116 protein-coding genes, 2 tRNA genes and 6 pseudogenes (1 of these 124 cut by a window edge) are annotated in these 110,527 nt (G+C 59.0%); 44 read left to right on the top strand and 80 right to left on the bottom strand.

Annotated features, from left to right (window positions below):
- Nucleotides 1-415 carry the 3' portion of an SOS response-associated peptidase gene (locus tag K9B32_RS20900; protein WP_224565598.1) on the top strand. It extends 308 nt beyond the left edge of the window, so only the last 415 of its 723 coding nucleotides appear in the window; the start codon falls outside the window, past its left edge; its stop codon occupies nt 413-415.
- A 155-nt stretch (nt 416-570) separates the two neighbouring features.
- Nucleotides 571-888, top strand: a complete 318-nt coding sequence (locus K9B32_RS20895) for a hypothetical protein (protein WP_224565596.1) — start codon at nt 571-573, stop codon at nt 886-888.
- A gap of 106 nt (nt 889-994) precedes the next feature.
- On the opposite strand, the gene K9B32_RS20890 is transcribed toward K9B32_RS20895, so the two are convergent.
- The 6 genes from K9B32_RS20890 to K9B32_RS20865 all read right to left on the bottom strand — a co-directional run bounded on the left by K9B32_RS20890 (nt 995) and on the right by K9B32_RS20865 (nt 3,705).
- Nucleotides 995-1,156: a hypothetical protein gene (locus K9B32_RS20890; RefSeq protein WP_318013357.1), complete on the bottom strand. Its 162-nt coding sequence runs from the start codon at nt 1,154-1,156 to the stop codon at nt 995-997.
- A gap of 152 nt (nt 1,157-1,308) precedes the next feature.
- A complete protein-coding gene (locus K9B32_RS20885; RefSeq protein WP_224565594.1) occupies nt 1,309-1,479 on the bottom strand; it encodes a Gp49 family protein in 171 nt (56 codons plus the stop codon).
- Nucleotides 1,451-1,627 carry a hypothetical protein gene (locus K9B32_RS20880; RefSeq protein ID WP_224565592.1) on the bottom strand — a complete coding sequence of 59 codons (177 nt, stop codon included), beginning with the start codon at nt 1,625-1,627 and terminating at the stop codon, nt 1,451-1,453. Before K9B32_RS20880 ends, K9B32_RS20885 begins: the two co-directional genes overlap by 29 nt.
- 602 nt (nt 1,628-2,229) lie before the next feature.
- A complete protein-coding gene (locus K9B32_RS20875) occupies nt 2,230-2,592 on the bottom strand; it encodes a hypothetical protein (protein WP_224565591.1) in 363 nt (120 codons plus the stop codon).
- 677 nt (nt 2,593-3,269) lie between these two features.
- Nucleotides 3,270-3,509, bottom strand: a complete 240-nt coding sequence (locus K9B32_RS20870; protein WP_224565589.1) for a hypothetical protein — start codon at nt 3,507-3,509, stop codon at nt 3,270-3,272.
- Nucleotides 3,478-3,705 (bottom strand): hypothetical protein, encoded by a 228-nt coding sequence (locus tag K9B32_RS20865; protein WP_224565587.1) that lies wholly within the window; start codon nt 3,703-3,705, stop codon nt 3,478-3,480. Before K9B32_RS20865 ends, K9B32_RS20870 begins: the two co-directional genes overlap by 32 nt.
- 363 nt (nt 3,706-4,068) lie before the next feature.
- Here K9B32_RS20865 and K9B32_RS20860 point away from each other — a divergent pair, with 363 nt between their 5' ends.
- A complete protein-coding gene (locus K9B32_RS20860; RefSeq protein ID WP_318013356.1) occupies nt 4,069-4,287 on the top strand; it encodes a DUF982 domain-containing protein in 219 nt (72 codons plus the stop codon).
- Nucleotides 4,288-4,444: 157 nt separating this feature from the next.
- On the opposite strand, the gene K9B32_RS20855 is transcribed toward K9B32_RS20860, so the two are convergent.
- The 3 genes and pseudogenes from K9B32_RS20855 to tnpB form a co-directional block, all read right to left on the bottom strand.
- On the bottom strand, nt 4,445-4,609 hold the full coding sequence (locus K9B32_RS20855; protein WP_224565585.1) for a hypothetical protein: 165 nt from the start codon (nt 4,607-4,609) through the stop codon (nt 4,445-4,447).
- 95 nt (nt 4,610-4,704) lie between these two features.
- Nucleotides 4,705-5,114 (bottom strand): annotated as a pseudogene (locus tag K9B32_RS20850) (transposase domain-containing protein); the annotation flags it as partial.
- 52 nt (nt 5,115-5,166) lie between these two features.
- Nucleotides 5,167-5,361 carry an IS66 family insertion sequence element accessory protein TnpB gene (tnpB, locus tag K9B32_RS29145; RefSeq protein WP_411969730.1) on the bottom strand — a complete coding sequence of 65 codons (195 nt, stop codon included), beginning with the start codon at nt 5,359-5,361 and terminating at the stop codon, nt 5,167-5,169.
- Between tnpB and K9B32_RS28990 the strand changes: the two are divergent.
- Nucleotides 5,347-5,664, top strand: a pseudogene (locus tag K9B32_RS28990) (tyrosine-type recombinase/integrase); the annotation flags it as partial. The gene tnpB and the pseudogene K9B32_RS28990 overlap by 15 nt on opposite strands.
- Nucleotides 5,665-5,741: 77 nt before the next feature.
- Nucleotides 5,742-5,831: transfer RNA gene (locus tag K9B32_RS20835), tRNA-Ser, on the top strand.
- A gap of 587 nt (nt 5,832-6,418) precedes the next feature.
- On the opposite strand, the gene K9B32_RS20830 is transcribed toward K9B32_RS20835, so the two are convergent.
- The gene (locus K9B32_RS20830) at nt 6,419-6,610 is read right to left on the bottom strand and encodes a hypothetical protein (RefSeq protein WP_224565579.1); all 192 of its coding nucleotides are present in this window, start codon (nt 6,608-6,610) and stop codon (nt 6,419-6,421) included.
- Between the two features lie 613 nt (nt 6,611-7,223).
- Nucleotides 7,224-7,526: an HNH endonuclease gene (locus K9B32_RS20825; protein ID WP_224565577.1), complete on the bottom strand. Its 303-nt coding sequence runs from the start codon at nt 7,524-7,526 to the stop codon at nt 7,224-7,226.
- A 282-nt stretch (nt 7,527-7,808) separates the two neighbouring features.
- Here K9B32_RS20825 and K9B32_RS20820 point away from each other — a divergent pair, with 282 nt between their 5' ends.
- The 4 genes and pseudogenes from K9B32_RS20820 (at nt 7,809) to K9B32_RS20805 (ending at nt 10,251) form a co-directional block, all read left to right on the top strand.
- On the top strand, nt 7,809-8,318 hold the full coding sequence (locus K9B32_RS20820) for a hypothetical protein (protein ID WP_224565575.1): 510 nt from the start codon (nt 7,809-7,811) through the stop codon (nt 8,316-8,318).
- A 636-nt stretch (nt 8,319-8,954) separates the two neighbouring features.
- Nucleotides 8,955-9,299, top strand: coding sequence for a hypothetical protein (locus K9B32_RS20815; protein WP_224565573.1), 345 nt, complete (start codon nt 8,955-8,957; stop codon nt 9,297-9,299).
- Between the two features lie 89 nt (nt 9,300-9,388).
- Nucleotides 9,389-9,618 (top strand): annotated as a pseudogene (locus K9B32_RS20810) (SOS response-associated peptidase family protein); the annotation flags it as partial.
- A gap of 444 nt (nt 9,619-10,062) precedes the next feature.
- On the top strand, nt 10,063-10,251 hold the full coding sequence (locus K9B32_RS20805) for a hypothetical protein (protein ID WP_224565571.1): 189 nt from the start codon (nt 10,063-10,065) through the stop codon (nt 10,249-10,251).
- Nucleotides 10,252-10,424: 173 nt separating this feature from the next.
- Here K9B32_RS20805 and K9B32_RS20800 read toward each other — a convergent pair whose 3' ends face one another.
- Complete coding sequence (locus K9B32_RS20800) at nt 10,425-10,610, bottom strand: hypothetical protein (protein WP_007793431.1); 186 nt, start codon at nt 10,608-10,610, stop codon at nt 10,425-10,427.
- A 1,131-nt stretch (nt 10,611-11,741) separates the two neighbouring features.
- On the opposite strand from K9B32_RS20800, the gene K9B32_RS20790 reads away from it, so the two are divergent.
- Nucleotides 11,742-11,933, top strand: a complete 192-nt coding sequence (locus K9B32_RS20790) for a hypothetical protein (protein WP_224565567.1) — start codon at nt 11,742-11,744, stop codon at nt 11,931-11,933.
- 33 nt (nt 11,934-11,966) lie between these two features.
- Here K9B32_RS20790 and K9B32_RS20785 read toward each other — a convergent pair whose 3' ends face one another.
- The 3 genes from K9B32_RS20785 to K9B32_RS20775 all read right to left on the bottom strand — a co-directional run bounded on the left by K9B32_RS20785 (nt 11,967) and on the right by K9B32_RS20775 (nt 15,143).
- A complete protein-coding gene (locus K9B32_RS20785) occupies nt 11,967-12,149 on the bottom strand; it encodes a hypothetical protein (protein WP_224565565.1) in 183 nt (60 codons plus the stop codon).
- Nucleotides 12,150-13,111: 962 nt separating this feature from the next.
- Nucleotides 13,112-14,443, bottom strand: a complete 1,332-nt coding sequence (locus tag K9B32_RS20780; RefSeq protein WP_224565563.1) for an LLM class flavin-dependent oxidoreductase — start codon at nt 14,441-14,443, stop codon at nt 13,112-13,114.
- Nucleotides 14,444-14,483: 40 nt separating this feature from the next.
- Nucleotides 14,484-15,143, bottom strand: coding sequence for a peroxiredoxin (locus tag K9B32_RS20775; protein ID WP_007793375.1), 660 nt, complete (start codon nt 15,141-15,143; stop codon nt 14,484-14,486).
- 12 nt (nt 15,144-15,155) lie between these two features.
- Here K9B32_RS20775 and K9B32_RS20770 point away from each other — a divergent pair, with 12 nt between their 5' ends.
- Nucleotides 15,156-15,377 (top strand): hypothetical protein, encoded by a 222-nt coding sequence (locus tag K9B32_RS20770; RefSeq protein WP_224565561.1) that lies wholly within the window; start codon nt 15,156-15,158, stop codon nt 15,375-15,377.
- Nucleotides 15,378-15,463: 86 nt separating this feature from the next.
- Here K9B32_RS20770 and K9B32_RS20765 read toward each other — a convergent pair whose 3' ends face one another.
- Genes K9B32_RS20765 through msuE form a run of 5 tightly spaced genes read right to left on the bottom strand, consistent with a single transcriptional unit; the run spans nt 15,464 to nt 17,178 of the window.
- Nucleotides 15,464-16,063 carry an RBBP9/YdeN family alpha/beta hydrolase gene (locus K9B32_RS20765; protein ID WP_224565559.1) on the bottom strand — a complete coding sequence of 200 codons (600 nt, stop codon included), beginning with the start codon at nt 16,061-16,063 and terminating at the stop codon, nt 15,464-15,466.
- A gap of 40 nt (nt 16,064-16,103) precedes the next feature.
- The gene (locus tag K9B32_RS28985) at nt 16,104-16,235 is read right to left on the bottom strand and encodes a hypothetical protein (protein WP_263491027.1); all 132 of its coding nucleotides are present in this window, start codon (nt 16,233-16,235) and stop codon (nt 16,104-16,106) included.
- 8 nt (nt 16,236-16,243) lie between these two features.
- Nucleotides 16,244-16,405, bottom strand: a complete 162-nt coding sequence (locus K9B32_RS20760) for a hypothetical protein (RefSeq protein ID WP_224565557.1) — start codon at nt 16,403-16,405, stop codon at nt 16,244-16,246.
- Nucleotides 16,406-16,427: 22 nt separating this feature from the next.
- On the bottom strand, nt 16,428-16,574 hold the full coding sequence (locus K9B32_RS20755; RefSeq protein ID WP_224565555.1) for a hypothetical protein: 147 nt from the start codon (nt 16,572-16,574) through the stop codon (nt 16,428-16,430).
- A gap of 40 nt (nt 16,575-16,614) precedes the next feature.
- Nucleotides 16,615-17,178, bottom strand: coding sequence for an FMN reductase (gene msuE, locus K9B32_RS20750; RefSeq protein WP_224565553.1), 564 nt, complete (start codon nt 17,176-17,178; stop codon nt 16,615-16,617).
- Between the two features lie 534 nt (nt 17,179-17,712).
- On the opposite strand from msuE, the gene K9B32_RS20745 reads away from it, so the two are divergent.
- The 5 genes and pseudogenes from K9B32_RS20745 to K9B32_RS20725 all read left to right on the top strand — a co-directional run.
- A complete protein-coding gene (locus K9B32_RS20745) occupies nt 17,713-17,868 on the top strand; it encodes an entericidin (protein ID WP_224565551.1) in 156 nt (51 codons plus the stop codon).
- 206 nt (nt 17,869-18,074) lie between these two features.
- On the top strand, nt 18,075-18,302 hold the full coding sequence (locus K9B32_RS20740; protein ID WP_007793359.1) for a hypothetical protein: 228 nt from the start codon (nt 18,075-18,077) through the stop codon (nt 18,300-18,302).
- Between the two features lie 289 nt (nt 18,303-18,591).
- Complete coding sequence (locus K9B32_RS20735; RefSeq protein WP_224565549.1) at nt 18,592-18,876, top strand: hypothetical protein; 285 nt, start codon at nt 18,592-18,594, stop codon at nt 18,874-18,876.
- Nucleotides 18,877-19,071: 195 nt separating this feature from the next.
- The gene (locus K9B32_RS20730) at nt 19,072-19,821 is read left to right on the top strand and encodes a cytochrome c biogenesis CcdA family protein (protein WP_224565547.1); all 750 of its coding nucleotides are present in this window, start codon (nt 19,072-19,074) and stop codon (nt 19,819-19,821) included.
- 5 nt (nt 19,822-19,826) lie between these two features.
- Nucleotides 19,827-20,299, top strand: a pseudogene (locus K9B32_RS20725) (AEC family transporter); the annotation flags it as partial.
- Here the strand turns inward: K9B32_RS20725 and K9B32_RS20720 are convergent.
- Genes K9B32_RS20720 through cysG form a run of 5 tightly spaced genes read right to left on the bottom strand, consistent with a single transcriptional unit; the run spans nt 20,279 to nt 25,485 of the window.
- Nucleotides 20,279-21,490, bottom strand: coding sequence for a UbiH/UbiF family hydroxylase (locus K9B32_RS20720; protein WP_224565545.1), 1,212 nt, complete (start codon nt 21,488-21,490; stop codon nt 20,279-20,281). The pseudogene K9B32_RS20725 and the gene K9B32_RS20720 overlap by 21 nt on opposite strands.
- A 38-nt stretch (nt 21,491-21,528) precedes the next feature.
- Nucleotides 21,529-22,041 carry a DUF934 domain-containing protein gene (locus K9B32_RS20715; protein WP_224565543.1) on the bottom strand — a complete coding sequence of 171 codons (513 nt, stop codon included), beginning with the start codon at nt 22,039-22,041 and terminating at the stop codon, nt 21,529-21,531.
- 10 nt (nt 22,042-22,051) lie between these two features.
- Nucleotides 22,052-23,722 carry a nitrite/sulfite reductase gene (locus K9B32_RS20710; protein WP_224565541.1) on the bottom strand — a complete coding sequence of 557 codons (1,671 nt, stop codon included), beginning with the start codon at nt 23,720-23,722 and terminating at the stop codon, nt 22,052-22,054.
- Between the two features lie 9 nt (nt 23,723-23,731).
- Nucleotides 23,732-24,046: a DUF2849 domain-containing protein gene (locus K9B32_RS20705; RefSeq protein WP_007793337.1), complete on the bottom strand. Its 315-nt coding sequence runs from the start codon at nt 24,044-24,046 to the stop codon at nt 23,732-23,734.
- 2 nt (nt 24,047-24,048) lie between these two features.
- On the bottom strand, nt 24,049-25,485 hold the full coding sequence (gene cysG / locus K9B32_RS20700; protein WP_224565643.1) for a siroheme synthase CysG: 1,437 nt from the start codon (nt 25,483-25,485) through the stop codon (nt 24,049-24,051).
- Nucleotides 25,486-25,746: 261 nt separating this feature from the next.
- Here cysG and K9B32_RS20695 point away from each other — a divergent pair, with 261 nt between their 5' ends.
- On the top strand, nt 25,747-26,334 hold the full coding sequence (locus tag K9B32_RS20695) for a nucleoside deaminase (RefSeq protein WP_224565539.1): 588 nt from the start codon (nt 25,747-25,749) through the stop codon (nt 26,332-26,334).
- 6 nt (nt 26,335-26,340) lie between these two features.
- Nucleotides 26,341-27,174 carry a nucleoside triphosphate pyrophosphohydrolase gene (mazG, locus tag K9B32_RS20690; RefSeq protein WP_224565537.1) on the top strand — a complete coding sequence of 278 codons (834 nt, stop codon included), beginning with the start codon at nt 26,341-26,343 and terminating at the stop codon, nt 27,172-27,174.
- A 76-nt stretch (nt 27,175-27,250) separates the two neighbouring features.
- Here mazG and hflX read toward each other — a convergent pair whose 3' ends face one another.
- The 8 genes from hflX to dusB form a co-directional block, all read right to left on the bottom strand.
- Nucleotides 27,251-28,585, bottom strand: a complete 1,335-nt coding sequence (hflX, locus tag K9B32_RS20685; protein ID WP_224565535.1) for a GTPase HflX — start codon at nt 28,583-28,585, stop codon at nt 27,251-27,253.
- A 77-nt stretch (nt 28,586-28,662) separates the two neighbouring features.
- Nucleotides 28,663-28,905 carry an RNA chaperone Hfq gene (gene hfq, locus K9B32_RS20680; RefSeq protein WP_003539403.1) on the bottom strand — a complete coding sequence of 81 codons (243 nt, stop codon included), beginning with the start codon at nt 28,903-28,905 and terminating at the stop codon, nt 28,663-28,665.
- A 110-nt stretch (nt 28,906-29,015) separates the two neighbouring features.
- Entirely contained in the window at nt 29,016-29,879 is an 864-nt protein-coding gene (locus K9B32_RS20675) for a D-amino-acid transaminase (protein ID WP_224565533.1), read from the bottom strand.
- Between the two features lie 59 nt (nt 29,880-29,938).
- A complete protein-coding gene (locus tag K9B32_RS20670) occupies nt 29,939-31,303 on the bottom strand; it encodes a sigma-54-dependent transcriptional regulator (RefSeq protein WP_224565531.1) in 1,365 nt (454 codons plus the stop codon).
- Complete coding sequence (locus K9B32_RS20665; protein WP_224565529.1) at nt 31,293-33,563, bottom strand: sensor histidine kinase NtrY-like; 2,271 nt, start codon at nt 33,561-33,563, stop codon at nt 31,293-31,295. Before K9B32_RS20665 ends, K9B32_RS20670 begins: the two co-directional genes overlap by 11 nt.
- A 191-nt stretch (nt 33,564-33,754) precedes the next feature.
- Nucleotides 33,755-35,206, bottom strand: a complete 1,452-nt coding sequence (gene ntrC, locus K9B32_RS20660) for a nitrogen regulation protein NR(I) (protein ID WP_007793323.1) — start codon at nt 35,204-35,206, stop codon at nt 33,755-33,757.
- A complete protein-coding gene (locus tag K9B32_RS20655) occupies nt 35,203-36,357 on the bottom strand; it encodes a two-component system sensor histidine kinase NtrB (protein ID WP_007793321.1) in 1,155 nt (384 codons plus the stop codon). Before K9B32_RS20655 ends, ntrC begins: the two co-directional genes overlap by 4 nt.
- Nucleotides 36,354-37,280, bottom strand: a complete 927-nt coding sequence (gene dusB / locus K9B32_RS20650; RefSeq protein ID WP_411969731.1) for a tRNA dihydrouridine synthase DusB — start codon at nt 37,278-37,280, stop codon at nt 36,354-36,356. Before dusB ends, K9B32_RS20655 begins: the two co-directional genes overlap by 4 nt.
- Before the next feature lie 235 nt (nt 37,281-37,515).
- On the opposite strand from dusB, the gene K9B32_RS20645 reads away from it, so the two are divergent.
- Both K9B32_RS20645 and K9B32_RS20640 read left to right on the top strand, forming a co-directional pair.
- A complete protein-coding gene (locus K9B32_RS20645; RefSeq protein WP_224565525.1) occupies nt 37,516-38,727 on the top strand; it encodes a bifunctional 2-C-methyl-D-erythritol 4-phosphate cytidylyltransferase/2-C-methyl-D-erythritol 2,4-cyclodiphosphate synthase in 1,212 nt (403 codons plus the stop codon).
- 1 nt (nt 38,728) lies between these two features.
- Nucleotides 38,729-39,229 (top strand): CinA family protein, encoded by a 501-nt coding sequence (locus K9B32_RS20640; RefSeq protein ID WP_224565523.1) that lies wholly within the window; start codon nt 38,729-38,731, stop codon nt 39,227-39,229.
- Here K9B32_RS20640 and K9B32_RS20635 read toward each other — a convergent pair.
- The 13 genes from K9B32_RS20635 to eno all read right to left on the bottom strand — a co-directional run bounded on the left by K9B32_RS20635 (nt 39,220) and on the right by eno (nt 50,404).
- Complete coding sequence (locus K9B32_RS20635) at nt 39,220-39,663, bottom strand: type II toxin-antitoxin system RatA family toxin (RefSeq protein ID WP_224565521.1); 444 nt, start codon at nt 39,661-39,663, stop codon at nt 39,220-39,222. The two genes, K9B32_RS20640 and K9B32_RS20635, sit on opposite strands and share 10 nt — an antisense overlap.
- A 9-nt stretch (nt 39,664-39,672) precedes the next feature.
- A complete protein-coding gene (locus K9B32_RS20630) occupies nt 39,673-40,245 on the bottom strand; it encodes an AAA family ATPase (RefSeq protein ID WP_224565519.1) in 573 nt (190 codons plus the stop codon).
- Nucleotides 40,246-40,324: 79 nt separating this feature from the next.
- Nucleotides 40,325-41,296 (bottom strand): lipoyl synthase, encoded by a 972-nt coding sequence (gene lipA, locus K9B32_RS20625; RefSeq protein WP_224565517.1) that lies wholly within the window; start codon nt 41,294-41,296, stop codon nt 40,325-40,327.
- Between the two features lie 42 nt (nt 41,297-41,338).
- A complete protein-coding gene (locus K9B32_RS20620; protein WP_037117818.1) occupies nt 41,339-41,587 on the bottom strand; it encodes a GlsB/YeaQ/YmgE family stress response membrane protein in 249 nt (82 codons plus the stop codon).
- A 72-nt stretch (nt 41,588-41,659) separates the two neighbouring features.
- Complete coding sequence (locus K9B32_RS20615) at nt 41,660-41,914, bottom strand: GlsB/YeaQ/YmgE family stress response membrane protein (RefSeq protein WP_007790427.1); 255 nt, start codon at nt 41,912-41,914, stop codon at nt 41,660-41,662.
- A 75-nt stretch (nt 41,915-41,989) separates the two neighbouring features.
- Nucleotides 41,990-43,453 carry a dihydrolipoyl dehydrogenase gene (gene lpdA, locus K9B32_RS20610; RefSeq protein ID WP_224565515.1) on the bottom strand — a complete coding sequence of 488 codons (1,464 nt, stop codon included), beginning with the start codon at nt 43,451-43,453 and terminating at the stop codon, nt 41,990-41,992.
- Nucleotides 43,454-43,468: 15 nt separating this feature from the next.
- Nucleotides 43,469-44,050, bottom strand: coding sequence for a GNAT family N-acetyltransferase (locus K9B32_RS20605; RefSeq protein ID WP_224565513.1), 582 nt, complete (start codon nt 44,048-44,050; stop codon nt 43,469-43,471).
- 2 nt (nt 44,051-44,052) lie between these two features.
- Entirely contained in the window at nt 44,053-44,694 is a 642-nt protein-coding gene (locus tag K9B32_RS20600; protein ID WP_224565511.1) for an SGNH/GDSL hydrolase family protein, read from the bottom strand.
- A gap of 19 nt (nt 44,695-44,713) precedes the next feature.
- Nucleotides 44,714-46,057, bottom strand: a complete 1,344-nt coding sequence (locus K9B32_RS20595; RefSeq protein ID WP_224565509.1) for a pyruvate dehydrogenase complex dihydrolipoamide acetyltransferase — start codon at nt 46,055-46,057, stop codon at nt 44,714-44,716.
- A gap of 18 nt (nt 46,058-46,075) precedes the next feature.
- Nucleotides 46,076-47,458 carry a pyruvate dehydrogenase complex E1 component subunit beta gene (locus tag K9B32_RS20590; protein ID WP_224565507.1) on the bottom strand — a complete coding sequence of 461 codons (1,383 nt, stop codon included), beginning with the start codon at nt 47,456-47,458 and terminating at the stop codon, nt 46,076-46,078.
- 17 nt (nt 47,459-47,475) lie between these two features.
- Entirely contained in the window at nt 47,476-48,522 is a 1,047-nt protein-coding gene (pdhA, locus tag K9B32_RS20585; protein ID WP_018858807.1) for a pyruvate dehydrogenase (acetyl-transferring) E1 component subunit alpha, read from the bottom strand.
- A gap of 146 nt (nt 48,523-48,668) precedes the next feature.
- A complete protein-coding gene (locus K9B32_RS20580; protein ID WP_224565505.1) occupies nt 48,669-48,989 on the bottom strand; it encodes an FtsB family cell division protein in 321 nt (106 codons plus the stop codon).
- Between the two features lie 140 nt (nt 48,990-49,129).
- The gene (gene eno, locus K9B32_RS20575; protein ID WP_224565503.1) at nt 49,130-50,404 is read right to left on the bottom strand and encodes a phosphopyruvate hydratase; all 1,275 of its coding nucleotides are present in this window, start codon (nt 50,402-50,404) and stop codon (nt 49,130-49,132) included.
- Between the two features lie 422 nt (nt 50,405-50,826).
- On the opposite strand from eno, the gene K9B32_RS20570 reads away from it, so the two are divergent.
- Nucleotides 50,827-52,671: a methyl-accepting chemotaxis protein gene (locus K9B32_RS20570; protein WP_224565501.1), complete on the top strand. Its 1,845-nt coding sequence runs from the start codon at nt 50,827-50,829 to the stop codon at nt 52,669-52,671.
- Between the two features lie 22 nt (nt 52,672-52,693).
- On the opposite strand, the gene kdsA is transcribed toward K9B32_RS20570, so the two are convergent.
- Both kdsA and K9B32_RS20560 read right to left on the bottom strand, forming a co-directional pair.
- Entirely contained in the window at nt 52,694-53,539 is an 846-nt protein-coding gene (kdsA, locus tag K9B32_RS20565; protein WP_224565499.1) for a 3-deoxy-8-phosphooctulonate synthase, read from the bottom strand.
- Nucleotides 53,536-54,420: a VOC family protein gene (locus K9B32_RS20560; RefSeq protein WP_224565497.1), complete on the bottom strand. Its 885-nt coding sequence runs from the start codon at nt 54,418-54,420 to the stop codon at nt 53,536-53,538. Before K9B32_RS20560 ends, kdsA begins: the two co-directional genes overlap by 4 nt.
- Before the next feature lie 199 nt (nt 54,421-54,619).
- Here K9B32_RS20560 and lexA point away from each other — a divergent pair, with 199 nt between their 5' ends.
- Nucleotides 54,620-55,336 (top strand): transcriptional repressor LexA, encoded by a 717-nt coding sequence (gene lexA, locus K9B32_RS20555; RefSeq protein WP_007790400.1) that lies wholly within the window; start codon nt 54,620-54,622, stop codon nt 55,334-55,336.
- 90 nt (nt 55,337-55,426) lie between these two features.
- On the opposite strand, the gene K9B32_RS20550 is transcribed toward lexA, so the two are convergent.
- The gene (locus K9B32_RS20550; protein WP_224565495.1) at nt 55,427-55,690 is read right to left on the bottom strand and encodes a hypothetical protein; all 264 of its coding nucleotides are present in this window, start codon (nt 55,688-55,690) and stop codon (nt 55,427-55,429) included.
- A gap of 499 nt (nt 55,691-56,189) precedes the next feature.
- Here K9B32_RS20550 and gltA point away from each other — a divergent pair, with 499 nt between their 5' ends.
- Nucleotides 56,190-57,479 carry a citrate synthase gene (gltA, locus tag K9B32_RS20545; protein ID WP_007790396.1) on the top strand — a complete coding sequence of 430 codons (1,290 nt, stop codon included), beginning with the start codon at nt 56,190-56,192 and terminating at the stop codon, nt 57,477-57,479.
- A gap of 29 nt (nt 57,480-57,508) precedes the next feature.
- Here gltA and lpxB read toward each other — a convergent pair whose 3' ends face one another.
- The 15 genes from lpxB to K9B32_RS20470 all read right to left on the bottom strand — a co-directional run bounded on the left by lpxB (nt 57,509) and on the right by K9B32_RS20470 (nt 72,538).
- Entirely contained in the window at nt 57,509-58,690 is a 1,182-nt protein-coding gene (gene lpxB, locus K9B32_RS20540; protein WP_224565493.1) for a lipid-A-disaccharide synthase, read from the bottom strand.
- Nucleotides 58,687-59,568, bottom strand: a complete 882-nt coding sequence (locus K9B32_RS20535; protein ID WP_224565491.1) for an LpxI family protein — start codon at nt 59,566-59,568, stop codon at nt 58,687-58,689. The genes lpxB and K9B32_RS20535 overlap by 4 nt, the downstream gene beginning before the upstream one ends.
- 3 nt (nt 59,569-59,571) lie before the next feature.
- Entirely contained in the window at nt 59,572-60,390 is an 819-nt protein-coding gene (gene lpxA / locus K9B32_RS20530; RefSeq protein WP_224565489.1) for an acyl-ACP--UDP-N-acetylglucosamine O-acyltransferase, read from the bottom strand.
- Nucleotides 60,387-60,854, bottom strand: a complete 468-nt coding sequence (fabZ, locus tag K9B32_RS20525; protein ID WP_224565487.1) for a 3-hydroxyacyl-ACP dehydratase FabZ — start codon at nt 60,852-60,854, stop codon at nt 60,387-60,389. Before fabZ ends, lpxA begins: the two co-directional genes overlap by 4 nt.
- Nucleotides 60,847-61,908: a UDP-3-O-(3-hydroxymyristoyl)glucosamine N-acyltransferase gene (gene lpxD / locus K9B32_RS20520; RefSeq protein ID WP_224565484.1), complete on the bottom strand. Its 1,062-nt coding sequence runs from the start codon at nt 61,906-61,908 to the stop codon at nt 60,847-60,849. The genes fabZ and lpxD overlap by 8 nt, the downstream gene beginning before the upstream one ends.
- 50 nt (nt 61,909-61,958) lie before the next feature.
- On the bottom strand, nt 61,959-64,298 hold the full coding sequence (gene bamA, locus K9B32_RS20515; protein ID WP_224565641.1) for an outer membrane protein assembly factor BamA: 2,340 nt from the start codon (nt 64,296-64,298) through the stop codon (nt 61,959-61,961).
- A gap of 195 nt (nt 64,299-64,493) precedes the next feature.
- Nucleotides 64,494-65,627, bottom strand: coding sequence for an RIP metalloprotease RseP (rseP, locus tag K9B32_RS20510; protein WP_224565482.1), 1,134 nt, complete (start codon nt 65,625-65,627; stop codon nt 64,494-64,496).
- Nucleotides 65,628-65,655: 28 nt separating this feature from the next.
- Nucleotides 65,656-66,489 carry a phosphatidate cytidylyltransferase gene (locus K9B32_RS20505; RefSeq protein ID WP_224565480.1) on the bottom strand — a complete coding sequence of 278 codons (834 nt, stop codon included), beginning with the start codon at nt 66,487-66,489 and terminating at the stop codon, nt 65,656-65,658.
- A complete protein-coding gene (locus K9B32_RS20500; protein ID WP_224565478.1) occupies nt 66,489-67,235 on the bottom strand; it encodes an isoprenyl transferase in 747 nt (248 codons plus the stop codon). Before K9B32_RS20500 ends, K9B32_RS20505 begins: the two co-directional genes overlap by 1 nt.
- A 43-nt stretch (nt 67,236-67,278) precedes the next feature.
- Nucleotides 67,279-67,839 carry a ribosome recycling factor gene (gene frr, locus K9B32_RS20495; RefSeq protein WP_007790369.1) on the bottom strand — a complete coding sequence of 187 codons (561 nt, stop codon included), beginning with the start codon at nt 67,837-67,839 and terminating at the stop codon, nt 67,279-67,281.
- 51 nt (nt 67,840-67,890) lie between these two features.
- Nucleotides 67,891-68,613 (bottom strand): UMP kinase, encoded by a 723-nt coding sequence (gene pyrH, locus K9B32_RS20490; protein ID WP_007790366.1) that lies wholly within the window; start codon nt 68,611-68,613, stop codon nt 67,891-67,893.
- A 93-nt stretch (nt 68,614-68,706) separates the two neighbouring features.
- Complete coding sequence (tsf, locus tag K9B32_RS20485) at nt 68,707-69,633, bottom strand: translation elongation factor Ts (protein WP_112659409.1); 927 nt, start codon at nt 69,631-69,633, stop codon at nt 68,707-68,709.
- Between the two features lie 243 nt (nt 69,634-69,876).
- Complete coding sequence (rpsB, locus tag K9B32_RS20480; RefSeq protein WP_007790363.1) at nt 69,877-70,644, bottom strand: 30S ribosomal protein S2; 768 nt, start codon at nt 70,642-70,644, stop codon at nt 69,877-69,879.
- 227 nt (nt 70,645-70,871) lie between these two features.
- Nucleotides 70,872-71,588, bottom strand: coding sequence for a pentapeptide repeat-containing protein (locus tag K9B32_RS20475; RefSeq protein ID WP_224565476.1), 717 nt, complete (start codon nt 71,586-71,588; stop codon nt 70,872-70,874).
- 113 nt (nt 71,589-71,701) lie between these two features.
- Nucleotides 71,702-72,538 (bottom strand): cell envelope integrity EipB family protein, encoded by an 837-nt coding sequence (locus tag K9B32_RS20470; RefSeq protein WP_224565474.1) that lies wholly within the window; start codon nt 72,536-72,538, stop codon nt 71,702-71,704.
- Between the two features lie 137 nt (nt 72,539-72,675).
- On the opposite strand from K9B32_RS20470, the gene K9B32_RS20465 reads away from it, so the two are divergent.
- The 4 genes from K9B32_RS20465 to K9B32_RS20450 all read left to right on the top strand — a co-directional run bounded on the left by K9B32_RS20465 (nt 72,676) and on the right by K9B32_RS20450 (nt 75,610).
- A complete protein-coding gene (locus K9B32_RS20465) occupies nt 72,676-73,146 on the top strand; it encodes a RidA family protein (RefSeq protein WP_224565472.1) in 471 nt (156 codons plus the stop codon).
- Nucleotides 73,143-73,862 carry a glycerophosphodiester phosphodiesterase gene (locus K9B32_RS20460; protein WP_224565470.1) on the top strand — a complete coding sequence of 240 codons (720 nt, stop codon included), beginning with the start codon at nt 73,143-73,145 and terminating at the stop codon, nt 73,860-73,862. The genes K9B32_RS20465 and K9B32_RS20460 overlap by 4 nt, the downstream gene beginning before the upstream one ends.
- Before the next feature lie 78 nt (nt 73,863-73,940).
- Nucleotides 73,941-75,131, top strand: a complete 1,191-nt coding sequence (locus tag K9B32_RS20455) for a GNAT family N-acetyltransferase (RefSeq protein WP_224565468.1) — start codon at nt 73,941-73,943, stop codon at nt 75,129-75,131.
- A 53-nt stretch (nt 75,132-75,184) separates the two neighbouring features.
- The gene (locus K9B32_RS20450) at nt 75,185-75,610 is read left to right on the top strand and encodes an HIT family protein (RefSeq protein ID WP_224565466.1); all 426 of its coding nucleotides are present in this window, start codon (nt 75,185-75,187) and stop codon (nt 75,608-75,610) included.
- Between the two features lie 98 nt (nt 75,611-75,708).
- Here K9B32_RS20450 and clpA read toward each other — a convergent pair whose 3' ends face one another.
- The 7 genes from clpA to K9B32_RS20415 all read right to left on the bottom strand — a co-directional run bounded on the left by clpA (nt 75,709) and on the right by K9B32_RS20415 (nt 82,164).
- A complete protein-coding gene (gene clpA, locus K9B32_RS20445; RefSeq protein WP_224565464.1) occupies nt 75,709-78,204 on the bottom strand; it encodes an ATP-dependent Clp protease ATP-binding subunit ClpA in 2,496 nt (831 codons plus the stop codon).
- A 10-nt stretch (nt 78,205-78,214) separates the two neighbouring features.
- Nucleotides 78,215-78,568, bottom strand: a complete 354-nt coding sequence (gene clpS / locus K9B32_RS20440) for an ATP-dependent Clp protease adapter ClpS (protein WP_007790346.1) — start codon at nt 78,566-78,568, stop codon at nt 78,215-78,217.
- Between the two features lie 261 nt (nt 78,569-78,829).
- Nucleotides 78,830-79,201: a phasin family protein gene (locus K9B32_RS20435; protein ID WP_224565462.1), complete on the bottom strand. Its 372-nt coding sequence runs from the start codon at nt 79,199-79,201 to the stop codon at nt 78,830-78,832.
- A 230-nt stretch (nt 79,202-79,431) separates the two neighbouring features.
- A complete protein-coding gene (locus K9B32_RS20430) occupies nt 79,432-79,851 on the bottom strand; it encodes a DUF3597 domain-containing protein (protein ID WP_224565460.1) in 420 nt (139 codons plus the stop codon).
- Between the two features lie 247 nt (nt 79,852-80,098).
- Complete coding sequence (locus tag K9B32_RS20425; protein WP_007532353.1) at nt 80,099-80,302, bottom strand: DUF3126 family protein; 204 nt, start codon at nt 80,300-80,302, stop codon at nt 80,099-80,101.
- Nucleotides 80,303-80,428: 126 nt separating this feature from the next.
- Complete coding sequence (cysE, locus tag K9B32_RS20420; protein ID WP_037069840.1) at nt 80,429-81,262, bottom strand: serine O-acetyltransferase; 834 nt, start codon at nt 81,260-81,262, stop codon at nt 80,429-80,431.
- Between the two features lie 116 nt (nt 81,263-81,378).
- Nucleotides 81,379-82,164, bottom strand: coding sequence for an alpha/beta fold hydrolase (locus tag K9B32_RS20415; protein WP_224565458.1), 786 nt, complete (start codon nt 82,162-82,164; stop codon nt 81,379-81,381).
- 155 nt (nt 82,165-82,319) lie between these two features.
- Here K9B32_RS20415 and K9B32_RS20410 point away from each other — a divergent pair, with 155 nt between their 5' ends.
- Nucleotides 82,320-82,565 (top strand): zinc-finger domain-containing protein, encoded by a 246-nt coding sequence (locus tag K9B32_RS20410; RefSeq protein ID WP_224565456.1) that lies wholly within the window; start codon nt 82,320-82,322, stop codon nt 82,563-82,565.
- A 27-nt stretch (nt 82,566-82,592) separates the two neighbouring features.
- A complete protein-coding gene (locus tag K9B32_RS20405; protein ID WP_224565454.1) occupies nt 82,593-83,744 on the top strand; it encodes an FAD-dependent monooxygenase in 1,152 nt (383 codons plus the stop codon).
- Here K9B32_RS20405 and K9B32_RS20400 read toward each other — a convergent pair whose 3' ends face one another.
- Nucleotides 83,745-84,935: a cystathionine beta-lyase gene (locus K9B32_RS20400; RefSeq protein WP_224565452.1), complete on the bottom strand. Its 1,191-nt coding sequence runs from the start codon at nt 84,933-84,935 to the stop codon at nt 83,745-83,747.
- Between the two features lie 369 nt (nt 84,936-85,304).
- On the opposite strand from K9B32_RS20400, the gene K9B32_RS20395 reads away from it, so the two are divergent.
- The 4 genes from K9B32_RS20395 to K9B32_RS20380 all read left to right on the top strand — a co-directional run bounded on the left by K9B32_RS20395 (nt 85,305) and on the right by K9B32_RS20380 (nt 89,574).
- Nucleotides 85,305-86,330, top strand: a complete 1,026-nt coding sequence (locus K9B32_RS20395) for an amino acid ABC transporter substrate-binding protein (protein ID WP_224565450.1) — start codon at nt 85,305-85,307, stop codon at nt 86,328-86,330.
- A 91-nt stretch (nt 86,331-86,421) separates the two neighbouring features.
- Entirely contained in the window at nt 86,422-87,624 is a 1,203-nt protein-coding gene (locus tag K9B32_RS20390) for an amino acid ABC transporter permease (RefSeq protein ID WP_224565448.1), read from the top strand.
- Nucleotide 87,625: 1 nt separating this feature from the next.
- A complete protein-coding gene (locus K9B32_RS20385) occupies nt 87,626-88,780 on the top strand; it encodes an amino acid ABC transporter permease (protein WP_224565446.1) in 1,155 nt (384 codons plus the stop codon).
- Between the two features lie 20 nt (nt 88,781-88,800).
- The gene (locus K9B32_RS20380) at nt 88,801-89,574 is read left to right on the top strand and encodes an amino acid ABC transporter ATP-binding protein (RefSeq protein ID WP_018859941.1); all 774 of its coding nucleotides are present in this window, start codon (nt 88,801-88,803) and stop codon (nt 89,572-89,574) included.
- A 156-nt stretch (nt 89,575-89,730) separates the two neighbouring features.
- Here the strand turns inward: K9B32_RS20380 and K9B32_RS20375 are convergent, their stop codons facing one another.
- Entirely contained in the window at nt 89,731-90,165 is a 435-nt protein-coding gene (locus K9B32_RS20375) for a hypothetical protein (RefSeq protein WP_224565444.1), read from the bottom strand.
- A 349-nt stretch (nt 90,166-90,514) separates the two neighbouring features.
- Between K9B32_RS20375 and K9B32_RS28980 the strand changes: the two genes are divergently transcribed.
- The 4 genes from K9B32_RS28980 to K9B32_RS20360 all read left to right on the top strand — a co-directional run bounded on the left by K9B32_RS28980 (nt 90,515) and on the right by K9B32_RS20360 (nt 93,408).
- On the top strand, nt 90,515-90,859 hold the full coding sequence (locus K9B32_RS28980; protein WP_263491039.1) for a hypothetical protein: 345 nt from the start codon (nt 90,515-90,517) through the stop codon (nt 90,857-90,859).
- Nucleotides 90,774-91,415, top strand: coding sequence for a class I SAM-dependent methyltransferase (locus K9B32_RS28975; RefSeq protein WP_263491031.1), 642 nt, complete (start codon nt 90,774-90,776; stop codon nt 91,413-91,415). Before K9B32_RS28980 ends, K9B32_RS28975 begins: the two co-directional genes overlap by 86 nt.
- Before the next feature lie 239 nt (nt 91,416-91,654).
- Nucleotides 91,655-91,729: transfer RNA gene (locus K9B32_RS20365), tRNA-Glu, on the top strand.
- Between the two features lie 434 nt (nt 91,730-92,163).
- Nucleotides 92,164-93,408, top strand: a complete 1,245-nt coding sequence (locus tag K9B32_RS20360; RefSeq protein WP_224565442.1) for a glycosyltransferase family 2 protein — start codon at nt 92,164-92,166, stop codon at nt 93,406-93,408.
- 95 nt (nt 93,409-93,503) lie between these two features.
- On the opposite strand, the gene recJ is transcribed toward K9B32_RS20360, so the two are convergent.
- The 4 genes from recJ to K9B32_RS20340 form a co-directional block, all read right to left on the bottom strand.
- Entirely contained in the window at nt 93,504-95,306 is a 1,803-nt protein-coding gene (gene recJ / locus K9B32_RS20355) for a single-stranded-DNA-specific exonuclease RecJ (RefSeq protein WP_224565639.1), read from the bottom strand.
- 180 nt (nt 95,307-95,486) lie between these two features.
- Nucleotides 95,487-96,809 carry a homoserine dehydrogenase gene (locus K9B32_RS20350; RefSeq protein WP_224565440.1) on the bottom strand — a complete coding sequence of 441 codons (1,323 nt, stop codon included), beginning with the start codon at nt 96,807-96,809 and terminating at the stop codon, nt 95,487-95,489.
- A gap of 64 nt (nt 96,810-96,873) precedes the next feature.
- Nucleotides 96,874-98,091, bottom strand: a complete 1,218-nt coding sequence (locus K9B32_RS20345; protein ID WP_224565438.1) for an LL-diaminopimelate aminotransferase — start codon at nt 98,089-98,091, stop codon at nt 96,874-96,876.
- A 224-nt stretch (nt 98,092-98,315) separates the two neighbouring features.
- Nucleotides 98,316-98,732 carry a hypothetical protein gene (locus tag K9B32_RS20340; RefSeq protein WP_224565436.1) on the bottom strand — a complete coding sequence of 139 codons (417 nt, stop codon included), beginning with the start codon at nt 98,730-98,732 and terminating at the stop codon, nt 98,316-98,318.
- A gap of 154 nt (nt 98,733-98,886) precedes the next feature.
- On the opposite strand from K9B32_RS20340, the gene phaC reads away from it, so the two are divergent.
- On the top strand, nt 98,887-100,725 hold the full coding sequence (gene phaC, locus K9B32_RS20335) for a class I poly(R)-hydroxyalkanoic acid synthase (protein ID WP_224565434.1): 1,839 nt from the start codon (nt 98,887-98,889) through the stop codon (nt 100,723-100,725).
- A gap of 25 nt (nt 100,726-100,750) precedes the next feature.
- Here phaC and K9B32_RS20330 read toward each other — a convergent pair whose 3' ends face one another.
- Nucleotides 100,751-101,773, bottom strand: coding sequence for a methyltransferase (locus K9B32_RS20330; protein ID WP_224565432.1), 1,023 nt, complete (start codon nt 101,771-101,773; stop codon nt 100,751-100,753).
- Nucleotides 101,774-102,082: 309 nt separating this feature from the next.
- On the opposite strand from K9B32_RS20330, the gene K9B32_RS20325 reads away from it, so the two are divergent.
- A complete protein-coding gene (locus K9B32_RS20325) occupies nt 102,083-103,414 on the top strand; it encodes a DUF2778 domain-containing protein (protein WP_224565430.1) in 1,332 nt (443 codons plus the stop codon).
- A 553-nt stretch (nt 103,415-103,967) separates the two neighbouring features.
- Nucleotides 103,968-104,804 carry a type I methionyl aminopeptidase gene (gene map, locus K9B32_RS20320; protein WP_224565428.1) on the top strand — a complete coding sequence of 279 codons (837 nt, stop codon included), beginning with the start codon at nt 103,968-103,970 and terminating at the stop codon, nt 104,802-104,804.
- A gap of 54 nt (nt 104,805-104,858) precedes the next feature.
- On the opposite strand, the pseudogene K9B32_RS20315 reads toward map, so the two are convergent.
- Nucleotides 104,859-105,068: pseudogene (locus tag K9B32_RS20315) on the bottom strand (ArdC-like ssDNA-binding domain-containing protein); the annotation flags it as partial.
- A 547-nt stretch (nt 105,069-105,615) separates the two neighbouring features.
- Here K9B32_RS20315 and K9B32_RS20310 point away from each other — a divergent pair.
- The 4 genes and pseudogenes from K9B32_RS20310 to K9B32_RS20295 all read left to right on the top strand — a co-directional run.
- A pseudogene (locus K9B32_RS20310) lies at nt 105,616-105,783 on the top strand (JAB domain-containing protein); the annotation flags it as partial.
- A 79-nt stretch (nt 105,784-105,862) separates the two neighbouring features.
- The gene (locus K9B32_RS20305) at nt 105,863-106,450 is read left to right on the top strand and encodes a dual specificity protein phosphatase family protein (protein ID WP_411969729.1); all 588 of its coding nucleotides are present in this window, start codon (nt 105,863-105,865) and stop codon (nt 106,448-106,450) included.
- 102 nt (nt 106,451-106,552) lie between these two features.
- Nucleotides 106,553-107,959: a Si-specific NAD(P)(+) transhydrogenase gene (sthA, locus tag K9B32_RS20300; RefSeq protein ID WP_224565424.1), complete on the top strand. Its 1,407-nt coding sequence runs from the start codon at nt 106,553-106,555 to the stop codon at nt 107,957-107,959.
- Nucleotides 107,960-108,140: 181 nt separating this feature from the next.
- Entirely contained in the window at nt 108,141-109,931 is a 1,791-nt protein-coding gene (locus K9B32_RS20295) for a B12-binding domain-containing radical SAM protein (protein WP_224565422.1), read from the top strand.
- Between the two features lie 34 nt (nt 109,932-109,965).
- Here K9B32_RS20295 and K9B32_RS20290 read toward each other — a convergent pair whose 3' ends face one another.
- Nucleotides 109,966-110,313, bottom strand: a complete 348-nt coding sequence (locus K9B32_RS20290; RefSeq protein ID WP_263491026.1) for a nuclear transport factor 2 family protein — start codon at nt 110,311-110,313, stop codon at nt 109,966-109,968.
- Nucleotides 110,314-110,527: the final 214 nt, after the last annotated feature.

Raw genomic sequence — 110,527 nt, 5'->3', positions numbered from 1 at the left:
CCGCTGCTTAGTGCCGATCAATGGCTACTTCGAATGGAAGGACATTTATGGGACTGGCAAGAACAAGCAGCCGTATGCGATTGCCATGGCTGATGACAGCCCGTTCGCGCTCGCGGGCATCTGGGATACGTGGCGAGATCCTGCCACCGGCGCCGACATTCGCAATTTCGCGGTGGTGACGTGTCCGCCGAACGAGATGATTGCAGACATCCACGACCGCATGCCGGTTGTCCTGCATCGCGACGACTACGAGCGCTGGCTATCGCTAGAGCCCGACCCGGGCGACCTGATGAAACCCTATCCGGCCGAACAAATGAAGATGTGGCCAATTGACCGAAAGGTCGGATCGCCGAAAAACGACACGCCCGACATTATCGAGAGGATCGATCCTGATCCCGAACCGACGATGATGTGAAAACGGCCTTCCACCTCACACTCCAAAAGCTCGAAGGCGCCTTTTGTATCAGTCCTCCTATACCTCCGTATGATTCCGCCAGAACGGCTGTGAGTTACCATTCACTCACAGTCCGCGCCTTTGGTTGGTGCAGATCGTTTTCGAAGGAGAATGCCATGTCCACGTTCAGCAAAGCCGCAGCGACGGGATTGATCGCGGCAGCCCTCGCGGTCGCGTCGATCGTCGCCACCACTCCTGCCATGGCCCACGGCCACGGCGGAGGTCATGGAGGAGGTGATCACGGCGGCGCCGTTGGTAGTGACAACTTCAGAAACGACCACGGGAATTTCGCCGAGCACAACGATGGTTTTGCTGAAAGTGCAAATCATACCTTTGGCGGATTTCACCGTTTCCGCGACAATGGGTGGGATGATTGCTATCCGGGTTGGAGGCAAGAGCGCCACGTCGATACCTTCCAGAGGGCATGCGACTGATCGGCCGCTATGAAGCGATATCTCGCACGCACAAATGCTTGGTAGCGCTTCTTTATGCTCATGATTGGATCAGTATCGGACCTCTTATTGAAGCTCCGAATCCTGCTCAATCTCGACGACAATGCCGCGCCGAAGCGCCTCGTTCCTCGCTTCCTTCAGCCTGGTTGATGAGGAAGACGAGAAGATCGGCTGCCGGCCCCTCGGGCTCCGCCATGTCTCGGGCGACGTTCAGTGCGAAGATCAATTGAGGGATCTTGGTTTCTGGCATGGCTTCGTATTCATTGGATCCCAGCGGGAATATAGGGCTCTGGACGATCGACGAGCGCGCCGCCGAGTGTCACGATGTCACCGCAACAGATACCGGAAGCGTTACCGTATCGACAGCGAGGCTTATAAGCTTGCCGAACATACCGCTCCCCCTCAATCGTGACCGATGCAGCGTCCGGAGAGATAGTTCCGGAGTGTGTAGCCTTCGAAAGCCCAGATCTTGTTGCGAGCATTATCGCGGGCGATCTTGCGGCCGATCTCCTCGTCGAAGTTCTCGGGGGATGCCGCGGCGCTTTCACCAGTGACGATGAAGCCGTTGGTCAACGTCAGCGCGCACCGTCAGCGTCATGCCTGGGAAGACGTAGAAGTCCTCCTTGTCGATCTGACGGTCGATCTGCTGAGGCCGAAGGCGAGAAGCGTTCAGGCCCTTGCTCTGGATCTCGGTTTCGATTGCTGCTTCGTTGACTGGCATTACCGTCTACCTCTGGTGGCTTGCCGAAAATGAAAAACCCGCCGACCTTGAAGGTGGCGGGCTGTTGATGCCGGTCGAGTCCTATCTACCTTGATCCTTCGCGGCTCACTCGCTCGGGAGGTTCTAACGCTGCCCCTCGGCCGGACTCTGCGTCATTGCGGGGCGTTGTGGCAGGCTCTCGCGGGCACTGATTGGTGCCAGGCTACCCTCCCGGCTTGGCCGCTGTCCACGGCCCGAAGCCGTGGTCTCTATCGGCGGGTAGCAGCGCGGGCGATATTGCATCGGATTTTAGAAGCTGCATGAGCCGTCGCCTCTGGCCTTGAAGCCATCTGCGCAGGCGAGGTTCAAAGGTTCGTTCAGCGAGCGGGCCCCCGGCCCACCGGGGGTACATGACGAACTGATTGCGGCGAGCAAGAGAAAAGCGAAGGCTGTGATTGGCTTGTGCAAGCGGATCATGGGAACTCTCCAAATTGAGCATCCTACAAAGCCTGACCGCCGAAACCTTCCGATACCAAATAAATCGGTCTTAGTTCCGGGTTCGGGACCTGCTGAAAACAGCTAAGCGGCGGTAAGCATCCCATGTCCCCAACAGGTCGAGTTGTTCAAGCGACGCGCAGGAAGGTTAAGGGACAGCCCATGACATGATGAACCTGTATTCGCCTGTTGGAAAGAGGAGAGGCGAGATTCCATGCTTTTGAAGGTTGCGACGGGCTCTCTGGCGCTAATTCGAGCCGCAAAGGCAGCGTCTGCTTGTCGTTGCCGAAGATATGCGAGACTATCCGCGCACCTGAGGCCTGGGCAATCTCCGATGATCGGACAATCCCATGCTTCTGAAATATCTCCTGGCCCAACGAGCCGGGATGCAGATGCCCTCGACCGAGGCGCTGTCGTCGATAGAAGCTGTTTTTCTTCGCCTCCGCCCATTCCTCGGTGTTGCGAGGATCATCGCGCCAGTGCAGCCGCATGATCTAATGCGGCTGCATGATCGAGTGACGCTTGCGGGCGAAGAGAGTGCCAATCCCGTTGACCGAAGAAACCCAGATGACGCAGTCGGTGTTACCGCACAGCGCCAACGATCACCGCGGCCCATATTCTCACCGCCCTCGCCCGATATGACCGATCCAGTCAGCGGGTTGATGCGCATGTAGTCGTCGTGCTGCGACCCACGCATCTCGGGCTCTACGGCGTTCCTCACTCGGGGCATGGTGCCAGGCTACCCTCCCGGCTTGACCGCTGGTCCACGGCCGAAGCCATGGTCTCTGTCGGCGGGCAGCAACGGCTTACCCTGGTTCTATGCCGCGTTAGACTGGTTTCGAGGGCGTCTCTTCGCTCTCGGCGGCTCTTCGATCCGCAAGCAACGAATCCAAAGCCTTATGTTCTGGGCCAAACGGGCGTTGATACAAAAATGAAGTCACGGGAGTCGTCGTTTCATGACCGCCCGACGATGGGTTGCCACGGTGAACAACTACCTCTCTGTTTGTTTCTTCGTCGATACCCAGAAACCACCGATCACCATTTGTGCTGGAGGCAAATTCTCTTAGATTTTCCAATTTAGTGCTCCTTCTAAAGGTAAAAGTAAGAGCTTGGAGCTGGAATTACGATGAAATACTTCGCCGGGCTTCACTCTGTCTAGGTTGGGCGTTCAATCCGGTTCTGGCCGAATTACTTCCGTCACTTCCAAGATCCGGTAGGCCGATGGAATGCGTGGCGCTTTCGCCTCCTGATAGCTATACGCTTCCATCATGTCGCGGACGACGTCCGACATCGCTCCAGATGCCAACCGCGGCCCTAGGTCGCCCGGTGAGGCGCGCAGAGTATGCCCCGCCTCGATAATCTGGGCTCGCTCCTGCTCATACGTCCATTCCGTAAACGCTCTCGTCATGCCGCGTCTTCCCCTCGATATGGCCAGAGGCCGAGTTGCTGCCGGAGTGCCACGAGGATCTCATCCTCATAGGTAATCCGTATTTCATGGACCGGGCGCCGCGACGAATGGCGCCGAAGTCGATCGCGTTGAAGTCCGAGACGAGTGACGGGCGGCGGACGAGATCCGGATTGGCGATGAGAAGACGCATCGGCATACAGCTCGCCGGCGTTGCCCGAATTGCCAGTGATCAGCATCAAGACCAGGCGAAGATGCTCCTCGCCGTGCCTGCGCCCGATTTCGCGGACGGTGGGCTTGCAGAAGCACTCCCGGGCGCGGCGGCTGGTCGGGCTGTGGTGCTCCCGAAGAGTGACGCCGCACTCGCGATCTTGAAGATGTTGACGCTTCTATTCAACGAGGCCTCTCAGCGTCGGCGGCTGGTTCCGTTCGTCTGCTTCTTCCATTACGAGCTTCGGATACCCATGTTTGCAGAGCCCCCTGCCTCATTGCCGGTCATGGAACAATGTGACGCCGCAGCGCATTTGGCTTTATTGACATCCCACACGATTGGAGCGTAGCTGTGTTGGTACACCGATGGAAAAAGCCCCTCGTGCTTGGAGATAGCCGCATCCGCATCGTTGTCGGCTCCCCCGAGGAGGCTCTGACCTGGCTCATCCATGAGCCAAACCAGAGCACAGCCAAATGGCAACGAGCATGGCAAGCTTGCCGAGCGGTCATTGAGGGTCGGATGAGGGCCGAAGACGCCAAGTCCGCCGTTCAGCTCGCGGCTGCGCGCTAAGTCGCCAATACTGATGCCGTTCGGGGATCTGTTCAACGCTCACCCCGCCATGACGCTTGTATTCAGCGGTGAGGTAGTCGACGACTGCCTTGGGCTCCTCTAAGCCGGCCGCTTCCATTGCTTGCTGACACCCCTTCAGCGAAAGCTCGTCGGCGCGCTAGTTTCCGACCGTTCCGTTGCGGCCCTTCACCCATGCGATTGTCAGACCGGTGCTAGCGTTGAGCTTGGCGTCGATCTCCTTCCACAGGTCGAGGTTTTGATCTCCCCGGTCTCCGGCTTCGTGGCGTTCGGGCCATTCCGGCTCCAACCGTTGCGCTTCCACTTGTGACGCCAGTCGTTGCAGCCGTTGACGACATACACACCATCGCACCAGATCGTGACCGGCTTGTCTTTCATGAAGGCGTGGAGCACTCACTGGATGGCTTTGAGCATGCGATGCATTTGGCCGCGGCAGCTTCTGATTGTCGGGAAGATCATACTCGACGCGCTCGCGTGGCAGGTTTTCAGGCAGGCGTCTGCGGCCGCGCTTCTTGTCCTTCGCCCCGTCGACGGATGCCAACCCGTGTCCGGAAGGTCGACGACGTCGTTCTCTTCGCTGTCGGCGTCATCCTCATCCGCAACCTGCTCGGCTTCGTTGAAGATACGATCAACCTGCTTTTCGCTGCGCGGCGCAAACCGATGTAGCCGTGCAAGCGCCAGCTCTTCCTCGAGCTTGACGACGCGCTGCGAAAGCGCTTCCTTCCGGCTTTCAGCGCGGCGATTTCGGCAGCATTTGCCGCCAACGGCGCCATCAGCTCTGCAACGCTCGGTTCGCCGGTTCGCGTCATCGTAGTTTTGAATCTGAACCGCCACCCCGCGTCAACCGCTCAATTCGCCGCCTCAGCCCGCGACCTGATATTGTCGAACCGGATGACGGACCATCGCGTCGATGTCGATGCCATCGAGGATCCAGTGCAACTGCTCGGTCGTAAGAACAACGACCGGCACCTCACGGCGCGGCCATCGGAACTTGTCCTCGGTCAACCGCTTCAGAACCAGCGCAAAGCCCGACCGGTCGAAGAACAAGAGCTTCATACGGTGGTGACGACAGCGGCACAGGATGGACCTGCTTGGCCCGTCTCCCTCACCCATGAGTGGACGAGGCTACTGGCAAAGTCCGACCTGCCCCGTATTCGCTTCCAGGAGCAACGGCACTCCCACGCGACGCAACTACTGGCGGCTGGCGTACATCCGAAGATCGCCAGCGAGCGCCTCGGACACTCGACGATCGGCATAACCCTTGATCTTTATTCGCACGTGATGCGGGGGATGCATGCAAACGCCGCAGAGCAAGTTGACGCGGCCATCAAAGCTGCTAAAAAGCCAGCCGTCGAGTGATTGGGTAGCAAATCGGTAGCAAACGCCGATTCTTTGAAATCAACAGAATGTGGATTTTGCAACCTTTTCAATCGGATGGAAGAGTGTCCGAGTGGTTTAAGGAACCGGTCTTGAAAACCGGCGTGCGGGAGACCGTACCGTGGGTTCGAATCCCACCTCTTCCGCCAAAACTCATTGATTTCATTGCATTTTATTGAGTTTTCCGGCGAAAATAGCAGATTATCATAACGCATTTTTAGGCTCATTTCAGCCGACGGGAACTTTCCGTCACGCCGTCTGTTTTTACTATGCAGCGCTTCCAACTCGCTGTGGGACTATGCATCGCCCAAGTGCAAGTCCGCAATCGGCCCGGCGCTAGCCCCCAGCTCGCCGGGCTTTGCTTTCTTCGCGGAACCTTTGAACGGCACAAAAGTTCACTTAACAGCGGCACCTCTCCTGTAGTGTCGTACGGCTTGCAGCTTTCATGCTGCCAGGCCGTGGTGCCGGAGCCCGGCCAGACCAACGCCGGGCTCTTTTTCTCCAAAGACGAAAAAAGTCCGCCTCCAGGGGAGACGGACCAATTTCAAATGACTATTCGATGTTGCCTGTCGCCACCCATTACTTCTGCGACGGGGCTAGACTGCATCATGAAAGTTAAGGAGTCGCTAATGCACGCGGGGTCCTGCGGGTGTTAGCTGCAGCCACCGGATATGGATCAGGTCAAGAGAAGCCCGCCCGGCATTAGCGCCGACTGGAAGGGTAAGGCCGATCGCTACTAGGCTTCGTCCCAAATGTCCGGATCTTTATTCATCTGCTGAACGATGAGCCCAGAATGGAAGCGGATGAACTGTTCTTGTTGCACCCACCATTGAAATCCGTCTTGCAGTGCAGCGATGAAGTGCGACAGTTCGGACGTGCTGTGCGCTTTAATATCGTAGCGCCGCACCGGAAATTCAGTGTCCATCAAGATATTCTCTTCCCAATCAAGCCTCGAGGAGATTTCATAGCCATCACTATGGGTAGCCCTGTTGGACAATTCCTTCAGTGATTGATATCGCGCAGCCAGTTCCTCCGCGCCGCCGCTGCCCTCCCATTGGTTTACGGCCGAACGGAGTTCTGGATTGTTTTTTATCTGTTCCGAATGGTGTCGAAAATACCATAGAAACAGTTCAAATATCCCATTGTCACGACGTAAATTGCCGCCGATCCCATCTGCTCCAAAGAACCTGCCGAAAGAGGTCCACTGATTGCTTTTAGAGGAGCGTCAATCTTCCGATGTAGCTCTTCTAGTAGCCCCGCAGGTGTGGACTTTTTCATTTTTGTTCGATTCGCCATTCGCTGTCTTTCAGTCCCGTCTCTTTTTCTCAATGACTCGCAATTGCGATAACCCAGTAGTGCCCTGACTGCTAGATAGTCCAGCCTATTGGCAGCCAGCACACGACAACCAAAAAGGCAGACGACTGTCGAAATCGAGCCGGCCGGCGCGCTGCTTGTGTAGGCGCAGGTGGTGACCGCGCCGGTCATAGGTGACTGTGAATAAAAGAGGTACACCTTCATGGCGGCCGGCGCGCATTCTGCGCCTAGAACTTCTTTCGTGGGGTGATGAGATCCCATAGCTCACCGAGCCGATACGACTTGAACAGCAACCAGTCCTTGGCTGCTCCGCGCATCCCGTTGCATTCACGACATGCAGCGGCGAGGTTGTCGGGATGGTTCCATCCCCTCCTCCGCCCAAGCTTCAAGTGCTCCAGCGTCGCCGCAAGCGGCTTGTTCTTGTCGGCGGGGTGGATAGCAAGGATCATTGGTCGATCACAATAGCAGCAGCGACCATTCTGCTTCTGAAAGAGCTCGTGAACGTACGGACGCCTTACCTTCGTCTTCACAACTGATCTCCACGGGGATCAATGAGTGTATTTGAGTGTAGGAGGCATGCCGCAGTTTGCCGTCGTGGGTCCAAGCTCGAAAGTTGAAATGCCTCGGCAGAAGAGAAATATTACCATGACCAGTTGATCCTGCCGCGATCGGTCGACCGGCTTTTCACAGCAAGTGAGGCGATCACAAGCGCCAGCCGCCTGCTGGTCTGCGTCTCCTCTCAATCGACCTTGACAAGCGCGTCCAAGAGAGACGCTATTGGGCTCGCAACGTCGTAGAAAGACGAGGATAGGATGAGGTTCAGCAGACCGGCAGTCGCAGGCGTGGTTGGCGTGGCGGCGTTTGTGTTTGGCGCGTGCCTTGCGGCATCGCTTGCGCTCGCACAGGAAGTCGAGCCGCCCGCTCCATGGGTTAAGCTTACTGGTTCGCATGCCGGAGCGGTCGGAACATGCTCTATCGATGAGCCGACCGACAACGAGGCTTGTTACATGGTCCGTTGCGACGCCAAGAACGGTCTCATTTTCGAGATTGGCGATGCCGCTGTTGGCGAGATGGGCCTGCGATCGGCGCGCTTCGAGATTGGGAGGTATAAAGAGACGATCCGCCTCGACGGCAACAGTCCCGATCGGCGAATGATTGTTCTCTCAAAGCATCCGAAGCTGCTTGCCGCCCTTACGTCTGGCGCTGATTTCGCCACTATGTACGCCGTCGAGGCCGATGTGAAATACAGCACCGGCTATGAACTTACGGGGGCGCGAGACCAGATATCTCGCATGGCAAGGGGCTGCCCAACCAAGCCGTGACGACGGGCAAGGGTTCTGACCGACCATGACGCCCGATTGCCCAAAGCTGCGTTTTGCGGTCGCGCATCCGATGATGCCGCAGGACTGTAATTGGCGTTGCGATCGCTTCGAGAAACACGACGCTCTTCGCCCGGACCCTGGACGTAGAAACCGCATCTGTGATCGGCTGGTCCGGGTCTGCGGCGGTCGTTGCTGCCCAAGCGTCCCGTCTTCGGCGTGATCACTGACTGTCGATTTATGTTGTCGCACTGTCCAAAGATGCAGCTCTCAACGGCTTAGCAAGAGAGCTTGGTTGCGAGCGCGGGCCGGACGCGCAGTTCAACGACAAATGTCAATTGCACTACTACTAGACCGCCGAGCAAAGGCCTGGAATAACTCAGCCGGCGTCGAAGCCAGAGAGTATGCGAACTCTGGGTGAGCTTGCGCAATATGAGGCACTGTTCGCTTTGTGTGTCCGGAATGCAAACGGTGGAAGTCAATCGATCGGTGGGAGATACAGCGAAAGCTTGGGAAGGGATTGACGCTGGGGCAACTCGCTGGCGTCATGCGCTGCAAATGCGGACATAAAGGTGCACGATTGAAGTTGGAGCATCTGTCGCGAGACTGAATTGGTGATAGCAGACGAGGGACTCTGAGATGATGAAATTGAGTTTGATAAGGATCTTCATTCTAGCCTTGCCGGCGCTGCCCCTATCAGAAGCAGCTCGAGCGGACACGCTTCCGCTTTCGAAGATTAATCGCAAAATCGAGAGCCACATTCAGACCAGCAACACGAAGAAGAACGTTCAATGTCTCGCCTTCATACTGAAGGACTTTCAGGAGCGAAAAATCCCCAAGTCGAGAATTCTCGTTACCTTCGACGATCCGAACATTGACGGCATTGGTATCGGACTGGACGAGACGGACGAGAACTACACTTGCGAAGCCGGCGAACTGCGATCCTGGGAAGAAAATGAGTATCAGGTTGCGAAGAGATTTTAGCAGCCGGATGTCTGCCTATCTTCGGCGGGGTCGCATGCCTTGACTATAACGGCGACAGCCACAAGCTTTGATTGGCGAGGAGGCTAATCATGTGCGGGCGCATCTACATCAAAGCAACGCTCGAGGAGATGCTGCAGAACTTCGTGTTTGCCGGCCGGGTGAGGTCGGGAGCCTAAGCAACCAGTTCCCGCGGTACAACGGCGCCCCATCCCTCTACTATCCCATCATCATCCGGGACATGGTGCGGGAACCCGACATCATGGGGCCAGTCTTCGTATCTGCCCGTTGGGGTCTACAGCCATGCTGGATGAAGCCCGGAGTTGTTTGTGAACATCGGACCTAAGTCCGAGATTGATCGGGCGCCTTCAGGACCTTTGTCCGACTGTTCAAGCTGGCCTTGTCCTGCATAATTTGTGCTGTCCCAAACCCCATCGGACACTGGAAGGCTCCGAGCGAACCAACTCGCATCAAACCCTTCGGAGCCTTCCGGAACCCGGGTTGCGCCGTTCGCCCCGAGGTCCTTTCGCTTGGACCTAAGTCTATTCAATCGTGCGACCTTCGGGTGATGCCAGATCACAGGGCGCCCCGTATGCTTCAGGCATCCTCATTCCCAAGGATACGATGCAGCCCGTATATGGCGGACGGACCTACCCTCCGCAGTATCCGGGAACTGCCCGTTGTGGCTCGCACTTTTGCGAGTAGTTATCCGTGATCTGGCCTGCTGTCTTGCTGTCATCCCGCAAGTCATAAAGGAGAGACAGTTATGAACGACGCCAAACCCGCTTTCCTCGCTTTCCGGTACTCTGATGGTACTTGGACGGTTATGATTGTCGGCGAGGAAGGAATCTCCGAGGTTCAAGAAATGACGGCCGCCAAGCTGATCGAGATAATCGAGACTCTGGAGAGCGTGAACGAAGCGCAAGAGACGGACTGGTGGGATATATTCCACTAAAATGGCGTGAGGCATCCGCGATCGCTGTCAATGGGAATCATGAACGGTTTGAGCCGCCGCCGCGCGACCCAAACAGGAAGACTGCGCGTTGACGCCGCCGCTAAAACAAAAATAGCCCTGCCACCGGTTAGGGCAACGGGGACCCCGAGGCGAGAGACCAGCCTTGGGTAACTCTACCTTGCCCTAGTTCGACGCGTAACGTTGTTGGCGAGTTCGCCGGTTGTGGCGAACTGACCGAACAGTGCAGTGAGCTTGGCTTCTTCATTGCGATCCAGACGGTGCAGTGAGCAGAAGTCCGCGATGCACCAAACCTTCGTTGCGGCGATAGGTTCGGCTGCGGTCGAATCGATGTGTTGCATTATGAGTCCTCCCAACGAGGACGCTACCGCAAATTAGCTCAAAGTAAAATAAAACAATCGCCACTAAATTGCAGTTCCCATTGCGATGGCGCTGCCTCCTCGGGAGACGTCGCGATCGTGCGGCAAGTTGAGGTCCGGACAGATAAACCGGTAACCTCCTCCCTGCCGCGTTTGCTATTTGAGCCGATTGGCTGCTTTATCGCAAGAATCCCGATCCGAGCCGTGCGTATTGATTATGCGCCTTGCGTCCGCGATTGCGATCCCATGCTTTTTTGCAAACGGAGCGACCTCGTAGGGGTCCCGGGTTGGTAGCCCGCCATGGTCGGCCTTGCCGCGCCTCGGCTTATTGTATGCCATCTTTGGCCTCCTTCGTTACATGGGAACAATTCATGGCATATTCGGTTGAAGACCGGCGGAGCAAAGAGGCCGCCGAATATCGGCGCCTTTATCGGACCGCCAGATGGCGCCGGATACGTCATCACCAGTTATCGATCCAGCCACTCTGTGAATGGTGCCTCGAACAAGAGGTCGTTACGGCCGCCACTGAAGTGCACCATTCCGATGGCGGGCACAAGGGCGATGTAGATAAGTTCTGGAATGGGCCTCTCCTTTCGACCTGCAAACCATGTCACTCATCAAGAGGGCAGCGTGAAGATCTTGGGCAAGATGTCCTGCTTTTCGATGCGCCCGGAACCACCGCTCCCCGCCTCTGGATCCCTTGCGGGAGAAACTGCGGCAGCAAGAGCAGACACACATCGGATGATCCACCAGTCCCGTATGAGCGTTGAATGACTTTGCTGATTATCTCAAAGTAAAATAGGCTTCCCGACTTTCTCCCACTCCTTTGTCGTTGTGATCCGGTTTCCGTCGTGGCTCACCTCATGCGCGAGGCGACTGTCTTACGTGGCGCCTTCCCCGGTGACGAAGCCTGACCGGGAACGAACGCTTGGCGAAGTCCCGCCGTATGAGGCATTGTTCGCCTATGCCCCATTGCAAGCGGCGCAAACCCATCGACCGTTGGGAGATACAAAGGAAGTTTCGAAGAGGATTGACGCTAGGCCAGGTCGCAGGTTTCATGCGATGCAAATGCGGCCATAAGGGCGCGCGATTGATGGTTAGGAATCTGTCGCGATGAGCATCGAAAACCACTCGAAGGCGCCTGGCGCCAACATTCACGTAAACCACTATTGCTGTGTGGAGGGATGCGGGAAATGGGGAGGCTTCGGCCACGCCTCTTCCAAGGGCGTCGAAACGCGATGGTGGTGTGCCGAGCATTATCCGTATTGGGATGACATCAAGAAGGCGGATGGACGAGATCAGTGACGCGCCAGATCTACTTACCTGCGCTACCGCCAGTCAGTAACTGCACGAGCGACCGTCGCTAGGTCTGAAGCCATCCGCGCAGGCTCGATTCATTGAATCTCCAGGCTGATAGCCTGATGCCGAGCCCATTGAGTTCGGTGGAGTCGAGCAGGCCGATGTGAGCGCAGAAAGGCTAATCATCGCTCCGGCTGCTATTAAAACACGAAATCTGCTCATCTTTGCTTCACCTCCCCAGGGCGGATACGCTGCAGGCAGCAATGTATCGCACCATTAGGTAGATGCGAGGGGCGTTACGCAAGGAAGTGGAAATAAATGACCGCCGACGAACGCTCGCTCGACTTATGCCGCGCAATGCGGGGCCAGGAGTGGTCGCGATGAGCGTCCTCCTATGATTGACTGTCGTACGCATATCGGGAATATCTTCCCTCAAGCTTCGCGGCTAGCAGCGATTGGTCGGTCCGCAGCGAAACTTAGAGGAGTCGCTCGATGGTGGCCAATTACTTAGCGAATTCCTGAACTCCTGTATGCTGTCGAGATTCTCTTTGCTCGTGGTTGTCGCAGCTTGGCTGCCTTTCACGAGCTTTTCGTAGAACGCCGGTTGGGAAAAAACGCCCCAGTTGGACGTGATTGGCAAGGCACTTCCGGTTGACCCGTCGCCTCGTTTACTAGCCATTGTCTCAAGCTGAGAAATTCGCTCGTTCGCGACTTTCAATGCCTCGTTGACTGTCGTTAAAGCCGCGTTGGCTTGAGCATTGTCTTGCGCAAGCTTCTCTAGTTTGGCGGTCAAGTCGAGCGTCTCTCCCCCGCTGGTATATCTGAGCACTCCGGATGACCATTCGAAGTTCGCCACGGATGGCTATGCCAGCAAGATTGCACCAGCTGCCAGTACGATTGCATGCCCATTGGTTACGGTTCGGCCGACGGCTATGAATATGACCGTGATGATCATGACTGCGGCGCCAATCAACGGGACCGCGTTTTGAGTAACCCACTGCATGATTGCCCCCAATTTGCTTAGGGAAGCATCATCTTGAAATTGGATAATGTAAATGTTGTGCACGCCACTTGCACGGGCGATGTCTGGTAGGTTGCAGGCTAATTCCAGTAAGTCAGCGCCGTCTCCCCGGGCACCAGTAAACGCCAAGCCGTCCGAGATCTCTTCCGCGATATATCGCGGCTCAGGGACTTGCAAAGAACCTGTTGGTCGGCCGGGAAAGGCCGAGGTGCTCACGCAGCGTCGTGCCCTCGTAGTCCTGCCTGAAAATCCCTCGCCGCTGCAGTTCGGGTACGAGCCGATCGACGACATCGTCGAGACCTTGAGGAAGATATGGGAAGACGACATTGAAACCGTCGCTGCCGCGCTCCTCCAGCCACTGCGCCATCTCATCGGCAATCGTCTCCGGCGTGCCGACAAAGGCAAGACCGGAGTAGCCACCATAGCGCTGCGCGAGCTGCCGAACAGTCAACTGCTCTTTCTGGGCAAGCCTCAGCACCTGCGCGCGACCAGTCTTGCTGGCATTCGTCTCCGCTATATCAGGCAGCGGCCCATCCGGATCGAAGCCCGAAGCATCGTGACCAAGAGCGATCGAGAGCGAGGCGATGGCGCTGTCATAGTGCACGAGGCTATCGAGATGCGCCCGCTTCGTGTGCGCCTCCTCAATGCTGTCGCCGATGACGATGAAGGCGGCCGGCAGAATCTTGAGGCTATCGGGATCCCGACCAATCGCGGACATGCGCCCCTTGATATCGGCATAGAGCGCCTGCGCGGCGCGGAGATCGCGTGGCGAGCAGAACACCACTTCTGCCGTCTCGGCGGCGAGCTGGCGTCCCGGTTCGGACTGCCCCGCCTGCACGATCACCGGCCAGCCCTGCGGCGGGCGGGCGATGTTGAGCGGGCCGCGCACGCTAAGCTCCTCGCCCTTGTGATTGAGGACATGCATCCTCGTGGGATCGAAGAACTGGCCACTTTCCACATCGCGCGTAAATGCGTCGTCGGCGAAACTGTCCCAGAGGCCGGTGACGACGTCGTAAAATTCCCGGGCACGATGGTAGCGCTCGCCGTGCTCGACATGTTCCACGAGACCAAAATTCAGCGCGGCATCGGGATTGGCGGTCGTCACGATGTTCCAGCCCGCCCGCCCGGCGCTGATATGGTCGAGCGAAGCGAAGCGGCGGGCAACGTGATAGGGCTCGTCGAAGGTCGTCGAGGCCGTCGCAACGAGGCCGATCCGGTCAGTGACTGCAGCAAGAGCCGATAGCAGCGTGAACGGCTCGAAGGACGTTACCGTCTGGCTTCGCTTTAGGGCCTCCACCGGCATGTTGAGCACGGCGAGGTGATCCGCCATGAAGAAGGCGTCGAACTTCGCCGCCTCCAGCTTTCGCGCAAACTCCTTCAAGTGCTTGAAGTTAAAGTTCGCGTCGGGATAGGCGCCGGGGTAGCGCCAGGCTCCCGTATGCAGGCTGACAGGGCGCATGAATGCCCCAAGGTGCAATTGTCGCTCCTGTGCCATCAAGCGCTCCCGTCCGATACCCTACCCCTTGCCCGAGCGTTTACGCCTGCGGCTGCTTGGTCTTGCGCAGATACGGAAGCACTGTGTCAAACGAACCGAAGCGGGTTGCTGCGTCCTCGTTCGAGACGGCAGCTGTGATGATGACGTCCTCACCCTGCTGCCAGTTCGCCGGCGTCGCAACCTGATGCTTTGCCGTCAATTGGATGGAATCGATCGCGCGAAGGATCTCGTTGAAGTTTCTCCCTGTCGTCATCGGGTAGGTGAGGACCAACTTGATCTTCTTGTCCGGGCCGATGATGAAGACGGAACGGACGGTCGCATTGTCCGCCGGCGTGCGTCCCTCCGACGTTTCCCCGGCTCCAGCGGGCAGCATGTCGTAAAGCTTGGCGACCTTCAGGTCCTTGTCGCCGATCAACGGGTATTCAACATCGAAACCGGTCGCCGTCTTGATGTCGTTTTTCCACTTGCCGTGACTTTCCACCGGATCCACGGAGATGCCGATGATCTTGGCGCCGCGCTTGCGGAATTCGGGCTCCAGTCCTGCCATCGCGCCAAGCTCGGTCGTGCAAACCGGCGTGAAGTTCTTCGGATGCGAGAAGAGCACCGCCCAGCCATCACCGATCCAGTCATGGAATTGGATGGCACCCTGCGTGGTGTCGGCGGTGAAATCAGGTGCAATATCGTTGATGCGGAGGCTCATGAGCGTGGATCCTTGCTGGTGAAATGGCGTTGGTTTTCAATGACGGGTGAATTGTCTAGCCGTTTTCAGCCGCTGTTCAAGCACCTGCGTCAAAACGGTCGCCTGATGAAGGATAGCGGCAAAGCTTGCCTTGTCAGCCGCGGCAATATCCACGCTCATTCTGTCGATGATTTGACAGAGCTTCTCAATGTTCGGGGCGTCAGATTGGTCGTCCAGATCATGCGCAAATTCTAGGAGAACCCACACAAGTCGACGAAGTGTTCGCCGGCGAGTTTCACCCGATATCGTCGATGATCGGCTTGGCGACGCCATGAGATCCTCTACCACGCGGACGAAGCCTCTCTGCCGAGAGGCGGCTTTTTCTGCGGTATTTTATCGAGATGGCGAGTTCTGGCTTTCAGCGTTTCGAAAACACGGTAGCCGCCTGGCCAACGGCCGTAGCCGCTGGCGACATTGACGTGTCCGGCCAAACCGGCGTTGCGCAACTCGCTGCCCCAGAGGCGAGCAAAGAGTGTCAGGCGATCGAGCGACATGTAATGATCGTTCAGGCTGCCGACGACGATGCTGGGAAACGGCAGCTCAGCCGTCGGCATCGTGCCGAAAGCAATCTGGCCGGGATGAAGCTTCTCGGTCGCCGGCAGATCGCATGGTGCCACCAGCAGCGCTCCCCTCACCCGTGCCGCCGCAGGCCTTGTGGCGAGGCTCGCCGCCAGCAGACATCCTAAGCTATGGGCCACGATGTAGGCCTCGCCGGCCTCTTCGAGCACGGCCTCGAGCGTTGCCCGCCAGAGACTCAAGTGCGGATGATCCCAGTTGTCCTGATGGACGAGGCGACTTTCGGGATGATCCCGCAGCCAGGCGGTTTGCCAATGCGCATCTTCTGATCCGAAGAGCCCGGGAAGAATAAGTACTGGCGTCATCATCAATCCTTATCGCGTCGCGTGACCGAGCTATCTGTTCCTAGAGAACGCCGAGAGTGATCGCGAAGAGGAACCCGAAGGCGAGCACTGTAGCCGCAGAAGCGGCCATATCCGCCAAAACACCTACAAGCCGGTTTCGCGGAGCGATGCGGCGATCATCGAAAACAGCCATGACGATCCTCAGTACCAGGGCCCCGGAGATGGGTTCCAATAGTAGATCTCATAGTCACGGGCCGTCGGCTCGCCGTCACTGTGCAGCTCGATCCGCGGTGCGCCCGCCGCCAGTTGGGAAGGCCCGAGGCCGACGGCCCACCGGATCCATAAAAGAAGAGACTGCAGCATCGGTTTCTCCTTGCTTACCTTATCAGATCAACTGGTTGCGCCTCGCATTCGAAAGTAAGTCCGCGGCGCTGGCGACCGGGCCGAACAGCATCAGCAGACGGTTTTGCTCGCGCACCGTCAGCCGATAACGGCGAGCAAAATCGAAGACGCTCCAAAGCTCGCTTCCCATTGACGTCTTCTCCGCACTGTCCACGTCGCCCCTCCAGAGCTCACTCGGCGGCCTGAAGCGTGGCCTTTGGCGACGGGAGGAAAGAGAACGCGGCCAGCTCATCGACGACAGAGCCAATGCGGCCAGACAGCGACTCCGAGGCGACCTTGTAGTCTACGAAATCGCGGTCCGAGGCATAGACGGCGGTCGGCAGCGTGTGGGCCATGAAGAAACCGAACAGCGGCCGTAGCTGATGCTCGACAATCAGGGCATGGCGATCCCCGCCACCGGTCGCGGAGATGATGATCGGCTTGGAGCGCAGTTCGCTCGGCTCGATAAGATCGATCAGATGCTTGAACAGGCCGGGATAAGATCCCTTGTAGGTCGGCGAGCCCACGACCAGGACATCCGCCTTGACGATATCATCGAGAACCTGGTTGGCCTGTTCATCCAGCTCGCTGCGCCACAGGGCAGTGCCCAATGATGGGCCGACGTCCTTGAGATCGTAGATCTTCGAGGAAAAGCCATAGTTTGCAGCGGCAAGCCCGGCAATATGCTCAACCAGGGCATAGGTCTTGGACGGACGGTTGAAGCTACCGGCAATGCCCACCAATCGCAGCGACATAAATCTCTCCTTCGTTGTTGCATCAAATATTGTCTATAAAAATAGTGAACAAAAGAAATGACGTTCCGTTGTGAGGAGGAAGCGTGAAATTCGATGCCCCTCAAGCAAGCCATCGCGGCCGCTTGGCTTCCGCAGCGCTTGCAAGCCTTTTTTTGGCAAAGCCTGCGAGACAGCGAGCAATAGCCAGACCATGGCCGGCCGCATGTTGAAATACGACCGGCGGTACAGGCGCTGGCGCCGGCATCCGCTCAAGCCGCCTGAGGCGGCACGAGCTTGAATCGCGAAATAGCCAATATTTGTGGGAACCTTTGCTCGCGCTGTCCGTTAAATAACTGCAGCGTTTGAAATCCGCGCTGCCGGACCAGCATCGCCTATGTAGGTCCGCAAAAAGGCCCGGTGGATTCTATCCCGCCGGGCTTTTCTTTTGACACTCTCTTCCACAAAATCTTGCATTGATTCAACGCAATTGAGGTTCGTTTTGAACAACTTGCGGTCTCGCGCATTACCTACCGACTCCAACTGGGAGACAGGAACATGACGATCATCGCCAAAGTTGCTACTGCCTTGTGCGTGCTCATTGCATTGAGTTCGTGCGCAAACACCATCAAGGGCTTTGGACGCGATACGGCCAATACCGTCAATGCGACCCAGAACGCCGGCAATCGCGTCGCGAACGCTGCGTCCCGTTAATCTCGTTGACGGCCTCGCGGTCACTTTATTGGGCGGCGCCTTATGCTTCCGGGCAAAAGCCTGCCGGCGTCGTCCTTGGCAGGTCCCCATACTGTGCTTCCGCACCCGACGTCTCAAATGGCGTCAAATCGTCCGAAATAGTCGGTGGGCCTTGAAATCGCGTTGATGGCGGCAAAGATTCATTTGGATGCGATGGAGGCCAAGCCATGTCGAACTACAGAGAGGAAAGGCGGTTTCGGTGTCAGGACGACGGAGGGAAAACCTACGTTGTCATTCAGCAGATCAGGATTTCTGGCCAGAACGCGGCTTCGCCCAAGACCGACTATATGACGGAGGACGGCGAGATCGTGAATCGGCTTGACGAGGAACATTTCCTCCTTTTGCTCGATGGCCAGATATTGCATATTCCCCATGTTTCAGATGCTGATCATTGAGCCGCGGCGTTTGTCTGCCTCGGCGGACCGCGAGACTTCTATTTTGGCAGCATGTGATCCTGCACGTTGCTGAAATTGCGAGCGGCTGTCTTTCGCCTGCATTTAGTCTCGATACGTTTAGCGCCCGGCCGTGCGGCGCAAGCTCCATCGAATCATAACTCTGCGATCATCTCGCACATGACTGGAACATGAACGCCGGTTTCAGTGCGCATTCATTCGCCAGATCTAATCTGTCGAACCAACAGCGCTCCAAAGGCGTTACGTCAGCAGATACAGATGGAGACCGATCATGAGAAAGCTTATTGTTGCAGCTGCCGGACTTGCGACGCTGCTCGTGAGCGCACCGGCTTTCGCGGACGGCGTATACTTCGAATTCGGCTCCGGACCACGTTACTATGACGACACGCCACCGCCCCGCTACTACAGACACGAGCCACGCTATGTCTACGACGATGATGACGATAATTACTATCGTCCGCGCTACGCGCGACAGGTGTGCTGGGAGCAGCCCTACCAGAAGAAGAGCCATCACCACTACATCACCAAATACAGGACCGTCTGCCGCGATCGCTAATCCGTCGTGTCGTGATGACTTCAATTGCAGGGCAATGGCGCGCACGAACGGCGCGCCATTCCAATTCAATGCAGCACGTGCTGCCCGTACACTCCGACACCTACCTATTCTCCCAAAGCGCGAAAAGGTGATTGGCCCCGATGCCTGGGCTGCGATAGGACTTCGCGCATGATTGCCTGCCGCCGGAGTCCCTAAGTGTCGATTGCCGATATTTCATTGTTGAGCGCCCTGTTTGCGGGCGCGCTGTCGTTCCTGTCTCCTTGCGTGCTGCCTCTCGTTCCGCCCTATCTCTGCTATATGGCCGGCATTTCCGTCGAGCAGTTCCGCGGCGGCAGCGCGGTCGCCGTCGCTCCGGATGCGCGGCGGGGCGTGCTGTTTTCAGCGCTTTTCTTCACACTCGGCTTTGCGACCGTTTTCGTGGCGCTCGGAGCTGGTGCATCCAGCATCGGCATGGCGCTTCGCCAGCATCTCGACCTCCTGGCAAAGATCGGCGGCCTCATTATCATAGTCATGGGTTTGAATTTCCTCGGGGTCTTCCGGATTGGAATTCTGGCCCGAGAGGCACGCTTTCAAGGCAGCGGCAAGCCGGCGACGCTGACAGGTGCCTATGTTATGGGGCTGGCCTTCGCCTTCGGCTGGACGCCTTGCATCGGCCCGGTGCTCGGTGCAATCCTCGGCGTCGCGGCCTCGCGGGAGACAGTCGGTTCAGGCGCCGGGCTCCTCGCCGTCTATTCCCTCGGCCTTGCCGTCCCGTTCTGGATTGCCGCGGGCTTTTCCGGTGCCTTCATGCGCTTTCTGACGCGCTTCCGCCGACATCTCGGAGCTGTCGAGAAAGTCATGGGCTCGTTCCTGATTCTGACCGGCCTCGCTTTCATGTTCGGTTTCGTCAGTGATGTCGCAATCTGGTTCCAGCAGACCTTTCCAATCCTGATGAAAATCGGCTAAGCCGGGCGATCGATATTGCTCGGAAAGTGGCCTTTCACCCCTTCATCCTGTCGACGGCGCTGGGCTTTCTTGTCGCCGGCTTCCATATCGACCAGCCGCTGCCCTTCAAGCGCTTCGTCGATTACCTTGCGCAGGCTGCTGCGCTCTGCGCGCTGTTTGCGATGGGAGTCACCCTGGCCTTCGGCCGCTGAAGCGTATACCTGCCGAGATCGGCTATATCGTGCCGGCCAAGCTCATCGTGCACCCGCTTGTCGTCTATTTGGCGCTGACGGCCGTCGGCGGCTTCGATCCGGTTTGGATCTATGCCGCGGTACTGCTCGCCGCCCTGCCGACGGCGACCAATGTCTTTGTCATCGGGCAACAATACGGCGTCTGGCAGGAGCGCGCTTCGGCGACAACCCTGATCACGACGGCGCTTTCCGTCGTGACCGTCTCGCTCATCCTGATTGCGATAAAATCAGGCTTTCTTCCGGCTTAGCTTTTCCTTGATGGCATCGGGAATGTCGCGGAAGCCGCGACCGGGCTCGATGCCCTCGCGCATGACAATGCTGCGCAGCGGCGGCAGTGCCGACAGGATATGCAGGCCAGCAGCACGCATCATTTGAACAGGCAGGAAATCGGACAGCAGCGAGCGGTTGAGAAGATCGACGCTTGCCGTGCGGGTCATGATATCGGCGCGGCGCTTGCGATCGAACCGGTCGCCGGCATCGGCAGCGATCGGCAGTTCGGACCGCGTGCAAAGAATCTCCGAAAGCGCCATGACATCGCGCAGGCTGAGATTGAGCCCTTGTGCACCGATCGGCGGGAAGACATGAGAGGCTTCGCCGATGAGGGCGATCCGCCCCTTGCCGGAGCGATGGGCCACCATGCCGGAAAGCGGCCAAAGCTGCACACCTTCTTCAACCGTCACCTTGCCGAGCAACGACTGCATTCGCTCCTCGACCACATTGCTCAACTCAACCAGCGAGAGCTCGTTGCGCGCAACCGCATCCGAGGGGTTCTGCACCCAGACGAGGCTGGAGCGATTGCCCGGCAGCGGAACCTGGGTGAACGGCCCACTTTCCGTATGGAACTCCGTCGAAATATTCTCATGCGGCAGCGAATGTTCGAAATTCAACACCATGGCCGATTGCGGATAGGACCATGTGCGCACATCGATGCCGGCTGTTTCACGGAGCTTCGACTTGCGCCCGTCAGCGCCAACCGCGAACGTCGCCGAAATGACTTCGCCGTCGGCGAGCGTGACGGTCACCGATTCGGCGCCGATATCGATCACATCGGCAAACGAGGTGAAACACGTGACGTTGCCCTCAGCCGCAATCGCAGCGTCCAGCACCTCCATCAATACCTCGTTCGGGAAATTGTAGCCGAACGCCTCAAGATCGAGTTCGACGGAACGGAACGTGGTGATCGGCGCACGCAGCAGACGATTCGTACCGTCGATGATGCGCATGGTGGAAAGCGGAGCGGCAGCCGGGCGCAGCCTTTCCCAAAGCGTCAGCCTGTCGAGGAAGCGGATCGATTGATCCATAAGCGCAGTCGTGCGCCGGTCCCGGCTGGGAGAAGGCGGTGCGACGAGAGCCACGTTGCGCCCACCGCGAGCCAAGGCGATGGCGGCGATCATGCCGGCAAGCCCGCCACCGATCACCGCTATTTCAAAACTCTTCATTGCGCCGTTCCGTCACTTCTTTGACGACGATCCGGTGCTTATGCAGCCGGCTTCGCCTGACGGCGCCAACTATAGCCCTTGCCGGCGTCCGCGTCACGCACAGCCGGTTGATAATGATGCGGAATTCCCGGCAGGCGGTGCTCCGTGAGACGCTTTATCGCAGTCTCGTTGGTGACTGCAAAGCTGTCGATACCGACACGCTGCATCAACGGAATCTGATCGATCAACACGTCGCCGACGGCGCGCAGTTCGTTGGTGTATCCGAGGCGGTCGCGCAGCAGGGAAGCGTGACTGAACGCACGGCCGTCATTAAACGCCGGAAAGGCGACAGCGACGATTTCAAGCCGATAAAGGTAGGGCTCGAGCTTGCGAACATCGTCCGCCGGCTTGATCAGCACGCCAAACCCGACTTCATTGCTCTCGTCTGCTTTGGCAATCAGCTCATCCAGGCCAAGTAGGGGCTTTTCCCCCTCAGCTGCCTTCACATCTTCCATCTCGATCACCCAGGGATCGTTCTCGACGAAGCCGGTCTCTCTCCAAATCTTGGTCATCCTCGTCTCCTTACGCCGCTTCCGCCGCCGAACCATACAGCGCATCCTTGAACGGCTGCGGACCGACGCGACGATAGGTGTCGAGGAAGATTTCGGAGGGCTCCTTGCGGATTGCCAGATAGGTGTTGACGATCGTTTCGATCGCGTCAGTCACCTTGTCGGGCTCGAAGCCACGGCCGATGATCTCGCCGATCGAAGTGTGCTCGTCGCCCGAACCGCCGAGCGTGATCTGATAGAGCTCGGCGCCCTTCTTTTCCACGCCCAGCAGGCCGATATGGCCGACATGGTGATGGCCGCAGGCGTTGATGCAGCCTGAGATCTTGATCTTCAGCTCACCGATTTCAGCCTGACGAACCGGATCGCCGAAGCGCCTGGAGATTTCCTGCGCAACGGGAATGGAGCGCGCGTTTGCGAGCGCGCAGTAGTCCAGCCCGGGACAGGCAATGATATCGGTGATGAGACCGGCATTGGCTTCGGCAAGACCGATGGCAACCAGACCGCGATAGACGGCTTCGAGATCGGCAAGCGCCACATGCGGCAGGATCAGGTTCTGCTCATGGCTGACGCGGATTTCGTCAAAGGCATATTCCTCGGCGATATCAGCAACAGCATCCATCTGGCTATCCGAAGCATCGCCCGGAATACCACCGATCGGCTTCAGCGAGATCGTCACCATGCCGTAGTCGGGATGCTTGTGCGGCTGCACGTTCTGCTGCACCCAGCGGGAGAAAGCCGGATCGGCCCTCTTCCAACGAGCGAGGTTCTCCCATCCTTCCGCGCGATCGGGCAGAGCCGGCGGCGCGAAATAGGCGGCGATGGCTTCGACGTCCTTCTCCGGCAGCTTCAGTTCGGAGTCCTTGAGTTCAGCGAACTCGGCCTCGACCTGACGTGCCAGCTCTTCCGCACCCGTTTCATGCACGAGAATCTTGATACGGGCCTTGTACTTGTTGTCACGACGGCCATGCAGATTATATACGCGCATGACCGCGGTCGTGTAGGACAGCAGATCCTCTTCCGGCAGGAAGTCACGGATCAGCTTGGCAATCATCGGCGTGCGGCCCTGGCCGCCACCGACATATACGGCAAAGCCGATCTCGCCCTTCTCATTCTTCTTCAGATGCAGGCCGATGTCGTGGACCTGGATCGCAGCGCGATCACGTTCGGCGCCGGTAACGGCAATCTTGAACTTGCGCGGCAGGAACGAGAATTCCGGATGCACGGACGACCACTGGCGCAGGATTTCAGCATAGGGACGCGGATCGGCGACCTCATCCGCGGCAGCGCCGGCGAAGTGATCGGCCGTGACATTGCGGATGCAGTTGCCCGAGGTTTGCATCGCATGCATCTCGACCGTCGCAAGCTCAGCCAGCACATCCGGCATGTCGGAGAGCTTCGGCCAGTTGAACTGCAGGTTCTGGCGCGTGGTGAAGTGGCCATAACCGCGATCATAAGTGCGCGCGACATGGGCGAGCATACGCATCTGACGCGAGCTCAGCGTGCCATAAGGAATGGCGATACGCAGCATGTAGGCGTGAAGCTGCAGATAGACGCCGTTCATCAGGCGCAACGGCTTGAACGCGTCTTCGGCGAGTTCGCCGGAAAGGCGACGCTGCACCTGGTCGCGAAACTGCTCGACGCGCTCGGCGACAAAAGCATGGTCAAATTCGTCGTAACGATACATCCTGCTTCCTCAGACTGCGATGAATGCGGGGTCGGCGGGCTTGTAGCCCGGCGCGTATTCCATGGTCGGCCCCTGGGCACGAATGCGCTCGCGAAGACGCAGCGGCCAGAGTACGCCGTTCGTCTCCTGAACCTCGACGACGGCAACGTCCACGACCTGGTTGTCGGCATAGGACTTCTTGCCAATCGCCTCCAGCGCCGCGACGGCTTCTGCATGGCGAGCAACGAGAGATTCCTGCAGCGAGGTAACCCATTCGCCATTGGCGTTCAGCCAGACCGCGACACCATCCGTCAATCGGTTGGCGGTCAGAACCTTGTCTACCATGTTCAGCTCCTTGCAAATTCCTCGGACCGGGCGCGTTCGCGCACAAGCGGCTCCGACAGTTCGAAATTGGCGCCTGCGACCGCATCGCCGATAATGACCATGACCGGGCCGGTCAACTCATCACGATGCTGCAGGTCGGGAAGATCCCGCAAAATCCCATGCAACAGGCGGCGATCGGAGCGGCTGGCGTTCTCAGCTACGGCAACAGTCGTTTCCGCGGCAAGGCCTGCCTGCATCAGGCGTTCAGCTACGGACGCGGCAACGGTACGGCCCATATAGACGGCGATCGTCGCGCCGGATACAGCAAGGCTTGCCCAATCCGGCAGAACATCGCCCGTCAGATCGTGGCCGGTCGTGAAGACCAGCGAGGAGGCCACGCCACGCAGCGTCAGCGGCAGCTCGAAATCGGCGGCAGCGGCGAAAGCCGAGGTGATGCCCGGAACCACTTCATAGGAAATGCCCGCAGCGCGCAATGCCGCCATCTCCTCGCCTGCTCGACCGTACACAAGCGGATCGCCGGACTTCAGGCGAACCACGCGCTTGCCTTCGCGACCGAGGTACACGAGCAGATCGTTGATCTCCTCCTGCGACTTCGAATGGCACCCCTTGCGCTTGCCGACCGACAGACGCTCGGCGTCACGGCGACCCATGTCGACAATTTCCTGCGGCACGAGGGCATCATAGACCATGACATCGGCTTCCATCATCACGCGCTGGGCGCGCAGAGTAAGGAGATCCGCGGCACCCGGACCGGCACCGACGAGCCAGACGTGGCCCTCGACCTGCTCAGCAAACTGTAGCAGGCCATTGGCAGCACGACGCGCCTGCGGCAGGTTCTCGTTGGCAACAGCATCGGCGACCGCGCCGGAGAAGAAGCGGCGCCAGAAAAGACGGCGTGCAGCGCCCTTGGGGACGACATGCTCAACCGTCTTGCGGTAGCTGATCGCGAGATCCGCCAACCGGCCAAGCGACGGTGCGAGAAGCTGGTCAACCTGAGCGCGGATCATCTGGGCCAACACTGGCCCGGCGCCTTCGGTGCCGATCGCGACGGCTACCGGCGCACGGTTGACAAGAGCCGGCGTGAAGAAATCGCAGTACTCCGACTGATCGACGGCATTGGCGGGCACCTTTTCGGCACGGGCTGCCTCGACGATGGCGCGATCCTGTGCCGCGTCTCCGGTCGCCGCAAAGACGAGCGTTGCGCCGCGGACCTGCTCGGCCGCAAGGCCGGCGCGCATCGTTTCGATCCGATTGGCGATCAGGTAGGCGTGGTAATCGGCCTCAGGGCGGTCGGTATAGGCGACAACCCGCGCCTGCGTGTTCGAAAGCAGACGAACCTTCGCAAAGGCCTCGTCGCCATTGCCGAAGACAGCCGCAATCTTGCCTTCAACGCGAAAGAAAGCAGGAAATACCGACAGTTGTTCAGTCTTGGGAGGCATCATCAATCCATTTCGAAGCTGCCGGAATATGCACCGTCGGGCCAAGGAATTGAAGAAACAGAAATTCGAAAGCCTCTGCGGGCGCGTATTCTTTTACTCGGTGTTCCGGTGATTTGAGTAAAAGTCACCGGTGCGGCGCAGCGGACACAGCCTGATCCGCCGCACCGCAACAGAAGGCTGTGACAAATCCGGGCGCGCTGCCTGATCGGCATTTGCGTTGACTGCCGCTGGCGGTAAAGTGCGGCCTCCAAGGAGAAAGCCATGCCCGACAAGACCCTCGCCGCCCGCCTGCTCAACGTCATGGAACAAGACATCTTGCCGATGACCGAGCGCGGCGTCGCGGCCGGCAACAAGGTGTTCGGCGCCGCGATCCTGCGCAAATCCGATCTTTCGCTCGTCATTGCGGAAACCAACAACGAGCTTGAAAACCCGCTGTGGCATGGCGAGGTGCACACGCTGAAGCGCTTTTACGAGCTTGGCGGGAAGCCCGCCACGAAGGATCTGATCTTTCTGTCGACCCACGAACCCTGCACCATGTGCATGTCGGCGATCACCTGGGCCGGCTTCGACAATTTCTATTATTTCTTCAGCCACGAAGATTCGCGCGACGCCTTCGCCATTCCCCACGACTTGAAGATCTTGAAGGAAGTCTTCGGTCTGGAGCCGGGCGACTACCGGCGCAGCAATGCGTTCTGGAACAGCTTTGCTATCGCCGATCTCGTGGAGACAGAGGACGAGCATTTGAAGATTGAGTTGAAGGCGCAGACGGCGCGCATCAAGGCGCGTTACGACACGCTCTCGGACAGCTATCAGGCATCCAAGAGCGACAACGACATTCCACTGAACTGAGTGACCATGGAAGCCTCTAAAGACATTTCGCGCCTGATCGAGATCATGGCCGCGCTGCGCAATCCGGAAACCGGCTGCCCCTGGGACATCATCCAGACCTTCGAAACGATCAAGCCCTACACGATCGAGGAGGCCTACGAGGTTTCCGACGCGATCGAGCGCAACGACATGGACGACCTCTGCGACGAGTTGGGCGACCTGCTGCTGCAGGTCGTGTTCCACGCACAAATGGCGGAGGAAGCCGGTGAATTCTCCTTTGGCGATGTCGTCGAGGCGATTACCCGCAAGATGATCCGCCGCCATCCGCACGTTTTTGCGCGTTCAGACGCCGATACGCCCGACGCGGTGAAGAGGCAGTGGGACGACATCAAGCACGCCGAAAAGCGTGAGCGCGCCGAACGGAGAGCCAAGCGCGGTGTCAGCGAGGACTTCAAGGCCGGTTTCCTGGGATCGGTTCAGCGGAGCTTCCCCGCCCTGACCGAAGCATTGAAGCTGCAGGAGCGCGCTGCAAAGGTGGGCTTCGACTGGTCCGCACCCGAGCCGATCCTTGACAAGATCGAGGAAGAGATCGGTGAACTGCGCGTTGCGTTGGCCGAAGGCGATCAAGCGAAGGTCAGCGACGAGCTCGGCGACCTTATCTTCGCCGTCGTCAACATCGGCAGGCATGTGAAGGCCGATCCAGAAGATTCTCTGCGCGGAACGAATACGAAGTTTCGTAGACGATTCAATCATATCGAAGCTGTTCTTGATGCGGAAGGCGAAACGCTGGAAGCGGCGAGCCTAGAGCGGATGGAGGAGATCTGGCAGGCGGCAAAGGCGATCGAGCGGCAACTGGGTTGAGCCGATAGCTGAACCTCACCTTGCGGGAAGCGCAATCGCGGGCGTCAAACAAAACGCCCGTTACAGAAGAGCACCCTTAGCGCTCCCAGTCCTCTTTGCCTGATTTCGGCCCGTTGCCGAGACGGCGCTCCAGTTCAACCGCTTCGGTTTCCGAGAGGCGCACATCGAGCGTGATCGAGCCGTCTTCGTTGTCTTCGCGGTTATCGACAATCGCGTGGTCATAGAGCCAAGGCAGCAGCGCCAACTTGTCGACAGGCAGGCGCACGGTCGCTTCGGTCAGCACGCCGGAAAGCCTGCGGCTGATCTCTCCCATCAGCGTATCGATACCCTCGCCGCTGATTGCAGATAGCGCGACCACGTTCTCGGCACCGCTTGCCTTCTGCACGATGGCATCGTGTGCTTCCCGCTCAAGGCGATCGATCTTGTTCCAGACCTCGATGATCCGCTTGTCGCCCTCTTCCTCGTCAATGCCGAGGTCCTTCAAGATACGGAGCACATCTGCGCTCTGCGCCGGGTTGTCGACGTCGGACATATCGCGGACATGGAGGATCAGGTCGGCCTCCAAAACTTCTTCCAACGTGGCGCGAAAAGCCGCCACGAGATGGGTCGGAAGGTCCGAAATGAATCCAACGGTATCGGAAAGGATCACGGTACGGCCATGCGGTAGCTTCATCCGGCGAAGCGTCGGATCGAGCGTCGCAAAGAGCATGTCTTCCGCAAGCACGCCGGCGCCGGTGATACGGTTGAACAGCGTCGACTTGCCGGCATTGGTATAGCCGACCAGCGCCACGATCGGGTGCGGCACCTTCTTGCGCTTGGCGCGATGGAGTTGGCGGGTTCGCACGACCTGCTCCAGCTCGCGCTCGAGCTTGATGATGCGGTCCTGCAGCATGCGACGGTCGGCTTCGATCTGGGTCTCACCAGGACCGCCCATGAAACCGCCTCCACCGCGCTGACGCTCCAAGTGCGTCCAGCTGCGGACTAGGCGGCCCTTCTGGTAATTGAGATGCGCGAGATCGACCTGCAGCGTACCTTCCTTGGTGGAAGCGCGGCGGCCAAAGATCTCGAGGATGAGGCCTGTGCGGTCAATGACCTTGGCGTTCCATTCCTTTTCAAGATTGCGCTGTTGCACCGGCGTCAGCGGATGGTCGATGATGACGAGACCGGAGTCGTTCGCATCCAGCGTCGCCTTGATCTCGTCGATTTTGCCGGTGCCCATCAGCGTCGCGGGCCGCGGAGCGTTGACGGTAACGACGGTGCCGTTCACCACATCGAGGTCGATTGCCTGCGCGAGACCGGTTGCCTCTTCCAGACGACTCTCGGGCGTGCGGGTAACCTGGGGCGCAGCATCACCCCCTCCGCGTGCGGCACGTGCCTGCTTGAGCACAGGCACGACGACGGTCGCACGCATATCATCCCGGTGCTTTGCTGCTTCCGGGATGATCGAATCGTTCTTGGTATCGCGTGTCGAAATAATTGCAGGTCCTGTTAGGAAGCGGCTTCTTCGCTTTCGAACATCTGCATCGGCTGGCCGGGCATGATGGTCGAGATTGCGTGTTTATACACGAGTTGCGAATGGCCGTCACGGCGAAGCAAAACACAGAAGTTGTCGAAGGACGTCACTACGCCCGTCAGCTTAACGCCGTTAATCAGAAAAATTGTCAGTGAAATCTTTTGCTTGCGAACAGTATTGAGAAATAAGTCCTGCAGATTCTGAGAACGTTCCGCCATCGCGCCGCTTCTTTCTTTATTGCCGGCTTTGTTTTGCCGGTGGAATATTAATCAACCTCGCCTGCAGGCAGCTGACAACCCTCATCCCCTCTGCCCAGAAAGCCTTGGTATCAAATCGCAATCTTTTCCGCAACGTCGAAAAAGGCTTCCCGAATTTTCTGGGAGACGCTGCCCGGATGGCCGTTAGCGATCGTCTGACCATCGATCGACACAACCGGAAAGCAGATGCTCGTGGCGGCCGTGATGAAGACTTCGCGTGCAGCAAGCATCTCTGCGACCGAGAACTTTCGCTCTTCGATTTTCAGCTCCAGCTTGGCTCCGACATCGATCAGCGTCGTGCGGGTAATGCCGCGGAGAATGCCATGTTCGGCCGGGCGCGTGATAAGCGTGCCATTGCGATCAACGATCCAGACATTGGTGGCGGCCCCCTCCTTCACCATGCCTTCGGCGTCCACGTAGATCGCTTCCTGGGCGCCAGCTTCTTTTGCCTGCTGGCGCGCCATAGCGTTTGGCAGGAGACCAACGGACTTGATATCGACGCGATCCCAGCGATTGTCGGGAACCGTGATCGCCTTGATGCCTGTCGCGTTCTTCTTGGCGATGATCGAAGGATCGGTGCTCTTGGCGGTGACGACCAGGGAAGGCGGCGTTCCCTCTGCCGGAAACGCATGATCGCGACGCGCAACGCCGCGCGTGATCTGCAGGTAGAAGAGACCGTTGCGGACTCGATTGCGTCGCAGCGTTTCGCGAATGACGCGGGTCAGCGCATTGCGGCTCATCGGCCAGGCGATGCGCAACTCGCCAAGCGAGCGGTCCAGCCTGTTCAGGTGACGCGTAAGATCGACGATATAGCCATGGCGGACTTCACAAACCTCGTAGACGCCATCCGCGAACTGATAGCCTCGATCCTCGATGTGGACCATCGCGCTCGAGTGCGTGATATAACGGCCGTTCACATAGGCTATTCTGGGCATGGAGAACCTGTGCAGGGGGGAATAGGCGGGAAATGATGGACGGCGCACCGCCCCTTGTATCAGACGCCGAGCGACTTCAGCTTGCGGTGCAGCGCCGAACGCTCCATGCCGACGAACTCCGCCGTGCGCGAGATATTGCCGCCAAAGCGATTGATCTGCGCAATCAGATAGTCCTTCTCGAACATTTCGCGCGCCTCGCGGAGCGGCAGCGTCATGATGTGGTAATCGTTCTTCGCGGAAACCTTCGGCAGCATGTCGCCGAGATCAGTCGGCAGCATTTCGGCCGTGATCGGCGCGTCCGGGCCATCGGAGCGAGCAAGGATCATTAGCCGTTCGATGTTGTTGCGCAACTGGCGGATGTTGCCCGGCCAATCATGCGCCTGGAGCACTGCCATCGCATCGTCGCCGATGCGGCGTGGGCGGATGCCGGCTTGCTCGGAGATCTGCCGCATCAGTTGATCGACCAGAAACGGGATGTCTTCGCGGCGTTCCGCAAGCGCCGGCACGCGCACCGGTACCACGGCTAGACGATGGTAGAGATCTTCGCGGAACCAACCCTCGGCGATGCGATTCTCGAGATTGTAGGCCGTCGACGAGATAATGCGGACATCGACCTTCACCCGCTTGGAGCCGCCGACGCGCTCGAACTGCTGATCGACAAGAACACGCAGGATCTTGTTCTGTGTCTCGCGCGGCATTTCCCCGACCTCGTCGAGATAGAGGATGCCTCGGTGCGCCTCTTCCAGCGCGCCAATCTTGCGCGCCTGGCCGGGCGAACCTTCCGTGCCGAATAGCGCGATCTCCATGCGCTCCGGCGTGATATTGGCGGCATTCAGCGCCACGAAGGGGCCGTTCGCCCGCGCCGACTTCTTGTGGATCATCCGGGCGACGAGCTCCTTGCCGGAACCCGACGAGCCGAAGATCATGATACGGCTGTTGGTGGGCGAAACCTTTTCAATCGTCTGGCGCAGTTGCGAGACCGCGACCGACGTGCCGATGAGTTCGACCGGATCGCCAGCCTTGCGCTTGAGTTCCGATACTTCGCGCTTCAGCTTCGAATTCTCGAGCGCGCGTTCGGCGATGAGGATCAGCCGGTCGGCCTTGAACGGCTTCTCGATGAAATCGAATGCGCCGCGTTTGATGGCGGACACAGCGGTCTCGATGTTGCCGTGACCGGAAATCATGACAACGGGGATATCCGGGTGGCGCGTCTTGACCTCATCGAGCAGCGATAGGCCGTCGAGCTTGCTCCCCTGCATCCAGATGTCGAGGAAGATCAACCGCGGCGCACGATCGGAGATCGCAGCCAAAGCGCTGTCGCTGTCGTGTGCCGTGCGGGTCTCATGTCCCTCATCAGACAGGATACCGGAGACGATCTCGCGGATGTCGTGCTCGTCATCGACGACCAGAATATCAGAGGCCATAAACACTTTCCTTGTCACTTGCGGCCGGGGCAGAAGGCACGGTTTCCAGACGTGGCAGGTGCACGCGGATCATGGCCCCTCTTCCCTGGTCGAAATCAGCGGGCGCGTCATGCAGTTCGAGCTGCCCGCCATGTTCCTCAATAATTTTCTTGACGATCGCCAGACCAAGTCCAGTGCCCTTCTCGCGCATCGTCGTATACGGTTCGAGAATGCTATGGCGGTTCTCCACCGGCAGGCCGCGACCGTTGTCGATCACATCGACAGTAAAGCGGTCGCGTACCGGATCAAGCGAAGCACGAACCAGGATCTTGCGCTGGTCGCGCTCACCGCTCGGCACCGCTTCGATCGCTTCCACCGCGTTCTTGATCAGATTGCCGAATGCCTGACCGAGCATGCGACTATCGAATTGTCCTTCCAGCGGCTGATCGCCCAGTTCCTGCTGGAAGCTAACGTGGCTGTTGCCCATCTCGCGCAGGAACACCGCGTCGTGCAGGATTTTCCGGAGATCGCTCGGCTCCTTGATCGGCTTTGGCATCCGAGCGAATGACGAGAACTCGTCGACCATGCGGCCAATATCGCCCACCTGTCGGATGATGGTCTCCGTGCACTGGTCGAAGACACCCCGGTCGTTCTGGTCGATCTGTTTCCCATAGCGGCGCTGGATGCGCTCCGCCGACAGCTGGATCGGCGTCAGCGGATTCTTGATTTCGTGAGCGATACGACGAGCGACGTCGCCCCATGCCGTCGAGCGCTGTGCAATCACGAGATCGGTGATGTCGTCGAGCGTGATGACATAGGATTCGCTCATGTCGCGAACCTCCTCACGCGTCACCTGGACGCTGAGGGTCCGTACGGTCCCTGCCCGCACAAGCGCAATCTGCTTGCGGAAATCGCCGCGATAGCGGGAGGCAGCTTCGGTCAAAACCTGATCCACCTCGGGCGCAATCTCGGAGAGTTGCTTGCCGACCATGTCCGACGCTTGCAATGCCATCAGCACTTCCGCCGAACTGTTGACGATGGTGATCCTGCGATCGTGCTCGACGCCGATGACCGAGGCAGTCACGCCGGAAAGAACGGCTTCGATGAAGCGGCGACGGTCGTCCACCTCGTCCTTTGCTTCCAGGATCTCGTCACGTTGCGTGCGGATTTCCGAGATCATCTTGTTGAAGGTGCGCGACAGGTTCGCAACGTCGCCGTCAACCGCATGGACGGGCACGACAATATCCATATTGCCCGAAGCCACACTATCCGCCGCCGTAATCAGCAGGCGGATTGGGCGCACGATACGGTCGGCAACGGCGATCGCCGTCCAGATGGCGGCCAGCAGAACGATCAGGGCAAAGCCAATGTAAAGAACCGCGAAGGCGATCTGCAACGAGAAGCGCCCAGCCTCCATGGATTTATATTCGGTCGCATTCTCCTCCATGAGGCGCATCGCGCCCATGACCTTAGGATCCACCGCGCGGACCGTGTAGAGGAACGCTCCGTCGATCGCATCGAGCTTGATGATGGCGCCGACCAAATTCGTTACACCCGGCGGGATCAAGGTGGGCTGCCCGGCCGCGGCCTTGTCCAAGGCGTCCTGAGGAATTGCCGGCAACGGCTTCTCGGTCTTGATATCAGCTTGGGTAATCACCGAGCCGTCAGGCTGGACGAGAAAGGCGCCCAGCAGCCCGCGGCCTCGCGCCTGTCGTGTCATCAAATCGGAAAAACCCGTGCGATCGAGATTGAACAGCGCTCTATTGCGTTCGAGGTCATTCGCCATCGATACGGTCTGGCCCTGCAGATAGCTCGCATTCTCCATCATGTAGGCCTGCCCGATGTTGCGGGAGGAACTGATGATCGACTGCGTACGAAGGGCAAACCATCGGTCGAGGCCGGCGTTCAGCGTGATACTGGCGAAAATGGCGACTAGGATCGCCGGCGTGATAGCGACGATCGAGAAAAGCACAACGATACGGATATGAAGCCGCGCCGCCGCGCGCCCACGTTTGCGCGCCTTTAACAGGCGAGAGACCTCACGTGCAATGAGGGCCATCAAACCGAGCACGAAGAACGAGTTCACGACAACCGAGGTGACGACGACGTGGTAGGTCGGCGCGATCGGGGTCAGCCCAAGCAGCACAAAAAGCGTCAGTGTGGCGCAGAGAAGCGCACCGCCAGCAAGGATCAACCCCGGCAGTGCAAACAGGGCGCGGCGATCGGTCACGGCCGTGACAGCTTCGCCTTCCGCCGCAGGCGGCACCGCATCCTGTTCCATTCGCTTAATTCTCCTGGCGGCAGACCATCGCCTCCGCCGCTCCCCGCCGACAGGGGCGGAAACCGCCAGCCTGCCTACACGATGCGACGACAAGTGCCGCTACGCTCTTAGACCGCTGCGAAAACCCGGACCCCATGCGTGACTTCTAAGCAACGCATTGTGGCGAAAATGCAACGTCGCCAGTCACATTGTCAAGCAGTGCGGGAGCTTCTGTACACCGATACGCCAAGCTCTCTGATCTTCTTACGCAGCGTATTGCGGTTCAGACCCAAAAGATCAGCTGCTTTTATCTGATTACCACGCGTGGCCGTAAGGGCGGCAAGAATCAGCGGATACTCCATTTCCGTCAGCACACGATCGTACAGCCCCGGCGGCGGCAGGCCTTCGCCGAAACCAGCGAAGTATGCGCGCATGTTTTCCTCGACAGCCTGGGCAATCGTCATGTTGCCGGTGCGGATCGGCCCTTTATCGATCGGGCTGTCCGGAACATCCGACCGAAGCTCGGCCTCGATGATTTCGCGGGTGATCACATCCTGTGGATAAAGTGCCATCAGCCGGCGAATGAGGTTCTCTAGCTCGCGCACGTTCCCCGGCCAGGCGTAGGCCTTCATCAGATCGAGTGCTTCCTGATCGAAGCGCTTGGAGCCGAGCCCTTCCTTTTCCGCCTGCTGGACGAAGTGGCGCACGAGATCAGGAATATCCTCGGCGCGATCGCGCAGAGGCGGCAGCCGCAGCGGAACGACATTCAGGCGATAGTAAAGGTCCTCGCGGAAGAGACCTTGGTTGATTGCCTGTTTCAAATCCTTATTGGTCGCGGCGACGATGCGAACATCGGTGCGGATCGGCGTGCGACCGCCGACTGTGGTGTATTCGCCCTGCTGCAGTACGCGCAGAAGGCGCGTCTGAGCGTCCATCGGCATGTCGCCGATTTCATCAAGAAACAGCGTGCCGCCTTCGGCCTGCTCGAAACGTCCAGTGGAGCGAGTCTGGGCGCCCGTGAACGCGCCCTTCTCGTGGCCAAAAAGCTCGGATTCGATCAGGTCGCGCGGTATTGCCGCCATGTTAATGGCAACGAACGGCCCGTTGCGGCGCTTGCCGTAGTCATGTAGCGCTCGCGCCACGAGTTCCTTGCCTGTTCCCGACTCGCCGGTGATCATGAGCGTGAGATCGGTCTGCATCAGGCGCGCAAGGACGCGATAGATTTCCTGCATCGCTGCCGAACGGCCGACAAGCGGCATTCCGTCCTGCATGTCCTCGTCGAGCTTGGCGGGCCTGCGCTTCGGCTCGGCGAGCGCACGACCGATGATACCGATCAGTTCCGTCAAGTCGAACGGCTTCGGCAGATAATCGTAGGCGCCCTTCTCGGAAGCCTTGATCGCTGTCATGAACGTGTTCTGGGCGCTCATGACAAGCACGGGCAGATCCGGGCGCGCTTTCTTAATGCGCGGCAGCAGGTCAAACGCGTTTTCATCCGGCATCACGACATCGGTTACGACAAGATCGCCCTCGCCTGCCGACACCCAACGCCAGAGCGTGGCCGCGTTGGAGGTAATTCGCACGTCATAGCCGGCGCGGCTCAGAGCCTGATTAAGCACGGTACGAATTGCCGCATCATCATCCGCGACGAGGATCGTTGCTGTCATCGAGTAGGTCCTGTGGGAGTTATGGTCGTTGCGTCTTCCATGGATGCGTCCTTGGAGGCCGGCATCAAGACGCGGAATGTCGTGCGGTTGTTCTGGCTGTCGCATTCAATAATGCCGCCGTGGTCACCGATGATCTTGGCGACGAGCGCGAGCCCGAGGCCGCTACCGTTCGTCTTCGTCGTAATGAACGGATCAAACAGGTGCGGCAGCAGGTCGACCGGCACACCTGGGCCGTTGTCTTGAACACAAAACTCCAGCGGCAGCGAAATCTTTTCGCGCGTACCGGCGACCGACAAACGAATGCCCGAGCGATAAGCCGTCGTCAAAACGATCTCGCCATCCGGGCGATCGCCTACCGCTTCGGCGGCATTCTTCACGAGATTGAGGAACACCTGAACAAGCTGATCGCGGTTTGCGTAGACCGACGGCAATGACGGGTCGTAGTTTTCGGTGATGCGGAGGTGCCGCGCAAAGCCCGCCTTTGCCACAGCCTTCACGTGGTCGAGAACGGAGTGGATGTTGACGGGCATCCGATCAACGGGCCGCTCGTCCGAGAAGACCTCCATGCGATCCACCAGCGAGACAATGCGGTCGGTTTCATCGCAGATCAGCCGTGTCAAAGCGCGGTCGTCGTCGACGACCGATTGCTCCAGCAGCTGTGCTGCACCGCGAATCCCGGAAAGCGGATTCTTGATCTCGTGCGCCAGCATGGAAGCGAGCCCGGTGACCGAGCGGGCGGCCGCACGATGCGTCAGCTGGCGATCAATCTTGTCCGCCATCGACCGCTCCTGGAAGACGATCACGACCGAACCCGGATCGCTGACCACAGGCGCAACGTATAAGTCGACGAGCTTGTCCTGTCCGAGGCGAGGCGAGCTCAAGTCGACTCGATACTCGTTGATCGGCGCCCGCCTTTCGCGAACCTGATCGATCAAGGCCAGTAGCGGACTGCCGAACGGGATAAAGGTCGAGATCTTGTACCGAGCAAGGTGGGCGGCGCTGGCACCAAAGAAGGCCTCCGCCTCCCAATTGGCGAAAGCGACGAGCCCGGCCTCGTTGACCATAACAACGGGATTCTGAATCGCGTTAAGCACAGCGATCGCAACCGCGCTACCGCCGTTGTCGATCGACGATGGCACATCATTCGTCATGCAGCCTCCCGGGTCTGCGTGTCCGATGCCGCAGCCATCAATGCACCATAAAACCTTGCAGCAACGTCGTCGGGCTCCCGCGCGGTCATGATCGCAGCCTTCTCCTGCGTTGCGATATCAGGCGCAAAGCGATCGAGATACCAACCAAGGTGCTTCCTTGCATGGCGAACGGCGACTGCCTCGCCGTAAAATTCAAGCATCATTTTGTAATGCTCAGCGGCAATGTCGGGGACTTCCCACATTTCCGGCGCGACATGGCCGGCCAATACCCCGGCGTGCCATGGTCTACCCTGACACCCTCTACCGATCATCACGGCATCGGCGCCCGAGCGACGCAGAATCTCATGCGCATCTTCAACGGTTTCGACATCGCCGTTCGCAACCAGAGGAACGGTGATGGCATCGCGCACCGCGCGGATTGCATCCCAGTCGGCCCGGCCTTCGTAAAACTGCATGCGCGTGCGGCCGTGGATCGTAATCAGCTGGACGCCTGCGTCCTCCGCGCGACGCGCAATCTGCGGCGCGTTGATCGAGTTCTCATCCCAACCGAGCCGCATCTTCAGGGTCACGGGAATGCTGACTGCCTTGACTGTCGCCTCAATGAGGCTGAGGGCGTGATCGGGATCGCGCATCAAGGCGGAGCCGGAATAACCGCCGATCACCTTCTTGGCCGGACATCCCATGTTGATGTCGATAATATCAGCGCCATGGCCGGCCGCGATCTTCGCAGCCTCAGCCATCCAGTGCGCTTCGCGGCCAGCGAGTTGCACCATGTGCGGCTCAAAACCTGCGCTCTCAAGGCGCGCCCATGATTCGGCGGTACTGTTGACGAGTTCACGGCTCGCAACCATTTCGGTCACCACAAGCCCGGCGCCATGGCGCCACGCCAGTTGACGGAACGGCATATCCGTCACGCCGGACATGGGCGCCAGGACGACACGGTTCCTGACTTCCACAGGTCCGATCCGCAAAGGTGATGCGAGGTCAAAGTCCAACAAGTGATTATCTTTCAGGCACGCATAATGCGTGCACTATTTTTAGACAGATTTAAATGGCTTGCCAAGAGGGCAGTGCGCGAATTGACATTTTTCGGGCAAATGCTGGAATTCGATGCGCCAAGCCGCTAAGCACCGGTGCAGTATCGCGTTTTGAGGATTTATGCCGCAAATGCATCAAAAGCAACCAGCAATAGGTATTGTCGTCGTGGCGGCCGGGCGTGGCGAACGCGCGGGCGCATCCGAGGAAGGTCCCAAGCAATATCGGGCGATTGGCGGCAAGCCGGTGATCACTCATACATTGCAGAAGTTCGCCAGTTGGGAGCTTGCTCGCCACATCGTCGTGGTCATCCACCCCGACGACGAGGCCCTGTTTGCCAATGCCAGCAGTCAGGTCCATTCGGGCACGCCGGTCGATGCGGTCCACGGCGGCTCGACGCGCCAGCAATCCGTTCTAGCGGGGCTGCGCCATTTGCGCGGCAAGAACCTCTCGCATGTTCTGATCCACGACGCCGTACGCCCCTTCTTCGACCACACCCTTCTCGATCGCATCGCTGCCGTCCTCTCGGAGGGCGTGCCGGCAGTTCTGCCGGCTATGGCCGTTGCTGATACGTTGAAACGAGCGAATCCCGACGGAACGGTTCTCGATACAGTTTCCCGCGCACAGCTCTATGCAGCGCAAACGCCGCAATCGTTTGCTTTCGAACCGATCTTGACTGCCCACGAGAAAGCAGCCGCCGCAAACCTGACGGACTTTACCGATGACGCGGCCATTGCCGAATGGGCCGGTCTACGGGTACGGATCGTCGAGGGCCTGGCGGACAATGTGAAACTGACGGTCAAACGGGACATCGCAATGGCAAACAGCATTCTTTCAGGACAGACACTCCCCGATGTGCGTACGGGCAACGGTTACGATGTTCACCAGCTCGAGCCCGGCGACGGCGTAACACTTTGCGGCGTCTTCATTCCCCATGACCAGAAACTCAAGGGCCACTCTGATGCAGACGTCGCGCTGCACGCCCTGACGGATGCACTGCTTGCGACCTGTGGCGCCGGCGACATCGGCGACCATTTTCCGCCATCGGATCCGCAATGGAAGGGTGCGCCTTCACGCATCTTCATCGAACATGCGGCAAAGATCGTGCGCGAGCGCGGCGGCACGATCATGAACGCCGACGTGTCGTTGATCGCCGAAGCGCCCAAAGTCGGGCCGCATCGCGAGGAGATGCGCGCCAAGCTGTCCGAATTTCTCGGCATCACCATTGACCGCTGCTCGGTGAAGGCGACGACGAACGAAAAAATCGGCTTTGTTGGTCGTCGCGAGGGCATCGCCGCGATAGCTACAGCAACTGTCGTCTACAGGGAAAGATGAGATGAGCATCTTCCCGGCTGACATTGTCGCGCAAGCCGAATCCATCGTTCGAGACTTCACTGCCGCGGGGCTGACGATCTCGACGGCAGAATCTTGCACCGGCGGGTTGATTGCCGGCGTACTGACGGAGATCTCAGGGTCTTCTTCAGTCGTGGACAGAGGTTTCGTCACCTATACAAATGCCGCCAAGATAGAGATGCTTGGCGTGCAGGAGGAAACGCTGACCCGCTTTGGCGCAGTCTCGGAGGAGACGGCACGGCAGATGGTGCATGGCGCCCTCTTCCGCTCCCGCGCTGCTGTCGCTGTTGCCGTGACGGGCATCGCCGGCCCCGGCGGCGGGTCAGCGGAAAAACCCGTCGGCCTCGTCCACCTGGCGGCCAAATCGCGCAAAGGCGGGCTTATTCATCGGAAGATGCTCTATGGCGATATCGGCCGCGACCAGGTGCGCATCGAGACGGTCAGGACCGCGCTCGGCATGATCCTGGAATTGGCTCAGCCGTAAATCTTTGTCGCCCGCGTTTCGAAGGCTTCCGAGAACATGCGGAAGGCGCGATCGAACATCGAACCCATGACTGCCCCAAGGATGCGGCTCCTGAACTCATAGTCGATGAAGAAGTGGATGTTGCTGCCCGTCGCCGTTTCTTCGAAGCGCCAGCGATTGTCGAGATAGCGAAACGGCCCATCGATATACTTGACCTCGATGAGGCGTTCGGCCCGGTTCAATAGTACCTGTGTCGTGAAGGTTTCGCGGATCGCCTTGTAACCGACCGTCATATCAGCGATCAGCAGAACCTTGCCGTCACGCTCCTTGCGGCTGCGAATGCTCAAGGCCTCGCAGAGCGGCAGGAATTGTGGGTAGTGCTCGACATCAGCGACGAGGTCGAACATCTGATCGGCGGAATGCGGGACGGAGTGGTGCGTTTCGAACTGAGGCATGATCGGCAGTTAAGTAGGAGCGCCAAGAAGATCAAGAAGGTGGTTCACCTCCCGCCGGGTTTTCAGCTGGAAAACCGGGACATTCGGGCCATGCTTGTCGAGTGCAGCAATCACCAGGGGCGTGAACTGCTTCTCGAACGTCCAGATGTAGGTCAGGAACTCCCGGTCCGGCACTCGCTCCAGGCATCCGGGTGCCATGTCCGGCCGTGTCCTGCCGAAATGAAAGAACGCGCGTTTGCAGATGCCCCACAGGCAAAGCCAGCGCGACATGCGTACCCAGATGACCAGTTGCGTGCGCGGGACGCGAATATCGAAGGTCGATGGGCCAGTTCCGTCCATGAGCCAACGTTGGCTGCCGACAACGTTGGTGATCAAACGGCGCTCTTCGTCCTTGGAGCGCTTGACCCAGCCCGGCAACCAGAAGAACTCTCTATCCATCGAGAAATAAGGAAGATCGAGCCTGCCGCTGAGTTTTCGCGACAAGGTGCTCTTGCCGCCGCCAGAGCAGCCGATGACCATAATGCGCTCGGACAGCCGCAGCAGTCCGGCGGCTTTGCGCATGTCGTCGATATAAGCCGGCATCTTCATTGCCTCGCTTGACTGCAAACAGAAAGCCGCGGGAAGATTGCCGCGGCCTTAAAAAAATGCAAGCGCTCGTTGATTATTCCGCTGCGATCAGCAGCTTCTTCTCGCGTGCGGCCTTCAGGCGGGCAAAATCGTCGCCGGCATGGTGTGACGAGCGCGTCAGCGGGCTCGAAGCCACCATCAGGAAGCCCTTGGTGTAGGCGACCGTCTCGTAGGATTTGAATTCGTCCGGGGTGACGAAGCTCATGACCGCATGGTGCTTGCGGGTTGGCTGCAGGTACTGGCCGATGGTCAGGAAGTCGACGTCTGCGGTCCGCAGGTCGTCCATCAGCTGCAGCACTTCGTTTCGTTCTTCGCCGAGGCCGACCATGATGCCCGATTTGGTGAACATGGTGGGGTCGAGTTCCTTCACGCGCTGCAACAGACGGATGGAGTGGAAGTAGCGAGCACCCGGACGAACGGTCAGGTAATTTCCGGCGACCGTTTCCATGTTGTGGTTGAATACGTCGGGCTTGGCGGCGACGACGCGCTCTAGGGCACCGGGCTTCTTCAGGAAGTCAGGCGTCAGGATTTCGATGGTGGTCGTCGGCGACGCCGCACGGATCGCCCAGATCACCTTCTCGAAGTGCTCAGCGCCACCATCCTCCAGATCATCGCGGTCCACGGAGGTGATGACGACGTGGCTGAGGCCCATCTCCTTCACTGCCTTGGCGACATTCTCCGGCTCGGCCATGTCGAGCGCATTCGGCTTGCCTGTCGCGACGTTGCAGAAAGCGCAGGCGCGGGTACAGATCTCGCCCATGATCATGAACGTCGCGTGCTTCTTGTCCCAGCATTCGCCGATGTTGGGGCAGCCGGCTTCTTCACAAACAGTGACGAGCTTGTGCTCCTTCACGATCGAGCGTGTCTCCGCGTATCCCTTCGAGGTCGGCGCCTTGACGCGGATCCAATCCGGCTTGCGCATGACTTCCGTGTCCGGGCGATGCGCCTTTTCCGGATGCCGCACACGCTTGGCGTCAGGATTGATCGTGTCGAGAATGGTTACCATGGCAGTTCAAATCTCCGCCGCTCCATGCGGCAAAAGCCCTATCTATCGGCGGACGAGCCGCGCGACGAATATCAGCAAGCAGGCACCAAGAAAACCCGTGACGAAATAGCCGAGCCTGCCGCCGGCCACCTCTATATGAAATTGCGCCAGAATCGCGGTAGCGACGACTGAGCCGACGATGCCGAGCACGATGTTGAGCAATATCCCGTAGCGCGCCTCCATCAGCTTGCCTGCGAGCCAACCCGCAAAACCGCCGATGATGATCGCCGCGATCCAGCCTACGCCTTCCATCCTGCCCTCGCCCGTTATAGTCCCATGTTCAACCGCATCTTATCCGAACCGCTTCGCGTTCTTCGCGACGCGCTATGCTATCGCCCTTGCAATCAGAACCACAATGATGGCTCCAACCGTTGCGTGAATGATCTGCACCACCAACGCATTGTCGATGCCAAGCGATATTCCAAGCGCGTTGAAGAGAAAGCCTCCGACGAACGCACCGATGATGCCGCTCAGCAGGCACCGTATCAATCCGCCTCCACCGACGACTAGGCTTGCGAGAAACCCCGCCACTAGGCCGATCAAGAGAAAGATGAGCAGTGCTTGCGTACCCATAGACATGATGATTTCCTTTCGTTTTTTCCACCCCTGAGATGGCTCTAACCCACGCGGGCTAGAGTGCAGCGAGGGAAATTATCAAGCGTTCAGCACCCGACCGTAGGCATCAAGAACCGCTTCCTTCATGGTTTCGGAAACAGTTGGATGCGGGAAGATCGTATGCATCAGTTCTTCCTCGGTCGTCTCGAGGTTCATCGCGACGACGAAGCCCTGGATAAGCTCGGTGACTTCGGCACCGACCATGTGCGCGCCAAGCAGTTCGCCGGTCTTCTTGTCAAAAATCACCTTGCAGAGGCCTTGGTCTTCGCCAAGCGCGATCGCCTTGCCGTTCGCCGCAAATGAGAAGCGGCCGACGCGGATGTCGCGGCCCAGCTCCTTGGCCTTCGCCTCGGTCAGGCCGACGGAGGCGACCTGCGGATTGCAGTAGGTGCAGCCCGGGACCTTGCCCTTGTCCGTCGGATGCACGTTCGGAAGACCGGCAATCTTCTCGACGCAGACGACGCCTTCGTGCTCGGCCTTGTGAGCGAGCATCGGCGGGCCGGCGACGTCACCAATCGCGTAAATGCCTGATACGTTGGTCTTGCCATGGCCGTCGATGACGATGCAACCGCGGTCCGTCTTGACGCCGACAGCCTCCAGCCCAAGGTCTTCGATGTTGCCTTGCACGCCGACAGCCGAGATCATCCGATCCGCGGTGATCTGCTGGATCTTACCATCCGATGTCTCGACATGCGCCGTGATGCTGTTGGCGGACTTTTCGACCTTGGCGACCTTGGCGCTCGTGAAGATTTTCAGGCCGCGCTTTTCCAATTGCTTGCGAGCGATCGCAGTAACTTCCGCATCCTCGACCGGCATGATGGTCGGCATGACTTCGACAACAGTGACGTCGACGCCCATGGAGCGGTAGAAGCTCGCGAATTCGATGCCGATGGCGCCCGAGCCCATCACGATCAGCGACTTCGGCAGCACATCCGGCTTCAGCGCTTCGAAATAGGTCCAGATCAGCTTGCCATCAGGCTCGATACCCGGCAGAGCGCGCGGACGGGCGCCGGTCGCAACGATGATGTGCTTGGCGGTGTAGGTGCCCTCGCCCTTGACGCCCTTCGGCACGGGGTGCTGCGGCTCGACCACCGGCTTGGACGACTTGCCGACGACGACTTCGCCCGGCTGAGCTCCAGTCGAAGCCTTGGTGATCTTGGCTTCGCCCCAGATCACATCGACCTTGTTCTTCTTCATCAGGAAGCCGACACCGCCGTTCAGGCGCGCGGAGACGCCGCGCGAGCGGGCAACGACTGCCTTCACGTCGGCGCTGACCTTGCCTTCCAGCACGAGACCATAGTCCTTCAGGTGGTTGGAGTGGTCGAGAATTTCAGCCGAACGAAGCAGAGCCTTGGTGGGGATGCAGCCCCAGTTCAGGCAGATGCCGCCCAGATGCTCGCGTTCCACGATCGCGGTCTTGAGGCCCAACTGGCTGGCGCGCACAGCGGCGACATAGCCCCCGGGTCCGGAGCCGATAATGATGACGTCGTAATTCTCAGCCATGTTTTCCTGCCTTTGCTATCGGGCGTCGCGGGTGAGAAGCACCCACTCGTGTTTCCTGCCGTTTTCGAAGAAGGCCACGGCATCCGCGCGCGCCGCCTCCGAAAATCCATTGTTCCTGTAAAGCGACAGAGCCGCCTCGTTATAACTTGCGGTGATCAGACTGACCGGCGCGGTTTCCGCTCGCTCGATCTGATCCTCCAGAAGCCTTCGACCGATCCCGATGCCGCGCAAATGGCTATAGACACCGAGGTTTCCGATAAACCAGCTTCCAATCACCATCTGCTGCAGATCAATAACCGGCTTCAGCGCCGGACGATCCGCCTGCATATTGCGTATGCCTTCACCCAACCCGTAGCCGATTGCGGCTCCCGCGATCTCGCCGTAGGCCTCGGCAATTACTGCGTCACCCCAGTTGCCTTGCCCCTGGTCGCCCCGCAGTTTCTGCCGTCCACGCTCCATCGGCGTATCACCGCCGCCGTTTCCAAGCTCCGCCAGCCAGAGCCAGGAGGCGAAACCATGCGAAGCGATATCCGTGAGTAAAACCAACTCCGTCGCATCCTCCCGCGTGGCGGCACGAAGCGAAACGAAGGATCCCATGCTCAAAGCCCCAGCATCATCCGCACAGTCGATTCCATGCCGCGCCCGAGAGCGCGGGTATTCTCCGCATCGAGGTGAATGCCATCGACCGGGGTCGTCTTCGCTACAGAATTGCCGTCGAAGAAGCCGCAGTCGAGCTCGTCCGCGAGATCGCGATAGAGGGTGGGAAGCTTCGCCGACTCCTCGATGCCGCCAACGAACGACGCCGCAAACGGCACGTTCGCTGTCTCGCGGACCTTCGGCGGCGCGACGATCAGAATGTCAGGTCCATCGAATTCGAAGGGCCACGCATGATTGCGGATCAACCGCACCAGTCGGGCAATGCCCTGGCAGGCGGCAAAGGCCGACCCTGCCACGACAGGCTTCATGTCGTTGGTGCCGAGCAGCAAAATGACGAGATCAAGCGGCGCATGGCTCTGCAGGATCGTCGGCAGGATGCGTGCGCCATTCCGGTCGCAGTCAGCGAGATGATCGTCGAAGGCGGTGGTCCGCCCGTTCAATCCTTCAGCGATGACCCGGACCTCGTTGCCGAGTGCCGCCTGAAGCGTGCTTGGCCAACGATCCTTGTAGGCATGACGTCCGATGGTATCGGCGTCATAGCCCCAGGTCAGCGAGTCACCATAGCAAAGAACGGTCTTCGTCATGTCCGCCTCCGCTCCGGTCTCAAACGAGCATGCCCATCGGATTCTCGATGTAGCCCTTGAACGCCTGCAGCAGCTCCGCACCGAGCGCGCCGTCGACACAGCGATGGTCGGTCGAGAGCGTGACGCTCATCACGGTCGCGATGACCATTTCGCCCTTGCGTACGATCACACGCTGCTCGCCTGCGCCGACCGCTAGGATCGTTGCATGCGGCGGGTTGATGACGGCCGCGAAATTCTTCACGCCCATCATGCCCATGTTCGAGACCGACGTCGTACCGCCCTGATATTCTTCAGGCTTCAGCTTGCGATCCTTGGCGCGCTTGCCTAGGTCACGCATCTCGTTGGAGATGACCGAAAGGGTCTTTTCCTCGGCCTTGCGGATAATCGGGGTGATCAGGCCGCCTGGGATCGAGACAGCAACGCCGACATCGGCGTGCTTGTGCTTGACCATGTTGGCTTCAGTCCAGGAGACGTTGGCATCCGGAACATCGCGCAGCGCCAGTGCCATGGCCTTGATGACCATGTCGTTGACGGAGAGCTTGTAGGCAGCGCCGCCATCCTTGCGGGGAGCCGCGTCGTTCAGCTGGGCGCGCAGCGCCAGCAGCGCATCGAGTTCGCAATCGACGGTGACGTAGAAATGCGGAACGGTCTGCTTGGATTCGACGAGGCGCTTGGCGATGACCTTGCGCATGCCGTCATGCGGCACGAGCTCGTAAGAGCCTGGTTCAAACAGCTTGAGAACGGTTTCGTCGGACGCGCCCTTCGGTGCTGCGGCCGGCGCCGGTGCGGCAGCCTGCGGTGCAGCTGCGGCAGCCGGAGCCGCCTTGGCGCCACCACCTGTGACAAAAGCTTCCACGTCGCTCTTGACGACACGACCGTGCGGGCCGGAGCCGGAAATGGCGGACAAATCGATACCGGCTTCCTTCGCCAGACGACGCGCGAGCGGCGAGGAGAAGGTGCGGTTGCCACTTGCGGAAACGGCCGCGGGTGCAGCTGCCTGTGTCGAAGCAGCCGCCGGCGCGGGGGCGGCAGGTGCGACTTCCGGCTTCGGGGCTTCCACAGCCGCGGCCTTTGGAGCCGGAGCAGAGGCTGCTCCGCTAGCGGCAACGGAAAGGTCTTCGCCTTCCGCGGCGAGCACGGCGATCAAGGCATTGACCTTTACGCCTTCAGTGCCGGCAGGAACGACGATCTTCGCAACCGTGCCCTCATCGACGGCTTCGACTTCCATCGTCGCCTTGTCGGTCTCGATTTCTGCAATGATGTCGCCTGACTTGACCGTGTCGCCTTCCTTGACGAGCCACTTGGCCAGATTTCCTTCTTCCATCGTCGGAGAGAGGGCAGGCATCGTGATGTTGATAGGCATCGAAATACCCTCCCCTTGTTACTTGTAGCAAACAGCCTTCACGGCATCGACGACTTCGGCGACGCTCGGAAGCGCGAGCTTCTCGAGGTTGGCAGCATAAGGCATCGGAACGTCCTTGCCGGCGATCGTAAGAACCGGCGCATCGAGATAATCGAAGGCCTGCTGCATGACGCGAGTGGCGATTTCGGTACCGACGGAATTCTGCGGATAGCCTTCCTCGACGGTAACGAGACGGCCCGTCTTCTTGACCGATTCGATGACAGCAGGAAGATCCATCGGACGCAGCGTGCGCAGATCAATCAGTTCGGCATCGATACCGATCTTTTCGAGTTCCGCGACAGCCTTGACCGCATAGGTCATGCCGATACCGAAAGAGACGATCGTCACGTCCTTGCCGGGACGATGGATGCGGGCCTTGCCGATCGGCAGAACGAAATTGTCCATCTTCGGCACATCGAAGTGCTGACCGTAGAGAATTTCGTTTTCGAGGAAGACGACCGGGTTCGGATCGCGGATCGCAGCCTTCAGCAGACCCTTGGCGTCGGCTGCCGTATAGGGCATGACGACCTTGAGCCCCGGGATCTGGCTGTACCAGGACGCGTAATCCTGACTATGCTGGGCGCCGACGCGGGCTGCTGCGCCGTTCGGGCCGCGGAAGACGATCGGAGCGCCCATCTGGCCGCCCGACATGTAGAGTGTCTTGGCAGCGGAGTTGATGATCTGGTCGATCGCCTGCATAGCGAAGTTGAAGGTCATGAACTCGACGATCGGCTTGAGGCCGGCCATCGCAGCGCCGACGCCGACGCCAGCAAAGCCGTGCTCGGTGATCGGGGTGTCGATGACGCGGCGTGCGCCGAATTCCTGCAGAAGACCCTGGGTCACCTTGTAGGCGCCCTGGTATTCGGCAACCTCTTCGCCCATGACGAAGACGCTATCGTCAGCGCGCATTTCTTCGGCCATGGCATCGCGAAGCGCTTCGCGCACGGTCATGGAGACCATTTCGGTGCCTGCCGGAATTTCGGGATCATTCGGCACGGCAGCCTTCGGTTCTGCTGGTACCGGAGCAGCGGCGGGCGCCGGCTTTTCTTCCGCCTGCAGGGCAGCGGCAGCCGGAGCGGGCTGCGCAGCGGGTGCGCCGGAGATGTCGGAGGCCAATTCGCCGTCCTGCAGCAGGACCGCGATCTTGGCGTTAACCTTCACATTTTCGGTACCGGCCGGCACCAGCAGCTTGCCGATGACGCCTTCGTCGACGGCCTCGACTTCCATCGTCGCCTTGTCGGTTTCGATTTCGGCAATGACGTCACCTGACTTGACGGTGTCGCCTTCCTGCTTGAGCCACTTGGAAAGCGTGCCTTCTTCCATCGTCGGAGAGAGGGCGGGCATGAGTATATCGATTGGCATGGGTCGTCCCTCCCCGATTAGAGCAGAATGTCAGTGTAGAGCTCGGATGCATCCGGCTCCGGATCGGACTGGGCGAAGTCGGCACTATCAGCAACGACATCGCGGACGTCCTTGTCGATCGCCTTCAGATCGTCTTCCGAGGCCCAGCCCTTTTCGAGCAGACGCGCACGCACCTGTTCGATCGGATCCTGCTCGGAGCGCATCTTCTGCACTTCTTCCTTGGTGCGGTACTTCGCCGGGTCGGACATCGAGTGGCCGCGATAACGGTAGGTCAACATTTCGAGGATGATCGGGCCTTTGCCGGAGCGGCAATGCTCGAGGGCTTCGTCAGCTGCAGCCTTGACGGCGCGGACATCCATGCCATCGACCTGGATGCCGGGAATGCCGAAACCGGAGCCACGGAGGGAGTAGTTCGACTGCGCGGTAGCACGCGCCGTCGAGGTTCCCATGGCATAGCGGTTGTTCTCGACGATGTATATAATCGGCAGCTTCCAGAGAGCGGCCATGTTGAAGCTCTCGTAGACCTGGCCCTGATTGGCGGCACCATCACCGAAGTAGGCGACGGAGACACTGTCATTCCCGCGATACCGGTTGGCGAAGGCAAGGCCCGTTCCGAGCGAAACCTGGGCACCGACGATGCCGTGCCCCCCGTAGAAATGCTTCTCCTTGGAGAACATGTGCATCGAGCCGCCCTTGCCGCGCGAATAACCGCTACGGCGCCCGGTCAGCTCGGCCATGACGCCACGCGCGCTCATGCCGGTTGCCAGCATATGGCCGTGATCGCGATAGGCGGTGATAACCTGATCGCCTTCCTTCTGCGCCATCTGCATGCCGACGACCACAGCTTCCTGGCCAATGTAAAGGTGACAGAAACCACCAATGAAGCCCATGCCGTAGAGCTGTCCGGCCTTCTCCTCGAAGCGGCGGATCAATAGCATCTCGCGATAGGCCTTGAGCTCCTCATCGCGCGTAAAATCAGCAACAGGACCACCATTGGATGCCTTGTTCGCCGGCTTTGCGCTAGTTTTACGGCTGGAAACGGTCGCGGTTTTTCGCGGCGCCATTCACCCCTCCCTACGGGTTTGTCGGTTCTTTGGTGGCGCGTACCATAGGGAAGAAATTTCGCCGCAGCAATGCCATAAATGCATGGCTCGTATTCATCAGTAAGCTACTGATAAAAAAGACTTTATTTTGGTTAACTGAATTTCGGTTAATTGGAATAGTGAGTGAATATGACGATCTCGTCGGCACGAGAAACATTCAGCTGAAGACGCGCTTTCTCGTCCAGCATATCCTTGTCCATCGAACCGTCGCTCAGCAGCGCGACCTGCTTTTCGAGATGCTCGCGCTTGCCCTTCAGAACCGCCAACTCCCTTTCGCGCGCTATCCGCTGGCGCTCGAACCCCTCGGTTGCCCGCAGACCGTAATCACCGTGGATGCAATGATAGCCGAAGTAGGAGAGAAACGCGACCGTCATCGCCGGAACGACGAAACGACCGATCTTTTTCTTTTTGTGATGCTTTGTCCACATAAACGCACGCTCGAACGCATTACCTCGATGCGTCCAAGACTACCGGGCAGAGATTAACTGTCCGTTGACTATGAAAAATCAAGCAAGAAAAAACCCGCGCCTTTGGGACGCGGGTTCGAAGTCGTTGAAATCAGATGCGATTAGCCGCGGATGATTGAACGGCCGGCATAGCGGGCCTGCGGGCCGAGGCCTTCTTCGATGCGGATCAGCTGGTTGTACTTGGCAAGACGATCCGAACGCGATAGCGAACCGGTCTTGATCTGACCGCAGTTGGTGGCAACGGCCAGATCGGCAATCGTCGAATCTTCGGTTTCGCCCGACCGGTGCGACATGACCGCAGTGTAGGCAGCCTTGTGAGCAGTGTTGACGGCGTCGAGGGTTTCCGTCAGCGAGCCGATCTGGTTGACCTTGACGAGGATCGAGTTGGCAACACCCATGCGGATACCGTCGCGAAGACGGGCCGAGTTGGTGACGAAGAGATCGTCGCCGACCAGCTGAACCTTCTTTCCGGCCAGATCCGTCAGAGCCTTCCAGCCGTCCCAATCATCTTCGGCCATGCCGTCTTCGATCGAGATGATAGGGTACTGGGCCGCGAGCTGTGCAAGATATTCGGCCATGGCACCCGATTCCAGCGTGCGACCTTCGCCTTCGAGAACGTACTTGCCATCCTTGAAAAATTCCGTCGAGGCGCAGTCGAGGCCGAGGCTGATGTCGTCGCCCGGCTTGTAGCCGGCTTTCTCGATGGACTTCATGATGAAGTCGAGGGCTTCAGGCGCGCTCTTCAAGCCCGGCGCGAAGCCACCTTCGTCGCCGACGTTGGTGTTGTGACCCTGAGCCGACAATTCCTTCTTAAGGACGTGGAAGACTTCCGAGCCCATGCGGACGGCTTCGCGGATGGAATCGGCGCCGACCGGCAGGATCATGAATTCCTGGAAGTCGATCGGATTGTCGGCATGCGCACCACCGTTGATGATGTTCATCATCGGAACCGGCAGAAGATGGGCGCTCGCACCGCCGAGATAGCGGTAAAGCGGCAGGCCGGAAGCCTGAGCAGCCGCCTTGGCAACGGCGAGCGACACGCCGAGGATAGCGTTGGCACCGAGACGCGACTTGTTCGGTGTGCCGTCCAGCTCGATCATGATATTGTCAATCTGGATCTGGTTTTCGGCGTCGATGCCACCGATCGCGTCGAAGATTTCCGTGTTGGCGGCTTCGACGGCCTTTTCAACACCCTTGCCGAGATAGCGCTTGCCGCCATCACGTACTTCGACGGCTTCGTGAGCACCGGTCGAAGCGCCCGACGGCACCGCCGCGCGGCCCATGCTGCCATCTTCGAGATAGACATCGACTTCGACGGTCGGGTTGCCACGGCTGTCGAGAATCTCGCGGGCGATAATGTCGGTAATTGCGGTCATCGGCTCTTCCTGCTCGAGGGTGGATAAATCGTTCGAAGCCTGTTTAATCGAAGGCACGCAAATTACAATGCCACACCGACGACACACGGCACGTCACGGACCTATCGCGCGAATATGTCAGGCTTTTGAAGAGGCGCGTCGCGGCATCCTTCCGCTGCCCTGCTCCAGTGTTTCGAAACTTCAGGTTTTGAAAACAAGTCACCGCATTCAATGTGGTTGCAAATTTATCGATCAGTAACCAATTAATATTACAATTAATACTCGATGAGGAAATACTGCCTGTCCTCCGGCAAGTAGTATTGCATGATGCACTTCCTTATGCGGTTCAAGCCCGCCTGTTTATAGGGATCGTAAATCCCTCCAAACTCCAAGCCATTTCAATAAACAACACCTGTTTGCTATTAGAATTCACGGGGCGCCGGATGAAACTCAATATTGCTCGCAGCCTTGCCATCTTCGCGGCCGTCATCACCGCAGGATTGATCACTTCGATCGGCATTCAGAATTACGCCTTCAACAAGCTGCGGGTGAACGGCGAAATGTATAGGCAGATCGTCTACGGAAAGGATCTCGTTGCCGATATCCTGCCGCCACCTCTCTATATCGTTGAATCCTACATGCTTGCACTTGAGGCGGTGCAGCGTCCTGAAGTCGCGCGGAAGAATATCGAGCGCATCCAGACTGTCCTGAAGCCCGCCTATGAGGATCGCCGCAAATATTGGTCGGAAACAGCACTCAGCGCCGACCTCAAGGAAAAACTCCTGAGCGATGTCCTCGTCAAAGGCGACGTGTTCTGGAAGGTGATGGCAGAAGAACTCGCCCCAGCCATTCTCAAGAACGACGACGCCGTCATCCCGGCGGCTTTCGAGAAGCTTTCAACGAATTTCCATATTCATGAAGAAGCCGTCAACAAGCTCGTGGATATGGCGAACGCTTTCCTGGCTGCTGCCGAAAAGGATGCCGCCGAACAAACCCGCATCCTCTCCACCATCACGCTCGCGGCAGCCGCTGTCTCGTTTTGCCTGTTGCTCGGCGGCCTTTACGTCTTCCGTCGACGCGCTATCGTGCCACTCTCAGCAATGCGCGACTATATGGCGATCCTTGCCGCCGGCGATTATTCGAAGGAAGTGCCCTTCAGCCGCCGCGCCGACGAGATCGGCGAGATGGCGCGCGCCGTCACCGTGTTCCGTGACGCCGCCGAGGAACGGAACAATATCCGTGAGCGCCAGGATGCCGAACGCCAGGTCCAGACACAGCGCGATGCGGCGCTCGCCGCCACCAAGGCAGACGAGGAAGCCGCCCGCGAGCGCGTCATCACCAGTCTGAGCCGCGGTCTGGAGCGCCTTTCCGGCGGCGACCTCTCTTTCCAACTCAGCGAGCCCTTCGAAGCGACCTATGAGAAGCTGCGCGAGGAGTTCAACTCGAGCATCCGTACACTTTCCGGCGCAATGAAAGAAATCTCAGCCGTCACGAATACGGTAAGGACCGGCTCGAGCGAAATCGCGTCGAGCACGGATGATCTGGCCCGGCGAACGGAACATCAGGCCGCCTCACTGGAGCAAGCAGCCTCGGCGCTCGACCAGATCACGGTCACCGTCAAGAATTCATCGGAACGGGCCAACGAAGCCAACGCGATGATGACGGCGACCAAGGAAAGCGCAAGCTACTCGGCGACCGTCGTGCACGAGGCGGTGGCCGCGATGGAGAAGATCGAGACATCATCCGCACAGATCGGCCAAATCATCAACGTCATCGACGAAATCGCCTTCCAGACCAACCTCCTCGCACTCAATGCCGGAGTGGAGGCCGCCCGCGCAGGTGAGGCCGGAAAGGGCTTTGCCGTCGTTGCACAGGAAGTGCGCGACCTTGCCGGTCGGTCCGCCAATCTGGCGAAAGAAATCAAACAGTTGATCGAGACCTCTTCCAGCCAGGTTTCAGCAGGCGTCGGCCTTGTCAACCGCACAGGCGAAGCACTCGGCAATATCGATCAGCAGATTCTCAAGGTCACGGCGCTGATCGAGGGGATCGTGCGTTCTTCCGCCGAACAAACCACCGCGCTCCTGGAAGTCAATGCCGCCATCAACACGATGGACAGCGTCACGCAGCAGAACGCGGCGATGGTCGAGCAAACCAGCGCCGCCTGCCGAGAGCTGGGCGACGAGGCGGTGCACCTCAATCACCTGCTGTCCCGTTTCTGTCTCGACGAAACGGGAAAGTCTGTGACCATGGGATATCCCTCCCACAAAAGGATGGCGCTCGCCGGTTGACGGCCGACACCGTCTGCCGGTTTCAGGCGGCCTTTGCAATCCCGTCGAAGGCCAGCAGCTTTTCGAGCAGCCGCGGCATATCCTTCAGATACACCATGTTCGGCCCGTCGGATGGCGCATTGTCAGGATCTTCGTGCGTTTCTACGAAGACACCGGCGACGCCAACCGCAACGGCTGCCCGTGCCAGCGTCTCCACGAATTCGCGCTGGCCGCCGCTCGAACCGCCCTGCCCGCCCGGCTGCTGCACCGAATGCGTCGCATCGAAAACGACTGGAGCACCCATCGCCGCCATGATTGGCAGCGAACGCATGTCGGAAACCAGTGTGTTGTAGCCGAACGAGGCGCCGCGTTCGCAAAGCAGAATATTCGGGTTTCCGGTCGCGTTCAGCTTGTTGAGAACGTTCTTCATGTCCCAAGGCGCCAGGAACTGTCCCTTCTTGACGTTAATGGCTCGGCCGGTCTTCGCGGCTGCCACTAACAGATCGGTTTGACGGCTCAGGAAGGCCGGGATCTGCAGGACGTCGACGACCGTCGCCACCTCGGCGCACTGCTCCTCGGTGTGGATGTCGGTCAGAACCGGAAAGCCGTATTCCTTCTTGAGGTCCGAAAAGACCTCCAGCGCCTTTTCAAGACCTACGCCGCGCTGCGCCGACAGCGAGGTGCGGTTTGCCTTGTCGAACGAGGACTTGTAGACGAGGCCGAGACCAAGTTTGTCGCAGAGTTCCTTCAATACACCGGCGACCATGAAGGCATGGTCGCGGCTCTCCATCTGGCAAGGCCCGGCAATCAGGGACAGCTTGCCGGCATTCGAAAAGGTGACGCGGCCGGCGCCTTCGCCGATCACGACTTCGGAATTTGTCTGGCTCATCGTTTCTCCTCGAAGGCGAAGAGCGCGCCCTGACCGGGCGCCGCCTTCACCAGAATTCGATTGTTCTTGCGCGTGTAAGTCATCCCGTTAGCAGCCAAATGCGCTTCTGTCACGGCGAGATCACTGACCTTGAAGACAATGGCGACGCCACGCAGGCCGCGATCGTTTGAAGGTGCCGGAATATCGAAGTAGGCATCCAATCCATCTGGGGAGAGAACGCTCACTCTGGCGTTCGGAGTTGTCACACTCGCGCCAAAGGCCTCGTTGGTCACCGGGAGGCCGTGCGCCGCAGCACGCACAAATGGCGCAAATGCTTTTGGGTCCGGCGCGCCAAGAACAATCTCTGCGATCCCACCCACGCCATTTGCGTGCTTTTGCAGCGCTCTACGGTCAGCCGGCAGCGGATTGACGCGTTGGCACGTAAAAAAGAAAAAATCCGGAGCCCGCAGATCGACCGCGAACGCGAGCTTGAACGCAGCGGTGACCTGAGAGCCGTCAGGCATCTTCATCGGCCGCTCGAACTGCAGCATCTCGCCGCCATTGATCTTTTCGGCAAGGAACCGGGCGTGGTCGCGATCAGCATCGGCGGTCGCAAAGACCACCGCGGAGAACCCATCATCCCCGCATCGAAATCGGAAAGCCCGGTCACGCGCAGTGAAGACATTGCCTTTCTTCGCCGACGCCTCGTGCAGCTCCGCGCTGGCGACGCCCAAGGGTTCCAGGTATGTTTCGTCGGCGAAGAATATGCAGGCGTTCTCGGTTCCAAAAGGATGCCGGGCATCGGGCGCGACGGTGAATCCCAGCTTTCCCAAGCGCTCGCGCGCAAGTCCGATATTGGAGACCGGCAGCACGATGTGGTCCAGCGGATGTGCTTCGCTCATGGCAAACTCTCCGGAATTTGCGAAGATGTGCGCCGGGCAAGGCAACAATGCAACCCCCTTCTACGCTTTCACTCAAATGCGACGCAAAAACGGAGCAAGTTGCAGGCAAGTTTTATGAACATTTAGGTACTTGCGGAACACATATGGAACATATAGTGTCTGTTCTGGCTTTGTTTCACGACTCTGGGGTTCAACTTCGATGCTGACGCGCAAGCAACAGGAGCTTCTTCTCTTCATTCACGAGCGAATGAAGGAATCCGGTGTCCCTCCGTCTTTCGACGAAATGAAGGACGCCTTGGATCTCGCGTCCAAGTCAGGCATCCACCGGCTGATTACCGCGCTCGAAGAACGGGGCTTCATTCGCCGACTGCCTAATCGGGCCCGCGCATTGGAGGTCATCAAGCTGCCGGAGGCTTACAATCCGAGCCTGCAGCCCCGCCGCGGCTTTTCGCCGAGCGTTATCGAAGGCAGCCTCGGCAAACCGCAGCCGGTTGCGCCTCCGAAGCCGGCTGCGCATGCCGACAACGACAGCTCGGCTTCCGTACCGGTGATGGGGCGGATAGCTGCCGGCGTGCCGATTTCTGCAATCCAGAACAATACCCACGACATTACAGTTCCGGCCGACATGCTTGGCCCGGGCGAGCACTATGCGCTTGAGGTGAAGGGCGACTCGATGATCGAAGCCGGCATCTTCGACGGCGACACGGTGATCATCCGCAACGCCAGCACGGCAAATGCCGGCGACATCGTCGTCGCACTCGTCGATGACGAGGAAGCGACCCTCAAACGTTTCCGCCGCAAGGGCGCCTCCATTGCGCTTGAGGCCGCGAACCCGGCTTATGAAACGCGCATTTTCGGACCCGACCGCGTCAAGGTTCAGGGCAAGCTGGTCGGCCTCATTCGCCGTTATCACTAACGGCGGGCAGCTCGTCGTCAAACGTACCGCTTCGCCAGTTGTATGCCTGATGCCGCATCCAGGGGTGATCAAGCGTGGTATACGCGGCCGTCACGATGGGTGCTCCACATCTATCCGTATCTCAGCGGTGCCCGAGCGGCGCAAGGTTTCGCCGGTGAATAGCAGTGCGCCCGACCGGCATTCCGTCAGGCGAGCAGGCGTTGCGACAATATCGGCGGTGTCGCACGCAGCGCCGAAGTACACAGGGTTTTCGACGATTGTCAGGACGTAGCCGCTATCATGCGTGGCGGTGCACCAGGCAGAGAACCGCGCCAGTCCCGAGGAAGACCGGAGAGAACAGGAAGAACCGCCCATGTTCCATCTCCGTTGCCACAACCCGTCGAAACCACGATGAGCAGCCGAGAGTCGGTCGTACGCCGCGCTGGCCAGGAAACGAGTGATTGCGTGCGGAAGGCGCGGAGGCTTGGGAGCAGATTGAGCCCGGAGAAAATAACGCTCTGCCGCACGAGCAGGCGCATCGGCGCCGGGTCTCTCACCTCAAATGGCTTCAACCCCGGCATGCATCTGCGCCCAAAAGTAGCGGCCCTTGCAACCACAATGCAAGCTCGCGAGGCTTGAAGCAACAATAATCGATTGAAATCTGAAGGAAAATCGGAAGTCAGAAAAGCCAAGGATTATCATTAGCTTCTGCTATGCGCAGGGTTCATCGCAGCAGTGCCCAAAAGTTGATACTGCAATGCACAAAATGGCACCACGGTAACTTGGCATTCGGCGCGCGATCATATAGCTATCGTCGACGACGCTTAACCCTATGGCGCTTTTATGGCGCCAACCGCCAGTTTGGAGGATCAGAATGACGGAACAAAGCGCAACACTGAAAATCGGTGATAAATCAGTCGATCTCGCCGTCAAGAGCGGCACGATTGGCCCTGATGTCATCGATATCGGCGCCCTGTACAAGAATACGGCTTCCTTCACGTACGATCCTGGTTTCACCTCGACCGCATCCTGTGAATCGAAAATCACGTATATCGATGGTGATGCCGGCGTATTGCTTCATCGCGGTTATCCGATCGAGCAACTTGCCGAGCACGGCGACTTCCTCGAGGTCTGCTACCTGCTTCTCTACGGAGAACTGCCGACCGCTGCCCAGAAGAAGGATTTCGACTATCGCGTCACGCATCACACGATGGTGCATGAGCAGATGAGCCGGTTCTTCACTGGCTTCCGCCGCGACGCGCATCCGATGGCCGTCATGTGCGGCTGCGTCGGCGCGCTGTCGGCCTTCTACCATGATTCCACCGACATCACGGATCCGCATCAGCGCATGGTCGCAAGCCTGCGGATGATCGCCAAGATGCCGACGCTCGCTGCCATGGCCTACAAGTATCACATCGGCCAGCCCTTCGTTTACCCGAAGAACGATCTCGACTACGCCTCGAACTTCCTGCGCATGTGCTTCGCAGTTCCCTGCGAGGAATATGTGGTCAATCCGGTGCTGGCCCGCGCCATGGACCGCATCTTCATCCTGCATGCCGATCATGAGCAGAACGCTTCGACCTCGACCGTCCGCCTCGCCGGCTCGTCGGGCGCAAACCCGTTTGCCTGCATCGCGGCCGGCATTGCATGCCTCTGGGGCCCGGCTCACGGCGGCGCCAATGAAGCTGCGCTGAACATGCTCACCGAGATCGGCACCGTTGACCGTATTCCGGAATACATTGCCCGCGCCAAGGACAAGAACGATCCGTTCCGTCTGATGGGCTTCGGTCACCGCGTCTACAAGAACTACGATCCGCGCGCCAAGATCATGCAGAAGACGACGCATGAGGTTCTCGGCGAACTCGGCGTCAAGGACGATCCGTTGCTCGAAGTCGCGATGGAACTCGAGCGCATCGCACTGACCGATGAATACTTCATCGAGAAGAAGCTCTATCCGAACATCGACTTCTACTCGGGCATCACGCTGAAGGCCCTCGGCTTCCCCACGACCATGTTCACCGTGCTGTTTGCTCTCGCTCGCACGGTCGGCTGGATTGCCCAGTGGAATGAGATGATCGAAGATCCGGAACAGCGTATCGGTCGCCCGCGCCAGCTCTACATCGGCGAGCCGCAGCGTGATTACCTGCCGGTCTCCAAGCGCTAAACTGCGATAGCAGACAGCAAAAAGCCCGGTCAGAAATGGCCGGGCTTTTTCTTTTGAAGGACGTCGAGAACGATCTCTGCCGCGTGTTCTCCGGGCGGCTTCTCGGTCTGCATCCTCTGCCAGAGAACGTCAAACCCCTCCATCATCGCCCGCCGCGGCAAGGTGTCTGCCGAAAGCTTCTCCATCCAGCGTGCAAAGCTGCCGCCGCGGACCACGTCATTGATATATTCGGGTACAATCGCGTAATCGGCGATCAGGTTCGGGAGAGCCGCGCTCCACGTTTTGATCTTGCTGGTCATGAGCTTGATGATCCAGTCCGTCTTGTAGGCCGAAATGCAGGGAACCCCCGTCAGTGCCAGCTCGAGCACGACAGTCCCGGATGCGGCCATGGCCGCATCCGCTTCAGCGAATGCCTGCCACTTCTGCTCCGCGCCCGTCACGATCTCGGGCTTGGTCGTCCAATCCTTGACGAGATCACGGATCATGGATTCGCGGCGCGGCATGGTCGGCAAAACGAAGCGCACATCTCCGTTGCGGGCCACTAGCTCGCTCACGGCATCGCCAAAATGCGGCAGCAGCTTCATGATCTCGGACGAGCGCGAACCCGGCAGCAACATCACCGTCTTGCGGTCGCTTTCGTTTCGAGGTTTCGTCTGCTCGCGCTGGCGTCGCGCGCCCAGCAGGTTCGGATCGGCGGTCAAACGGTGACCGACGTAGGTCGTTGGCGGACCGCCCAACTTGCGCATCACTTCCGGCTCAAAGGGCAAGACCGCCAGCACCTGGTCGACATAGGCGCGCATGCGCTGCGCGCGGTATTCTTTCCACGCCCATACGCTGGGACAAACATAATTAACAACCGGCAGGTCGGGCAGCGCCGTTCGCACGCGCTTTGCGACCCTATGAGTGAAGTCGGGACTATCGACTATAATAAGCACATCAGGCTTCGCGGCTATGATCGTCGTCGCCGTCTCACCAATACGCCGAACCAGCCGTGGCAGTTTCGAAAGAACCTGCGTGATGCCCATGACCTGCAGTTCGGAGAAATCGAAAAGCGAGCGCAGGCCCTGCGCCTCCAGCCCCTCGCCACCGACGCCGATCAATTCCACACTGCCAGGAAACTGCCGTTTCAAGGCGGCGATCAGGTCCGCGCCCAAGAGGTCGCCCGAAACCTCTCCAACAATAATGGCAACTTTCAGTGAAGCCTCGCTCACGCTAGCCCCCAGGATGGCAATCCCCTATCCAGTCCGCACACGAAGATACCGGCCTCATCCGCAGCCTTTATGACAGCGTCACGCTCCAGGATCAGCGAGCGACCCGCCTCAATCGCCACGCCGGCCAATCCCGCCTGGCGCAGGTTCTCGATCGTCGAAATACCGATCGACGGCAGGTCCGCGCGGATATCCTGCTGAGGCTTGCAGAGTTTTACGAGCACTCCGCGCCGGCGCGCGGAAATCCGTCCGGCTGACCGCAGGTTCGCGACACGCTCCAGCATGCTGTCTGTGCCTTCCACTCCCTCGAGCGCGACGATACGGCCACCGACTGAAACCGACCCCTGACCAACGTCCAGCCTACCGAGCGCATCCGCCGCTTCTGCTGCTCGTACTATGTCCTTCGTGTCGTCGGCACTTGGCTGCACGGCGCCCAGTGGACCGACGCAGGCAAGCAGATCCGGTGCGATCTCGTGCGCGCCGACAACCCGGCGTCCATTCTCTTCGATCAAGGCGATGACCATGCGCAGCACCGTATCGTCGCCGCCAGCGAGCAGCGTACGGATTGTCGACGGCAATTTCGCGAGGGTCTTCAGTGTCGGCCGAACTTCGCGCCACTCCGGGCGCCGGCGTACACCACCAGACATGACAACGCGATCTATGCCGTTGCTTTCAAAGATCCGGTTGAGAGCGGCGAAGTCGCCGACGCCAATGACGGCGTGGTCAAAGTCTTCCCAAGAACGGTCGGCCTCGTCCTTCAGAGCGATGATGAAGGGGTTCTCGCCTGCTTGCCGCGCCGCAGTGGCGACATGAGACGGTAGAAGGCCGCTGCCTGCGATGATTGCCAAGCGGCCTTTTGCCATGTCACCAGCGAGAGCCAAGCATCACCCTTTCTGTCCCCTGGTCGGAGAGGAAAGAGCGCGATCGCTTTCCGCGGCGATAAAGTCGAGAATCTGAATGACCTGTTCGCAATCGGCAAACTCATCCCGGATCGCGGCGGCGTTGTCACGGATCGAACCGTCGCCTTCGAAGATCGCCTTGTAGGCGCGCCGCACCGCATGAATCGTCGCTCGGTCAACACCAGCGCGGGTCATGCCAACGACGTTCAGGCCGCTCAGAAGACCGGGATTGCCATTGAGCATGCCATAGGGAATGACATCATAACTGACCGCCGAGAGCCCACCGACAAAGGCCTGCCGGCCGACGCGCGTGAACTGATGCACGGCACAGCCGCCACCGAGAATGACACGATCCTCGATCGTGACGTGGCCCGCGAGCATCACATTGTTGGACATGATGACGTTGTTTCCGACCCGGCAATCATGGGCGATATGCGAATTCGCCAGGAAGAGATTGTTGTTGCCGACAATCGTCTGGCCACCGAAATCGGCAGTTCCCGTGTTTACCGTCACGCCTTCGCGGAAAGTGCAGTTGTCGCCGATCGTCAGGGTCGTCTCTTCGCCGCCATGATGAACGCTCTGGGGATCTCCACCGATAACGGCCATCGGGAAAATGCGGCAGCCCTTACCGATCGTCGTCTTGCCGGACACAACCGCATGCGCCAGCAGTTCCACATTATCGCCCAGCGCGACCTTCGACCCAACGTGGCAAAAAGGGCCAATCTTGACGTTCTCGCCAATCACGGCGCCATCTTCGACGACCGCCATGGCGTGAATGCTGGCGCTGGCTGCTATGGTGCTCATGCTTGATCCTTGCGAACGATCATCGCCCCGATGTCAGCTTCGGCGACGAGCGCTCCATCAACCTTAGCATCGCAATGGAACTTCCAGATATTACCGCGCTGCTTCTGTTTCTTCACGTGATATTCGACACGATCGCCGGGAATGACCGGCTTGCGGAAACGCGCATTATCGATCGTCATGAAGTAGACCAGATTCCCGGTTTCGTCTTGCTTCTTGGCGCAGATCGCTCCAGCCGTCTGCGCCATGCCTTCTATGAGCAGTACACCCGGCATAATTGGCGATTCGGGAAAGTGACCGGTGAAATGCGGTTCGTTTGCAGTCACGTTCTTGATGCCTACCGCGGATTCGTCGCCGTCAATATCGATGATCCTGTCCACTAGCAGGAACGGATAACGATGTGGCAGCAGCTTCATGATCTCAATGATATCTGCCGAAGAGAGCGAAGTCTTGGCTTCCTCAGTCATTCTTTTCTCCCGTTTTCTTGCTGCCCGTTGATCGCGCCAAAATCGCTGCCGTCTCTCGCAGAAAATCGTGGATCGGACGCGCGGGCACACCACCGTAACGTTCGCCGGCAGGTATATCTCCGATCACGCCGCTTTTCGCGGCGATCTGCACTCCGTCACCGATCTTGATATGTCCGTTCAGTCCGGCCTGACCGCCGATCTGCACGCCATCGCCAAGCACCGTGCTGCCGGCAATACCGACCTGGGAAACAATCGCGCAATGGCGTCCAATGCGGACGTTGTGGCCGATCTGTACCTGATTGTCGATCTTTGTGCCTTCGCCGACGACCGTATCATCCATCGTCCCGCGATCGATCGTCGTGTTGGCGCCGATCTCGACATGGTCCTGAATGATGACCCGACCGATCTGCACGATCTTGATCATCCCGCGCGGACCTGGAGCATAACCGAAGCCATCCTGGCCGATCCGCGCGCCGTTGTGAATGATGACGCCGTTGCCGACGAGTGCGCACAGCACGCTTGCGCCAGCCGCGATCGTACAATTGCGGCCGATCTTGACGTTCGGTCCGATGACCGCGCCCGCTCCGATATGTGTGCCCTCGCCGATTTCGGCATGCGCGCCGATGACCGCGAATGGCTCGACTGAAACCTTGTCCTCGAGCCGGGCCGTCGGATCAACGATCGCACGATCGGAGATACCGGAAGCTTCAGACAACAGTGCTTCAGGCCGCAGCGCCTTCGAATAGAGATAGCCCCCCGCCATGGCAAAGGCCGCATGAGCATTCTTCGAAATCAGAACAGGCAGATGATCGGGCACCAGTGATCTCAGACCGGCGCTGCAAAGCACGGCAGACGCCGCACACGTTGCGAGCTCGTCCTTGCTCTTCTTCGACATGATGTAACAGAGATCCCCCGCCTTCGCCCGGCTGACCGGCGAAACGGAACGGATCAGGACATCTGCAGTTTTGAGATCGGCAAGCTCTGCCCCAAGATATTGCGCCAACTCCGAGAGTTTCACGCCATCATGGGGCAGAAAAAAATCATTTTGCTCCATCGGCAAATCTCCAGAACGGAATTCGGTTTTACGGTTCCGGACTGCCGATATCAGAATTGGTTGTTTATGCCAAACTTGAAGTGCTGAGTCTTGTCGAAGTCTTCCTTGAGAACCGGAATAGCGTAGTCAACGCGCAGCGTGCCGAATGGCGACGCCCACATAAGACCAACACCGACAGAAGCGCGGAGTGATGCATCCTCACCATCGACTGCCTGGCCAAAGGTATCAACCTTGTTGCCGAACAGCGTACCTGCATCGGCGAACACTGCGCCGCGCAACCCGAAGTCACGCGGGAATGCCGGCAACGGGAAAGTTGCTTCGGCCGACACCGTGAAATAGGTCGTACCGCCAAGCGGATCGTCAGGATTGCCACCGCCGATACGCGGGCCGATGCCCTTGTTCTCGAAGCCGCGAATGTCGCCGTTGGTCAGCGTGAACTGGTCAAAGACGTTCAGGTTGTCGCCAAAACCGACGACATAACCCGCCGAACCCGCAATCGAACCGACGATATCGGCATCATCCGCCAGCAGGTGGTAATACCGTGCCTTACCGTAGATCTTATAGAACTCCGAGTCACCGCCCAAGCCAGCAATTTCCTGCGTGGCGCTTGCATAGATACCTTCGCGAGGCAGCGTCATGTCATCGAGCGTGTTGTAGGTCAGCGTCTGCGAAACAGACGACTTCACCCACGGACTGTCTTCAACGAGGTGCTGGTATGGCGCCGACAGATTGCTCAGCGAGCCCGAGGGATCATACTTCATCTGCTTGTAGTTATAGCGGAACGTTGTCGCCAGATCTTCCGTGATCGGCGCCGTCGCACGCAGTACACCGCTGTTTTCCTCGTAGTCGTAGTTGTCGTTGCTCGACGTTTCGCTGTGGTTAAGATCGAAACCGACAGCCAAACGATAGCCCAGGAAGTAGGGCTCCGTGAAGTTCAAGCCATAGGTCTGGGAACCTTCTTGACCGCCACCGGCGCTAACCTTGATGTACTGACCGCGACCCAGGAAGTTCTTTTCCTCGACAGATGCTTCGAGCAGCAGACCGTCGCCGCCGGCAGCATAGCCTGCGCCGATACCGAACGAGCCAGTCGCCTGATCCTGCACGTCAACGACAACAACGACGCGATCCGGCGAGCTGCCAGGCTGCGTGGAGATATTGACCGACGAGAAATAACCGAGAGCTTCGAGGCGGCGCTTGGCCCTCGTAATCATCTGCTGATTGAAGGCGTCGCCCTCGCTCATGTCAAACTCACGACGGATGACAAAGTCACGCGTACGGCTGTTACCACGGATTTCGATGCGCTCGACATAGGCGCGTTCACCCTGGTCAACCAGGTATTCGACGCCAATCGTGTTGTTACCCAGATCGCGGTTGCCGCGCGGCGTGACGCGCGCAAAAGGATAGCCGGCAGACGCGACCTGATCGGAGATCGCTTCCATGGACTTCTGAACTTCCTTGGCGCTGTAGACCTGCCCTTCGTGCGTGCGGACGAGCCCCTGAAGCTGCGCCGCATCAATACCGGGAACAGTCGACTGCACGGTCACGGCACCAAAATTATAGCGCGGGCCCTCTTCGATATTGAAGGTCAGCGTGTACTTGTTCGTTGTCTCGTCGAATGCCGCATCCGATGAGATGATGCGGAAGTCGGCGTAGCCGCGATTGTAATAGAACTGCCGCAGCGTCTCTTCGTCTGCACGGAGCTTGTCTTCGCTATAAACGTCCTTGCGGGTCAGGAACGACAGGAAGTTCGAGCGCTTCGTGTTGATGACCGAGGAGAGACGGCCGGAGCTGTAGGCATTGTTGCCAACGAAATTAATAGCGGCAATCTTGGTGCGATCACCTTCGTCGATGACGAAAGCCAGATTTACGCGTCCCTCACCGAGGGGCACAACTTGCGTGGTCACCTGAACCTCGCTGCGCCCGGTCGCGGCGTACGCATCCTTGATCGCCTGAATGTCCGATTGGATCTGCGCGTCGTTAAAAGGTCCGGCCGCGTGCGTCTTCACGACAGCAGCAAGCTTGTCATCCTTGATCTTGCGGTTGCCGTTGAAGACGACCTGGTTGACGAGCTGCGCTTCCTGGACGGAAACAACCAGCGTGCTGCCCGACACGGAAATCTTGACGTCCGAGAAATAGCCGGTGTCGTAGAGTTGCTTCACCGAGTCATCGATATCGGTGTTGGAGAAGCTCTGGCCAGGCTGGATTGTCAGGTTGGAGCGCACTGCTTCGGCGCCGACACGGCTTGCGCCGCGCACATCAATGCGCTGAATGACTGCAGCTTCTGCCGTCGTTGCCGAGACGAAAACCGTTGCACCTGCCCCCGAAGCAACAATACCTGCAGACAGCGCAACCGCCGATACTGCGTTCAAAAATCTTGAACCAGCCTTCATTTCACCCATTACCTTTTTTCTCGTCCCCGGCTCCAGGCGTCCCCCGATTCCGGCCACGTGTGTCGTTTTACCCGCTTTTGACATACAAGCAAGGGAGCAAGTTAATTTCTGTTTACTTCATTTCTAAGCGTGACGCATTCGCCACTACAGCTTTGAAACATCGTAAATAAACGGTAATTTTCCCTCGTCCAGCAATCAGCCAATCAAAGCACTTATATCGTTCCAGGTGGCAAAAACCATCAAGCTCAAAACCATCGCCAAGCCAATGCGGAACGCAATGTCCTGAGCAGACGAACCCAACGGCTTTCCCCTCACCGCTTCAATCGCATAGAACATCAAATGGCCACCATCAAGTACCGGAACCGGCATCAGGTTCAGTAATCCGATGGAAACCGACAAGACAGCAGCGAGTTGCAGCAAAGCTGCAACGCCCAACGTCGCCATCTGGCCGGAAGCCTGCGCGACGCGGATCGGTCCGCCGAGCTGATCTGGCTTCATATAACCGGAGACCAGATTACCGATATACTTGAAGGTGCCGGTAACGATGTGCCAGGTCTGGATCGTGCCTTCCTTGACCGCCTCCAGAGGCGAGTAAGTCTGGACCCGGAAGTGGCCGACGTCCTGGTTCGTGACAATGCCGATAAGGCCGATCTCGATCTTGTTTCCGAACTGATCGGTCATATCCGTCCGGGCCGGCACCATCGGCACATCCAGTTTCTCGCCGTTGCGCTCAATCGTCACGACGATCCGCTGCTCCGGTCGAATACTGACGTAGCGCCGGACGTCATCGAAAGTCTCGACCTTCGTGCCATCGATGGCGATCAGCAGATCGCCCGGCACCACGCCCGCTTCGGCTGCAACGCTGCCCGGCTTGACTTCTGCAACAACAGGATCGGCGACCGATCGACCGTAGATCGAGAAAAGAACCGCAAAAATCGCAATCGCGAGGATGAAATTGGCAATCGGGCCGGCGGCAACGGTTGCGGCACGCTTCCAAAGCTTCGCGCCGGCGAACGACCGCGCGCGATCTTCTTCCGACATCGCCGCGAGCTTGTCATCATCGGGCTTGCTCGATGCATCTTCGTCGCCGAAAAAGCGGACATAGCCGCCAAGCGGTATCAGCGAAAGTTTCCAGCGCGTTCCATGCTTGTCGGTGAAGCCGAGCAGTTCCGGACCGAAGCCGATCGAGAACGCCAGTACCCGGATGCCACTCCAGCGCCCAACAAGATAGTGCCCCATCTCGTGCACGAATACGAGCAACGACAAGACGAGGATGAAGGGCACCATATAGCCCGTCAGGAACGCCAATATACCGGTCAAGCCAAGCATCCGATCTTTCCGCCAGCCTTTGCAGACATTATACGCCGAACAGGGCTGCACCGAGCGACGTTATTTCGGCGCCCTTTATCAGCGAAAAAAGCCCAGCTAGCAAGAACGCCGCAAAGCAGGCAAAAATGAGCCCGTCGACACGGTCCATGACGCCGCCATGGCCGGGGATCAGATGGCTCGAGTCCTTGACGCCGAAGCGGCGCTTGATGAAGGACTCGAAGAGATCGCCGGCCTGGCTGCAGACCGACAGGATGAACGCGATCGGCGCCACCAGCACGACGCTTTGCGGAAATGCAAAATAGGCAACGAGGCTGCCGGCAATCACCGCGGAGACGGCGCCGCCAATGGCGCCGGACCATGTCTTTCCCGGAGAAATCTTCGGCGCCAGCTTCGGGCCACCGATTGCGCGGCCGACGAAATAGGCAAGAATGTCGGTCGACCACACGACCGCAAATACGAAGAGCATCGCAACAAGCCCGACACTGTCGGCACCGCGGATGCTCGAAAGCGCAATTCCGGTAAGACCGGCGTACACGATCCCCGTGGGAAACCAGCGCGACACGCCTGACGTAAACACGAAGCCGACAGCAATCAGGAAGAAAAGCACCAAGAGTAGCAGGGAGTGTCCCATCGTACCTGCAACGACCGCTACCGCGATCGCTGCCTGCCCTGCCCAACCGATTACATTGGCAACCGGCCGTTCCGTGGCAAGCTTCGTAATGGTCGACCATTCATAGTAGATCAACAGCCCGATCAATGCCGAGAGCAGGCTGAAGGCGACCCCACCGTACCAGGTAGCGAGCAGAACGATAACGGCAAGAATAGCGCCCGAGATAACGCGTAGCTTCAGCTCCTGCTGCATCAGGTGCCCACAGCAGCAGCCGTCTGTGCCACCAATCCGCCAAATCGACGGTCCCGCGACGCGAAGGTCTCCAACGCCGAGTAGAAAATCTCTCGGCTGAAGTCGGGCCAATACTCGGGAACGAAAATGAACTCGGAGTAAGCCGCCTGCCAGAGCAGGAAGTTGGAGAGGCGCTCTTCCCCGCTTGTGCGGATGATCAGATCGGGATCCGGGATACCTGCTGTGTCGAGCCGCGCATTGATCAGCGCGGGAGAAATATCCTGTGCCCTGAGCCGGCCTGCCTCGACGTCACGTGCAAGGCTTGTCATCGCACGAGCGATCTCGTCACGCGAACCATAATTGAAGGCGATAACGAGGGTGAGCGCGGTGTTCGACTTCGTCGTCTCTTCCGCGTCCACAAGAAGATCGAGGATATCGCTCTTGAGGCTGTGTCGGTCGCCAATCACTTTCACGCGCACGTTCTGGCGATGGAGTTCTGCCAAGTCGCGTCGAATGAAAGCCTTCAACAATCCGAGGAGATCGGAGACCTCCGTTTCCGGGCGGCGCCAGTTTTCCGAAGAAAAGGCGAAGAGAGTGAGGTATTTGATCCCCACGTCGCCCGCGGCGCGCACTGCCTCGCGCACAGCGTCGACGCCCTTTCGATGGCCCATCGTCCGCGGAAGTCCGCGCTGCTTTGCCCATCGGCCGTTGCCATCCATGATGATGGCAACGTGTTCTGGCACAGTCAAAAATGTTCGTTCCGACATTTCCCGTCCGGTTCTTGCAGCCAAGGCGCAGCCGCAGTACGCCTCAAACCTGCATGATTTCCTTTTCCTTGTCGCCAAGCAAGCGGTCGACCTCAGAAATCGTCTCGTCGGTCATCTTCTGCACACGATCTGATTGCGCCCGGCTTTCGTCCTGGCCAATCACACCATCCTTTTCGGCTTTCTTAAGTCCGTCCATGCCGTCGCGGCGCACGTGGCGAATCGCAACCTTGCTCTTCTCGGCATAGTCGTGAGCGACCTTCACCAGCGATTTGCGACGTTCCTCATTGAGCTCCGGCAGTGGAATACGCAAGTTCTGGCCGTCGATGATCGGATTGAGGCCGAGGTTCGATTCGCGGATGGCGCGGTCCGTCGCGTTGACCATCGATTTGTCCCAGACCGAAACCGACAGCATACGCGGCTCCGGCACGGTGATGTTGGCAACCTGGTTCAGCGGCACACGCGAACCATAGGCCTCGACCATGACGGGGTCGAGAATGTTGGCCGAGGCGCGGCCGGTACGCAGCGATGCGATATCGTGCTTGAACGCGGAAATCGCGCCATCCATGCGGCGCTTGAGTTCCTTGATGTCGATGCCTTCACTCATTTCATTGCTCCCGTCTTGGTAGAAGCTGCGGCAAACCTGCCGCCCACTCAATCAGTTATCAGAGACGACGGTCTTGAGGCCACCGCCCTTGAGGATTTCAGCAAAACCACCCTTCTCGTGGATCGAGAAGACGATGATCGGAATGGAATTCTCCCGTGCGAGGGCCACTGCCGCGACGTCCATGACGGCCAGTCCCTTGTCGAGGACTTCCTTGTGCGTCAGATGGTCGAAGCGGATCGCTTCGGGATCCTTTTTCGGATCAGCCGAATAAATACCATCGACCTGCGTTCCCTTAAAGATCGCCTCCGCTCCCATTTCTGCGGCGCGCAGTGCGGCTGCTGAGTCCGTCGTGAAGAACGGGTTGCCTGTGCCACCGGCGAAGATCACGACGCGACCGAGCGAGAGATGATACAGCGTCGCGCGCTGCGAAAAGCTCTCGCAGATCTCCGGCATGGCGATGGCGGAGAGTACGACCGTATCGATGTTCAACTTGCGCAGCGACGTTGCCAGCGCCAGCGCGTTGATCACCGTCGCGAGCATGCCCATGTGGTCGCCAGTGACGCGATCGCCGCCCTTAGAAGCCACCGCAACACCGCGGAAGATGTTGCCGCCGCCGACGACGACGCCGACTTCCACACCCATCTGCCGCGCTTCGGCTATGTCAGCCGCAATGCGGTCTGCGACCGCTACATCAATTCCAAATCCCTGGCTGCCCATGAGGGCTTCGCCGGAAGCCTTGAGTAGAACGCGTTTGTAGACAGGCTCTGACGACATCGTGGCTCCTCGTATATTACCGCTGTGTGCCGGATACACGAAGGGCATCGCGTTGTCACGCGATGCCCTTCGGTTTTCACATGTATAGGTCGATCAGCCCTTGGCGACCGCGGCAACTTCGGCGGCGAAGTCGCTCTCTTCCTTCTCGACGCCCTCGCCGAGGAGAAGACGTGCCATGCCAACGACTTCGATCTTGGCGCCGGCTTCCTTTTCAGCTTCCTTGACCGCAGCACCAACCGTCAGGTCGGGGTTGATCACGAAGGCCTGCGAGAGCAGAGCGACTTCTTCGAAGAACTTGCGCATGCGGCCTTCGACCATCTTTTCGATGATCGCTTCCGGCTTGCCGGACTCGCGAGCCTGTTCGATGAAGACGTTGCGTTCGCGCTCGGCAACGGCAGCGTCAACTTCTTCCGCGCGGATGGCGAGCGGGTTGGTCGCAGCAATGTGCATGGCGACCTGGCGGCCGATCGAGGTCAGGACGGCCTTGTCGCCTTCCGACTTCAGGGCAACGAGAACGCCGAGCTTGCCGATGCCGTCGCCGGCAGCGTTGTGGATGTAGGTCGCGACAACGCCGTGCTCGACTTCGAGCTTAGCAGCGCGACGGAGCGTCATGTTTTCGCCGATGGTTGCGATCGCGTCCTTGATGGTATCGGCGACCGGCTTGCCGGATGCCGGGTAGGTCGCAGCCGCGACGGCTTCAACCGTGCCATCGGTCGTCAGAGCAACGTTGGCGATGCCGCGAACGAGATCCTGGAAGGCGTCGTTACGGGCAACGAAGTCGGTTTCCGAGTTGAGCTCGACGACAACAGCCTTGTGGCCGGCGCCGGCGATGGCGATCAGGCCTTCAGCGGCGGCGCGACCAGCCTTCTTGTCGGCCTTGGAGATGCCTTTGGCGCGCAGCCAGTCGATCGACGCTTCGATGTCGCCGTTGTTTTCAAGCAGCGCCTTCTTGCAGTCCATCATGCCTGCGCCGGACTTTTCACGAAGTTCCTTCACCAGTGCAGCCGTAATCTCGGTCATAAGCTTCCTCTTGTCGGTTCAAACGGTGGCCCGCGAAAGGCGGTGCGGCACCGGATTGAGGCACGAAATGTACCTGTATGTATGACAGCATGATGAATAACGCGTCATAACGAAACTCAATTGGCGAAAGGCAGATCGCCCTCGCCTGAAACGGTCAAGGCCGCCGAACTTCCGAGAGTCGCGAGCGGCCTTTCCCAATCTCTGGAAAGCACAGCGGACCATTCAGTCCGCCTGCTTCTTCTATCAGGCTTCGGCTTCGCCTTCGAGTGCCGGCTCAACCGGAGCTTCGATCGATGCACCGAGGTCGCGGCCCGACGAGCTCTGCTGGCGAGCGATACCGTCGATGGCAGCGCGCGCGATCAGGTCGCAGTAGAGAGCGATGGCGCGCGAAGCGTCGTCGTTGCCCGGGATCGGATAGTCGATCAGGTCCGGGTCGCAGTTCGAGTCGATGATTGCGACAACCGGGATGCCGAGGCGCTTGGCTTCGTCGATCGCGATCTTTTCCTTGTTGGTGTCGATGATGAACATCAGGTCCGGCGTGCCGCCCATGTCCTTGATACCACCGAGAGCCTTGTCGAGCTTTTCGCGCTCGCGCTCGAGGGTCAGGCGTTCCTTCTTGGAGTAGCCGGACTGCTCGGAGCTAAGGATTTCGTCGAGCTTGCGCAGGCGCTGGATCGAGTTGGAGATCGTCTTCCAGTTGGTCATCATGCCGCCGAGCCAACGCGAGTTGACGTAGTACTGAGCGGAACGCTTGGCCGAGTCAGCGATGAGCTCAGAAGCCTGGCGCTTGGTGCCGACGAAGAGAACGCGGCCACCACGAGCAACGGTGTCTGAGACAACCTGCAGGGCGCGCGACAGCATCGGAACGGTCTGAGCGAGGTCGATGATGTGGATGTTGTTACGATCGCCGAAAATGTACGGCTTCATCTTCGGGTTCCAGCGGTGCGTCTGGTGGCCGAAGTGGACGCCTGCCTCGAGGAGCTGGCGCATAGAGAAATCGGGCAATGCCATGCCTTGTTATCCTTTTCCGGTTGAACCTCCGCAAGGCTAACAGCATCCTCTTTGAGAATGCCACCGGGCGGAACCATCCGGATTTCTCCCGGACAATCCCATGCCTTACGTGTGGAATGCGGGTGCCCTTACCCCCCCTTCGGCGGAAAATCAAGGCTTCCAGCGAAAAAAGCGACAAAGGAAGTCGCGGGGGATCGTTCGTATGGGCGTGTCGTCACGACGCTCCGTCAATCGGAGGCACATGGCCAGCTTGCCGGCGCGGAAAGGCCGGTCGGCAGTTTCGTCTTCGCATCGCCGCAAGCGAGATCGACCTGCGCTTGTTCAAGGCCCGTTGCGGCGGACAGATCAAGCCCTTCGATTCGCGTCAAAAACATGAAGGCACGATCGAAGGCGATCGGCCCGTCAAAACTGGCGCCGCTGAGGTCCGCACGCGAAAGATTGGCGAGCGAAAACCTAGCGCCAGTCAGCACCGCCTTGCTGAAGCTCGCACGACCGAGCTCGGCTTTCTCGAAATTGGCGCCGCTGAGCTTTGCGCCGTTGAAATTGGCGCGCTGCAGTTCCGCGCCGGCAAACGACGCCCCTTCCGCGAAGACATTCTCGAAGCCGGACCGATAGGCCTCGATCTTCGAGAAGTTCGCGTTGCCTGCCTGCGCCCCCGTGAACCAGGCGCGCACCAGCGTCGCCTTTTCTAGATTCGCGGAGGTCAGGTTCGTGCCGCTGAGATTGGTCAGACTGAGATCGGCGTCAGCCAGGTTGGCACCCTGAAAGTCGCTCCCCTGCAGCATGACATTCTTCTTGCTGCACCCGCTCCAATCGATGCCTGCCACCGGTGTGCTGCTGCAATTCGACGCCAATGCGGGAGCGCTCGCGAGCAACGTCAACGCGATCAGTCCGGTTGAGATGCCGGACAGTCCACCACTCAGTACATCATGCCGTATCGCCAAGATCCTCACTCCAATCCGACTCTTACGCCCAAATCAGCGCCCTTTCGGATTCCTAGCATAGAGAGGGTTTACTTAGACATACCGACAATCGTCGCGGCGAGCGTCCACGACGATTATTTGCACGCAGCCGATTTGCTATCGAGCAGTTCGAGCTTCGCAAGCCTGCCGCTTAGAACAAAATCGCCATAGTCCATCGTTAAATCACGCGTAATACCATTTTCGTAGAGCTTGAACGACATCCTGTAGACGGGCAAGGCGTCCGTCTTTGTGTTCTCATTGAAATACGAGATCGTGACCGGCCAGAAGGCAGCCTTCGCAAAGGCACCGGCATTGCCGGCATCGGCCTCATCGGCCGCAGGCGCAACCTGTTTGCCGACGACAGTCGTCGTGACCAGCGCCTTATCCCCATCATCCGAGCCGTCGAAGACACGCGCCTCGAACAGGCGCTTGCCAGCCTTGGCGTTCTGGATCACGTCCAACATATGTTCCGTCGGGAACCGGCTTGCGGCAAGCTGCAACTCCTTGCTGGTCGGCTGGGTCAAGGCAACCTTTACGCCTTCAGCCTGGTCCTGCGCGGCACCGTTGACTTCTTTGTCAAGCTGGTCGTCGGTGAAGGATTTGGTGTCGAAGGTGAACCTGCGGTCCTTGACGTTCTCGAAGGTCTTCGTCTGCTGGTCGCTGACGCGGACGGCATCGCCCGTATCGATCTGCGTCACGAAGCGGAAGTTGGTGGTGAAGCCCGTGCAGTAGTTGCCGTCGAACTCGTAAACCATGCGGCCCGACATGCCTGAAATGCCGGAGCGTTCGGAGGCATCCTTCAATTCCAGATCATAGACCGCCCGATGAGCGACAAGACCGGTCGCAATCGCGGCACTCGTTGCTGGCGCGGCCGCATAGACGGTCGTCGAAGCGCTCGCCAGAAGAAGTGCGGCAAGACTGGATCGGAACATTGACAATCTCCTGTTGGACTCGCCTGCAATGTTATAAGAACGCTTTCGGCCAAATCGAGGCTCGAAAATGTCACAATCTAGATTCCAAGCCTTGATGCATAATTTTAGAACTATTGACAATAAAAGCGGAGAGGAAAATGTCCGATCAAATCGCTGCGCGCCTGAAAGAAATGGGGATATCCCTGCCTGAGGCCGCGGCCCCGGCCGCAAACTACGTTCCCTACATTATCAGCGGAAACCTCCTCTACATATCCGGCCAGCTGCCGCTCGAAGGCGGCAAGATCGCCGTCTCCGGACATCTCGGCAAGAATGTCGACGTTGCGACTGGCCAACGTGCCGCGGAACTCTGTGCCATCAACATCCTTTCCCAAGCGCGTGCTGCTCTCGGCGGCGATCTCGGTCGCATCAAGCGCTTCATCAAGCTCAACGGCTTCGTCGCCTCCACGCCTGACTTCGTCGAACAGCACCTCGTGATCAATGGCGCCTCCAACCTGATTGCAGGCATCCTCGGTGAGGCCGGCAAGCATGCCCGCGCCGCCGTCGGCATGGCCGCCCTGCCGATGAACGCCGCTGTCGAAATCGATGCGATCGTGGAAATTGCCCAATGACCTCAGCTGCATGGCTCAAGGAACAGCCGGTCGCCCATCGCGGCTATCACGACCTCAACAAGGCCGTGTGGGAAAATACGCTCTCTGCCTTTTCGCGCGCGGTCGAAGCAGGCTTCGCGATCGAGTGCGATCTGCACTATGCCTCCGACGGTGTCCCGATTGTCTTCCACGACGAGGATCTGGAGCGCCTCTGCAAGCTCAAGGGAGATGTGCGCGAGCGTACGTCCAGGGAACTCGGCCTCATCTCCGTCGGCGGGACAGCCGACAAGATCCCGACGCTGCGGCAGCTGCTCGATCTCGTAAAGGGCCAGGTACCTCTGGTCATCGAACTGAAAGGCCGCGAGGCCGATGACGAAGGATTTGCGGAAGCGGTGCTAGACGTGCTGGAAGCCTACGAAGGCAAGGTCGCCCTGATGAGCTTTGACCACTGGCTGCTTCGGGATCTGAAGGCCCTCAATGCGCCCTATCCGCTTGGCCTAACAGCAGGAGGTAACAAACCGGAAGAGTTCGAAGTGCATGAAAAGGCCATGGCACTCGGCCTCGACTTCATTTCTTATTTCTTCGCCGATCTGCCGAACCCGTTCATCACGGCGCAGCGCGAAAAGGGCATCGTGGTCATCACCTGGACCGTGCGTGACGAAAAGGGTCGCAAGCACACGTTCGAGAATGCCGACCAGATGACATTCGAGGGATTCGATCCGCGCGTTTCGGTTTGACGCTCGCTTTTTGGACAAGATCATGCGCAGACTGATGGTGAGCCCTATTCTCCTCCCAAACGGTCTCGCATTCGCTCCATGACAGACGAACTTTCAATCCGCATCGAGCGGTCTTTCACCGCGATATCCCAGGAGAGCTGGTCACGGCTTTCCGGGGCCTCCTCGAAAGGCAACACCCTCGCCTACAATCCCTTCGTGTCGCATGCTTTTCTGTCCTCGCTCGAGGAATCGGGATCAGCGACGGCGCAAACCGGCTGGATGGGCCACCATCTGCTATTGGAAACGGACAAAGGCGACCTCATCGGCGCCCTCCCCGGCTACCTGAAGAATCATAGCCAGGGCGAGTATGTTTTCGACCACGGCTGGGCCGATGCCTTCGAACGAGCGGGCGGACGGTATTATCCGAAGCTGCAATGCTCCATTCCCTTTACCCCTGCGACCGGCCCGCGTCTGCTTGTCGCCGAAGGTTTGCAGCGCCTGCCGATCCAGCATGCCATAGCCGAGAGCCTCCAGGAAGTCGTGCGCCGGCTTGGCGTGTCTTCCGCCCATATTACGTTCGTACCCGAGGACGAGATTGGCATCTTCGAGGGCGAGGATTACCTGCATAGGACTGACCAGCAGTTCCATTTCATCAATGAAGGCTATGCCAATCACGAGGAGTTTCTTGAGACGCTAGCGTCGCGCAAGCGCAAGGCACTTCGCAAGGAACGCCGCACCGCCCTCGAACACGGCATCAGCATCGATTGGCTGACCGGCAGCGATCTAACCGAACGCATCTGGGACCAGTTCTTCGCCTTTTATATGGATACAGGCGGCCGAAAGTGGGGCCGGCCGTACCTGACGCGCAAGTTCTACTCGCTGATCGGCGAGCGTATGCCGGACGATATCCTGCTCGTCATGGCAAAACGCGACGGTCGCTACATTGCCGGGGCGATCAACTTCATCGGTGGCGATACGCTCTATGGCCGACACTGGGGATGCATCGAGGACCACCCATACCTGCATTTCGAGGTCTGTTATCATCAGGCGATCGACTTCGCTCTGGCAAAGGGCCTCAAGCGTGTTGAAGCCGGAGCACAGGGCGAACACAAGCTGGCACGAGGTTACCTGCCGGTGACAACCCACTCCGCGCATTATGTTGCACATGCGGGGTTGCGCCGGGCGATCGCCGACTATCTCGATCGGGAGCGCGACGACGTCGAACAGATGAACGAGATCCTGACGGAGCACAGCCCATTTCGAAAGGGCGAGCGCCAGCAGGAGGATTGACGCTTTCGCCCCTGTCGCGCTACGCGATTACAGCAGCAAAGAGGAAATTTCGTATGACCAGCGCCGCCTACGACAGCAACAATATCTTCGCCAAGATCCTGCGCGGCGAAATTCCGTCACACCGAATTTTTGAGGATGAGAACACTGTTGCCTTCATGGACGTGATGCCGCAGGCACCAGGCCATGTGCTCGTCGTTCCCAAAGCGGCGTCACGCAATATTCTCGATGCCGATCCGGCGGTTCTTGTGCGGACGATCCCGATCGTGCAGAAGATCGCCAATGCCGTCAAGGAAGCATTCGATGCTGACGGCGTCCTCGTCTGCCAGTTCAACGAACCGGCCGCCGGCCAGTCCATCTTCCACCTGCATTTCCACGTGATCCCGCGCTACGAGGGCATGGCGCTGCGTCCGCATTCGGGCCAGATCGAGGACAATACGGTGCTCGCGGCCAACGCCGAGAAGATCAGGGCCGAGCTTTGATCAGGCTCTAGTCGCGGTCTCACGTCCGCGTAGTTATCCCCTAAACGATTGCGTACTTCAGCAAAGAAGAAGGCGGCACATGTGGCCGCCTTCTTCATTTACTTCTTCGGGACCCTGGGAACCGCGCTGCCCTTCCTGGGCGGGCTCTTCGCCTCAGCGACTGCCTTCGCCTTCTTGGCCATCGCCTTCTTCGCGCGGGCCTTCGTCTTCAGCTCGCCATCATCCTCATCATCGGCCTCGGGATGCGCGACTTCGGCTTCCGGTTTCGGCTTGATCGGCGCGCTGTCCGGCACCGCTTCCAGGATGATGCCGGGCTTGCCGTCTTCCTTCGGACCGACGGTGACGTGGACGACGCCGCCCTTCCGCAGCTTGCCGAAGAGGATTTCGTTGGCCAGTGGCTTCTTGATGACGTCCTGGATGACGCGGGCAAGCGGGCGGGCTCCCATCTTGTCGTCGTAGCCCTTTTCGGCCAGCCAGGCGATGGCATCTTCCTGCAGATCGAAGGTCACATTCCGCTCGGAAAGCTGAGCTTCGAGTTGCATGATGAACTTCTGCACGACCTTGTGGATGACCTCCGTCGGAAGCGCCGCGAACGGGATGATCGCGTCGAGACGGTTACGGAACTCGGGCGTGAACAGGCGCGTCAACGCCTCCTCGTCCTCGCCTGTGCGCTTGGACGAGCCGAAGCCGATCGCGGCCTTGGCCATCTCCGACGCACCCGCATTTGTCGTCATGATCAGGATAACGTTACGGAAGTCGATCTTCTTGCCGTTGTGGTCGGTCAGCGTGCCGTGGTCCATCACCTGCAACAGAATGTTGTAGATGTCAGGATGCGCCTTCTCGATTTCATCGAGCAGCACAACGCAATGCGGGTGCTGGTCGACGCCATCGGTCAGGAGGCCGCCCTGGTCGAAACCGACATAGCCGGGAGGTGCTCCGAGCAGACGCGACACCGTATGCCGCTCCATGTACTCCGACATGTCGAAGCGCAGGAGTTCAACGCCGAGCGACGACGCCAGCTGTTTGGCAACCTCGGTCTTGCCGACGCCGGTCGGGCCGGAGAAGACGTAGGAGCCGATCGGCTTGTTCGGTTCGCGCAGGCCCGCGCGAGCGAGCTTGATCGAGGTCGACAGCGCCTCGATCGCCTTGTCCTGGCCGTAGACGACGGAACGCAGTTCTTGCTCGAGGTTGGCAAGGACAGCTTCGTCATCCTTCGACACCGTCTTCGGCGGGATACGCGCCATTGTTGCGACCGTTGCCTCGATCTCCTTCTCAGTGATTAGCTTGCGGCGCTTGGAAGGCGGCAGCAGCATCTGGGCAGCACCAGTCTCATCGATAACGTCGATCGCCTTGTCGGGCAGCTTGCGATCCGAAATGTAGCGGGCTGACAGCTCGACAGCCGTCTTGATCGCCTCGTTTGAGTAACGCAAGTGATGATACTCTTCGAAATAAGGTTTCAGGCCCTTCATGATTTCGATCGCATCATCAATCGACGGTTCGTTGACGTCGATCTTCTGGAAGCGGCGAACCAGAGCACGGTCCTTCTCGAAGAACTGGCGGTATTCCTTATAGGTCGTCGAACCGATGCAACGGATCGCACCCGAGGACAGAGCCGGCTTCAAGAGGTTTGAGGCATCCATCGCGCCGCCCGAGGTCGCGCCTGCGCCGATGACGGTGTGGATCTCGTCGATGAACAGCACGGCGCCCGGATACTCTTCCAGTTCCTTGACGACCTGCTTCAGGCGCTCTTCGAAATCGCCGCGATAGCGTGTACCGGCAAGAAGGGTGCCCATATCCAGCGAGAAGATTGTGGCGTCTGCCAGTGCTTCCGGCACCTTGCCTTCGACGATGCGTTTGGCAAGGCCTTCGGCGATCGCCGTCTTGCCGACGCCTGGGTCACCAACGTAGAGCGGGTTGTTCTTCGAGCGACGGCAGAGAACCTGGATTGTGCGATTGACCTCGGCCTGACGGCCGATCAACGGATCGATCTTGCCGCTCTTGGCCTTCTCATTGAGATTCACGCAGTAAGCCTTCAGAGCGTCCTGCTGCTTCTTGGAGCCGTTCTCTTCCTGATCACCGCTGCCGCGCGAAGCCGGCTTGCTCTCGGATTCGCCATCGTCGGCGCCACGCGGCGGACGCGACTCGGATGAGCCCGGACGCTTGCCGATCCCGTGGGAGATATAATTGACAGCATCGTAGCGGGTCATCTCCTGCTCCTGCAGGAAGTAAGCAGCATGGCTCTCACGTTCGGCAAAAATGGCAACCAGGACGTTTGCCCCTGTGACCTCCTCGCGACCGGATGACTGCACATGGATCACCGCTCGCTGGATAACGCGCTGGAAGCCGGAGGTCGGCTTGGAGTCCTCATCATAGCCGGTGACCAAATTGGAGAGTTCGTTATCGACATATTCAACAAGCGTTTTGCGCAGCGCGTCGAGGTCGACATTGCAGGCCCCCATAACCGCGGCCGCATCGGCATCGTCGATCAGGGCGAGCAGCAGATGCTCGAGCGTGGCATATTCGTGATGCCGCTCGTTGGCAAAGGTCAGTGCCTGATGGAGCGCCTTCTCAAGACTAGGCGAAAATGTTGGCACGTTCAGATCCTCACTTCTTTTCCATGACGCATTGCAGCGGATGCTGGTGCTGTCGGGCGAAGTCCATCACCTGGCTCACCTTCGTCTCCGCTACCTCGTATGTAAATATTCCGCATTCACCGACACCATGATTGTGGACGTGCAGCATGATGCGGGTGGCACTTTCACGATCCTTCTGAAAAAAACGCTCGAGGATATGAATGACAAATTCCATGGGAGTGTAGTCGTCATTCAAGAGTAGCACGCGGTAGAGATTGGGCTTCTTGGTCTTCGGCTTCGTGCGTGTGATGACCGAGGTTCCGCGATTTCCGTTGTCCCCGTTCCTTTCGCTGTCGTTTTGCATCCGGATCGGCGCTGCGATCATTTTCTTTCATTCCTCGATCAGTCCAACGGGGCCTTGGGAGGAGTATTCCCCGCCGAATATTCGAAATACTAACTTAGTTCATCCTGGAGCGATTTTAAGCCCCTCGTTTCACACTGCAATCACAATTCGGCCGGTCTCGACGCAAAGACACAGAAACTGGCGATGGCCAGCCAACAGGCATCGTGAAAAAAGAAAAGACCGGCCGCAGATGCGTAGCCGGTCTCCGTTTTTCAAGAGCTATGAGGCTCTCGCCGCGTATCTTTATGCCGCGGCGGGCGCGACGACTGCAGCCGCTTTCGTCGCCTTCGCGGTCGTTGTGGCAACAGGCCCTTCGTAGGGCTTGTAGGCGCTCTTGGCGAGATCGGAATACATCTCACCGAGCTTGGTGGCTTCGGTCACGAAGTTCTCGTATGCGGTTTTCACATAGTTGGTCTGCAGTTCGAACGCAGCTTCGAAGCTGCGCGCCCCAGACAGGCTTTCGAAATGCGTAACCGTATCCTGGAAGGATTTTTTTGAATATTCTACGGCTTCGGCCGCGATTGCCTGAAAGCCCTTGGCGGTATCCGAATAGCTCTTCAGCACCGTATCCATGGCTTCCTTGCTCTTCCGGTTGGCTTCATCGAAGTTCAACATGACCATCATCCTCCTTGGCCTTTGCGGCAGGTGAAGCGTAGCTGCAATGCACAAATAGTCAAGCAGCATTGTGCATCGCAAAACAATCCCTGATTGCATACCTGAATCCTCGCTTTTCAGCAGCGCAGGATGGCCATATCTCAATAACTGATTTTGCTAAAATATATCAGGCGCGCCGCAACCAGAAGCTTTGCTAAAAATGTCGCCGCGGCGCCAATAGCATCGAGCCGTCAATCGAGAAGCTCAGCTGGAACCTTTCCGCCGTTCTCGGCAAGTCGTTTCATCAAAGCCTTGTGCAGAAACATGTTCATGGTGGCGGTGTCGTGCGGATCGCCTTTGAAGCCGAGCTCCGCCGCGAGCTCCCTGCGCTCCACAAGGCTCGCGTCCATGCCGACCGCCTTCATGAGGTCAACGATCGAATGACGCCAATCCAACTTCTGTCCGCTCTTCTTCACCGCCGCGTCCAACAGCGGCACGATGTCAATCGGAGCTGCTGCGGCGGCTGGCGTCGGTGCCGGCTGCGGCGTGGCTGCGGGCGCAGCGCCTGGTGCTGCTACGGTCGACGATGGAGCGGGTATGGCGGACGGAGTGACCGAAGCGGCCACGGCTTCACCAAAAATCGCATTCTTGATCTTGTCGAAAATACCCATTCTCGGCATCCCTCCTTAGGGCCAGAGCACATGCTCAGCGGAGGAGATGGAGCATTCTGCGGACGGGTCCAGAGAAGGAAGTCCAATTTTCCGCTAGAGATTGCCTCGCGAAAAGAAACAATCGGAGGTGTGCGAGATCAAGCTCGAGCCGCGTCGCAAATCGATCGAGCGGCCCATGAGAAGCCAGCCGCTTGGGTGCGAGCTGATAGACGGGCGGCAAAAAGACAGGCCGCCCGTCAATCACAGATCAGAGATCGACGTCGAGGATCGCCATCGAGAAATTGTAGGAGCGGTCGCCGTCCTCGTCATCGATATAGACGACGCCCAGAAATTCTTCGCCGAGATAGACTTCAGCGGAATCGTTCTTTCGCGGGCGTGCCTTGACGATCACCTGCGGGTTGAACGTGCGCTTGAAATAGGCGTCGAGCTTCTTGATTTCTTCGGGCTTCACACTGCATCTCCTGAGCGGTCTCGGTTGGCCGCTTCTTGCATGGGAAAGACGGCGCTGTAAAGGCACGGGGACAGACGCATGAACGCTATCCCCGCCGATATGCCACACTGTTAAGGCGCGCGCGGCTCAAATATCCGCGCCGATCACCTGATCCATTATTCGCGACGGTTCCGAACACCCTGCTTCTCCGACCACCTTGGCCGGCACACCCGCCACGGTCGTCTTGGGCGGCACCGCCTTCAGCACAACGGAGCCAGCGGCAACGCGCGAGCAATAACCGATCTCGATGTTGCCGAGAATCTTCGCGCCGGCGCCGATCAGGACACCGCTGCCGATCTTTGGATGCCGGTCCGAGCCTTCCTTGCCGGTGCCACCGAGCGTGACGCCGTGCAGGATGGACACGTTGTCGCCGATCACAGCGGTTTCACCAACGACCAACCCCGTGGCATGATCGAGGAAAATACCCCTGCCGATACGCGCCGCGGGATTGATGTCGGTCTGGAAAACGCTCGACGATCTGCTCTGCAGATATAGCGCCAGATCGCGCCGGCCGCGGTTCAGCAGCCAATGCGCCAGGCGGTGTGTCTGCAGCGCGTGGAATCCCTTGAAATAGAGCACAGCTTCCATGAAGCGCAGGCATGCGGGGTCGCGATCATAGATCGCCTGGATGTCGACGCGCAAAATGGCACTCCACTCGGGCCAGTCCTCCAGCATCTGATCGAACGTCTGGCGCAACAGGATCGCTTGCATGTCCGGATGGTCGAGACGTTCACAGATGCGGTAGATCACGCACTCTTCGAGCGACCGGTAGTTGAGCACGGTCGAGTAGAGAAATGCGGCCAGCACCGGATCATTTTCTGCGGCAGCACGCGCTTCCTCGCGCAGGCTGTCCCAGATCGGATCCATCACCTTGAGAGGATTGCCTGTCTCAAGGGAGCGAATGTCTGTCTTTGCGACCATGAAAGGTCTCCTCGTATGCGTAGGATCGGCTCTATATAGGGCAAAAACCTGTTAACATAAATGGGTGCTTGGGGAATCGTTCCTGCGGTGCTCGAACCGCCACGACAAATCCCGCGTCACCGTCCGGAGACTTCGACGAAGAACTCCAGCACCGCCTTCTTGAAAACCCGGTCTCCCACGGCCAGCATGTGATCGCGGCCAGGAATATCAAGCGCCTGGGCATGGGGCATCAATGCCGCAAGCTCCTGAGCGGAACCCGCGATGTCATCCCTCGTTCCAACGCCGATTAGTGTCGGAGCGTCGATTTTCGCCATGTCGGATCGTGCGACAAGATCACGCGATCCCTTGATACAGGCAGCGAGCGCGTCGCGGTCGCTTTTCGTCTGATCGGCAAAAGCACGGAACATGCGTCCGCGATCGTGGATAACATCATCGAGCGACGGCGCCAGCAAAGCATCCGCAATCGGATCCCAATCGCCGACACCATCCGTCATGCCGATCCCGAGACCGCCGAGTACCAGCGAGCGGACGCGATCTGGATTGGCAAGCGCCGTGAACACGGAAATGCGGGCTCCCATCGAATAGCCCATGATGTTGGCTTCCGGAATTCCGAGGTGATCGAGGAGCGCGACCGCGTCGCTGGCCATATGCCACGGACGATAGGCCTCGGCGTCGCGTGGCTTGTCGCTTGCACCATGTCCGCGATTGTCTATGGCGATGACGCGATAACCCGCCTCGCCCAGCGTCTTCAGCCAACCCGGATGAACCCAGTTCACGTTGGCGCTGGAGGCAAATCCGTGGATCAGCAGCACCGGCGCCCCGGACGGATCGCCTTCGTCGAAGAAGGCAAGCTTCAGACCATCATGCGTGAAGCTGGAAAAGGCGGGCGTATTCAAGTTCATCGGACTGTCCTTTTTTGCCGGACCATATTTTATAGGTCGTCGAACTGAAACCCTCGCAGTTGCAAAAACTGTGCGTCCCTCTTCTCTTTGGCTCTACACATTTGTGGTGAACGACTATAAGGTCCGCGCACGTTACAAAGCATTCGGAGACGAACATGGCCGGCCACAACATTCCCCACTTCCAGAACGACGGCGGACACCGCGTTATCGAAGTCGGTGTGAAAGAGTTCATGTGCACCGGCGCCTCTGTTCCGTTCGATCACCCGCACATCTTCATCGACATGGGCGACGAGAACGAGAAGGTCTGCTCGTACTGCTCGACCCTTTATCGCTTCAACGGTGCGCTGAAGGCAAACCAGACCAATCCGGCTGGCTGCGTCTTCCACGTCAGGGCAGCCTGACACCCCCAATTTAAGATCGGACAGCCTATGCCGGCTGAACATGCCGCCATTGTCGGCGCGGGCGTAGCGGGCCTTGCGGCTGCACTGGCGATGGCTCGGTGCGGCATCAGCTCCGAGATTTTCGAGCAGGCACCTGAACTGACTGAAGTCGGGGCCGGTCTGCAGATTTCGCCGAATGCTTCACGTATTCTGGCGGAACTGGGCATCCTCGAGCGCCTGACTGACGCCTGGCTCGAGCCAGACTCCATTCGGCTTATGTCCGGAACGACGCTGCGTCAGCTCGCAACCGTCCCTGCTGGTGGATTTGCACGTGCCCGGTGGGGTGCGCCCTATGGTGTCCTCCATCGCTCCACCTTGCAGCGGACGCTGTTTGACGCCGTCGCCAAAGAGCCGCTTTGCAAACTGCATCTTGGAGCGCGGATCAAGGGCCGGACATTGTCGGAGCTAACACGCCCGGCGGATCTTCTGATTGGCGCCGACGGCGTCTGGTCGCAGGTTCGGGAAGACATCGAAGGCAGCCCCTCACCACGGTTCTCCGGCAACATCGCCTACCGCTTCACGATTAACGCGGCAAACGCACCCACCTTTCTTGAACGCACGAGCGTCTCGGCATTCCTTGGTCCGTCAGCCCATCTCGTCTGTTATCCGCTTCGAGAAACCAGCAGTTTCAATATGGTGGCGATCACCGCCGGCAATGCCGCGTCGCATGACTGGACGACGCAACCGACGGAAGCGCAGCGTCAACAGCTGCTTTCGCGGTTTTCCCGATGGCATCCTGCCGTGGCCAGACTTTTCTCCAAGACAGGCGACATCACCTTCTGGCCTCTCTATGAAACGACAAATGGGCGTTGGCAAAATGGCCGCGATTGCGTCCTTATTGGCGACGCTGCACATGCAATGATGCCCTTTGCGGCACAGGGTGCTGCAATGGCGATTGAAGACGCCTTTGAGCTGGCGATGTTCGTGGCAACACGGCCGGTTGCCGAAGCGCTGCGGTTGTACGAAGCACATCGCACCCCGCGGATAGCACGGCTTCGTCAGCGCGGCGCATTCAACCAGTTTGCCTATCACGCCCGCGGACCGATACGTGTAGGGCGTGACATCGTCCTAGCGCTGCGGCCGCCGCAAAGTCTCGCGGCGGATCTCGACTGGATTTACGGCTACCGCGCAGGCGCCTGATCAGACAGCCTTGACTGCGGCAAAGCCACGTTCGATATCGGCCTTGATATCGACGACATCTTCAAGCCCGATCTGCAAGCGGATGACCGGTCCTTCGCTTGGCGCTTTTCGAATGCGACGATCGTTCAAATTAACATGAATGGCGAGACTCTCGAAACCGCCCCACGACCAGCCAAGACCGAATATCCGCAGCGCGTCGAGGAAAGCGTGCGCCTTGGCCTTGAACTTCTCCGGGGCGTCGACGGCGAGCACGAAGGAGAAGATGCCGCTCGCCCCCTTGAAATCGCGCTTCCACAATTCGTGCGACGGGAAGCTCGGCAGCGCCGGATGCAGCACCGTGGCGACATCCTCCCTGCCCTCAAGCCACTTGGCGATCGTGAGCGCGCTCTCGTAATGGCGCTCCAGGCGCACACCCATGGTGCGCAACCCGCGCAGGATCTGATAGGCGTCGTCGGGGGCGCCGCAAATGCCAAGCGTTATGTTCGCTTCATGGAGCTGCGGCCAATATTTGGCATTTGCCGAGACCGTCCCCATCAAGATATCGGAGTGCCCGGACGGGTATTTCGTGGCGGCGTGAATGGAGATGTCGGCGCCGAAGTCGAGCGGCTTGAAGTAGACCGGCGTCGCCCAGGTGTTGTCCATCGTCACCACCGCACCGTGCTTGTGCGCGATTGCGGCAATCGTCGGAATATCCTGCATTTCGAAAGTATTCGAGCCTGGCGCTTCCGTATGGACGAGCTTGGTGTTCGGCTTGATCAGCGCTTCGATGCCCGCGCCCACCAGCGGATCGTAGTAGTCGACCTCAACGCCGAGGCGCTTCAGCATCGTATCGCAGAAATGCCGGGTCGGCCCATAAACCGAATCGACGATCAAAGCGTGGTCGCCGGCCGAGAGGAACGCCAGGAACGGGACGGTAACAGCCGCAAGGCCCGATGGCACGAGAATCGTTCCAGCCGACCCTTCCAGGGCATCGATCGCCTCGCAAAGGGCATCGGTTGTCGGGGTCCCGCGCGTTCCGTACGTGTACTTCTGCGCACGGGTTTCCATTGCTCGTGCATTTGGAAAGAGCACTGTCGAGGCGTGGACGACCGGCGGATTGACGAAGCCATGGAATTCGGCCGGGTCGTTGCCGAGGTGGGCAAGGCGCGTGTTGATGCCAGCGTTCTGAAGCGGGCCTTCTTTATCATTCATATTGGAAATGCCTTTGGCGGTGGGGATGCGGTCGGCAAACTCTTGAACCGCACGAAACGATCGGTCAACCCCGAAGCCGGACCACGTGCAGCATCCCTGTCATGCAGATTCCCCAGATATATCAGCGGTTCTGCGCGATTTTTTTCGGCAAAGGCCGCCAATTCGATAGCCATCTGCTCATTTTGTGCTCCTCAATTAGGGAATTGCCGAAATATCACGCAATCTTTCACTGCGACACTTGACCGTGGTGACATTTGCGACTGTGATAGAACCACTCGCGCCGGGAGGGTGTCGGGTCGTCTGGGAGGTTTCGCTTGCTTCGGCGAACGCTCTCACAAAAAGATAAGACAAAGGAAAAGGTTGGGAAAAATGAAGATTAAGCTTCTGTCCGCCGCCATCGGCGCAGCAGTTTTCGGACTTGGCGCCTCGGCAGCTTCTGCCACCACGCTCGAAGACGTAAAGGCAAAGGGTTTTGTTCAGTGCGGCGTCAACACCGGCCTTCTTGGTTTCGCGCAGCCTGACGCTTCTGGCAATTGGGCCGGCTTCGACGTCGACTTCTGCAAGGCCGTTGCTTCCGCCGTTTTTGGCGACCCGACCAAGGTGAAGTACACGCCACTGTCGGCCAAGGACCGCTTCCCGGCGCTGAAGTCGGGCGAAGTTGATGTTCTGTCGCGCAACACAACCTGGACGATCAACCGCGATACGGCGCAAGGCTTCAACTTCCGCCCGGTCACTTATTATGACGGTCAGGGTTTTATGGTTCGCAAGAGCCTCAACGTGAAGTCGGCACTCGAACTTTCCGGCGCCGCCGTTTGCGTCCAGGCCGGCACAACGACGGAACTGAACCTCGCCGACTACTTCAAGTCGAACAACCTTCAGTACAATCCGGTCGTTTTCGAGAAGCTCGAAGAAGTCAACGCTGCCTATGACGCGGGTCGTTGCGACGTCTACACGACCGACCAGTCCGGCCTCTACTCGCTGCGTCTGACGCTGAAGAATCCGGACGAGCATATGGTTCTTCCGGAAATCATCTCGAAGGAGCCCCTTGGACCAGCCGTTCGTCAGGGTGACGATCAGTGGTTCGACATCGTATCGTGGACGGCTTATGCCCTCGTCAATGCCGAAGAGTTCGGGATTACCCAGGCAAACGTCGATGAGATGAAGAACTCTGCAAACCCCGACATCAAACGCTTCCTCGGCGCAGAAGCCGATACGAAGATCGGTACCGACATGGGGCTCACCAACGAGTGGGCCTATAACATCGTCAAGGGCGTCGGAAACTACGGTGAAGTCTTCGACCGCAATGTCGGCAAAGGCAGCCCGCTCAAGATCGAGCGCGGCCTGAACGCACTGTGGAACAAGGGCGGCATCCAATACGCTCCGCCGGTCCGTTGATCGGCTAGCTACGACTTGGGAAGGCGGCTAGCCGCCTTCCCAAAATAAAGAGAAAAGCCCGAAAACGGGCTCATAGGGGATTAGGCTCGGCATGACGCAAGAGGCTGTGCACACGTCGCATGTGCTAAGCACTGGCTGGAGGTTCCAGTCGGTGATCTACGACCCGAGATTTCGGGGCATTTTCTTCCAAGTTCTGACCGTCGCGATCATCGTCGGATTCGTGTGGTGGATTACCCATAACACGGCTGAGAATCTCGCGCGCTCCGGCACCGCCTCCGGCTTCGGCTTTCTGAGCGGGCGAGCCGGCTTCGACATCGGCCAGTCGCTGATCGATTACTCCAGCGATGCCACCTATCGCCGAGCCCTCGTGGTCGGCTTCCTGAATACCATTCTCGTTGCGGTCACCGGCATCATAACAGCCACGATTATCGGCTTTATCGTCGGTATCGGGCGCCTGTCGCATAACTGGCTGATCGCCAAGCTTTGCACCGTCTATGTCGAGGTCTTCCGCAACATCCCGCCGCTGCTCGTCATCTTCTTCTGGTATCAGGGCGTTCTTGCCGTCCTGCCAGGGGCGCGCGAATCGCTGCATCTACCGCTGAACATGTTCCTCAACAATCGGGGGCTCGCCTTCCCCAAGCCGATCTTCGGTGAAGGCATGTGGACGGTTGGCGTGGCATTCCTGATTGGGATCGTCGTAACCACAATCGTCGCACGCTGGGCACACAAGCGTCAGGCAGCGACCGGCAAGCAATTCCATACGGTCTGGGTTTCCATCGGGCTGATCGTCGGCCTGCCGATATTGGCATTCCTTTTGGCCGGCATGCCGCTGTCGTTCGACGTACCTGTGGCCGGCAAGTTCAATCTGACCGGTGGCTCCGTCGTCGGGCCGGAATTCATGTCGTTGTTCCTGGCTCTGTCCTTTTATACGGCGGCGTTCATTGCTGAAATCGTCCGCGCTGGTATTCGCGGCGTCCCTAAGGGCCAGTCGGAAGCAGCAGGCGCGCTTGGGCTCCATCCGTCAAGCATCACGCGCCTCGTTGTCATCCCGCAAGCGCTGCGCATCATCATTCCGCCGCTCACCAGCCAGTACCTGAACCTGACGAAGAACTCATCGCTGGCGATCGCCATCGGTTTCGCGGACCTCGTCGCCGTCGGCGGCACGATCCTCAACCAGACAGGCCAGGCGATCGAAGTCGTATTCATCTGGGCAATCGTCTACCTCGCGATCAGCTTCGTGACGTCGCTGTTCATGAATTGGTTCAACGCCAAGATGGCTCTGGTGGAGAGATAAGATGTCGGTATCCAGCCAATCCTTCGTCAGGACCGCCTTTATCGACCCGGCGCCAGCACCGCGCAGCGAAAGCGGCGCGTGGGCCTGGGTTCGCAAGAACCTGCTAGCAACGCCCAAAGACATTGTCCTGACCGTCATTGCTGTCACCTTCCTGGCGTGGGCGCTGCCGCATATGATCAACTGGCTGTTCATTCAGGCCGTCTGGACCGGAACGGACCGCACGTTCTGCGCAACCGCCGTTCAGGGCGGCACTCAGCCCGACGGCTGGAGCGGCGCCTGCTGGGCATTCGTTAATGCAAAGCTCGACCAGTTCGTGTTCGGTCGATATCCCCTCGATGAGCGCTGGCGCCCGACGATCGTCGGGATTTTGTTCGTGCTGCTGCTCGCACCCATGCTGATCCCCAAGGCGCCGTTCAAGCGCATCAACGCCATTCTGCTGTTTGCTGTCCTGCCGCTTCTTGCCTTCTGGCTGCTTTACGGCGGCTTCGGCCTCGAGATCGTCGACACGCCACTCTGGGGCGGCCTGATGGTGACGCTGGTGCTGTCGTTCGTCGGCATCGCCGTGTCGCTGCCGTTTGGCATCATCTTGGCACTCGGTCGCCGCTCGAATATGCCCGTCATCAAGATGGTCTGCGTCGCCTTCATTGAGATCATCCGCGGCATACCGCTGATCACGGTGCTCTTCATGGCAAGCGTAATGCTGCCGCTGTTCCTGCCGGCCGGCTATACGATCGACAAGCTCTTGCGCGCGTTAATCGGTGTCGCGATCTTTGCCTCCGCTTATATGGCCGAGGTCATCCGCGGCGGCCTGCAGGCGATCCCGAAGGGCCAGTCCGAGGGTGCCGATTCGCTCGGCCTAGGCTACTGGCAGAAGATGCGGCTGGTCATCCTGCCGCAGGCGATCAAGCTGGTCATCCCCGGTATCGTCAACACCTTCATCGGCATGTTCAAGGACACCTCGCTGGTATCGATCATCGGCATGTTCGATCTGCTTGGCATTGTCCGGTTCAACTTTACCGACGCCAATTGGGCAAGCGCAGTGACGCCGTTGACGGGGCTGATTTTTGCTGGTTTCGTTTTTTGGCTGTTCTGCTTCGGCATGTCGCGCTATTCAGGCTTTATGGAACGCTATCTCGATACCGGCCACAAACGATAAAAGATCAAGGGAACGAACACATGGCTGAGGCTCAACCTAAGAAGATGACCGTTTCGGCAACGGACGTTGCCGTCGACATCATCGGCATGAACAAGTGGTACGGCGATTTTCACGTGCTGCGCGACATCAATTTGAAGGTGATGCGCGGCGAGCGCATCGTCATTGCCGGCCCGTCCGGCTCCGGCAAATCGACGATGATCCGTTGCATCAACCGTCTGGAGGAGCACCAGAAGGGCCAGATCATCGTTGATGGTGTCGAACTCACCAACGACCTGAAGAAGATCGATGAAGTGCGCCGCGAAGTCGGCATGGTCTTCCAGCACTTCAACCTCTTCCCACATTTGACCATTCTGGAAAACTGCACGCTTGCACCGATCTGGGTGCGCAAGATGCCGAAGAAGCAGGCGGAAGAGGTCGCCATGCACTTCCTGAAGCGCGTCAAGATCCCGGAGCAGGCCAATAAATATCCGGGTCAGCTCTCGGGCGGACAGCAGCAGCGCGTGGCGATCGCCCGTTCGCTCTGCATGAACCCGAAGATCATGCTTTTCGACGAGCCGACCTCGGCGCTCGACCCCGAAATGATCAAGGAAGTTCTGGAGACCATGGTCGGGCTGGCTGAGGAAGGCATGACCATGCTCTGCGTGACGCACGAGATGGGCTTCGCGCGCCAGGTCGCCAACCGCGTGATCTTCATGGACCAGGGCCAGATCGTCGAGCAGAATTCGCCGGCTGAGTTCTTCGACAATCCGCAGCACGAGCGCACCAAGCTGTTCCTCAGCCAGATTTTGCACTAGGCCGATTTGGCGAGCGCCCAATTGAAGGCCGTCGGAGTTTCCGGCGGCCTTTTCGTTTCAAGGGCGCTTGTGGCGGTTCAGTTTGAGCACCAAGCACCGTATCCCGACAAGTAGAAGGCCCCGAAAACGGAGCCTTTCGAGATCAGGAATGGTCCATTAGCCCTTCAGCTTGGCGTTGCAGAGGCTGTAGAAGCCGCCCCCCTTCTGGATCCACTTCAGACCATTGAGCGTATTGGCGTCCTTGTTCTGGTGATAGGCGTCGACGCAGGTGTGCATCCGGCCCTTGCCGGGCGTTTCCTTCGCATACTTCGGTGCAATGGCTGCCGGGAACGAAACGCCCTTGGGCGCCGTCATTGTCGGCTTTGCCGGTTCTTCGCCGCTATTGAGCGTGACATCCGGCTCCGCGGTCGCATCCGGACCGCACTGCGCCTTGCGGAAATCATTCCACTTCATGTCCTTTGCAGAACCGTCAGCCTGGGCCGCCTTGTACTTTGCGCTGCATTCCTTCATGCTCAGTGCCGAGGACGGCGTTGCAAACGCCAGCGCCCCGAGCAGGGAAACGGATGCAAGAATAGTCACAGGCTTCATCATGATCTTTCCTCCACGCCTCTAGGGGCTAGCGAACTATCGATCTGGCCATTTTTCTTGTCAACGCGACAATTGGCGCAACCAGCGCGTTAATCTTGTTCAACGATCACGCTCGCTTTCTGCAGACGTGACAGTTTACCCGCAACGCCACAGTGTTGTTTCCGCGGCAAATGCTGGCAGTGGTATGGTGCCCGGCGGGCTGGCCTTTTCCTGCATTTCCGAGGGAGGAAGACATGCGCGAACCCGACATGCAGCAAGTGGATGCACTCGTCGGTCGGTTGATCGGCGACGTGGGCGAGCCGTATCCGGGGCGCTGGTAGCGCTGGGCGATGACGTCGGCCTGTTCAAGGCCATGGCCGACGGCAAGCCACGCAACTCGTCTGAAATATCGAAGGAAACCGGCATAAAGGAGCGGTACATCAGGGAATGGCTGTCGGCACTCGCGGCCGCCGACTACCTCAGTTATGACGAGAAAACCGACCGTTTTGACTTGACACCAGAGCAGGCAATGGTCTTTGCCGAGGAGGACAGCCCCGCCTTCTTCGCCGGCGCTTTTCAGGTCGTGCAGGCCTTGTGGATGGACAAACCCGAAGTGGCCCACGCCTACTTATCTGTTCCGGGGTACGGAGCGTTTCTTCCGGACTGGTTACAACAACAATCTCGTTGCCGACTGGATTCCGGCACTGCAGGGCGTTGAGGCGCGCCTGAGGGCCGGCCAAAGTCGCCGATGTCGGCTATGGCCACGGCGCTTCGACGATTCTGATGGCTCAAGCCTATCCCGCTTCAAAGTTCTTCGGCTTAGACTATCACGCGCGTCGATCGAGCGGGCGAAAGCTGCGGCCAAGGAAGCCGGCATTTCCGATCGCGTCACGTTCCAGCAGGCTCCGGCGACTGGCTTTCCGGATGGAAACTACGATCTCATCGCCATGTTCGACTGTCTGCACGACATGGGGGATCCGGTCGGCGCCGGCAGGCACGTCAAGGAATCACTCTCTGCGGACGGAACCTGGCTGGTCGTCGAACCCTTTGCGCATGACTGCCTGAAGGACAACCTCAATCCGGTCGGTCGCGTCTACTACGGTGCGTCGATGATGATCTGCACCCCGGCATCGCTCTCGCAGGAGGTCGGACTCGGACTCGGCGCGCAGGCCGGCGAAACCAAGCTACGGAAAGTCGCCCTCGAGGCCCGCTTCAAGCATTTCCGCCGCGCCACGGAAACACCATTCAACATGGTCTTCGAGGTGCGCGCCTGAGGAAGTTGCGTCATTGACGACGCGCCTGACGCTGGCCGTTCGCATCCACCGAAATTTTCCACAGAGCCGCCGACAGCTTGTGGAGCAATAAATAATATAGCGATATCAAAGTGATAATCGCGACGCACGGAGCGCCTCAAGCTCGAAGCAAAGAAAAATTCGCGTCATGGTGATTTTTTCTTGTTTTGCCGCTTGCGGGATTCAAAGTGCCTGACTATAAGGGCGCCACCACGAAGGAAGCGCCCTTCGTCTATCGGTTAGGACACCAGATTTTCATTCTGGGAAGAGGGGTTCGACTCCCCTAGGGCGTGCCACTTTCTCAATAAAATCAGCATCGTAGACAATTCACTTGGGCGGGCTGAGGCTGTCTTTATAGCACGCTTAGTGGTCTCCTTCTCTGTGGGAAGCCACCATCTCCTTGCGATTTCCTTTCGCACGAACCATTGCCGGCTTGCTCCTCCCGCAGCGGACATAAGCCTCGCTCCATCTCGGCCCCATAGATAGTCACATCAAGATCTTTGCCGGCAAGCGAGCCGCGCAGATATCGCCATCGCGGAGGCGATCTCGGTGAAAGTCATGATGCGCGCTGGGGAGCCATTCCCTATCGAAGAAACGGGGCGACGCTTTCTGTGTCGTCTGCGGGCGCAGCGTCTGGCTCTGAAATCAAGATTCGCACGATTTTTTGGGCACCCTGCCCCTCGACCGCTGCCATGAAGGCGATAGGTCCCTGCCCCCGGAGACAATTCAAGTGAGCGGCATCAAACTCAGCATCTGCATCCCGACCTACAATCGTGAGGCCTATCTTCGCAACGCGCTCGAGCATTGCGAAATCTATAGCTTCGACTTCCCGTACGAGATCGTAATCTCCGACAATGCCTCGACCGACAATACGGCACAGGTCGTCGAAGAGTTTATCGCGAAGGGCCTTCCGATCCGCTATCACCGCCGTGCCGTGAACGGTGGGCCATACAAGAACATCGCAAGCACCTTCCGCCACGCAGTGGGTGAGTATTCGATCTATCTCGCCGACGACGACTTCCTGATATCAGATGGCGTCAACGCGGCCGTCGCGTATCTTGATGCAAATTCGGACGTGTCCGCATGCCACGCCTCCTGGTATCTCTACGACGAGATCGCAGACCGCGACCTGACGACCTTCTATAAGGTCGACGAGGATATCAAGTTTGGCCGGCATGATTTTGTGGAGGTGTTTCAGTTCATCTTCGAGCGGCACATCTTCCCGGAAATCGCAATCTACAGATCGTCGGCACTCCGATCCGTCTGGGTCCCGCGCGATTTTTGCTTCTGCTTCTTTGCCTATCTCGCTCATGTGCTGGATCAAGGCGGAGTGGCCTTCCTCAAGCAGCCTTTCTATCGCTCTGTTGTCAACTCGAAGCTAGCGACCAACCGCTCGCAGGCCGGCAACGAAGAGGTCATGGTCGCCTGGGACAAATATCGCGGCGGGCTTGAGTACTTTCTCTACATGGCCGCCAAGCGCGGAAAGCTCAACACGGGACCGGAATCGCGTGCGATCTTTGAGCAAATGTGCAAGGTCTTCACCCTCAACCGAATGGCGGTGGCGGTGCGCTTCTGGGCGGTTCGCAAGGATTTCATCAAAGCCTACGAACTCTACACGCGCATGGCACTTGGCGGGATGGCGGATCACCCCGAGGTCGCAGCACTCCGAGAATCCTTCCCGATGCTGGTCGCCATGCAGACGCTGGCCTACCAAGTGAGTGCGACCGCAGGCGTTGACCGACTCGTTCTCAGCGGAATGGCTGATCCGGCATTGATCACCGAACTCCTTCGCGACGTCGGTCTAGGACCAGAAATCGAAGTCATCGCAGATCTGGACGATAGCGCGTCGACGGAGGTCGAAAGCACGATGATCTTCGCGGCGGATATGGCTCGGCGCGAGAAATTCCTTGAGCTGGGCTACAAGCCCAACATGATCTTCATCGAAAGCGACCTGACGCAGCACATTCTCATCTGAGGCTGCCGTCGCTGCGCCATAGAGTGGCGTCCACGCCTAAGCATGGCCGTTGCTCAGGGCAGCGCCCGCACCATGGTCGCCAACGCCAGTCGGCCTCATCGCGCAGGCGCGGCGTCCTGAACGCGCAGCTGGATGCGTCGGGAGCCCTGATAGTGATCTGCGCCAAGCGAACCCGCAATGTGCAGGCTGGAGCCCCTTGAGTTCAGCAGCAGGTTGCCCAGTTGTGTATCGGCCGCCCGAAAGGCGATTCCGTCGAGACGGGCGCCGTCCATAGCTTCGAGCGTCACCTTCACATGCTTCTCGCCAACCAGGCGGGAATCGCGAAGGCGATGAGCGGGAACGGCAAAGAGCGGCTGAGAATGACCTGATCCGTAAGGGCCGGCCGTCTCGAGGCGATCGATCAGATCGATCGTTGCACCGCTGGCAGCAATCGCACCGTCGATCTTCAGCGTCTCGTTGGCAACGAGTGCGGCAATCGTCTTTTCGGCGCGTTCGTCAAAAAAACTGCGCAGTATGCCTAGCTTGTCGCGCTCGACCGTGAGGCCAGCAGCCATGGCGTGGCCGCCGCCCTTGACCAGCAAGCCTTCGTCCACCGCCGCGCGTACCATCTTGCCCATGTCAAAGCCGTTGATCGAGCGGCCCGAGCCGGTGCCCTTGCCAGATGGGTCGAAGGCAATCGCAAAGGCCGGGCGCTTGAACCGTTCCTTGAGACGGGCGGCAATCAGGCCGACGATGCCAGGGTGCCACTTTTCGTGCGCGGTGACAATGACCGAGGCACCCTCGCCGTCCCCGTATTCCGCCAGCGCCTCGGCCTCGGCCTCCTGAAGCATTGCCGCTTCCATCGCCTGCCTGTCGCGGTTGAGCTCATCCAGTTGCTGGGCGATAGCCTCGGCCTTGCCCGTGTCGTCCAGGGTGAGCAGGCGGCTGCCGAGTGCGGCGTCGCCGATGCGCCCGCCCGCATTGATGCGCGGACCGATCAGGAAGCCGAAGTGATAGGGCGTTACCGGCCCGGCGAGGCCCGCCTGGCGGAACAGCGCGGACAGGCCGGCATTGCCCTGATGCCGTGCGGCGATCAACCCCTTGACCACGTAGGCACGGTTCAGGCCCTTCAGGGGGACAACATCACAGACGGTTGCAAGCGCGACAATATCGAGCCATTGCAGCAGGTCGATCGACCGCACTCGCGGATCCCCAGCCTCCCGCAACAAGCGCAATGTTGCGACAAGCACGAGGAATACGACGCCGGCAGCGCAGAGATGTCCCTGCCCGGAGAGATCGTCGTCGCGATTCGGATTGACCAGCGCGTGGCAGGGCGGCAAATCGTGTGTCACCTGGTGGTGATCAATCACCACGACGTCGATGTTGCGCCTGGCAGCTTCGGCCAGCGCGTCATGGCTGGTCGATCCGCAATCGACGGTTACGATCAGCCGTGCACCATTGTCGATCAGGTTCCCGATCGCCGCGGCGTTCGGGCCGTACCCCTCGAAAATGCGGTCGGGAATATAGATCTCGACCTTGACGCCAAAGTGCTTGAGAAAGCGAAACATGAGCGCCGATGAGGAAGCGCCGTCAACGTCGTAGTCACCGAAAATCGCGACCTGCTGCTGGCTGCGGATCGCTTCGGCAAGCCGCTGGGCCGCCTTCTCGCAATCCGTCAAGGTATAGGGATCAGGCATCAGGCCACGAAGCGTCGGATCAAGAAACTCCAGCGCCTCATCAACGGTGACACCGCGTCCGGCGAGAACACGCGCGATGAGTTCAGGCATTCCGTGCATCTGAGACATGGCGAGCGCCCGGTTCTGACCGGCTTGATCCAGTCGCGATATCCAGCGGTTGTCCAGTACGGACTTCTCCACCCCCAGAAACGCGCGTCGCACCGGATCGGCCGGAATCTCCATATCGCCTGCTGCCCTCATCGCTTGTCACCACCCCGGGACCGGAGTGATATCGGCAGCTTTATGCGCCTTCGCGCGGTCGCACAACGGTTTTGGACGAGGCGTGCGACGTTAGCTGTGGACGCACGCAACAAGGCTGCTGCGGCGCCTTAGTTAAGGTCAATGTGGTCGGAGGGAAGCGTTTCAGTCTTCCTTGGGGCGCTCGATGCGGATCACCTGGGGCTCGCCGACATGATACCCCTCGCCCTTGATCGCAGCGACCGCCTTGCGAACGGAATCCTCGGTCGTCGCATGGGTGACCATGATGATCGTCTGATGATGCGACGGAGCCAGATGCTGCTTCGAGCGCTGAACGATCGACTCCAGCGAGATGTGGTTTTCCGCCATGTGCGTGGCAACGCTTGCGAACACGCCGGTACGGTCGAGCACGGTCAGGCGAATGAAATATCCGCCTTCGTGGCTCTGCATCTGCGCCTTGCGGTAGGGCTCGAGCGATTTGGCGGGATGACCGAGAACGGGCACGCGCTGCGCGCCTGGGCGGCTTTTAGCGATGTCGGCAATGTCGCCTAGTACCGACGAAGCCGTTGCATTGCCGCCGGCGCCGGGACCGACCATCAGCAACTCTCCGAGAACATCGGACTCGATCGCAACGGCATTTGTCACGCCGTCGACCTGCGCAATAACGGAATCGACGGGCACCATCGTCGGATGCACGCGCTGCTCGATGCCGGTATCCGTCCGCTGGGCAACGCCGAGCAGCTTGATGCGATAACCGAGGTCGGCTGCCGCGTGGATATCCTCGATCGAGATATTGGTGATGCCTTCGAGATAGATGTCGTCGGCCGCGATCTGGTTTCCGAAGGCAAGCGTCGTGAGAATGGAAAGCTTGTGGGCCGTATCGTTGCCCTCGATGTCGAAGGCCGGATCGGCTTCAGCATAACCGAGACGCTGCGCCTCCTTCAGGCAGTCGGCAAAGGACAGGCCTTCCTTTTCCATCTTCGTCAGGATGTAATTGCAGGTGCCGTTCATGATCCCGTAGATGCGGGAAATCGTGTTACCCGTCAGCGATTCGCGCAGCGCCTTGATGACGGGAATGCCGCCGGCAACTGCTGCTTCGAAGTTCAGCAGCGCGCCCTTCTCTTCCGCGATCGTCGCCAGTTCGACTCCGTGATAGGCAAGCAGCGCCTTGTTGGCGGTCACCACATGGAGACCACGTTCGAGCGCGGCGTGCACCGAGCTGTTAGCGGAGCCGTTCACCCCACCCATGAGTTCGACGAAGACATCGATATCGCCCTTCTCCGCCAGATCCTCCGGCCGATCGAACCATTCGATGCCGCCGACGTCGATGCCGCGGTCCTTGGTCTTGTCGCGGGCGGAAACACCCGTAATCAGGATCGGGCGACCGCATGTTGCGGCCAGCTCGTTGCTGCGCTGCTGAATGATACGGACAAGCGAAGCACCAACGGTGCCCAAGCCCGCAATGCCGATTTTGAGGGCATCTGCCATGGATCGATCCTGAAATGTGTCATGAAAGGCAGCCGCCGGAGCGGCTGCCTTTGAGGGGATTATATCAGCGATGTGCGTTGAGTGAGATGACGTTGTGCATCGTCTCGTCTGCCGTCGACATGAACTTCTTGATGTTGCGGGCAGCCTGACGAATGCGATGCTCGTTCTCGACAAGCGCCAGACGCACGTAGTCGTCGCCCATTTCGCCGAAACCGATGCCGGGCGCTACCGCCACATCGGCCTTCTCGACGAGCAGCTTGGAGAACTCCAGCGAACCAAGATGACGGAACTTTTCCGGGATCTTGGCCCAGGCAAACATCGTCGCCGCCGGTGGCGGCACCTCGAAGCCAGCCTTGCCAAAGGTATCCACCATGACGTCGCGGCGGCGCTTGTAGACGTTGCGCACTTCCGCGATGTCCGAGCCGTCGCCGTTCAGCGCGTGTGTTGCCGCCACCTGGATCGGTGTGAACGCACCGTAATCGAGGTAGGATTTAACGCGTGTCAAGGCCGCGATCAGGCGCTCGTTGCCGACGGCAAAGCCCATGCGCCAGCCGGGCATCGAGAAGGTCTTCGACATCGAGGTGAATTCAACCGTCACATCCATCGCGCCCGGCACTTCCAGAACCGATGGAGGCGGCTCGCCATCGAAATAGATTTCAGAGTAGGCAAGGTCGGAAAGCACGATGATGTCATGCTTCCTGGCGAACGCGATCACGTCTTTATAAAAGTCCAGCGTCGCCACATAGGCCGTCGGATTGGACGGATAGTTGAGGATCAGCGCCAGCGGCTTGGGAATCGAATGACGAACGGCGCGCTCCAGCGGCGGGAAGAAGCTCTCGTCCGGTTCGACCGACATCGAACGAATGACACCGCCGGCCATCAGGAAGCCGAAGGCATGAATCGGATAGGTCGGGTTCGGGCAAAGGATGACGTCGCCGGGCGCCGTGATCGCCTGCGCCATGTTGGCGAAGCCTTCCTTGGAGCCCAGCGTGGCTACGACCTGGGTGTCCGGATTGAGCTTCACGCCGAAGCGGCGGGCGTAATAGGCAGCCTGGGCCCGGCGCAGGCCGGGAATGCCCTTGGACGACGAATAACGATGCGTGCGCGGATCCTGGACGACTTCACAGAGCTTGTCGACGATCGCCTTCGGGGTCGGAAGGTCAGGGTTTCCCATGCCGAGATCGATGATGTCGGCCCCGCCCGCTCGCGCGCTCGCTTTCAAACGGTTGACCTGTTCGAAAACGTAAGGCGGCAAACGCCGGACTTTGTGAAACTCTTCCATTTCTTTCCCCACGGAAATGCGGCCACCACGACCGCGCTCGAAGTTCGTCCTAATTCCCGGCTGTTCGCGATACGAACTTCAGAATCGCCAACGCCGTATTCATCAGACTTGCGTCGCAAGGCATTTCTTTGACGGAAAGCCACGCAGGCCGCGCATTATCGGGAAAAATTCATCTTCCGCCACTGCTGGAAGGCTTTGCTTCCAAATCGCAGCGAAGGCAAGGCCTAATTGGCGATTTCGGAGAGCGTTTGCGCGCCGTGTTCGGCGGCAAGCTTGCGGTATTCAGCGACGCGACGCTGATACTCGGCTTCCGAGATCGTGCCCGCCTTGCGTTGGGCGCCGAGCGCCGTCAGCTTCTTCTGAAGCCCGCCGGCCTCATCGTCACCCATCTGAACGTTTGCGGCTGTCAACGGCGCACCGAATCCCGGGTAGCCGTCCTTGTAGTGCGACAGGCCGCTTTCGGTCGGCGCCTCGCCCTTTGTTGCGTTCATGACAACGGGCGTCGGCGCCGCTTGCCTGGCTGCGAAGGCGGCCTTCTCCTCGGGCGTTCGCATGCATCCGGCAAGCGTCATAGCCGCGGCGGCGCCAATGAGCGCGATGCGGGTCACGTTTGCGATGGTGCGAAAGCCGTTTTTCGTCATGTGCCAGAGGTCCCAAATCCTGAGGTGCTTCGACTGTTAAATTCGTCGCCGCCACAAAGCAATAGCACGAGCGAGCATCAGCGGAACTTGTTTTATCGATCTTTCCAGATGTACAACTCGATTTACAGGAACATGCTGCCGCCGGAGGAGACGCGTGACCGACAGCAAGCAGGACAACGGCGACAAGGCAAAGGGCCCGGGCTTCGATGCAAAGGACCTGGATCCATACCTATTGAAAGATCCAGAGGCCATGGCGATCAATTTTGCCCGTGCGCTGGAGAATCTCGGTAAAGCGGCAACAGCTTGGCTCGCACCACGCGAACGTGGCGAGATCGCAGCAAATGCGGCAGAGCCGGTGACTGACATGGTCAAGACGCTCTCCAAGGTCACCGAGTACTGGATCTCCGATCCGCGCCGTACCTTCGAGGCGCAGACGCAGCTGATGAGCAGTTACTTCGGCATCTGGATGCGCTCGATGCAGCGCATGCAGGGCGAAACGCCGACGGCGGAACCGGATCGCAAGGACAAGCGCTTTGCCGATGAGGATTGGCAGAAAAATCCATTCTTCGAATTTCTGAAACAGGTTTACCTGATTACCGCCGATTGGGCCGAGAAGATCGTGGCCGACACCGAGGGCCTCGACGAACACACAAAGCACAAGGCCGGCTTTTATGTGAAACAGATTACGGCCGCACTCTCGCCGACTAATTTCGTCGCCACCAACCCGCAGCTCTACCGCGAAACGATCGCGACCAGCGGCGAAAACCTGGTGCGCGGCATGAAGATGCTTGCCGAGGACATCGTCTCAGGCCATGGCGACTTGAAGCTTCGCCAGACTGACATGACCAAATTCGCTGTCGGTCGCGACATGGCGCTGACCGCGGGCAAGGTGATCGCGCAGAATGAGATCTGCCAGATCATCCAGTACGAGCCGACCACAGAGACGGTCTTGAAGCGCCCTCTCCTCATCTGCCCGCCGTGGATCAACAAATTTTATATCCTCGACCTCAACCCCCAGAAATCATTCATCAAATGGTGCGTCGACCAGGGACAGACCGTTTTCGTGATTTCCTGGGTCAATCCGGACGCGCGCCATGCGCAAAAGGATTGGGCTGCCTATGCACGCGAAGGCATCGACTTTGCCCTCGACACAATCGAGAAAGCGACGGGCGAGAAGGAAGCAAACGCGGTTGGCTACTGCGTGGGTGGCACTCTGCTTGCCGCAACGCTGGCGCTGCACGCCAAGGAGAAGAACAAGCGGATCAAGACGGCCACCCTCTTCACGACGCAGGTGGACTTCACGTATGCCGGCGATCTGAAGGTCTTTGTCGACGAGGAGCAACTTGGGCGGCTTGAGGCCCATATGGATGAGATCGGCTATCTCGACGGGTCGAAGATGGCGACCGCCTTCAACATGCTTCGGGCCTCTGAACTGATCTGGCCTTACGTCGTCAACAACTACCTGAAGGGCCAGGATCCGATGCCCTTCGACCTGCTCTTCTGGAACGCCGATTCCACCCGCATGGCGGCGGCGAACCACGCCTTCTACCTGCGCAATTGCTACCTCAGGAACGCATTGACTGCGAACGAGATGATCCTCGACGGTCAAAAGCTGTCCCTCAAGGACGTCAAGATTCCAATCTACAATCTCGCGACCCGCGAAGATCATATCGCGCCGGCCAAGTCGGTGTTTCTCGGCAGCCAGTTCTTCGGCGGCAAGGTCGATTTCGTGCTGGCGGGCTCCGGCCACATCGCTGGCGTCGTCAACCCACCGGACAGGAAGAAGTACCAATACTGGACCGGCGGCGCCGCAAAAGGCGAATACGAGACTTGGCTGACAGAGGCAGCCGAGAATGCCGGCTCGTGGTGGCCACACTGGCAGGCCTGGATCGAGGCAAAGGACGGCAAGCGCGTGCCCGCCCGCAAGCCGGGCGGCGCAGCACTCAACGCCATCGAAGAGGCGCCAGGAAGCTATGTCATGGAACGAACCTGAGGTTCGCTAAAAACGCAGCGGCTCTCTACTCCAGGACGATCAGGCTGGCCGGTGATGGCGGCAGCGGCTTCGTCGCGACGACACGAAAACCGGCTGCCTTGGCCATATCGGCAAGCTCCGGCTCGGTATAGGCGTCTCCGTTCGGCGTCGTCGCCAGCATGACCATGGCGAAGGCAGCCGGAAACTCCGGCGACACGCGATCCTCGTTCGGAACGAACTCGACAATCGCCACGCGGCCTCCGGGCACCAGGCTTGCTCGCGCCTTCTTCAATAGCGTGACGCAGCCATCGACGTCGAAGTGATGGAGGAAGTTCGGCAGCAGGATGAGATCATAGCCGCTGCCCCAATCGACCTCGAAAGCGCTGCCGGGCTGGAAGGTGAAGCGCGCAGCCACCCCCGCATTCGTCGCATTTTCCTCAGTCACCGCAAGAACCGGCTTCCAATCGAGAGCAACCACGCTGGCCGATGGCGCCACCTTGGCGATCTCGATCCCGAAAGCGCCGGGACCGGCGGCAATGTCCAGCACCTTGTTTAGAGGCTTTGACCATGTCGCCACATCAGATGCCACGGCCCTCGCGCTTGCGCCAGTGAACGCGCCCATGGCTCGCGCAAACTTGACCCATACAGGATTGTCCGGCGCAACATTCGCCAAGCCGACGGAGCCGCCGTTGCGAACGTAGGCAGCCGGGTCATCCAGGAACAACGACACCATTTGCGGCGAAGCAAGGAAATCGATCGCCGCCCCCATATAGGCGGGTGAATGTCGATCGAGAAAGACCTGACTGGACGGCGTCAGCGCGTAGTTTTCGCCACTCTTCGTCAGGAATCCTGAGATCACCAGAAAATCGCAGAGAATGCGAACGCCGCGCTCGGCGCAACCCAATTCGGACGCAAGCGCCTGTGCCGTACGGCTTTTTCCGCCAAATTTCGTGAAAAGGTCGAATTCGATTGCCGCCTTGATTGCGGCCGTTTTCCGGAATGCGAACATCGCATCGACCAACAAGGCCGGCGAGATTTCTTCATGAGCCACTGGATGTGTCGAAGACATCGGCTTTCCTCCCAACCTGGAACTCCATGACGGGAGGTATTCATAGCAGAATCCGCTTTCTTCGACACCTCATGACAAAGGAGGTGTGCCCACAGTCGTGAAATGCCCAAAACTGCACCCGTTCAAATTCGAACGGCTTGACCGCTCACGTAAAGACTTTGGTTACCATAATTCGTCATGCTCTCAGCTGACTGGATATATTAGCTAAGCCGCAATTTGGCCCTGATGCTTCTATACCGGCCCCGGCGAAGAAAATTATCAATCTGTCAGTACCGCCGGCCTGGTAACGAGTTGTGAAAGACGAGTGTTATGGCGTTTGCGGTCGATGTGTTTGCCAATACCAGGCCCATAGGTACGTCTATTTCTCGCTTCAGTCACCCTTTCCGTTTTCTCTCAGGTGCAGCTCTTATCGGTGCGGGGTTTGCCGCTTCGGCGTGGGTCGTCGCTACAGTCGCGACCATGCATATGGTCACGCCGGCTCCGCATCCGAGCGCAGGTCCGCTTGCCGACGTCGCGCTTGCCCCTGCAGTTATAGCCAAAACCGAGCCCACGCAGCGCCTCGTTCACGTCAAGAAATTCTCGCGTTTGCGAATGAGTACGGAAAGCGAGCTGGCGCTGGCAAAGGGTATGCGCGTGGCCGCTCCGTCCGCGGCGCTGGCAGCAGCATTCGTCGGGCAGTCCGAACCTCTTGCTCTTTCTGAAGGCTCTCCGAACAAGCAGCCGGCAATGGTTGTTGCAGCGACAACGCCTGCCCAGCCAGCCCGCGCGATCAAAGACGACATCGTGACGGCGACACCGGTCGCTGTTGCCTCGGCTGATCGCATCATCATCCCGTCGAAAGAAGAGGTTGCGGCTGCCGAAGGACCCGCCCTGCTGGCACTCGCTGCAAGACCCGCAGCCGTCATTAAGGGACAGGTGCCGCCGGCCGCGGCTAAGCCAGGTCCGGTCGAGGTTGCAAGTCGTGCACCTGCCGCACCGACCGAGCCGTCGGCTCTGGCCATGACCCAGCCGTTCGATCTCGTGCTGAGCGGCAGCGACACCTCTATCCCTTTGCCGATGGCCCGGCCCGATGGCTTGAAGCGGGCGACGGCCAACGATCGCAGTGCTCCGGCAGAAGCCGTGCTGGCCTATGCCCGGCCGGATGCCGGCGCTTCCGATGATGACGAAGACGCAATGCCGACCGTGAAGAAGGGGCTGTCTGCCCCCATCGCCCGCAATGGTGTCGCGGTCTACGACATTTCGGCGAACATGGTCTACCTTCCAAACGGTGAACGACTGGAGGCCCATTCCGGCCTCGGCAAGATGCGTGACAACCCGCGTTATGTGCACGCCAAGAATCGCGGACCGACCCCGCCGCATACCTACAATCTGACAATGCGCGAAAGCCTGTTCCACGGCGTCGAGGCCATCCGCCTGCACCCGGTCGGTGGCGCAGGCGCAATCTACAACCGCGATGGCCTACTCGCGCACACCTACATGTTGGGAGCCCGCGGCGACTCCAACGGCTGCGTATCGCTCAAGGATTACAAGCGCTTCCTCGCCGCCTTCAAACGGGGCCAGATCCGTCAGCTGGTTGTGGTCACGAGCATGCCGAACAAGCCGACGTCCACCTTCGCTTCGTTGTTCTCGTCGCGTTCTTAACGAGTTGCGATCTTAAAAGACGACGCGCTCGATTTCCCCCATAGCGAGCGGCTATGCCATCCTTCCCCCGTCCCATCTTCGGATACAACGCAAGGCGTTGCGACGAGGCGGAAGAAGGACGTAAGCTTCCGCATTCGGGGTTCGCAGAAAATGGTCTCCCTCCGGGATGGCGGCGTGGCGCCAATGCTGTGTTGAGTTTCGCTCCGGACGTGCCTGTGTGGCACACAAGGCCGTCGGCAGCGCGCAAGGGTCGACCGGCGGATGCAGAGGGACCGAAGTTGCTGGCACCAACCGCCGAACGGGACGCCGGGAAGCGCCATATGTTCTTACTGCAGCGAGGCAATTTCCAGTGCCCCGTCCGAGTGACTTGAAGGATCAAGCCACGGGCTCGCACTGATCGCGTGAAGGCGAAGGCGTGTGGGGCCTACAGAAAGCTTCCAGCGGCGGTTCAACGCGACCACCAAGCCAGAAATGACATTCCACCCATTGATCGCGATGGACGAACCCGGCATAGCTGCATTATGTACCAGAATGACAATCCTAAGGGCCTGCAATGGTGAACTATATCGAAGCCTCTTCCGCGCCATCGAAGAATACGGGCGCAATCAGGCTCTACGGTCCTGACGCTTTCGAGGGAATGCGGAAGGCTTGCCAGCTGACCGCACGTTGCCTCGACGAGCTCGCCGCTGTCGTGAGGCCGGGCCTGCCGACCGATGCAATTGATCGCTTCGTTTTCGAGTTCGGCATGGACAACGGTGCGATTCCGGCGACCCTCAACTATCGCGGATACACGAAATCGACCTGTACTTCGATCAACCATGTCGTCTGCCATGGTATTCCGGATGCAAAGCCGTTGCGCGAGGGAGATATCGTCAACATCGACGTGACCTACGTGGTCGATGGTTGGCACGGCGATTCAAGCCGCATGTATCCGGTCGGGACGATTAAGCGCGCAGCGGAGCGGCTGCTTGAGGTGACCTACGAATCCCTTCTGCGTGGCATATCAGCCGTTCGGCCAGGTGCCCGCACCGGCGCGATCGGAGAAGCCATTCAGACCTATGCCGAAGCCGAGCGCTGTTCGGTTGTGCGCGACTTCTGCGGTCATGGCGTCGGTGCGCTGTTCCACGACTCCCCGAATATCCTGCACTATGGTCGCGCGAGCGAAGGGCCGGAACTGCGCGAAGGCATGATCTTCACCATTGAGCCGATGATCAACCTTGGTCGGCCGCATGTGAAAGTGCTGGCGGACGGCTGGACTGCCGTCACGCGCGACCGCTCGCTTTCAGCGCAATACGAACATACGGTCGGCGTCACTTCCGATGGCTGCGAGATATTCACACTTTCCCCCGGCAGCCTCGACCGCCCCGGCCTTCCACCCTTGAACCGATGAGCGCTTGATGACGAAGGGTCCTGTTCGTACTCCAACGACGCCGAACTGCCCTTCGAAGACCGTGTAGGCTTTCAGAAACGGGATGTCGTGTTCGACCGCCTCGCCGGCCTCACTGGTTTCGGCCCGGAGGAAGGAGCTGGCGAAGACGACTGTCGTTCCCGTCTCGCCCTTGCGAACGGCAGCACCGAGTTCCAGGGCCTGACGAAATGTCATCCAGGTCGGCGAGGTAAAGCCGCGGGCAATCGCTTCGGACCAGAGCAGCAGCGAGGGCAGCTCGTGCAATACTGAAGCTAGGCGTGCGGGAAGTAGGTGACTGCCAACACGGTGAGCCGAGTTGAACAAGACGGTTCCGGTCCTCGCGGGCCACAACCGGTCACAATCGAGGCGATCAAACGGGTATACGAAGCACGAGGGGTCATTTTCTTCGATGGAGGTCCCGCTCCGAACGGAGGAGCGGGTGCCCGCCTCGCGAGATAGCGCTATTTGGGTCGCCCTGAAGGGATGTGAACTCTCGGCCCCGCCCAAGACACGCTTCACCGCTTACGCATTCGGCAGATTTCTCCCCGCTTGCGCCAGCAGAGCCCGGTTTGCGTATGAAGCCGTGTTCGACGGAAAGCATGGGGGTCTTTGGCTCATGCGCCGTTAGCAAGTATGGAGCGATGAGCGGGCATTTTCCCTTAAGGAACTCGCCGCCTACACCGGAAGCGGGAAGGATCAGTCGGAATACGGCGGGATGGTCACAGAATGTCATTTGTTCCAGACACCAAACCCATACCCCCAGCACGACAAACAAAGCCTTATTCCTTGATCTGTATTAATCCACAACCATTCCTCAGGCGATCCGGCCCCATCGCGCGCCGATATCGACATGACGAAGATGATCGTCGACACGGCAAAGCCGCTCGGCATCACCGTTCATGATCACATCATCATCGGCAAGGACGGTCACGCGAGCCTCAAGGGGCTGCGTCTGATATAGGAGCCGAATCCGCTTCAGGTGTCCGTCAGGTTTGGGTGGCAAAGCGACAATGCTGCAACCATCCTGCTTCGAGACCTTCATGACGACGACGATTACTTCTCGCCAATATCCTCGTTCCAGGAGAGCAGCGATATTTCTCCTCACCGTGCTCCTTGCCATCGTTGGCGGCTACGCTTTCTATTTAAAGGCGACGGGCAACTTTCATGCCGTCGTCGCCGGCCAAGTCTACCGTTCGTCGCAGCCATCCCCACAGGCAATTGCCGACTTCTCCAAGCGCTATGGGATAAAGACCATCATCAGCCTGCGCGGCGGGATCAACAGCCCGGCATGGAACGCCGAAGTCGAACAAGCGAAGACACTTGGTATCGAGCATATCGATTTCCCGATGTCGGCTTACAAGGAGCTTTCTCCGGAGCGAGCGAAGGAATTGATCCAAGTCATGAAGGACGCTCCAAAACCGCTGTTGATCCACTGCCTCTCAGGCGCAGATCGGACCGGGCTCGCATCCGCTCTTTATCTGGCGGCGATCAGCAAGACGAACGAGAAGGTGGCGGAAGGGCAGATGTCCATCTTCTACGGTCATATCGCGCTGCCGATCAGCCGAGCCTTCGCCATGGACCGCACCTTCGAGAAGCTGGAACCCCTACTTGGCTTCAGTGAAGCCTGATATCCGCTCATAAAATATTCTGCAACATTGACCTGCTACCCGTGGACGCGCGAAATATTGCGTTGCAAAAATGATTCCAGCTTACCAAACGGGGCCAGCTTAATGTTCCAGTACGATCTCGTTGTTGTGGGCAGTGGTCCCGCAGGCCGCCGCGGCGCAATCCAGGCCGCCAAGCTTGGCAAGAAAGTTCTGGTCATCGAACAGGGCAAGCGCGTCGGCGGCGTTTCGGTGCACACGGGCACCATCCCCTCCAAGACACTGCGCGAAACGGCGCTCAATCTCTCTGGCTGGCGCGAGCGCGGGTTCTACGGCCGGTCCTATCGCGTCAAGGAAGAGATCAGCGCGGATGACCTTCGGCGCCGCCTGCTGATCACCCTTGATCACGAAGTCGAGGTGCTTGAACACCAGTTCGCCCGAAACCGCGTCCAGCACATCAGAGGCAAGGCAAGTTTTGTCGACCCATCCACGCTCGAAGTCATCAAGGACGACGGCGAAATCCTCAAGGTCACAGGGGCCAGCATCCTGCTTGCGGTCGGCACGAAGCCGTTCCGCCCCGATTACATCCCATTCGACAACAAGACGGTACTCGACAGTGACGAACTGCTCGATATCGAAGAACTGCCGCGCTCGATGGCCGTGATCGGCGCGGGCGTCATCGGCATCGAGTATGCGACGATCTTCAGCGCACTGGATACCGCAGTGACCGTCATCGATCCCAAACCGACGATGCTCGATTTCATCGACCGGGAAATCGTCGAAGACTTCACCTATCAGCTGCGCGATCGCAATATGAAGATCCTGCTCGGCACCAAGGCCGACAAGGTGACGCGCCTAGACAACGGCAAGGTTGAACTGAGGCTCGACAATGGTCGCCACCTGGCGACCGACATGGTTCTATTTGCCGCCGGCCGCATGGGCGCGACCGACACGCTCAATCTGGAAGCGGCCGGACTCGAAGCCGATAGCCGTGGCCGCCTCAAGGTCAATCCGGAGACCTTCCAGACCTCCGTGCCGAATATCTATGCCGCCGGCGACGTCGTCGGTTTTCCGAGCCTCGCGTCCACGTCGATGGAACAGGGCCGCATTGCAGCCCGTGTCGCTATCGGCGCGGTCGCGAAGGAGCCACCGAAGTACTTCCCCTACGGTATCTATGCCGTGCCAGAGATCTCCACCTGCGGCCTGACCGAGGAGGAGATGAAGGAGCGCGGCATTCCCTATGAATGCGGCATCGCGCGCTTCCGCGAGACCTCGCGTGGACATATCATGGGCCTCGATACCGGGCTTCTCAAGCTCATCTTTTCATTGAAGACGCGCCGGCTGCTTGGCGTGCACATTGTCGGCGAAGGGGCAACCGAGTTGGTTCACATCGGCCAGGCCGTGCTAAACCTCAAGGGAACGGTCGAGTACTTCGTTGAAAACACGTTCAATTATCCGACGCTCGCGGAAGCCTACAAAATCGCCGGTCTTGATGCGTGGAACCGGATGGGCGACATCAAGTCGGAGCTTTGATCGCCTAGCCAGACCTCAGGCTTTGATAATTTACTAAACGAAAACAGAAACCTGAGATCCGGCCAAAATCCGTTCCATCTGACTTATTTGTGTCGAATAGCACCGGTAAAACCTTCGCTTGTATAATCCACCGCGTCTGGTAGCGTCCATTTTCGGGGATTCCTCTTACCAGCGAGTGACCGTGCAAGATCTGTCCAAGACCGCCGAACGGAGTTTCCAGCTCATCCTCATCAAGCCGTCGCACTACGACGATGACGGCTATGTGATCCGGTGGTGGCGGGCGATGATCCCGTCCAACTCGTTGGCTGCGATCTACGGAATCGCGTCCGATTGCGCTGAGCGCAAGGTCCTCGGCCCCAATGTCGAAATCGACATTACGGTCATCGACGAGACGAACACGCGGGTCAACATCCCGGCCCTGCTCGAACGACTTGCGCAGCACGACAATTTCGGGATGGTCGCCTTGGTTGGCGTTCAGTCGAACCAGTATCCGCGGGCACTGGATATCGCGCGCCCCTTCCGCAAGGCTGGTGTTCCGGTTTCGATGGGCGGCTTTCACGTGTCAGGGTGCCTCGCCATGCTCGACGGCAAGGCGGTTGGTCTCGAAGCATGTCGTGAGATGGGTATCTCGATGTTTGCCGGCGAGGCCGAAGGCCGGTTGGACCGCGTCCTGCAGGATGCCGCCAGCGGCAAGCTTGAGCCGCTCTACAATTTCATGAACGACCTGCCGAGCATCGAAGGTGCGGCCGTCCCGTTCCTGCCGAAAGCCAATGTGGCCCAGACGCTTGGCCTCAGCACGAGCTTCGACGCTGGCCGCGGCTGCCCTTATCAATGCTCCTTCTGCACCATCATCAACGTCCAGGGGCGCAAGTCGCGATTCCGATCGGCCGATGATGTCGAAAAATTGGTGCGGATGAACTGGGCGCAAGGCATCCATAAGTTCTTCATCACCGACGACAACTTCGCTCGCAACAGGGATTGGGAGGCGATTTTCGATCGATTGATCGAACTCAGGGAGAAGGACGGAATTCCACTTGGATTAATGATCCAGGTCGATACGCTCTGCCACAAGATCCCGAACTTCATCGAAAAATCAAAGCGCGCCGGCGTGACACGCGTCTTCATCGGGCTTGAGAATGTAAACCCCGACAATCTGACGGCGGCCAAAAAGAACCAGAACAAGATCACCGAATACCGGAAGATGCTGCTTGCCTGGAAAGCCCAAGGCATTATGACGCTCGCCGGCTACATTCTCGGCTTTCCTGCGGACACGCCAGAGACGATCCGGCGCGATATTGCCATCATCCAGCACGAATTGCCTTTGGACGTCATCGAGTTCTTCGTGCTGACGCCGCTTCCAGGCTCGGAAGATCACCAGACATTGTGGAAGAAAGGCGTGGAGATGGACGCCGATCTCAACATCTACGACGTCGAGCATGTCTGCACCGCGCATCCGAAGATGAGCAAGCAGGAATGGGAAAGCATTTATCAGGAGGCATGGTCGCTCTACTATTCGCCAGCGCATATGAAGACGCTGCTGCGCCGGGCTGTTGCGACGGGCGTGCCGCTCGCCAGCCTCGTCAAGATGCTCGTGTCGTTCGCGACGACGGTGCCGCTGGAGAACGTTCATCCACTCCAGAGCGGCCTGTTGCGGCTTAAGCACCCCTCCGAACGCCGCCCGGATCTTCCCAAGGAAAGCGCCGTGACGTTCTGGCCGCGTTTCATCTGGGAAACGCTCAGCAAACACCTTTCATTGGGCGCCACCATTGCCAGCCTCGCAACGAGCGCCTTCTTCATCGCACGCGACAAGAAAACGAAGAACTACATGGATCAGGCGCTGACACCGGTCGGTGACCACGAGGATGAAACGCTCGAACTCTTCACCAAGACGGCCGGGGGTCTAGCCGCGGTCTCTCACATCCACAAGGTTGCGGAACTGACCCACGCACACAAGGTGCGGCCCGCCGTCTGACCACAAGCACGGCGTTTGATAGGGTAATCGGCAGCTATCTCTGAGCCGCCGAGATCGTCGCGATGTTTAATAGTGATGCGGCTTGAAGCGTGTCGATGAACTCCACGCATTCAATCACCTTGCCGTTGTCGAAGGTCATCTTGTCCATGACCTCTGTGTCGAAGTCCGTTGTGCCGTGACACATCTGGCCGCTGCGATGCACAAGTGCCACGTCGCCCTCAACATGAATGTCGACAATCTCAAGGGCTTTCATCTCCCAGGTGTCGATGAAGTGCCGCATCGTCGCGCGAAGCGCCGCGCTGCCAACAACCGGGTCGGTCAGCGGCGCCAAGTGGCGGCTCCCAGCGATGCGGAAGACGCAGCTGTCACCGAGAAATGACATGAGCCGCTCAAGGTCGCCCTCAGCCCTCGCCTTGAAAATCTGCCCTTACGATTCCTTTCAACTCAGCGCCTGATGTCATCGCAAACCCTCCCCGATAGGCACCGCCCAGCTTGCATCAGATCAATCTAAAATTCAACTCGTGGTACCCAATCGGCGTTGCTGCCCGTTCGCAACGGCAACCACCGCCCTAGAACCAAAAAAGCCCCGCACAAAG

The organism is Rhizobium sp. 3T7 (assembly GCF_020166565.1).
In the GTDB taxonomy this organism is placed as follows: Bacteria; Pseudomonadota; Alphaproteobacteria; order Rhizobiales; family Rhizobiaceae; genus Rhizobium.
Note: the sequence above shows the minus strand (reverse complement) of the source record. Positions and strands in the feature narration are given on the sequence as shown.

Excerpts from the sequence above, each read along its gene's own strand:
- K9B32_RS20895 (WP_224565596.1), top strand. The coding sequence starts at position 571 with ATGTCCACGTTCAGCAAAGCCGCAGCGACGGGATTGATCGCGGCAGCC.
- K9B32_RS20890 (WP_318013357.1), bottom strand. The coding sequence starts at position 1,156 with ATGCCAGAAACCAAGATCCCTCAATTGATCTTCGCACTGAACGTCGCC.
- K9B32_RS20880 (WP_224565592.1), bottom strand. The coding sequence starts at position 1,627 with ATGCCAGTCAACGAAGCAGCAATCGAAACCGAGATCCAGAGCAAGGGC.
- K9B32_RS20875 (WP_224565591.1), bottom strand. The coding sequence starts at position 2,592 with ATGCGGCTGCACTGGCGCGATGATCCTCGCAACACCGAGGAATGGGCG.
- K9B32_RS20870 (WP_224565589.1), bottom strand. The coding sequence starts at position 3,509 with ATGACGAGAGCGTTTACGGAATGGACGTATGAGCAGGAGCGAGCCCAG.
- K9B32_RS20865 (WP_224565587.1), bottom strand. The coding sequence starts at position 3,705 with ATGCCGATGCGTCTTCTCATCGCCAATCCGGATCTCGTCCGCCGCCCG.
- tnpB (WP_411969730.1), bottom strand. The coding sequence starts at position 5,361 with ATGAAGCTCTTGTTCTTCGACCGGTCGGGCTTTGCGCTGGTTCTGAAG.
- K9B32_RS20820 (WP_224565575.1), top strand. The coding sequence starts at position 7,809 with ATGAGGTTCAGCAGACCGGCAGTCGCAGGCGTGGTTGGCGTGGCGGCG.
- K9B32_RS20815 (WP_224565573.1), top strand. The coding sequence starts at position 8,955 with ATGATGAAATTGAGTTTGATAAGGATCTTCATTCTAGCCTTGCCGGCG.
- K9B32_RS20805 (WP_224565571.1), top strand. The coding sequence starts at position 10,063 with ATGAACGACGCCAAACCCGCTTTCCTCGCTTTCCGGTACTCTGATGGT.
- K9B32_RS20800 (WP_007793431.1), bottom strand. The coding sequence starts at position 10,610 with ATGCAACACATCGATTCGACCGCAGCCGAACCTATCGCCGCAACGAAG.
- K9B32_RS20790 (WP_224565567.1), top strand. The coding sequence starts at position 11,742 with ATGAGCATCGAAAACCACTCGAAGGCGCCTGGCGCCAACATTCACGTA.
- K9B32_RS20785 (WP_224565565.1), bottom strand. The coding sequence starts at position 12,149 with ATGAGCAGATTTCGTGTTTTAATAGCAGCCGGAGCGATGATTAGCCTT.
- K9B32_RS20780 (WP_224565563.1), bottom strand. The coding sequence starts at position 14,443 with ATGGCACAGGAGCGACAATTGCACCTTGGGGCATTCATGCGCCCTGTC.
- K9B32_RS20775 (WP_007793375.1), bottom strand. The coding sequence starts at position 15,143 with ATGAGCCTCCGCATCAACGATATTGCACCTGATTTCACCGCCGACACC.
- K9B32_RS20765 (WP_224565559.1), bottom strand. The coding sequence starts at position 16,063 with ATGACGCCAGTACTTATTCTTCCCGGGCTCTTCGGATCAGAAGATGCG.
- K9B32_RS28985 (WP_263491027.1), bottom strand. The coding sequence starts at position 16,235 with ATGGCTGTTTTCGATGATCGCCGCATCGCTCCGCGAAACCGGCTTGTA.
- K9B32_RS20760 (WP_224565557.1), bottom strand. The coding sequence starts at position 16,405 with ATGCTGCAGTCTCTTCTTTTATGGATCCGGTGGGCCGTCGGCCTCGGG.
- K9B32_RS20755 (WP_224565555.1), bottom strand. The coding sequence starts at position 16,574 with ATGGGAAGCGAGCTTTGGAGCGTCTTCGATTTTGCTCGCCGTTATCGG.
- msuE (WP_224565553.1), bottom strand. The coding sequence starts at position 17,178 with ATGTCGCTGCGATTGGTGGGCATTGCCGGTAGCTTCAACCGTCCGTCC.
- K9B32_RS20745 (WP_224565551.1), top strand. The coding sequence starts at position 17,713 with ATGACGATCATCGCCAAAGTTGCTACTGCCTTGTGCGTGCTCATTGCA.
- K9B32_RS20740 (WP_007793359.1), top strand. The coding sequence starts at position 18,075 with ATGTCGAACTACAGAGAGGAAAGGCGGTTTCGGTGTCAGGACGACGGA.
- K9B32_RS20735 (WP_224565549.1), top strand. The coding sequence starts at position 18,592 with ATGAGAAAGCTTATTGTTGCAGCTGCCGGACTTGCGACGCTGCTCGTG.
- K9B32_RS20720 (WP_224565545.1), bottom strand. The coding sequence starts at position 21,490 with ATGAAGAGTTTTGAAATAGCGGTGATCGGTGGCGGGCTTGCCGGCATG.
- K9B32_RS20715 (WP_224565543.1), bottom strand. The coding sequence starts at position 22,041 with ATGACCAAGATTTGGAGAGAGACCGGCTTCGTCGAGAACGATCCCTGG.
- K9B32_RS20710 (WP_224565541.1), bottom strand. The coding sequence starts at position 23,722 with ATGTATCGTTACGACGAATTTGACCATGCTTTTGTCGCCGAGCGCGTC.
- K9B32_RS20705 (WP_007793337.1), bottom strand. The coding sequence starts at position 24,046 with ATGGTAGACAAGGTTCTGACCGCCAACCGATTGACGGATGGTGTCGCG.
- cysG (WP_224565643.1), bottom strand. The coding sequence starts at position 25,485 with ATGCCTCCCAAGACTGAACAACTGTCGGTATTTCCTGCTTTCTTTCGC.
- K9B32_RS20695 (WP_224565539.1), top strand. The coding sequence starts at position 25,747 with ATGCCCGACAAGACCCTCGCCGCCCGCCTGCTCAACGTCATGGAACAA.
- mazG (WP_224565537.1), top strand. The coding sequence starts at position 26,341 with ATGGAAGCCTCTAAAGACATTTCGCGCCTGATCGAGATCATGGCCGCG.
- hflX (WP_224565535.1), bottom strand. The coding sequence starts at position 28,585 with ATGCGTGCGACCGTCGTCGTGCCTGTGCTCAAGCAGGCACGTGCCGCA.
- hfq (WP_003539403.1), bottom strand. The coding sequence starts at position 28,905 with ATGGCGGAACGTTCTCAGAATCTGCAGGACTTATTTCTCAATACTGTT.
- K9B32_RS20675 (WP_224565533.1), bottom strand. The coding sequence starts at position 29,879 with ATGCCCAGAATAGCCTATGTGAACGGCCGTTATATCACGCACTCGAGC.
- K9B32_RS20670 (WP_224565531.1), bottom strand. The coding sequence starts at position 31,303 with ATGGCCTCTGATATTCTGGTCGTCGATGACGAGCACGACATCCGCGAG.
- K9B32_RS20665 (WP_224565529.1), bottom strand. The coding sequence starts at position 33,563 with ATGGAACAGGATGCGGTGCCGCCTGCGGCGGAAGGCGAAGCTGTCACG.
- ntrC (WP_007793323.1), bottom strand. The coding sequence starts at position 35,206 with ATGACAGCAACGATCCTCGTCGCGGATGATGATGCGGCAATTCGTACC.
- K9B32_RS20655 (WP_007793321.1), bottom strand. The coding sequence starts at position 36,357 with ATGACGAATGATGTGCCATCGTCGATCGACAACGGCGGTAGCGCGGTT.
- dusB (WP_411969731.1), bottom strand. The coding sequence starts at position 37,280 with ATGTCCGGCGTGACGGATATGCCGTTCCGTCAACTGGCGTGGCGCCAT.
- K9B32_RS20645 (WP_224565525.1), top strand. The coding sequence starts at position 37,516 with ATGCCGCAAATGCATCAAAAGCAACCAGCAATAGGTATTGTCGTCGTG.
- K9B32_RS20640 (WP_224565523.1), top strand. The coding sequence starts at position 38,729 with ATGAGCATCTTCCCGGCTGACATTGTCGCGCAAGCCGAATCCATCGTT.
- K9B32_RS20635 (WP_224565521.1), bottom strand. The coding sequence starts at position 39,663 with ATGCCTCAGTTCGAAACGCACCACTCCGTCCCGCATTCCGCCGATCAG.
- K9B32_RS20630 (WP_224565519.1), bottom strand. The coding sequence starts at position 40,245 with ATGCCGGCTTATATCGACGACATGCGCAAAGCCGCCGGACTGCTGCGG.
- lipA (WP_224565517.1), bottom strand. The coding sequence starts at position 41,296 with ATGGTAACCATTCTCGACACGATCAATCCTGACGCCAAGCGTGTGCGG.
- K9B32_RS20620 (WP_037117818.1), bottom strand. The coding sequence starts at position 41,587 with ATGGAAGGCGTAGGCTGGATCGCGGCGATCATCATCGGCGGTTTTGCG.
- K9B32_RS20615 (WP_007790427.1), bottom strand. The coding sequence starts at position 41,914 with ATGTCTATGGGTACGCAAGCACTGCTCATCTTTCTCTTGATCGGCCTA.
- lpdA (WP_224565515.1), bottom strand. The coding sequence starts at position 43,453 with ATGGCTGAGAATTACGACGTCATCATTATCGGCTCCGGACCCGGGGGC.
- K9B32_RS20605 (WP_224565513.1), bottom strand. The coding sequence starts at position 44,050 with ATGGGATCCTTCGTTTCGCTTCGTGCCGCCACGCGGGAGGATGCGACG.
- K9B32_RS20600 (WP_224565511.1), bottom strand. The coding sequence starts at position 44,694 with ATGACGAAGACCGTTCTTTGCTATGGTGACTCGCTGACCTGGGGCTAT.
- K9B32_RS20595 (WP_224565509.1), bottom strand. The coding sequence starts at position 46,057 with ATGCCTATCAACATCACGATGCCTGCCCTCTCTCCGACGATGGAAGAA.
- K9B32_RS20590 (WP_224565507.1), bottom strand. The coding sequence starts at position 47,458 with ATGCCAATCGATATACTCATGCCCGCCCTCTCTCCGACGATGGAAGAA.
- pdhA (WP_018858807.1), bottom strand. The coding sequence starts at position 48,522 with ATGGCGCCGCGAAAAACCGCGACCGTTTCCAGCCGTAAAACTAGCGCA.
- K9B32_RS20580 (WP_224565505.1), bottom strand. The coding sequence starts at position 48,989 with ATGTGGACAAAGCATCACAAAAAGAAAAAGATCGGTCGTTTCGTCGTT.
- eno (WP_224565503.1), bottom strand. The coding sequence starts at position 50,404 with ATGACCGCAATTACCGACATTATCGCCCGCGAGATTCTCGACAGCCGT.
- K9B32_RS20570 (WP_224565501.1), top strand. The coding sequence starts at position 50,827 with ATGAAACTCAATATTGCTCGCAGCCTTGCCATCTTCGCGGCCGTCATC.
- kdsA (WP_224565499.1), bottom strand. The coding sequence starts at position 53,539 with ATGAGCCAGACAAATTCCGAAGTCGTGATCGGCGAAGGCGCCGGCCGC.
- K9B32_RS20560 (WP_224565497.1), bottom strand. The coding sequence starts at position 54,420 with ATGAGCGAAGCACATCCGCTGGACCACATCGTGCTGCCGGTCTCCAAT.
- lexA (WP_007790400.1), top strand. The coding sequence starts at position 54,620 with ATGCTGACGCGCAAGCAACAGGAGCTTCTTCTCTTCATTCACGAGCGA.
- K9B32_RS20550 (WP_224565495.1), bottom strand. The coding sequence starts at position 55,690 with ATGGGCGGTTCTTCCTGTTCTCTCCGGTCTTCCTCGGGACTGGCGCGG.
- gltA (WP_007790396.1), top strand. The coding sequence starts at position 56,190 with ATGACGGAACAAAGCGCAACACTGAAAATCGGTGATAAATCAGTCGAT.
- lpxA (WP_224565489.1), bottom strand. The coding sequence starts at position 60,390 with ATGAGCACCATAGCAGCCAGCGCCAGCATTCACGCCATGGCGGTCGTC.
- fabZ (WP_224565487.1), bottom strand. The coding sequence starts at position 60,854 with ATGACTGAGGAAGCCAAGACTTCGCTCTCTTCGGCAGATATCATTGAG.
- lpxD (WP_224565484.1), bottom strand. The coding sequence starts at position 61,908 with ATGGAGCAAAATGATTTTTTTCTGCCCCATGATGGCGTGAAACTCTCG.
- bamA (WP_224565641.1), bottom strand. The coding sequence starts at position 64,298 with ATGAAGGCTGGTTCAAGATTTTTGAACGCAGTATCGGCGGTTGCGCTG.
- rseP (WP_224565482.1), bottom strand. The coding sequence starts at position 65,627 with ATGCTTGGCTTGACCGGTATATTGGCGTTCCTGACGGGCTATATGGTG.
- K9B32_RS20505 (WP_224565480.1), bottom strand. The coding sequence starts at position 66,489 with ATGCAGCAGGAGCTGAAGCTACGCGTTATCTCGGGCGCTATTCTTGCC.
- K9B32_RS20500 (WP_224565478.1), bottom strand. The coding sequence starts at position 67,235 with ATGTCGGAACGAACATTTTTGACTGTGCCAGAACACGTTGCCATCATC.
- frr (WP_007790369.1), bottom strand. The coding sequence starts at position 67,839 with ATGAGTGAAGGCATCGACATCAAGGAACTCAAGCGCCGCATGGATGGC.
- pyrH (WP_007790366.1), bottom strand. The coding sequence starts at position 68,613 with ATGTCGTCAGAGCCTGTCTACAAACGCGTTCTACTCAAGGCTTCCGGC.
- tsf (WP_112659409.1), bottom strand. The coding sequence starts at position 69,633 with ATGACCGAGATTACGGCTGCACTGGTGAAGGAACTTCGTGAAAAGTCC.
- rpsB (WP_007790363.1), bottom strand. The coding sequence starts at position 70,644 with ATGGCATTGCCCGATTTCTCTATGCGCCAGCTCCTCGAGGCAGGCGTC.
- K9B32_RS20470 (WP_224565474.1), bottom strand. The coding sequence starts at position 72,538 with ATGTTCCGATCCAGTCTTGCCGCACTTCTTCTGGCGAGCGCTTCGACG.
- K9B32_RS20465 (WP_224565472.1), top strand. The coding sequence starts at position 72,676 with ATGTCCGATCAAATCGCTGCGCGCCTGAAAGAAATGGGGATATCCCTG.
- K9B32_RS20460 (WP_224565470.1), top strand. The coding sequence starts at position 73,143 with ATGACCTCAGCTGCATGGCTCAAGGAACAGCCGGTCGCCCATCGCGGC.
- K9B32_RS20455 (WP_224565468.1), top strand. The coding sequence starts at position 73,941 with ATGACAGACGAACTTTCAATCCGCATCGAGCGGTCTTTCACCGCGATA.
- K9B32_RS20450 (WP_224565466.1), top strand. The coding sequence starts at position 75,185 with ATGACCAGCGCCGCCTACGACAGCAACAATATCTTCGCCAAGATCCTG.
- clpS (WP_007790346.1), bottom strand. The coding sequence starts at position 78,568 with ATGATCGCAGCGCCGATCCGGATGCAAAACGACAGCGAAAGGAACGGG.
- K9B32_RS20435 (WP_224565462.1), bottom strand. The coding sequence starts at position 79,201 with ATGTTGAACTTCGATGAAGCCAACCGGAAGAGCAAGGAAGCCATGGAT.
- K9B32_RS20430 (WP_224565460.1), bottom strand. The coding sequence starts at position 79,851 with ATGGGTATTTTCGACAAGATCAAGAATGCGATTTTTGGTGAAGCCGTG.
- cysE (WP_037069840.1), bottom strand. The coding sequence starts at position 81,262 with ATGGTCGCAAAGACAGACATTCGCTCCCTTGAGACAGGCAATCCTCTC.
- K9B32_RS20415 (WP_224565458.1), bottom strand. The coding sequence starts at position 82,164 with ATGAACTTGAATACGCCCGCCTTTTCCAGCTTCACGCATGATGGTCTG.
- K9B32_RS20410 (WP_224565456.1), top strand. The coding sequence starts at position 82,320 with ATGGCCGGCCACAACATTCCCCACTTCCAGAACGACGGCGGACACCGC.
- K9B32_RS20405 (WP_224565454.1), top strand. The coding sequence starts at position 82,593 with ATGCCGGCTGAACATGCCGCCATTGTCGGCGCGGGCGTAGCGGGCCTT.
- K9B32_RS20400 (WP_224565452.1), bottom strand. The coding sequence starts at position 84,935 with ATGAATGATAAAGAAGGCCCGCTTCAGAACGCTGGCATCAACACGCGC.
- K9B32_RS20395 (WP_224565450.1), top strand. The coding sequence starts at position 85,305 with ATGAAGATTAAGCTTCTGTCCGCCGCCATCGGCGCAGCAGTTTTCGGA.
- K9B32_RS20390 (WP_224565448.1), top strand. The coding sequence starts at position 86,422 with ATGACGCAAGAGGCTGTGCACACGTCGCATGTGCTAAGCACTGGCTGG.
- K9B32_RS20385 (WP_224565446.1), top strand. The coding sequence starts at position 87,626 with ATGTCGGTATCCAGCCAATCCTTCGTCAGGACCGCCTTTATCGACCCG.
- K9B32_RS20380 (WP_018859941.1), top strand. The coding sequence starts at position 88,801 with ATGGCTGAGGCTCAACCTAAGAAGATGACCGTTTCGGCAACGGACGTT.
- K9B32_RS20375 (WP_224565444.1), bottom strand. The coding sequence starts at position 90,165 with ATGATGAAGCCTGTGACTATTCTTGCATCCGTTTCCCTGCTCGGGGCG.
- K9B32_RS28980 (WP_263491039.1), top strand. The coding sequence starts at position 90,515 with ATGGCCGACGGCAAGCCACGCAACTCGTCTGAAATATCGAAGGAAACC.
- recJ (WP_224565639.1), bottom strand. The coding sequence starts at position 95,306 with ATGGAGATTCCGGCCGATCCGGTGCGACGCGCGTTTCTGGGGGTGGAG.
- K9B32_RS20350 (WP_224565440.1), bottom strand. The coding sequence starts at position 96,809 with ATGGCAGATGCCCTCAAAATCGGCATTGCGGGCTTGGGCACCGTTGGT.
- K9B32_RS20345 (WP_224565438.1), bottom strand. The coding sequence starts at position 98,091 with ATGGAAGAGTTTCACAAAGTCCGGCGTTTGCCGCCTTACGTTTTCGAA.
- K9B32_RS20340 (WP_224565436.1), bottom strand. The coding sequence starts at position 98,732 with ATGACGAAAAACGGCTTTCGCACCATCGCAAACGTGACCCGCATCGCG.
- K9B32_RS20330 (WP_224565432.1), bottom strand. The coding sequence starts at position 101,773 with ATGTCTTCGACACATCCAGTGGCTCATGAAGAAATCTCGCCGGCCTTG.
- K9B32_RS20325 (WP_224565430.1), top strand. The coding sequence starts at position 102,083 with ATGGCGTTTGCGGTCGATGTGTTTGCCAATACCAGGCCCATAGGTACG.
- map (WP_224565428.1), top strand. The coding sequence starts at position 103,968 with ATGGTGAACTATATCGAAGCCTCTTCCGCGCCATCGAAGAATACGGGC.
- K9B32_RS20305 (WP_411969729.1), top strand. The coding sequence starts at position 105,863 with ATGACGACGACGATTACTTCTCGCCAATATCCTCGTTCCAGGAGAGCA.
- sthA (WP_224565424.1), top strand. The coding sequence starts at position 106,553 with ATGTTCCAGTACGATCTCGTTGTTGTGGGCAGTGGTCCCGCAGGCCGC.
- K9B32_RS20290 (WP_263491026.1), bottom strand. The coding sequence starts at position 110,313 with ATGTCATTTCTCGGTGACAGCTGCGTCTTCCGCATCGCTGGGAGCCGC.